At 49.7% G+C, this 112,794-nt stretch carries 119 protein-coding genes, 1 tRNA gene and 9 pseudogenes; 90 read left to right on the top strand and 39 right to left on the bottom strand.

Translation table 11 applies throughout. The features are described from left to right. Positions 1-14: 14 nt before the first annotated feature. From NFS31_RS27500 to NFS31_RS08100, 5 genes are all read left to right on the top strand, one after another. Positions 15-236 (top strand): DUF6783 domain-containing protein, encoded by a 222-nt coding sequence (locus NFS31_RS27500; protein WP_416389436.1) that lies wholly within the window; start codon positions 15-17, stop codon positions 234-236. A 247-nt stretch (positions 237-483) separates the two neighbouring features. After that, a complete protein-coding gene (locus NFS31_RS08115; protein ID WP_251493326.1) occupies positions 484-906 on the top strand; it encodes a helix-turn-helix domain-containing protein in 423 nt (140 codons plus the stop codon). A gap of 5 nt (positions 907-911) precedes the next feature. Further along, complete coding sequence (locus NFS31_RS08110) at positions 912-1,352, top strand: ImmA/IrrE family metallo-endopeptidase (protein ID WP_251493324.1); 441 nt, start codon at positions 912-914, stop codon at positions 1,350-1,352. Positions 1,353-1,727: 375 nt separating this feature from the next. Beyond that, entirely contained in the window at positions 1,728-2,621 is an 894-nt protein-coding gene (locus NFS31_RS08105; protein WP_251493322.1) for an Rpn family recombination-promoting nuclease/putative transposase, read from the top strand. A 242-nt stretch (positions 2,622-2,863) separates the two neighbouring features. Continuing rightward, a complete protein-coding gene (locus NFS31_RS08100) occupies positions 2,864-3,175 on the top strand; it encodes a hypothetical protein (protein WP_251493321.1) in 312 nt (103 codons plus the stop codon). Positions 3,176-3,377: 202 nt separating this feature from the next. Here NFS31_RS08100 and NFS31_RS08095 read toward each other — a convergent pair whose 3' ends face one another. The 3 genes from NFS31_RS08095 to NFS31_RS27495 all read right to left on the bottom strand — a co-directional run bounded on the left by NFS31_RS08095 (position 3,378) and on the right by NFS31_RS27495 (position 4,525). Then, on the bottom strand, positions 3,378-3,671 hold the full coding sequence (locus tag NFS31_RS08095; protein WP_251493319.1) for a hypothetical protein: 294 nt from the start codon (positions 3,669-3,671) through the stop codon (positions 3,378-3,380). A gap of 27 nt (positions 3,672-3,698) precedes the next feature. Then, positions 3,699-4,310 carry an SMI1/KNR4 family protein gene (locus tag NFS31_RS08090; RefSeq protein ID WP_251493317.1) on the bottom strand — a complete coding sequence of 204 codons (612 nt, stop codon included), beginning with the start codon at positions 4,308-4,310 and terminating at the stop codon, positions 3,699-3,701. A gap of 158 nt (positions 4,311-4,468) precedes the next feature. Continuing rightward, on the bottom strand, positions 4,469-4,525 hold the full coding sequence (locus NFS31_RS27495) for a hypothetical protein (RefSeq protein WP_465223430.1): 57 nt from the start codon (positions 4,523-4,525) through the stop codon (positions 4,469-4,471). Positions 4,526-4,546: 21 nt separating this feature from the next. On the opposite strand from NFS31_RS27495, the gene NFS31_RS27490 reads away from it, so the two are divergent. Next, complete coding sequence (locus NFS31_RS27490; protein ID WP_334303062.1) at positions 4,547-4,702, top strand: DUF6783 domain-containing protein; 156 nt, start codon at positions 4,547-4,549, stop codon at positions 4,700-4,702. A gap of 108 nt (positions 4,703-4,810) precedes the next feature. Here NFS31_RS27490 and NFS31_RS08085 read toward each other — a convergent pair whose 3' ends face one another. From NFS31_RS08085 to NFS31_RS08060, 6 genes are all read right to left on the bottom strand, one after another. Then, complete coding sequence (locus NFS31_RS08085; RefSeq protein WP_251493315.1) at positions 4,811-5,293, bottom strand: hypothetical protein; 483 nt, start codon at positions 5,291-5,293, stop codon at positions 4,811-4,813. 41 nt (positions 5,294-5,334) lie between these two features. Then, positions 5,335-6,039, bottom strand: a complete 705-nt coding sequence (locus tag NFS31_RS08080; RefSeq protein WP_251493314.1) for a hypothetical protein — start codon at positions 6,037-6,039, stop codon at positions 5,335-5,337. Between the two features lie 30 nt (positions 6,040-6,069). After that, positions 6,070-6,570, bottom strand: coding sequence for a GNAT family N-acetyltransferase (locus NFS31_RS08075; RefSeq protein WP_251493312.1), 501 nt, complete (start codon positions 6,568-6,570; stop codon positions 6,070-6,072). 34 nt (positions 6,571-6,604) lie between these two features. Continuing rightward, complete coding sequence (locus NFS31_RS08070; RefSeq protein WP_251493309.1) at positions 6,605-7,021, bottom strand: hypothetical protein; 417 nt, start codon at positions 7,019-7,021, stop codon at positions 6,605-6,607. Positions 7,022-7,061: 40 nt separating this feature from the next. After that, entirely contained in the window at positions 7,062-7,616 is a 555-nt protein-coding gene (locus NFS31_RS08065; RefSeq protein ID WP_251493308.1) for a GNAT family N-acetyltransferase, read from the bottom strand. A gap of 257 nt (positions 7,617-7,873) precedes the next feature. Further along, positions 7,874-8,398 (bottom strand): CbrC family protein, encoded by a 525-nt coding sequence (locus NFS31_RS08060; protein WP_251493306.1) that lies wholly within the window; start codon positions 8,396-8,398, stop codon positions 7,874-7,876. 341 nt (positions 8,399-8,739) lie between these two features. Between NFS31_RS08060 and NFS31_RS08055 the strand changes: the two genes are divergently transcribed. Together NFS31_RS08055 and NFS31_RS08050 are read left to right on the top strand one after the other, a co-directional pair. Beyond that, positions 8,740-9,300: an RNA polymerase sigma factor gene (locus NFS31_RS08055; RefSeq protein ID WP_251493304.1), complete on the top strand. Its 561-nt coding sequence runs from the start codon at positions 8,740-8,742 to the stop codon at positions 9,298-9,300. Next, positions 9,297-10,019 (top strand): hypothetical protein, encoded by a 723-nt coding sequence (locus NFS31_RS08050; protein WP_251493303.1) that lies wholly within the window; start codon positions 9,297-9,299, stop codon positions 10,017-10,019. The genes NFS31_RS08055 and NFS31_RS08050 overlap by 4 nt, the downstream gene beginning before the upstream one ends. Before the next feature lie 138 nt (positions 10,020-10,157). Here NFS31_RS08050 and NFS31_RS08045 read toward each other — a convergent pair. Next, positions 10,158-10,415 (bottom strand): annotated as a pseudogene (locus tag NFS31_RS08045) (winged helix-turn-helix domain-containing protein); the annotation flags it as partial. Next, positions 10,402-10,446 (bottom strand): hypothetical protein, encoded by a 45-nt coding sequence (locus tag NFS31_RS27485; protein WP_334303061.1) that lies wholly within the window; start codon positions 10,444-10,446, stop codon positions 10,402-10,404. The gene NFS31_RS27485 and the pseudogene NFS31_RS08045, both read right to left, overlap by 14 nt. Between NFS31_RS27485 and NFS31_RS27480 the strand changes: the two genes are divergently transcribed. Next, positions 10,441-10,668, top strand: coding sequence for a DUF6783 domain-containing protein (locus tag NFS31_RS27480; RefSeq protein WP_334303060.1), 228 nt, complete (start codon positions 10,441-10,443; stop codon positions 10,666-10,668). The two genes, NFS31_RS27485 and NFS31_RS27480, sit on opposite strands and share 6 nt — an antisense overlap. Here the strand turns inward: NFS31_RS27480 and NFS31_RS08040 are convergent. Further along, positions 10,560-11,087 (bottom strand): hypothetical protein, encoded by a 528-nt coding sequence (locus NFS31_RS08040; RefSeq protein ID WP_251493301.1) that lies wholly within the window; start codon positions 11,085-11,087, stop codon positions 10,560-10,562. The two genes, NFS31_RS27480 and NFS31_RS08040, sit on opposite strands and share 109 nt — an antisense overlap. 416 nt (positions 11,088-11,503) lie before the next feature. Here NFS31_RS08040 and NFS31_RS08035 point away from each other — a divergent pair, with 416 nt between their 5' ends. Both NFS31_RS08035 and NFS31_RS08030 read left to right on the top strand, forming a co-directional pair. Then, a complete protein-coding gene (locus NFS31_RS08035) occupies positions 11,504-11,728 on the top strand; it encodes a hypothetical protein (protein ID WP_331482560.1) in 225 nt (74 codons plus the stop codon). 129 nt (positions 11,729-11,857) lie between these two features. Then, a complete protein-coding gene (locus tag NFS31_RS08030) occupies positions 11,858-12,226 on the top strand; it encodes a hypothetical protein (protein WP_251493299.1) in 369 nt (122 codons plus the stop codon). Between the two features lie 214 nt (positions 12,227-12,440). On the opposite strand, the gene NFS31_RS08025 is transcribed toward NFS31_RS08030, so the two are convergent. The 5 genes and pseudogenes from NFS31_RS08025 to NFS31_RS08010 form a co-directional block, all read right to left on the bottom strand. Continuing rightward, entirely contained in the window at positions 12,441-13,262 is an 822-nt protein-coding gene (locus tag NFS31_RS08025; RefSeq protein WP_251493297.1) for a GNAT family N-acetyltransferase, read from the bottom strand. 13 nt (positions 13,263-13,275) lie between these two features. Then, positions 13,276-13,368, bottom strand: a complete 93-nt coding sequence (locus NFS31_RS28245) for a cysteine-rich KTR domain-containing protein (protein WP_416389440.1) — start codon at positions 13,366-13,368, stop codon at positions 13,276-13,278. Beyond that, a pseudogene (locus tag NFS31_RS27475) lies at positions 13,369-13,573 on the bottom strand (hypothetical protein); the annotation flags it as partial. It abuts the gene before it with no gap. 278 nt (positions 13,574-13,851) lie between these two features. Further along, positions 13,852-14,064: a TetR/AcrR family transcriptional regulator gene (locus NFS31_RS08015; RefSeq protein WP_331482559.1), complete on the bottom strand. Its 213-nt coding sequence runs from the start codon at positions 14,062-14,064 to the stop codon at positions 13,852-13,854. Between the two features lie 302 nt (positions 14,065-14,366). Further along, the gene (locus NFS31_RS08010; RefSeq protein WP_251493295.1) at positions 14,367-15,038 is read right to left on the bottom strand and encodes a hypothetical protein; all 672 of its coding nucleotides are present in this window, start codon (positions 15,036-15,038) and stop codon (positions 14,367-14,369) included. 276 nt (positions 15,039-15,314) lie between these two features. On the opposite strand from NFS31_RS08010, the pseudogene NFS31_RS08005 reads away from it, so the two are divergent. The 3 genes and pseudogenes from NFS31_RS08005 to NFS31_RS07995 form a co-directional block, all read left to right on the top strand. Next, positions 15,315-16,070: pseudogene (locus NFS31_RS08005) on the top strand (EFR1 family ferrodoxin); the annotation flags it as partial. Between the two features lie 172 nt (positions 16,071-16,242). Continuing rightward, positions 16,243-16,449 (top strand): annotated as a pseudogene (locus NFS31_RS08000) (GyrI-like domain-containing protein); the annotation flags it as partial. 75 nt (positions 16,450-16,524) lie between these two features. After that, positions 16,525-17,880, top strand: coding sequence for a M56 family metallopeptidase (locus NFS31_RS07995; RefSeq protein ID WP_251493293.1), 1,356 nt, complete (start codon positions 16,525-16,527; stop codon positions 17,878-17,880). 425 nt (positions 17,881-18,305) lie between these two features. On the opposite strand, the gene NFS31_RS07990 is transcribed toward NFS31_RS07995, so the two are convergent. Further along, positions 18,306-19,568, bottom strand: a complete 1,263-nt coding sequence (locus NFS31_RS07990; protein ID WP_251493291.1) for a DUF6070 family protein — start codon at positions 19,566-19,568, stop codon at positions 18,306-18,308. Positions 19,569-19,849: 281 nt separating this feature from the next. After that, on the bottom strand, positions 19,850-20,887 hold the full coding sequence (locus NFS31_RS07985) for a hypothetical protein (RefSeq protein WP_251493289.1): 1,038 nt from the start codon (positions 20,885-20,887) through the stop codon (positions 19,850-19,852). 408 nt (positions 20,888-21,295) lie between these two features. Here NFS31_RS07985 and NFS31_RS07980 point away from each other — a divergent pair, with 408 nt between their 5' ends. The 5 genes and pseudogenes from NFS31_RS07980 (at position 21,296) to NFS31_RS07960 (ending at position 24,767) form a co-directional block, all read left to right on the top strand. After that, positions 21,296-21,523, top strand: coding sequence for a hypothetical protein (locus NFS31_RS07980; protein ID WP_251493287.1), 228 nt, complete (start codon positions 21,296-21,298; stop codon positions 21,521-21,523). A gap of 131 nt (positions 21,524-21,654) precedes the next feature. Further along, positions 21,655-21,936 (top strand): annotated as a pseudogene (locus tag NFS31_RS07975) (DUF1697 domain-containing protein); the annotation flags it as partial. A 683-nt stretch (positions 21,937-22,619) separates the two neighbouring features. Further along, positions 22,620-23,450, top strand: a complete 831-nt coding sequence (locus tag NFS31_RS07970) for a helix-turn-helix domain-containing protein (RefSeq protein WP_251493286.1) — start codon at positions 22,620-22,622, stop codon at positions 23,448-23,450. Then, positions 23,440-24,342 (top strand): DMT family transporter, encoded by a 903-nt coding sequence (locus tag NFS31_RS07965; protein ID WP_465223429.1) that lies wholly within the window; start codon positions 23,440-23,442, stop codon positions 24,340-24,342. The genes NFS31_RS07970 and NFS31_RS07965 overlap by 11 nt, the downstream gene beginning before the upstream one ends. A gap of 2 nt (positions 24,343-24,344) precedes the next feature. Continuing rightward, positions 24,345-24,767 (top strand): DUF2000 domain-containing protein, encoded by a 423-nt coding sequence (locus NFS31_RS07960; RefSeq protein WP_251493282.1) that lies wholly within the window; start codon positions 24,345-24,347, stop codon positions 24,765-24,767. An 85-nt stretch (positions 24,768-24,852) separates the two neighbouring features. Here the strand turns inward: NFS31_RS07960 and NFS31_RS07955 are convergent, their stop codons facing one another. Then, positions 24,853-25,224 (bottom strand): MerR family transcriptional regulator, encoded by a 372-nt coding sequence (locus tag NFS31_RS07955; RefSeq protein ID WP_251493280.1) that lies wholly within the window; start codon positions 25,222-25,224, stop codon positions 24,853-24,855. 82 nt (positions 25,225-25,306) lie between these two features. On the opposite strand from NFS31_RS07955, the gene NFS31_RS07950 reads away from it, so the two are divergent. Then, entirely contained in the window at positions 25,307-26,095 is a 789-nt protein-coding gene (locus NFS31_RS07950; RefSeq protein WP_251493278.1) for an SDR family NAD(P)-dependent oxidoreductase, read from the top strand. 47 nt (positions 26,096-26,142) lie between these two features. On the opposite strand, the gene NFS31_RS27030 is transcribed toward NFS31_RS07950, so the two are convergent. The 3 genes from NFS31_RS27030 to NFS31_RS07940 all read right to left on the bottom strand — a co-directional run bounded on the left by NFS31_RS27030 (position 26,143) and on the right by NFS31_RS07940 (position 26,972). Continuing rightward, positions 26,143-26,235, bottom strand: coding sequence for a hypothetical protein (locus tag NFS31_RS27030; protein WP_331482555.1), 93 nt, complete (start codon positions 26,233-26,235; stop codon positions 26,143-26,145). Next, a complete protein-coding gene (locus tag NFS31_RS07945) occupies positions 26,216-26,491 on the bottom strand; it encodes a helix-turn-helix transcriptional regulator (protein ID WP_331482554.1) in 276 nt (91 codons plus the stop codon). Before NFS31_RS07945 ends, NFS31_RS27030 begins: the two co-directional genes overlap by 20 nt. Positions 26,492-26,612: 121 nt before the next feature. After that, positions 26,613-26,972, bottom strand: a complete 360-nt coding sequence (locus NFS31_RS07940) for a winged helix-turn-helix transcriptional regulator (protein ID WP_251493276.1) — start codon at positions 26,970-26,972, stop codon at positions 26,613-26,615. A gap of 127 nt (positions 26,973-27,099) precedes the next feature. Between NFS31_RS07940 and NFS31_RS07935 the strand changes: the two genes are divergently transcribed. Next, positions 27,100-27,633 (top strand): nitroreductase family protein, encoded by a 534-nt coding sequence (locus NFS31_RS07935; RefSeq protein WP_251493274.1) that lies wholly within the window; start codon positions 27,100-27,102, stop codon positions 27,631-27,633. Positions 27,634-27,758: 125 nt separating this feature from the next. Here NFS31_RS07935 and NFS31_RS27470 read toward each other — a convergent pair whose 3' ends face one another. Further along, positions 27,759-27,941: a winged helix-turn-helix transcriptional regulator gene (locus tag NFS31_RS27470; protein WP_251493272.1), complete on the bottom strand. Its 183-nt coding sequence runs from the start codon at positions 27,939-27,941 to the stop codon at positions 27,759-27,761. A 125-nt stretch (positions 27,942-28,066) separates the two neighbouring features. On the opposite strand from NFS31_RS27470, the gene NFS31_RS26860 reads away from it, so the two are divergent. The 4 genes and pseudogenes from NFS31_RS26860 (at position 28,067) to NFS31_RS07920 (ending at position 29,040) form a co-directional block, all read left to right on the top strand. After that, the gene (locus NFS31_RS26860) at positions 28,067-28,195 is read left to right on the top strand and encodes a hypothetical protein (RefSeq protein ID WP_275563879.1); all 129 of its coding nucleotides are present in this window, start codon (positions 28,067-28,069) and stop codon (positions 28,193-28,195) included. A gap of 17 nt (positions 28,196-28,212) precedes the next feature. Then, on the top strand, positions 28,213-28,551 hold the full coding sequence (locus NFS31_RS07925; protein ID WP_251493270.1) for an amidohydrolase family protein: 339 nt from the start codon (positions 28,213-28,215) through the stop codon (positions 28,549-28,551). Positions 28,552-28,595: 44 nt separating this feature from the next. Further along, positions 28,596-28,643 (top strand): annotated as a pseudogene (locus tag NFS31_RS28460) (hypothetical protein); the annotation flags it as partial. Between the two features lie 76 nt (positions 28,644-28,719). Next, entirely contained in the window at positions 28,720-29,040 is a 321-nt protein-coding gene (locus tag NFS31_RS07920; protein ID WP_331482562.1) for an amidohydrolase family protein, read from the top strand. A 77-nt stretch (positions 29,041-29,117) separates the two neighbouring features. Here NFS31_RS07920 and NFS31_RS07915 read toward each other — a convergent pair whose 3' ends face one another. Then, positions 29,118-29,447 carry a winged helix-turn-helix transcriptional regulator gene (locus NFS31_RS07915; protein ID WP_251493266.1) on the bottom strand — a complete coding sequence of 110 codons (330 nt, stop codon included), beginning with the start codon at positions 29,445-29,447 and terminating at the stop codon, positions 29,118-29,120. A gap of 316 nt (positions 29,448-29,763) precedes the next feature. Between NFS31_RS07915 and NFS31_RS07910 the strand changes: the two genes are divergently transcribed. Then, positions 29,764-30,663, top strand: a complete 900-nt coding sequence (locus NFS31_RS07910; protein WP_251493264.1) for a radical SAM protein — start codon at positions 29,764-29,766, stop codon at positions 30,661-30,663. Positions 30,664-30,853: 190 nt separating this feature from the next. Here the strand turns inward: NFS31_RS07910 and NFS31_RS28455 are convergent. After that, a pseudogene (locus NFS31_RS28455) lies at positions 30,854-31,013 on the bottom strand (DDE-type integrase/transposase/recombinase); the annotation flags it as partial. Between the two features lie 154 nt (positions 31,014-31,167). Here NFS31_RS28455 and NFS31_RS27455 point away from each other — a divergent pair. Further along, positions 31,168-31,750 (top strand): annotated as a pseudogene (locus NFS31_RS27455) (nucleotidyl transferase AbiEii/AbiGii toxin family protein); the annotation flags it as partial. A 62-nt stretch (positions 31,751-31,812) separates the two neighbouring features. Here the strand turns inward: NFS31_RS27455 and NFS31_RS27450 are convergent. Continuing rightward, the gene (locus NFS31_RS27450) at positions 31,813-31,890 is read right to left on the bottom strand and encodes a DUF6783 domain-containing protein (protein ID WP_334303059.1); all 78 of its coding nucleotides are present in this window, start codon (positions 31,888-31,890) and stop codon (positions 31,813-31,815) included. Here NFS31_RS27450 and NFS31_RS27445 point away from each other — a divergent pair. Both NFS31_RS27445 and NFS31_RS07895 read left to right on the top strand, forming a co-directional pair. After that, positions 31,882-32,007 (top strand): DUF6783 domain-containing protein, encoded by a 126-nt coding sequence (locus NFS31_RS27445; protein ID WP_334303058.1) that lies wholly within the window; start codon positions 31,882-31,884, stop codon positions 32,005-32,007. The genes NFS31_RS27450 and NFS31_RS27445 overlap by 9 nt on opposite strands. A gap of 162 nt (positions 32,008-32,169) precedes the next feature. Beyond that, a complete protein-coding gene (locus tag NFS31_RS07895; RefSeq protein WP_251493262.1) occupies positions 32,170-32,376 on the top strand; it encodes a hypothetical protein in 207 nt (68 codons plus the stop codon). 620 nt (positions 32,377-32,996) lie between these two features. Here the strand turns inward: NFS31_RS07895 and NFS31_RS07880 are convergent. Both NFS31_RS07880 and NFS31_RS07875 read right to left on the bottom strand, forming a co-directional pair. Then, positions 32,997-33,707, bottom strand: a complete 711-nt coding sequence (locus NFS31_RS07880) for a response regulator (protein WP_251493260.1) — start codon at positions 33,705-33,707, stop codon at positions 32,997-32,999. Further along, positions 33,697-34,761, bottom strand: a complete 1,065-nt coding sequence (locus tag NFS31_RS07875; protein ID WP_251493382.1) for a sensor histidine kinase — start codon at positions 34,759-34,761, stop codon at positions 33,697-33,699. Before NFS31_RS07875 ends, NFS31_RS07880 begins: the two co-directional genes overlap by 11 nt. A gap of 343 nt (positions 34,762-35,104) precedes the next feature. Here NFS31_RS07875 and NFS31_RS07870 point away from each other — a divergent pair, with 343 nt between their 5' ends. Continuing rightward, the gene (locus tag NFS31_RS07870) at positions 35,105-35,977 is read left to right on the top strand and encodes a methionyl aminopeptidase (protein ID WP_251493258.1); all 873 of its coding nucleotides are present in this window, start codon (positions 35,105-35,107) and stop codon (positions 35,975-35,977) included. 969 nt (positions 35,978-36,946) lie between these two features. Here the strand turns inward: NFS31_RS07870 and NFS31_RS07865 are convergent. Then, complete coding sequence (locus NFS31_RS07865) at positions 36,947-38,734, bottom strand: sigma-54-dependent Fis family transcriptional regulator (RefSeq protein WP_251493256.1); 1,788 nt, start codon at positions 38,732-38,734, stop codon at positions 36,947-36,949. Positions 38,735-38,996: 262 nt separating this feature from the next. Here NFS31_RS07865 and NFS31_RS07860 point away from each other — a divergent pair, with 262 nt between their 5' ends. From NFS31_RS07860 to NFS31_RS07800, 13 genes are all read left to right on the top strand, one after another. Continuing rightward, positions 38,997-40,268, top strand: coding sequence for a four-carbon acid sugar kinase family protein (locus tag NFS31_RS07860; protein WP_251493255.1), 1,272 nt, complete (start codon positions 38,997-38,999; stop codon positions 40,266-40,268). Further along, positions 40,252-41,430, top strand: a complete 1,179-nt coding sequence (locus NFS31_RS07855; protein ID WP_251493253.1) for an iron-containing alcohol dehydrogenase — start codon at positions 40,252-40,254, stop codon at positions 41,428-41,430. The genes NFS31_RS07860 and NFS31_RS07855 overlap by 17 nt, the downstream gene beginning before the upstream one ends. Positions 41,431-41,698: 268 nt before the next feature. Further along, positions 41,699-42,616, top strand: a complete 918-nt coding sequence (gene dapA / locus NFS31_RS07850) for a 4-hydroxy-tetrahydrodipicolinate synthase (RefSeq protein ID WP_251493251.1) — start codon at positions 41,699-41,701, stop codon at positions 42,614-42,616. A 14-nt stretch (positions 42,617-42,630) separates the two neighbouring features. Further along, positions 42,631-43,641, top strand: a complete 1,011-nt coding sequence (gene pdxA / locus NFS31_RS07845; RefSeq protein ID WP_334303057.1) for a 4-hydroxythreonine-4-phosphate dehydrogenase PdxA — start codon at positions 42,631-42,633, stop codon at positions 43,639-43,641. Positions 43,642-43,656: 15 nt separating this feature from the next. Next, positions 43,657-44,730: a C4-dicarboxylate TRAP transporter substrate-binding protein gene (locus NFS31_RS07840; protein ID WP_251493247.1), complete on the top strand. Its 1,074-nt coding sequence runs from the start codon at positions 43,657-43,659 to the stop codon at positions 44,728-44,730. Positions 44,731-44,806: 76 nt separating this feature from the next. Next, positions 44,807-45,301: a TRAP transporter small permease gene (locus tag NFS31_RS07835; protein ID WP_251493245.1), complete on the top strand. Its 495-nt coding sequence runs from the start codon at positions 44,807-44,809 to the stop codon at positions 45,299-45,301. Continuing rightward, a complete protein-coding gene (locus NFS31_RS07830; protein WP_251493243.1) occupies positions 45,301-46,602 on the top strand; it encodes a TRAP transporter large permease in 1,302 nt (433 codons plus the stop codon). Before NFS31_RS07835 ends, NFS31_RS07830 begins: the two co-directional genes overlap by 1 nt. After that, on the top strand, positions 46,602-47,579 hold the full coding sequence (locus tag NFS31_RS07825; RefSeq protein ID WP_251493241.1) for a phosphotriesterase family protein: 978 nt from the start codon (positions 46,602-46,604) through the stop codon (positions 47,577-47,579). Before NFS31_RS07830 ends, NFS31_RS07825 begins: the two co-directional genes overlap by 1 nt. A gap of 26 nt (positions 47,580-47,605) precedes the next feature. Further along, complete coding sequence (locus NFS31_RS07820) at positions 47,606-48,583, top strand: hydroxyacid dehydrogenase (protein ID WP_251493239.1); 978 nt, start codon at positions 47,606-47,608, stop codon at positions 48,581-48,583. 27 nt (positions 48,584-48,610) lie between these two features. Then, a complete protein-coding gene (locus tag NFS31_RS07815) occupies positions 48,611-49,600 on the top strand; it encodes a TRAP transporter substrate-binding protein (protein WP_251493238.1) in 990 nt (329 codons plus the stop codon). Between the two features lie 99 nt (positions 49,601-49,699). After that, positions 49,700-50,224, top strand: a complete 525-nt coding sequence (locus NFS31_RS07810; RefSeq protein ID WP_251493236.1) for a TRAP transporter small permease — start codon at positions 49,700-49,702, stop codon at positions 50,222-50,224. Further along, complete coding sequence (locus NFS31_RS07805) at positions 50,221-51,501, top strand: TRAP transporter large permease (protein WP_251493234.1); 1,281 nt, start codon at positions 50,221-50,223, stop codon at positions 51,499-51,501. The genes NFS31_RS07810 and NFS31_RS07805 overlap by 4 nt, the downstream gene beginning before the upstream one ends. Positions 51,502-51,743: 242 nt before the next feature. Continuing rightward, complete coding sequence (locus tag NFS31_RS07800) at positions 51,744-52,805, top strand: amidohydrolase family protein (RefSeq protein ID WP_251493232.1); 1,062 nt, start codon at positions 51,744-51,746, stop codon at positions 52,803-52,805. A gap of 71 nt (positions 52,806-52,876) precedes the next feature. On the opposite strand, the gene NFS31_RS27440 is transcribed toward NFS31_RS07800, so the two are convergent. From NFS31_RS27440 to NFS31_RS07790, 3 genes and pseudogenes are all read right to left on the bottom strand, one after another. Then, positions 52,877-53,044, bottom strand: a complete 168-nt coding sequence (locus tag NFS31_RS27440) for a DUF6783 domain-containing protein (protein WP_416389435.1) — start codon at positions 53,042-53,044, stop codon at positions 52,877-52,879. A gap of 219 nt (positions 53,045-53,263) precedes the next feature. Next, a pseudogene (locus tag NFS31_RS27435) lies at positions 53,264-53,428 on the bottom strand (Uma2 family endonuclease); the annotation flags it as partial. Between the two features lie 412 nt (positions 53,429-53,840). Beyond that, positions 53,841-54,095 (bottom strand): TIGR03905 family TSCPD domain-containing protein, encoded by a 255-nt coding sequence (locus tag NFS31_RS07790; RefSeq protein ID WP_251493230.1) that lies wholly within the window; start codon positions 54,093-54,095, stop codon positions 53,841-53,843. Positions 54,096-54,504: 409 nt separating this feature from the next. Between NFS31_RS07790 and NFS31_RS07785 the strand changes: the two genes are divergently transcribed. The 12 genes from NFS31_RS07785 to NFS31_RS07730 all read left to right on the top strand — a co-directional run bounded on the left by NFS31_RS07785 (position 54,505) and on the right by NFS31_RS07730 (position 80,516). Then, a complete protein-coding gene (locus tag NFS31_RS07785; protein ID WP_251493228.1) occupies positions 54,505-55,584 on the top strand; it encodes a TRAP transporter substrate-binding protein in 1,080 nt (359 codons plus the stop codon). Positions 55,585-55,640: 56 nt separating this feature from the next. Next, positions 55,641-56,180 (top strand): TRAP transporter small permease, encoded by a 540-nt coding sequence (locus NFS31_RS07780; protein ID WP_251493226.1) that lies wholly within the window; start codon positions 55,641-55,643, stop codon positions 56,178-56,180. Then, complete coding sequence (locus tag NFS31_RS07775; RefSeq protein WP_251493224.1) at positions 56,174-57,460, top strand: TRAP transporter large permease; 1,287 nt, start codon at positions 56,174-56,176, stop codon at positions 57,458-57,460. The genes NFS31_RS07780 and NFS31_RS07775 overlap by 7 nt, the downstream gene beginning before the upstream one ends. 40 nt (positions 57,461-57,500) lie before the next feature. Further along, positions 57,501-58,406, top strand: coding sequence for an isocitrate lyase/PEP mutase family protein (locus NFS31_RS07770; protein ID WP_251493222.1), 906 nt, complete (start codon positions 57,501-57,503; stop codon positions 58,404-58,406). 301 nt (positions 58,407-58,707) lie between these two features. Next, positions 58,708-59,406, top strand: coding sequence for a 5'-methylthioadenosine/adenosylhomocysteine nucleosidase (locus tag NFS31_RS07765; protein ID WP_251493220.1), 699 nt, complete (start codon positions 58,708-58,710; stop codon positions 59,404-59,406). 146 nt (positions 59,407-59,552) lie between these two features. Further along, positions 59,553-60,710: a hypothetical protein gene (locus NFS31_RS07760; protein WP_251493218.1), complete on the top strand. Its 1,158-nt coding sequence runs from the start codon at positions 59,553-59,555 to the stop codon at positions 60,708-60,710. Between the two features lie 332 nt (positions 60,711-61,042). After that, the gene (locus NFS31_RS07755) at positions 61,043-62,392 is read left to right on the top strand and encodes a glucose-6-phosphate isomerase (protein ID WP_251493216.1); all 1,350 of its coding nucleotides are present in this window, start codon (positions 61,043-61,045) and stop codon (positions 62,390-62,392) included. A 708-nt stretch (positions 62,393-63,100) separates the two neighbouring features. Continuing rightward, complete coding sequence (locus NFS31_RS07750; RefSeq protein WP_251493214.1) at positions 63,101-65,857, top strand: neuraminidase-like domain-containing protein; 2,757 nt, start codon at positions 63,101-63,103, stop codon at positions 65,855-65,857. A gap of 9 nt (positions 65,858-65,866) precedes the next feature. After that, a complete protein-coding gene (locus NFS31_RS07745) occupies positions 65,867-70,810 on the top strand; it encodes a Tc toxin subunit A-related protein (protein ID WP_251493212.1) in 4,944 nt (1,647 codons plus the stop codon). A gap of 41 nt (positions 70,811-70,851) precedes the next feature. After that, positions 70,852-72,192, top strand: coding sequence for a hypothetical protein (locus tag NFS31_RS07740; RefSeq protein WP_251493210.1), 1,341 nt, complete (start codon positions 70,852-70,854; stop codon positions 72,190-72,192). Between the two features lie 47 nt (positions 72,193-72,239). Then, complete coding sequence (locus NFS31_RS07735; protein ID WP_251493208.1) at positions 72,240-73,862, top strand: radical SAM protein; 1,623 nt, start codon at positions 72,240-72,242, stop codon at positions 73,860-73,862. A gap of 48 nt (positions 73,863-73,910) precedes the next feature. After that, positions 73,911-80,516, top strand: a complete 6,606-nt coding sequence (locus tag NFS31_RS07730; protein ID WP_251493206.1) for an RHS repeat-associated core domain-containing protein — start codon at positions 73,911-73,913, stop codon at positions 80,514-80,516. A 77-nt stretch (positions 80,517-80,593) separates the two neighbouring features. Here NFS31_RS07730 and NFS31_RS07725 read toward each other — a convergent pair whose 3' ends face one another. Next, entirely contained in the window at positions 80,594-81,328 is a 735-nt protein-coding gene (locus NFS31_RS07725; protein WP_251493204.1) for an MgtC/SapB family protein, read from the bottom strand. Positions 81,329-81,340: 12 nt separating this feature from the next. Continuing rightward, positions 81,341-82,798, bottom strand: a complete 1,458-nt coding sequence (locus tag NFS31_RS07720; protein ID WP_251493202.1) for a cation:proton antiporter — start codon at positions 82,796-82,798, stop codon at positions 81,341-81,343. 119 nt (positions 82,799-82,917) lie between these two features. Between NFS31_RS07720 and NFS31_RS07715 the strand changes: the two genes are divergently transcribed. Further along, complete coding sequence (locus tag NFS31_RS07715; protein WP_251493201.1) at positions 82,918-83,844, top strand: LysR family transcriptional regulator; 927 nt, start codon at positions 82,918-82,920, stop codon at positions 83,842-83,844. 127 nt (positions 83,845-83,971) lie between these two features. Here the strand turns inward: NFS31_RS07715 and NFS31_RS07710 are convergent, their stop codons facing one another. After that, the gene (locus tag NFS31_RS07710) at positions 83,972-85,921 is read right to left on the bottom strand and encodes a beta-galactosidase (RefSeq protein WP_251493199.1); all 1,950 of its coding nucleotides are present in this window, start codon (positions 85,919-85,921) and stop codon (positions 83,972-83,974) included. Positions 85,922-85,925: 4 nt separating this feature from the next. After that, positions 85,926-87,293: a melibiose:sodium transporter MelB gene (gene melB, locus NFS31_RS07705; RefSeq protein WP_251493197.1), complete on the bottom strand. Its 1,368-nt coding sequence runs from the start codon at positions 87,291-87,293 to the stop codon at positions 85,926-85,928. A 469-nt stretch (positions 87,294-87,762) separates the two neighbouring features. Here melB and NFS31_RS07700 point away from each other — a divergent pair, with 469 nt between their 5' ends. The 6 genes from NFS31_RS07700 to NFS31_RS07675 all read left to right on the top strand — a co-directional run bounded on the left by NFS31_RS07700 (position 87,763) and on the right by NFS31_RS07675 (position 94,125). After that, on the top strand, positions 87,763-88,857 hold the full coding sequence (locus NFS31_RS07700; RefSeq protein WP_251493195.1) for a LacI family DNA-binding transcriptional regulator: 1,095 nt from the start codon (positions 87,763-87,765) through the stop codon (positions 88,855-88,857). Beyond that, the gene (locus tag NFS31_RS07695; protein ID WP_251493193.1) at positions 88,830-89,096 is read left to right on the top strand and encodes a hypothetical protein; all 267 of its coding nucleotides are present in this window, start codon (positions 88,830-88,832) and stop codon (positions 89,094-89,096) included. The genes NFS31_RS07700 and NFS31_RS07695 overlap by 28 nt, the downstream gene beginning before the upstream one ends. Positions 89,097-89,319: 223 nt before the next feature. Continuing rightward, positions 89,320-90,414 carry a hypothetical protein gene (locus NFS31_RS07690; RefSeq protein ID WP_251493191.1) on the top strand — a complete coding sequence of 365 codons (1,095 nt, stop codon included), beginning with the start codon at positions 89,320-89,322 and terminating at the stop codon, positions 90,412-90,414. Between the two features lie 85 nt (positions 90,415-90,499). Beyond that, positions 90,500-91,099: a spore protease YyaC gene (yyaC, locus tag NFS31_RS07685; protein WP_251493189.1), complete on the top strand. Its 600-nt coding sequence runs from the start codon at positions 90,500-90,502 to the stop codon at positions 91,097-91,099. A gap of 101 nt (positions 91,100-91,200) precedes the next feature. Then, positions 91,201-92,649 carry a LysM peptidoglycan-binding domain-containing protein gene (locus NFS31_RS07680; RefSeq protein WP_251493187.1) on the top strand — a complete coding sequence of 483 codons (1,449 nt, stop codon included), beginning with the start codon at positions 91,201-91,203 and terminating at the stop codon, positions 92,647-92,649. A gap of 189 nt (positions 92,650-92,838) precedes the next feature. Next, the gene (locus NFS31_RS07675; RefSeq protein ID WP_251493185.1) at positions 92,839-94,125 is read left to right on the top strand and encodes a DUF5711 family protein; all 1,287 of its coding nucleotides are present in this window, start codon (positions 92,839-92,841) and stop codon (positions 94,123-94,125) included. A 140-nt stretch (positions 94,126-94,265) separates the two neighbouring features. Here NFS31_RS07675 and NFS31_RS07670 read toward each other — a convergent pair whose 3' ends face one another. Beyond that, positions 94,266-94,634 carry an arsenate reductase family protein gene (locus NFS31_RS07670; protein ID WP_251493183.1) on the bottom strand — a complete coding sequence of 123 codons (369 nt, stop codon included), beginning with the start codon at positions 94,632-94,634 and terminating at the stop codon, positions 94,266-94,268. Positions 94,635-94,829: 195 nt separating this feature from the next. Here NFS31_RS07670 and NFS31_RS07665 point away from each other — a divergent pair, with 195 nt between their 5' ends. The 3 genes from NFS31_RS07665 (at position 94,830) to NFS31_RS07655 (ending at position 96,769) form a co-directional block, all read left to right on the top strand. Beyond that, the gene (locus NFS31_RS07665; protein WP_251493181.1) at positions 94,830-95,348 is read left to right on the top strand and encodes a spore maturation protein; all 519 of its coding nucleotides are present in this window, start codon (positions 94,830-94,832) and stop codon (positions 95,346-95,348) included. A 416-nt stretch (positions 95,349-95,764) separates the two neighbouring features. Further along, a complete protein-coding gene (locus tag NFS31_RS07660; RefSeq protein ID WP_251493179.1) occupies positions 95,765-96,220 on the top strand; it encodes a MarR family winged helix-turn-helix transcriptional regulator in 456 nt (151 codons plus the stop codon). 24 nt (positions 96,221-96,244) lie between these two features. Then, positions 96,245-96,769, top strand: coding sequence for a GerMN domain-containing protein (locus NFS31_RS07655; RefSeq protein ID WP_251493177.1), 525 nt, complete (start codon positions 96,245-96,247; stop codon positions 96,767-96,769). Positions 96,770-96,935: 166 nt separating this feature from the next. Here the strand turns inward: NFS31_RS07655 and NFS31_RS07650 are convergent, their stop codons facing one another. Further along, positions 96,936-98,798 (bottom strand): DUF885 domain-containing protein, encoded by a 1,863-nt coding sequence (locus tag NFS31_RS07650; RefSeq protein ID WP_251493175.1) that lies wholly within the window; start codon positions 98,796-98,798, stop codon positions 96,936-96,938. Between the two features lie 148 nt (positions 98,799-98,946). On the opposite strand from NFS31_RS07650, the gene metG reads away from it, so the two are divergent. The 25 genes from metG to NFS31_RS07525 all read left to right on the top strand — a co-directional run. Continuing rightward, positions 98,947-101,055, top strand: coding sequence for a methionine--tRNA ligase (metG, locus tag NFS31_RS07645; RefSeq protein ID WP_251493173.1), 2,109 nt, complete (start codon positions 98,947-98,949; stop codon positions 101,053-101,055). 8 nt (positions 101,056-101,063) lie between these two features. Next, positions 101,064-101,861 carry a TatD family hydrolase gene (locus NFS31_RS07640; RefSeq protein WP_251493380.1) on the top strand — a complete coding sequence of 266 codons (798 nt, stop codon included), beginning with the start codon at positions 101,064-101,066 and terminating at the stop codon, positions 101,859-101,861. Then, positions 101,858-102,736: a 16S rRNA (adenine(1518)-N(6)/adenine(1519)-N(6))-dimethyltransferase RsmA gene (gene rsmA / locus NFS31_RS07635; protein ID WP_251493171.1), complete on the top strand. Its 879-nt coding sequence runs from the start codon at positions 101,858-101,860 to the stop codon at positions 102,734-102,736. The genes NFS31_RS07640 and rsmA overlap by 4 nt, the downstream gene beginning before the upstream one ends. A gap of 319 nt (positions 102,737-103,055) precedes the next feature. Further along, positions 103,056-103,703: a hypothetical protein gene (locus NFS31_RS07630; protein WP_172508580.1), complete on the top strand. Its 648-nt coding sequence runs from the start codon at positions 103,056-103,058 to the stop codon at positions 103,701-103,703. Between the two features lie 46 nt (positions 103,704-103,749). Further along, positions 103,750-103,941, top strand: a complete 192-nt coding sequence (locus NFS31_RS07625) for a helix-turn-helix domain-containing protein (RefSeq protein ID WP_172508581.1) — start codon at positions 103,750-103,752, stop codon at positions 103,939-103,941. A 27-nt stretch (positions 103,942-103,968) separates the two neighbouring features. Then, positions 103,969-104,190: a hypothetical protein gene (locus NFS31_RS07620; RefSeq protein WP_251493169.1), complete on the top strand. Its 222-nt coding sequence runs from the start codon at positions 103,969-103,971 to the stop codon at positions 104,188-104,190. A 20-nt stretch (positions 104,191-104,210) separates the two neighbouring features. Continuing rightward, a tRNA-OTHER gene (locus tag NFS31_RS07615) sits at positions 104,211-104,304 on the top strand. A 309-nt stretch (positions 104,305-104,613) separates the two neighbouring features. Beyond that, entirely contained in the window at positions 104,614-105,537 is a 924-nt protein-coding gene (locus tag NFS31_RS07610; protein ID WP_251493167.1) for a radical SAM protein, read from the top strand. An 8-nt stretch (positions 105,538-105,545) separates the two neighbouring features. Beyond that, positions 105,546-105,932 carry a hypothetical protein gene (locus NFS31_RS07605; RefSeq protein ID WP_251493165.1) on the top strand — a complete coding sequence of 129 codons (387 nt, stop codon included), beginning with the start codon at positions 105,546-105,548 and terminating at the stop codon, positions 105,930-105,932. Beyond that, positions 105,929-106,309, top strand: coding sequence for a hypothetical protein (locus tag NFS31_RS07600; RefSeq protein ID WP_172510552.1), 381 nt, complete (start codon positions 105,929-105,931; stop codon positions 106,307-106,309). Before NFS31_RS07605 ends, NFS31_RS07600 begins: the two co-directional genes overlap by 4 nt. After that, positions 106,302-106,655 carry a long-chain fatty acid--CoA ligase gene (locus NFS31_RS07595; protein ID WP_172510551.1) on the top strand — a complete coding sequence of 118 codons (354 nt, stop codon included), beginning with the start codon at positions 106,302-106,304 and terminating at the stop codon, positions 106,653-106,655. Before NFS31_RS07600 ends, NFS31_RS07595 begins: the two co-directional genes overlap by 8 nt. Before the next feature lie 180 nt (positions 106,656-106,835). Continuing rightward, positions 106,836-107,051, top strand: a complete 216-nt coding sequence (locus NFS31_RS07590; RefSeq protein WP_251493163.1) for a defense against restriction DarA-related protein — start codon at positions 106,836-106,838, stop codon at positions 107,049-107,051. Positions 107,052-107,068: 17 nt separating this feature from the next. Continuing rightward, on the top strand, positions 107,069-107,254 hold the full coding sequence (locus NFS31_RS07585) for a hypothetical protein (RefSeq protein WP_251493161.1): 186 nt from the start codon (positions 107,069-107,071) through the stop codon (positions 107,252-107,254). A 47-nt stretch (positions 107,255-107,301) separates the two neighbouring features. Beyond that, the gene (locus NFS31_RS07580; RefSeq protein ID WP_120436371.1) at positions 107,302-107,577 is read left to right on the top strand and encodes a hypothetical protein; all 276 of its coding nucleotides are present in this window, start codon (positions 107,302-107,304) and stop codon (positions 107,575-107,577) included. Next, a complete protein-coding gene (locus NFS31_RS07575; protein WP_251493159.1) occupies positions 107,558-108,295 on the top strand; it encodes a single-stranded DNA-binding protein in 738 nt (245 codons plus the stop codon). Before NFS31_RS07580 ends, NFS31_RS07575 begins: the two co-directional genes overlap by 20 nt. Continuing rightward, complete coding sequence (locus NFS31_RS07570; protein WP_251493157.1) at positions 108,285-108,593, top strand: hypothetical protein; 309 nt, start codon at positions 108,285-108,287, stop codon at positions 108,591-108,593. The genes NFS31_RS07575 and NFS31_RS07570 overlap by 11 nt, the downstream gene beginning before the upstream one ends. Next, positions 108,580-108,828, top strand: a complete 249-nt coding sequence (locus tag NFS31_RS07565; protein WP_120436377.1) for a hypothetical protein — start codon at positions 108,580-108,582, stop codon at positions 108,826-108,828. The genes NFS31_RS07570 and NFS31_RS07565 overlap by 14 nt, the downstream gene beginning before the upstream one ends. Before the next feature lies 1 nt (position 108,829). Next, positions 108,830-109,318: a DUF7768 domain-containing protein gene (locus NFS31_RS07560; protein WP_120436378.1), complete on the top strand. Its 489-nt coding sequence runs from the start codon at positions 108,830-108,832 to the stop codon at positions 109,316-109,318. Positions 109,319-109,502: 184 nt separating this feature from the next. Next, entirely contained in the window at positions 109,503-110,270 is a 768-nt protein-coding gene (locus NFS31_RS07555) for a rolling circle replication-associated protein (protein WP_172507921.1), read from the top strand. A 1-nt stretch (position 110,271) separates the two neighbouring features. Further along, complete coding sequence (locus NFS31_RS07550; RefSeq protein WP_251493155.1) at positions 110,272-110,436, top strand: hypothetical protein; 165 nt, start codon at positions 110,272-110,274, stop codon at positions 110,434-110,436. Positions 110,437-110,439: 3 nt separating this feature from the next. After that, positions 110,440-110,592 carry a hypothetical protein gene (locus tag NFS31_RS07545; protein WP_172507919.1) on the top strand — a complete coding sequence of 51 codons (153 nt, stop codon included), beginning with the start codon at positions 110,440-110,442 and terminating at the stop codon, positions 110,590-110,592. Further along, positions 110,589-110,999, top strand: a complete 411-nt coding sequence (locus tag NFS31_RS07540) for a VRR-NUC domain-containing protein (RefSeq protein WP_172507918.1) — start codon at positions 110,589-110,591, stop codon at positions 110,997-110,999. Before NFS31_RS07545 ends, NFS31_RS07540 begins: the two co-directional genes overlap by 4 nt. A gap of 26 nt (positions 111,000-111,025) precedes the next feature. Next, complete coding sequence (locus NFS31_RS07535) at positions 111,026-111,778, top strand: ParA family protein (RefSeq protein ID WP_251493153.1); 753 nt, start codon at positions 111,026-111,028, stop codon at positions 111,776-111,778. Positions 111,779-111,783: 5 nt separating this feature from the next. Then, positions 111,784-112,173, top strand: a complete 390-nt coding sequence (locus NFS31_RS07530) for a beta-sandwich lipoprotein (protein ID WP_251493151.1) — start codon at positions 111,784-111,786, stop codon at positions 112,171-112,173. 28 nt (positions 112,174-112,201) lie between these two features. Continuing rightward, positions 112,202-112,794: ParB/RepB/Spo0J family partition protein (locus NFS31_RS07525; protein ID WP_251493149.1), on the top strand; the 593-nt coding region annotated here is incomplete at its 3' end.

Here is a 112,794-nt window from a genome sequence, read left to right as displayed (position 1 = left end):
GTCCTAGAGCGTGTTTGAAAATTCATTCCTGGCATCTGCACGCGCCACTTCGCGGTATATTTGGGCCAAATTCACTTAACGCAGCCCGCTGCGCCGCGTTCATTTGGCCCAAATCTCCCACAAAGCGGCACGCACATCTGGCAGAAAGCATTTTTCAAACACGCTCTAGAGGGTTGGTGGTTATTTTTCTATCCACTATCTTATTTGACGCTTACGTATCAACGGCAACTCTATAATCTGATATGCCTTTTTTATCTCTCAGAGCGATGTATTTTTCCTACACGAAATATTTTTCCTCCTTTCCGAACTTTTCTCTTGATTTTGGTTCGGAAATCAGTTATGATACATTTACCAGATATATTAAAACCAAAAACATATGGCCTGTTTTGATTTCCTAACTTGTTTTTAGAATAACACGGATTTCAGAACTTATTAATGGTTTTTGTAAGGATTTCAAAACTTTTTTTCTTAGGAGTGATATAAATGTACGAAATTTATTGTAAGTTACGAGATTCAAATGGGCTAAAAGATGCCGATATCGTTAGGGAAACCGGAATTACAAAATCCACTTTTTCTGATTGGAAAAGTGGACGAAGCAACCCTAAGCAGGACAAGCTTCAAAAAATTGCTGATTTTTTTGGCGTTACTATAGACTACTTAACAACTGGAAAAGAACCTGCTTATAAAATGGAACCCACTCTTACAGCAAAAGACAAACGTGACATTACCAAAATTCTGGATCAAACCCGGGAACAACTCATGTCCCAGGAAGGTCTGATGTTTGACGGAAAACCGGCCAGCCCGGAAGCGATAGACTCTATTCTATCCGCTATGCAAATTGGAATGGAGATGGCAAAGAAAAAGAATAAGGAAAAATATACTCCGAAAAAATATAAAAAGGGCTGATCATTATGGCAATCAAGAAAAAGGCTGACGAGCTGGCCAGAAAATTTCAGACTCGTAATCCCTTTGAAATTATCCGGGGATTAAATGTCATACTGCTATTCGTTCCGCTGATTGACACCAGAGCCTTTTACCAGTATTTTAAGCGAAACAATATCATTTACATAGATGAAAACCTGCCGCGTCATGAGCAAATGTTTGAGTGTGCGCATGAAATGGGGCACATGTTCCTGCACAAAAAAGCCAACTTCATTTTCATGAACACAAGAACTGGTTTTAATACAAGCAGATTTGAAAAAGAAGCCGATACCTTTGCTATGGATTTACTTGTTGGGGATGACCTGATGGCTGAATATCGGGAATATAGTACAGATCAGCTTTCCAGACTGCTGGGATATGAGCAACGACTCATAGAATTGAGGATGAAAGATATGGGTAAATTAAGATAAGATTTAGCACTCACATTAATAATATAATATGCTTAACCGGGAGCCGGTAGGGGCGTATCGTTGGCCACCTCCATAATGGAAAGGAGCCAATCTGCCATGTATGTTACATATGATAGTCTTTTTACCTTTGTAATTATGCTTTGCGCAGTTATCACGCTAGTTTTAATACATAAAAAATAGCGCCCTCACCCGCAAAGTAGAGGCACTATTTTTTATCGCAACTTGAAAACCGAGGTGGCCAGCCTTACTCTGGCTTACCGGTTCCCCGTTAAGCATATTATATGCCAGATTGAATAATTTGTCAAATTAAGATTGCCGTACCTGAAATATATAGGTCTGTTATTCCGAAAAAAAAACGAAAGGGGGATGGATATCATGTCAGATTTTCTGATGAAACCCAAAATTGACTACGCCTTCAAAGAGATCATGATGGATGAAAAGGCCCGGATCGGCTTCCTGTCCGCTGTCTTAAATCTCAACCCGGCCGATATCCGCAAAACAGAACTGTTAAATACCAGCTTAAGGAAGCTGCACGAGGATGAAAAGCAGGGGATCGTGGATGTGCGGATCCTGATGAACAATAATACTGAAATTGATATCGAGATCCAGTTATCCATACTGAATGTATGGGCAGACCGCGCCCTGTTCTATCCGGCAAAGATGTATACAGACCAGATCAGGCCCGGACAGGATTACACGGTATTTAAAAAATGTGTCAGTATAAGCATCCTGGATTTTGTGCTGTTCCGTGAGGATCCTGAATTCTACTCCTGTTTCCACATCCGGGAAGATTCAAGGCAAACCCTTTACACGGACAAAATGGAATTCCATGTCCTGGAGCTTCCAAAGCTGCCTCCGGAATTAATAGATGGAAGCAGCGATATCCTGTTATGGGCAAAGTTTATTAATTCCGAGAGGAAGGAGGAATTTGACATGCTTGCTACAAAAAATCCATATATCGGCAGCGCATACGAGCACCTGCAGGTGATCAGCCAGGACAGAGAAAAACGGCGTGAATATGAAGCGCGTGAAAAAGCGATACGGGACTATAATCAGGGGATACTTGAAGCTGAACAGCGGGGACGTGAAGAAGGCAGAGCTGAGGGAGAGGCAGAAGCCAAAATACACGGGATCCGAATATTGATTACTGACAACATTGAAGAAAAAGTCCCCAAAGAGAAAACCCTTGCAAAATTACAGAAACACTACAATTTAACAGAAAGCCAGGCAGAAAAATATTATATCGAATTTGCAAAGAAGAACCTGTAATCTTCGTGTCAAATTCCAGTACGGCCAGATGTAACGATAACTAAGCTCGTTTATGATTTATTACAGAATGTAAAAACCGCCCCTGCGCCAACAGGAACGGTTCTTACATAGATTCTATACCTCTGGCAGTGTGCCGGAGATGATACAATCCCAATCACAAAAGAATTGTACCATCTCCCGCGCCTCCTGTCAAAGGTATGGCGTTATTTTTATACAAAAAAATAGGAAAGGATGGTACCAAAATGGCAAAGAAGAAAAAGAACGCCCTCCCATCCGGGAGCATCCGCGTACAGGTATACGATTATACCGACGCGGAAGGGAAGAAACACTACAAAAGCTTTACGGCCCCCACGAAAAAGCAGGCCCAGGCAAGGGCCGCAGACTGGAAGGCAAATAAAAACAAGGCCCAGGTCCCTGACGGGCAGTGGTATGTGAAGCAGCCAAAAACTTATGGCAGTTACCGGGAAATCGAATATCCAGATTTTGTAATAAAGAAGATATCTCATAGCCACTGTGAAGTCCAACACCCAGGTACACTATGTCCGCATATATAGCGGCGATTTTTTCAGCTATATCCATCAAAACTGTACCAATCCCCGGTTCCGGTATTTTTCTAAAACGCCAAAATCAACGATTTCCGGGTAGCCTTTTCCTCCAAATGCTCCCCACGCACTATTGGGATAAATATTTAATGTACTCTCGGAATCTCGCTGCGCCTGATTTTGTGAGATGATTTTTTGTCAGATGTGCACAAATTTATGAGGCGTACGTGGAGCGTACGTTGATTAAATTTGGGTGCATCTGGCGGAAAATCAGCCGCAAAAGCAGGCGCAGAGAGATTCCGAGAGTACATTTTATATAGCCAACTGGTTTTCCAGAATATTCTGCAACCAATGAAATTGCCTTCCCTGATTGTTGATCTCCCAATCTTTTTTGATATTTCTCAATGGTCGCATCCCATCCCTGTTCAATTTCAGCATCCGTAATTGCTTGTGCATCTATGCACTCCATATTACGAATAGTTATTTGTCCGTTAGAAAAATAAACCATATAAATGCACTCCAAACCGAAATCTAATTAAAACGTCCAAATATTTAATCCCTGCGGTTCAGGTAATTGTTCCCAAATATCTTTTGTCGGCGTTTCCGCCAAAAGACGTTTATGCGCATCATTCAACCATTGAATGTGCGCCTTTATATAATCCGAATGAATTTCCCTGTCTTTATCCATCACCTCTACAACAATTTGGAAATACAAAAATTCCTCGAAACTCGTTGCCCACAAATCGACATCCCCTGTGTCATGTCCATATACCACTATTTTAGGCTCCTGTTCCACATCTTCATATAAAAAACAATATTTATCGCCGGATATTCTATGCGCAAACGGAACAAGCCTGTATAGGGGATTGATGGATTGGCGTTCCGGATAAATTTTCAAGTCAAAGTTCAGACACTCGTACAACTCATCACAGGCACTTGGAAAGTTCTCAAAAGCAAACAGCCAGCAATCGCCCATCCCTTCTCCAAAAAAATCTCCCCGCCATACATAATTCATATCGTTTGCGATTTTATCTTCGATCCATTCCCTGGAGTGCCTTAAGTAATCCATCATCCCACTGCTATTGATCGTATGAAATAATTCCGGAAATTGGATCCCCAAACATATTTCCACATCCCTCAGTTCCATAAATTCACACCTCATAGTATCTTGAAATTTTACACAAAATCATACCAAAGGGCATACCGTAATTCACGCTCTAGTATAAGCCAATTTAAATAACTTTACATTATTGTCCGGAAAAACACAAGTATCGTGGTAGTCTGTAAAATCTATAATGCATAGAGTTATTTGAATCGAGCTATACTAGAGCGTGTTTGAAAAATCATTCCCGCCATCTGCACGCCCCACTTCGCGGTATATTTGTGCCAAATTCACTTAACGCAGCCCACTACGCCGCGTTCATTTGGCACAAATCTCCCACAAAGTGGCACGCACAGCTACCAGAAAGCAATTTTCAAACACGCTCTAGGGCACTTCGTGCCACAAGATATAGTTTGTCTGTGATACCACTATCATAACAGCCAATTCTCACAGAAATGTCACAGGCCGACGGTTTATACTCAGGTTCCTTTGCCTTCTTGGAAAAAGTCCTGTACTGTTTCCCTGCTTCATCTGCAAGTGGAAAGCTATCTTGCAAAATACCTGTTATACTCTCTAAATAACAGATTTCTTCGCTTATTGCCCTGCTTGTGATACAGATCATGATATTTATCAACTACTGATACACTGCAAAACCCTTTATGTACCAACAATTCATACTTTTTTTGTGAAAAAGGATATTCCTCAACTACCCATTCAGCGTCTTCGTTATTTTTAATAATGACCTCGCCCCAATAAACAGACATCATGCTTTCAAAGTCTTCTTGTGTTGATCCTGCCTTATCAAATGATTGTTTCTCATATAAATTAAAATACCAATTTTCTAATTTTTTCAGGCTTTCAATCGTATAGTCAGGAAAAAACGCGGACGCTTGCGTACTAATTGCCTTCAATCTGTTCAGCAAATCGTCTTTATATGAAATATAATAATCTTCAGCCTCGGATTGATCACGAAATTCTCTTAAAGATTCCCCATATTTAACGGCTATATTTAAGCTATGCTTTGACATCTTGTTCGCCCCCTTCTGTTCCGCCATCCGCACTCAGCTGCTTAATCGTATTCCTCGCAGATAAATTTGAAATCCTCAGTCCTGCGCAAGGCTGGCAAGGCGTACTTCTCGATGTGCTTTGACATAATTTCCACTGCATATTGGAAGTTCGCTGACGGATGGCCCTCGGCACAGCGCACCATGGTAATCAGCATCTCATTGTCACCCTCAATGTATTCAGACGGATAGTTGCCGGAGCAGTCACATGAATCCTCATCATGGTATTTCTGTCTGACCGCCTCCATCTGCGCTACGGCGCCGATCATCGCATGATAATCGATTGTTTCCGAATCAATGTAAAAATCAACGAAAAGCCTTGCCACAACATCCTTGCATTGCTGGATCTGCTCAATGATGGCGTTTGCGTTTCGGATTGCAAATCTCCGGATTTTCTTCCTGGCATCTTCCTCATCTTCATAGCGGATATACAAAAGTGTTTCGTGACCGTTCAGCACAGCCGTAATCTTCAGAAGCTCTCCGTCCTCCCCATAGCAGGCGCGCAGCGTCCGAAAAATGTCTTTCTCCGGCACGCTGTACAGCGTCATCCCACGCCAGTCCTGCCCAACAGGGATATCATAGGTGAGCATTTGATACTGTGTGTCATAGTCAAAGAAGATTGCGTCCTCACCATCGGCGTCCTGATAAAAATCAAAAACGCTGTACACGCCCTCTTTGCAGGTAAGCGGAATGCTGTGTAATTCTGACATTTGGGTCTCCTCCCCTTATCAAATCCTGATCTATAAAACTCGTTGAGCTACAACCACAGTGTAGTTATCCGTGTCGTATGTAATCCCCGTTTCTTTAAAATTGTTTTTATGCCAAAAATGCTCTGCCTGGGGATTGCCTTTCACCCAGCCAAGCCGTATGCTCGAAAGCCTGATGTCGGCCAGATAGCGGCACAGATCGTCAATAATGCTGCTTCCAATGCCAGCATTTTGAATCGATGCCGCTGTCATAAAAAAGCCTATGAAAGCAGTTTTTTCATCAGGGTATGCCATAATAAAATCCATTACAGCAATCAATTCTTCCTCTTTGTAGTACCCTACATAATATTTGTCGCATATTTCTTTATTTGGAGGCAAGGCTTTCATATCATCAAGAATACTCTGTTCTGTCACAAATGGCGGACAGTATTGGTAATACAAACCATTTTTACTGCACAGTAAATATATATCCGCGACATCCGCTTTCTCCATGCGGCGTACAGTATAATCGTTAGAGAAAAAAGATATATCCATTTGTGTTACCTCCTTCAAACCGGAAGTTGAGCTTTTATATATTTACATCGAATACCGCCTTTATTTGCCCATCCTCTGTGAAAAACTCTATTTCAAACCAAAAATCCAACTCTTCTCCAAAACTCATTGGTCTGTAACACACCACATCACTATTATCCGTTTCAAGCCTTGCTTCGTCCGTATCATCTATATCTTCCATACAGGATTTTTGGAAATGGTCTACCACAAACTCTTTATCTTCATATTCTTCCCACATAGCAAATTGTTCAACCAACCACTTCCCAAATCCCAGGCAGGCATTTTCTGATGTCGGTTCTGCGTCAATAAAAGCGGCCCATGAAAGTTTTGGTGGAATGCTGGATACAAGTTTTGCGTATTCTTTGTCTGCAATCGTATCTACCATCAACTTAATCAATTCCTGTGCTTTTGTCTTAAACCCCGATTCTACCATTTTATCTCTCCTCCTAAATTCAGATAGTTTGAGATACGATTCACAATTCTTTTGCCAGACATAGTGTCAGCTCATCATCATTCCTGCAAACAGCATCTGTTTCACATACTTTTTCTTTATAATACACCCCTTTTCCATCAGGAATATAGCCTCTTTTTATATAGAATCTCTGGGCAGGTCCGTAGTCGCTGTTTAAGCATACATCCAGATATATTTTATTGCAATGCTGTTTTGCAATGTTTTCTGCTGCATCCAATAACATAGTAGCTATTTTCTTCCTCCGGTACTTTTCGAATACAATCAAATCTACCACACCTGGAATATTTTGGCCGGCCAGTCCGTCCTCATACTCCAGCCGTCCAATGCGGTCGGAGCAATCGTCCATCAGTTTCTCCCCCACCTTATCATAGATATTGTCGTCAGCGCTGTAAATGGTGTCCGCCCGTTGGAGCCACCGCTGGGCTTTATGTAGGTCGCCCGCATCCATAGCGGCCACGCCCACCTCATAATAGGTTCTGGACACCCCAGCCCTTTTTTCTTTGGAGCTCAGCCAACCGCTTCTCCGGGGCCTTATCCTCTTTTTTTCCAAATCCAAACACAAAAATCATCTCCTGTTGTATTTTGTTGGAGCGAAATAATCATGCCATTTTAAACTCTCTGATTTATTTTCCCCTGCTTTATAAAAAACTTCGATTTCTCTGTGATTCTGCTATCATAACAGCCAATTGTCACAGAAATGTCACAAGCGCAAGTTTTCTTAAAAATTTTACCCAGGAGAGCATTTGTCAAGGGGGATTTCGCCCAAAAGATGAAATCCCCCGAAAAACTAAAATGATTCGCACTAAGTTCTTTTCAGTCACAGTCGATATGTAGAAGGTATTTCCCGCAGTGGAGGCACCGAAACAGGTAGCCAACCGTACTGCCGTCCTTTGTCAAGTCGGTGAAAATTTCTTCATACCAGTCATCGAGCAGGGTTTCACGAACCTCATCCACCAAGCCCATTTCCTCAAGCTCCGCATAGCCCACCGTGCCCAGATAGGCGCAGAAGTCGCCGCAGTGGGCGCGCCAATACTCTTGTTGCCAGCCGCAGTAGCCGGGGGTGCGGTGAACCAATTCGTCCAGTTTGTTGGGGCTGTCCACCTCGTCAGTGGATTCACTATCCTGAAATTCGCCGCTATACTTCTCCGCCGCCGCACCGCTGGCGATACAGTGGGGGCACAGGTAATTCACTTCATCCTTAGAATAGAAAGGCCCCGCGTAGATGATAGAGGTCTCCTGGCCGCAGCAGGGGCAGAAAACCGGCTCGTCCATTCTGCAAAAAGTCCCAGTGGCGAATGGATCAGGGTGGTATTTGAAAAAAGGCAGGTCTGCGCTCATAGAAATCTCCTTTCAGCTTTACAAATCCCAGTTTGTCGTTGCTTTATTATATATCCGTTTTTCCAAAAATGAAAGCGATTTCTTATACTTCCTGTTCATTAAAACGAAACTTGAACAGGGCAGCGGCAAGTACCTCATTGGTGAGGATAGCTGTCTGACCACCTCTTTCAACGAGGGACGACACAGAGCCGCCAGCAAAGCGGCAAAGGTACATTCAGGCAACTTACTTACATCGCACGCAAAAAGGTGTGGTATAATTTTTTTGAAAAACTTTTGGATTTGATGTAATATTTTCCGCTGAAACCGTAGTAAACAGATGAAGCCGGAAAGGAGGCGGTGTGATGATAGAAGATGAAAAAATCATTGAAATGTTTTTTGGGCGTTCAGAACAGGGCATACGGGAGCTGGATATAAAATACGGTAAGGTTTGCCACAAGCTATCGTATAACATTGTAAACAGCAGGCAGGACGCGGAGGAATGCGTTAATGACGCTTACTTAGGGGCGTGGAACGCAATCCCTCCAGCAAAGCCAAACCCGCTTTTGACCTATATCTGTAAGATCGTTCGGAACATTTCACTGAAAATCTATTACAGAAAGGAAGCAGCCAAACGAAACAGCACTTACACGATTGCTATGGAGGAGATCGAAGCCTGTATAGCAGACCCGAACACAGTGGAAGCCGAAGTGGAAGCCAGAGAGTTAGCCCGTATCATTGAAAGTTTTCTGGACACGCTGACTGTTGAAAACCGCGTTATCTTCATGCGCCGCTATTGGTTTTCCGATAGCTGTAAGGACATAGCCGAGTTTGTAGGGCTTACGGAGAAAAATATCTCTGTCCGGCTGGCTCGTATCCGTCAGAAAATGAAAAGCTATTTAGCAGAAAGAGAGGTATTCGTATGAACTCAAAGAAGTTTTCCGAAGCCATGAGCGAGCTTGACAGCAAGTATGTTGATGAAGCTATCAACTACAAAAAGAAAAGCAAAAAGCCCATTTGGATCAAGTGGGGAGCGATCGCGGCTTGTTTATGCCTTGTAGTCACTGGAATTGCCGTAAGCCAAATCCCCAATGTTTTCCCCGACCACGGTGCAGGCATTGACCCAGGAGGAACGCATCCCGACGGGATAGACCCTGTAATTGCGTCCATAGCAGTATATCCCGCCACAGAAAGTATTGAAGATGTCGCAAACGCTACGGTTGAAAGTATTGCGGAAGTGGACGCTTATGGCTTTGATACTTTGGGCGAATATTTACCAGCTTCTCTGCCGGATGGGTATCATTTTGGGAAAGCAGATGTTTATGAAACCACAATGAAAGATGGTACGGTATATTATATGCTCCGTGTGCAATATACCACAGGTTATGGTATTCCACAGGAAATCTCAGGAGAGGAAGTTGCTCCTGACCCCAATACTCTTGGCAATAGTTTGGTGGTCTTTATCATGAATTATAAACCAGAAGTGAAAAGAGAAATTTACGAACCAACAGATATTACAGAAAGCAAACTTGAAGAAATTGGTGGTCTTACTTTCCATATTTCTTATGGCGACATCTATGTTGGGATTTCTCCCGATACAGCAGCTACCGACGATATTCTTGTAGTGGTAGATTCCATAAAGTAAAAGAACCATGACCAAAGGGCAGCCGAGAAAATCGGTTGCCCTTTTCCATTCATCCATGAGGCAGAAATACGGAAAAAGTTGAGCCATCCCCCACCTTCGAAGCCATACAGGCGCGGTTGATGGAAAGTCTGCCGGCATTCACTTTTTCAGCCCTTCAATCCACATATAGCCCATGCCATAGACAGTTTTGATATATTGCAGACCGTTTATTTCAATCTTTCCACGGATACGGCTGATCACAACGGTCAAGGCGTGTTCATCCACAAAGTTTTCGTCTGCGTCCCACAGTTTTTCAAGAAGTACCTGTCTTGTCAAAACGATCTGCGGATTTTTCACCAACACCTTTAGCAAGCGGTATTCCATTGGCGTGAAAATAATCGGTTCACCCGCTAGAGCGTGTTTGAAAATTCATTCCTGGCATCTGCACGCGCCACTTCGCGGTATATTTGGGCCAAATTCACTTAACGCAGCCCACTGCGCCGCGTTCATTTGGCCCAAATCTCCCACAAAGTGGCACGCACAGCTACCAGAAAGCAATTTTCAAACACGCTCTAGGAAAAGAGCCACTCCAATCAACAGGAGAAACCACCCAATCCCCGTAAACCCGATTCGGGCAGAACGTTTCAGACGGAGAATGAACTGCTGCTGAAGAGCAGAAGACCTCACCGGTTCCGGCTCAGGGCTGGCCTCAGCCGGGGAATGCCAGATGTCGGGCGCATAGACAATGGGAACCTCCTTCTGGAGCAGCCAAAGGAACATCAGGTCTGCATGTTCCATACTGCCCGCAAATTTAGCCAGTATCTGATAGTCCCTGCCATAGAGTACATTACACCCATTCCCTGGTCCCAGCGCCACACCGGCGATATCACGGACGGAAAATTCGCGGTCTTTACGGAACCGTCTCCTCCACCGGAGGATGCTGCCCTCCACGATGATCCGGCTCCCCGGCGCAAAGCGGCTGTGTACTGCAAAGTACGCTGGTGGGTTGACCGCGGGAAGCTTTTCCGGGAGCAGGTTGTAGGAATACCTGACCCCAAAATGCAAGCTCGCTTTTCTGATCAAAACCAAAGATTTTACCCTTATGGATCTGATATAAATTAAGCCGTCAGAACGTTTATCTGACGGCTTAATTGCGGTGCTGTCATACTCAAAGTTCAGAAAGAACCCTTTCCAAAGAGGTGCTTTTTTACGCCTCTTAGGAACTGTCAAGAAATAACTTTTCATATTGCTTGTCTTTTTCTCCGATAGTACCACTCAAAAATCAGTTACATAGCCCACTATGCGCCTGATTTTTGAGTGGCACTCTCGAAGAAAAATCCTGCGCACTATTGAAAAGTTATTTCTTAACAGTTCCTTACCGTATAATCCGGCTTTTCATCGCCTGCCAGCCCAAAGAAAGAAGACCGTGCCTGTCTCTGCGGCATGGTCTTTTCTTTCCACAACCGGTCTATGCTGCAGATGTATGGACGAGAACCACGGAGATTATGAAGGACGTCTATAACCAGATCGTACGGATCTCCACCGCGGCTGCTATCGTCACCGCTTCGGTGGCCCTGCTGATGATGAACTTCTCCCGCTCCGGCCGCACGGTGGATGAAAGCCGCGCATGGCTGAAACGCATCTGCATCACCTGGGCGATGTTAAACGGCCTGGGGTTCATCGTGGCCTACATCACCCCGTTCTTTGCGTATGGCAAATGGAGTGGCTGACGCCGGAAAGGAGTGATCGTTTATGGGTATTTTAGACAGCATTGTAGAGTGGATCGCCGAACAGGTGATGAACGGCCTTGACCCTATAACCACTTCGGTCTGGGGGCCGGCATTGAGGCGGAGGAGCCGGTGCGCCTGAGCATCCGATCCGTCCTCTTCATCCTGCTGGCCTATTTCTCGAACGGGATTGTGGATACTGTCTTAAAGATTGGCGGAACCCCGTACCACTGGATCATGGACTCCGACCTGCCCGCTTTGAGTTTCGCGGACTTTAATTCCGTGATGTTAGCCATCATCGGTGTCTGTGCCAACGGTGCGGTGGCGCCGGATGTTCAGCGGGCAGGTGTTTCTTCTGCTCATGAACGCCTGATGCCTGCGGCTGCTCACAAGCATGGTCGGGGCGTTCATCGCAACCCCGCTCTCACTGTGAGAAAAACAGAAAGGAATGACAATAAACCATGTAAAAATATAAAAAGGTACTTACCGCGGCCTTTCTGATGGCGCTCATCCTCTGCCTGTCCTGCCAGACGCCGGGGATAAGCAGGTATCCAACGATGCCCCCGCTGATGATGCCCAAAGGGATGGAAAAAAATGACAGCTTCCTGCTTTCCTTACGCATAAGATTTCATTTCCCGAAAAATAATCTTCAAGAAGCGGCCGGCTTGACACGTTCATCGGATCTGCGTCTATGCGTCTGGCTCTATGATGATATTCATTTTTCATCGGCGGTTTTTTCTATTACGATTGACGAACCTTTTGATTCATCGCCATTCAGCCACTGCCATTGTTCTGATAGTTCTATTCTGCCATCACTTAAAATCTGTGGTACACTGTGACATTTCCCAATTCTTATCTGGTCACTCAAATTAATATGCTGATAATAAAAATCTATTTCTCCATTCAAAGCAACCGTTCCAACTATACTCCCTTTTTTTATTTCCCCGCCATAGTAATCCGCCCATAAAATATTCTCATTTTGATGATATAAAAAAAGCGTTTGATTATCCACTTCACCATTTTCAGTATTCATCTTTGGTATAAAGTATTTTCCATCATAAAAAATATCTGTATTAGGAACTGCTATACGTTTCTCCATTACTTCATAAACTAACCTTGTATTTCTATTGATAAGTAATTCTTCATGCTTTAAGGTTTTATATCCCCTGTGTTCATAAAAACAGGCTGCCGCAAGAGAAGCATCTAAGTAAATAATAGTGTTATTAAGAGATATTTCTTTTTCAAGGCATTGCATAATATAACTGCCATATCCTTTTTTCTGAAAATCAGAAACAACAAACAGTCTTGATATGTGATTTTCCTTGAAGCTGCCTGTTCCCACTAAACAATCACCCGATAACAAAACTCTTACAAAACCATTTTCTATATCTGTGGCAATGTTTTCCTTTGAATGAAGCCCGCAAAAAAATTCAACTACTTCTTGAGGATAATATAAAGGATAGATAGCGTTAATCGTGTTCTGTACCAATTGATAAATTTGTTCAGTGTTTTCTTTTTTTGCTATTTCGTATTTCATTAACACACCTCCATTAGCCGATTTTGTCTGCGCATAGTGTAACTTGTAAATTTACTGCATTTATTAAACTTTCCCGTTTGCACTTGGGGCAAAAAAGCGGAAAAATTTCCGCCTTTGGCTTCTTATACTTCGGGAGCCTGCCCCGGACATAAGCGCTGAAGGTCTCATTCATCTGGCGCTGGCTCTCCGCCGCAATGATGTCAAACACGATGCTGGATTTTCCGGATCCGGGGCCCCGGTAAATACAACGAGTTTTCTTTTGGTATCTTTAAGGAAATGTTTTTCAGATTGTTCTGGCATAAACCTTTTATTCCTTGTGGCCCTGCCCCTGTAATATAGTTAATAATGATGATAATATCATTCTTTCCATCATCATTTATATCCCGAAAAGCAACTGCACCAACACTGTCAAATAACTCTACATCACCTTTTGTACTATTTGGAAATTTATATAATGTCTGTTCATCCCTGACAAGAAAAAACGAAATATCCTCATACGGTCAGGTTGGCGGTCTGCAAGATACAAATGTAACTGCTTCCCAACCATCTAATGTAACATCAAACGACTGCTCCGGTATTATATACGTATTTATTGTCTGTATACTGGGGTTAAAAAGAGGTATAAATACAGCTCTTTTTTATTCTGAAAATAATGGAACAGCAGGGACTTTGATATTCCTCCGGCATCCGCAATCCTGGACATGGATGCGTTTTTGTAATTGTCATGGGCAAATACTATGTATGCTGCTTTTATGATTCGTTCCTGCTTTTCCAATGGCAGTTCAAAAAATTGCCTGTTCATTATGGTCCTCCCGGCACTTGTCTGGCCAATCATCCATTTCGAATTCTGCTTAGTAAACCATTTTAGATAGAAGTATTGCCCTGCGAACTATATCCGTGCCCGAAAATCTTTCCGGGTATTCTTCGGCTGGATGCTGTTATACTTATGACACGCAATCAGAAGACGAAAGGTGACCTTTTTGCAAAATTTTTTAAGGCATGCCTTTTTTATGAAAGAAATACAGGAAATAAAGGTTTTATTTAAGAAAAACTGCCCTCTCCTGACAAGGGGGGTCTCCTTATCAAAAGAGGGCAGGCAATGGCTCAGGCCACTTTTACAATACAAATCTGGGTTGCTTTCAGTCCGCTGTCGGAAGAACTTCCCCATACCCGAATGAACTGGCCGGATGCCAGGTCTGCCGCTGTTGCCTCTGACATTTCAGATCTGGCCCCTCCATCATAGATCGTTTGTATAGCAAACAGGGTATTTTCATCGTATGTAACCGCAACCTTGTTAAACTCAGAATCATCCCCGTTTCCGGGAACCGCTATGATATCACCGCCATTATCCGACTTTGCTGTAATGGCCTCTACCACGGTAAGCTGCCCATCCTTCAGCTCTTTGATATCCCCTTCCAGATTGGGATTACTGTCCCCCCATTCTGCAGATGCGCCAGACGTACTTTGACTTTGTGCTGCCTGCTGTTCTTTCTGTGTGCTGTCTGTTCCCTGGCTGCTGCTTTCACCGGATTGCGGTTCCGGTGATGCTTCCGGTGGCTCCGGTTCATTCCCGGTGCCGGTTCCTTCTGCATCCGCTTCCGGTTCCGGAGCAGAAACATCGTCCTCTGTATCATCCTCCGGGCTCGGCTCGCCCTGAACCACCTGTGATTCCTGGGCATCTGATGCCTCCTCCGTCTTTCCACAGGCACATACCGCAAGGCTCAAGATGAACAGCACCCCTGTCAATAAGAGCATTTTTCCTGCTTTCTTTTTCATGTTGTTCTCCTCTCATATAAAATTCAATCCACAGCTTATCCAGCATTTCTGTGGAGTTTTGTCCATTCTATCAGAGCAGTCTCTAAAAAGCCTCTAAAACATCTTAAAAAAGAATGAACTTAATTTATTATTGCTCCATTGACCGATTTTGAGAAGACGTTTGTTTTCAGCCCTTCCCAAAATCGGTCAATAGCAGTAAAATTGACAGAAGAGGATAAAATCAGAAACCATAGTGCAGGGATGCGGTCATTACTTCAATTTTGAAAGGGAAAAAATATGATAGGTATCTATTTAAGCGGTACGGGAAACACAGAACATTGCATCAAAAAGCTGCTTTTTTTACTGGATAAAACTGCGCAGGCAGTTCCGATGGAGCAGAAAGATGCAGGACATTTGCTGCCACCCCATGACTTTATTATTTTCGCATATCCCATTCAGTTTTCAAATATCCCTGTCATGGTAAGGGATTTCATCAAAAGCCACCAGAATCTCTGGAAACATAAAAAAGTACTCTGTGTTGCCACTATGGGACTGTTCAGCGGAGACGGCGCGGGCTGTGCGGCACGGCTGTTGAAAAAATATGGTGCAGAAATCGTCGGCGGATTACATATCTGTATGCCCGATTCCGTTTGTGATGTTAAGCTGCTGAAAAGGTCTCCTGAACAGAACCTGAAAATCATCCGGGCGGCTGACAGAAAGATTGAAAAATGCGCTGAAGGAATCCGAAACGGCATTTATCCCAAGGACGGTTTGTTTTTTTATGACAGGATTGCAGGATTGCTCGGCCAACGCTTATGGTACTGCCGCAAAACAAAGAACTACTCAGACAAACTCAAGATCAGTAATGCCTGTACAGGCTGTGGACTGTGTACCCGGGTTTGTCCGATGGAAAACCTTACCATGGAAGACGGCAAAGCAGCAGCCGGAAAGCACTGCACTATGTGCTACCGATGTATCAGTTTATGCCCGGCAAAGGCAATTACGTTACTGGGATGCGCTGTTATCGAACAATGCCGCTATGACAGATATATGTACTCTCGGAATCTCTCTGCGCCTGCTTTTCCGCCAGATGCACCCCAATTTAATCAACGTACGCTCCACGTACGCCTCATAAATTTGTGCGCATCTAAAATCATCTCACAAAATCAGGCACAGCGAGATTCCGAGAGTACATATATGTGAAAAGGAGATGACCAACAAATCAATGAAAACCGATAGATGCAAAAAAGAGTCCTTCATTGTAATAGGAAAAGAAGGGGCAACAACGGACGGAGCAGACTTTATCCAAAAGCTATGGGATGATGCGAATTCCCACTTTAGGGAAGTTGAACATTTGGCAAAGAAAGATGAGAATGGAAACATCCGCGGAATATGGGGCGCGATGTCTGACTTCTCCCGTTCCTTCCAGCCCTGCTGTCCCAGAAATCCCTTTCAAAAGAGGAACTGGAAGAGTTAAAGCAAATGATCAATGAAATGGAGTAAGCCTATGAACCTATTGCGGATGAGCCTTTCGGCTTCCTTTCTGATTCTGGCTGTCATTGCGTTTCGGAAGTTTTTTTCTTCCAAAATGCCCAGAACCGTTTTTTTGTTTCTCTGGATGCTTGCCTGGTGTAAGCTGATGATTCCCATACCAACCGGATTCTCTGTACCAGTGACTAACGGTTGGTTCGAAAAAATGCCGGATATCACCACAGCCTTGTCCATTCCGCCAGCAGTCTGGCAGACAGCGGGGACAAAGCCGGATTTTCCATGGATGATCTTAAAAATCCTCTGGTCTTGCGGCGCTCTGGCTTTCAGCCTGTATTTAGGCTGTCACCATGTTGTCAACCTGAAGAAATACCGCGCGGCAATTCCTTTAAAGGAATCTTCCTGGATTCTCATCTGGCTGAAACAGAAATGTTTCTTACGCGGAATTACCGTTGGGATTTCGGACGAGATTGATTCCCCCTTAACCTACCGTATCCTTTTTCCGGTAATCCTGCTTCCAAAACAGACGGACTGGAAGGACAAGGAGAGTATAAAACTGATCCTGGAACATGAAGCGGCTCATATCCGGCATCTGGACACGCTGAAAAAGCTGTGCCTGGCCGCGGCCTGGGTCTGCCACTGGTTCAACCCTTTGGTATGGCTTATGGTTGCCTTTGCCGGCCGGGACATGGAACTGGCCTGTGATGAAGCGGTGATTCGGGCCGCGGGAAGGGATAAACGAAAAACTTATGCCAGTTTACTGGTTGAGCTGGAGGCAAAGAGGGCCGGGATCGATTTTCTGGCCTCCGGTTTGGGACAAAGCCTTATGAAAGAGCGTATCAATCATCTCATTCACATGAAAGAAAAAAATTCCTTTACGGGAATTATGCTGACTATCGCTGCCATCATAAGCTGCGTCGCGGTCTACGGCGCCGTGCCTTCCGGCGCTTTTTCTATGAAATTCCTGAAGAATGACCCGACCCTTGGAGGGATATTTGAACTGTACTCGGTGGAAGAGTATCAAAGGATTGTAGATACTGTAAAAGAGGACAGAGGGGAGGGAGATCCGGATGCCTTAGCTATGGAACGGGATCTGGAGCGTCTGAAAGCTGACAACGGAAAAGGAGAATTTGTCATTTATAAAGGGGCGTTTCTTATGGAAACCGAAACACTCATGATCGCTTTCAACCCAACCATTGTCATGCGGCCGGAGCTTGTAAACCGGAATACACCTCTGACTGCTGAAACTTACCAGAATGATATAAAAGATGTGACAGAGATACTGGAAGACGCGGTGGCAGACGGATTTTTAACAGCAACCCAGAAAAAGAAAGTGTTGGACAAAATGGAGGAGAATCTGGCCGGACTGGAATAAGCGCAAAAAATGATCTTCCATTTTGAGGCCGCCGGCCCTCTGCGCACTCCCAAATGAACAAAACGCGGATGCGCAAGCAGACGCAGGAGCGCGTAAGCACGGGTTTTGCGAATGTGGGAGTCAGGTTGGATGCTCCACGGAGCGTCCAACCGCACAGGTGGAAATATTTTTCAGTAAACCAGGGAGGATACAGGTTTTGGAAGTGCAGAACCAATGTAAGAATGTTACACCAAGGCCATGAAAACCAGATCCAAAAAGCTTATGAAATACTGAAAGCAGGAGCTTCAAACGCTGCCCCCGTCGGGCCATGTGATTATAGTCCATGCCAGTTTAGGTTTATTGATAAATTTGGCGTGTGCTGGTGTCTTTTTGTATGAGGGAACAATGGATAACAGATGGCTCTCTCCAATGGTCTGTGATAATCTTTATCTTCCAATCCGATACTGATACTCCGGGATATTAGAAATTCCGTTATCCAGTATCTGGTTCTCCAGATACTGGATATCTCCGTTTTCTGAGAGCCTTACTGTAAGTTCATGGGTTATGACCGCATCATTGCACAAAATCATCTGGCATACCGCATCCACAGTCAGCGTGAATGTCCCATCTCCATTTTCTCTGATCTGTGTCACTTCGGGGACAGAAGTGCCAAAGAAATTGGGTGCGTAATTTCCACACCCCAGCCTCTCCCATGGATAGCTTTGATGCTCTTCATCGAACATCGCCCACTCCCGCAGATCTTCCCGGGAAACCGGAAGATAGTCCATAATGGTATCTTCAAACTCTTCTGCCGGTATCCCGTCCGGATATTGTTCCGGTTCAAACCGCCTGCCATACTTCATCCCATAAAAATATTCATAAGCCCCGTTATAATCCAGTTCTTTCAGGTTCTCCACATCCCAGTTAGAACATAACAGGTTATTTCCCTGGTATCCCAAAGGAATCACACAGTTTTCGGACATTTCACGGCATTCCTCTGACAGGGGCCTTACTCTGATCAGGCGGCTTCCGTCAATCATCTCCGATACTTCAGGAGGTTCCGGCACACATAATTCATACCCCAAATACCCTTTTTCTGTATACCTCCACTCTTTTATCCTTGTATTGGAAATGTATGTGAACATCGGTGTGCCACCTCTTCCCCACGTCATATTTGCTGCCAGTACATACAGATTTTTTCCGTCATACTTATATTGAAGCCTTCCGATTCCTCCATCTCCATGAACTATGTACAGCAGTACGGTTCCAGCCTTTCCCCTTCCGGCAGCCAGCAAAAAATGCTCCATTTCCTCCCAGTTCTCCATATCCGAATACAGCCCGCTTCCCGTGACGGGCATACCCAGGGTCTTTATCTTCTCTTTCATCTGAGCCATCACTTCCTCTGATAACACTACATTTGAAGCTTCATCTTTGTCCGCCGCCCGGTAAATCTCCGCAGTCAGCTCCAATGCAGCCCTTAAGTCCGTTTCGGCTTCTCTCCTTTCATCTTCCTCAATTGGAAGATCATACCCCTTTTCCCAATGTTCTCTTATGTTAGTATCTTCTTCGTCCTCTGCCAAAAGAAGTTCCCCTCTGCCATCCCCGGCATCGGACAGGAGAAAATCTGCCGGTTCTTTCCTCCCACAGGCACACAGAAATCCGGCCAACATTATGATTACGATCAAACTATATTTTTTTCTGTTCTTCATGGAAATCCTCTCTTTATCTGATTCGGTATACGGCAGGAATATCCGGTTTCCTTTTTTCAATGGAATTGGACAGATAACGGAATGTCCCATCATCAAAGGGAAGGACCGTTATCGTATTTATAGGAATAGATGAAATATCCCTTTTCCGTCAGCCTGATCTCTGCAATGTCACTGACAGAAAAGTAAGCGGATCAATATCTTCCTGCGGCAGTTGAAGTTTTAACAATTGGCCCTTAATTTTTTCCACTTTTTATTCATTTCGGCATCCTTTCTCTAATTTTCTATGGCAATCGGATTATGCGCCGATAACAAAAGTAATTTTTCGACAAACCAAGATGGCGTTCATTGACCGGATTGCGATAAAAGGCAGTATAACAAGGCAGGACATATATTGCCCCATCGCCGCCGCAAAGGGAACATCCGCCATCCCCGCCTTTTGTATAGGATGTATTGTCAATGATTTCATTTTTATATGAATCGTATGCCATAAACAGCCCCAGCATATTCGGCTGATCCAATATTGCATTTTCCTCGGTGCTTCCGACAGCGCCCACATTATAAATTTCTCTCAGCACATCACACAGTGTATCGCCCCACCAGAACAATGTGCGTGTGCCGCCGTTACAAAGATATTCCCATTCATCTTCTGTCGGCAGCGTAAAAGGACCTTCTTTCAATGAGAGGACAGCCTGCTCCAGAGATGGCGCATCCTCGTCCAGCTGGCGGCTGTCCGCCTCTACAATCATATCTCCAATATCAGCAGTACGCAGCGGCGACAGGCAACGGGACAGATGTTCGTTCCATTTTGCCAGGAATCCCTCCCAGCTTGCGTAACCCTTTTCTTCTATGTCTTTGTTCATCTGCTCTAATTCTTCTGCCAGTTCCGCACGCAATTCATCGGCTTTCACAGAATCGCCGTTTTCTTCTGCTTCGTCGATCTGTTCCTGATAGTCACCTTTTAAATTTTCCATTTCTTCCTCATAGTAATACTCGTGACCGGAAGAAAATTCTTTCAGCAGGCCCTCTAATACGCCATCTCCCAGAGGACACCTGCCCGTATCCCATCCTAAAGTGACATTTTTTCTGCCGGGTACAAAGATAAACTGGGAACCCTCATATTCCAGAAGCCATGTTTCCCTTTCTGCTCCATTTGTACCGGTTTTGATTGTTTTTACAAATTGAAAGCCTATCCCCAATGATTCAATACGAGAACGAATACTGTTTAATAATTCCGACATAGCAAATCTCCTTTTTGAAAATATAAGTATGTTAAGATGTTTGTGTGCTTTTAGTAAATCACTTTTCCCATGGAAAATCATACTTGGGCCGGGGGAGGTTCAGGTAGCTGTAATCCATCGGGACAGTCTGCATCAGTTTCCTGAGACAGTCTATGGTGTCAATGGTTACCTCCAGTCCCTGCCGTACTGCCGTCTTCGCCAGAAAGACAGCATAATTGGCAAGAAGATCTGGGGCTTCATACTGGATTGGATCCCCTGTGCCTCTCAGACAGCTTACATAGTTGTATAGGGCTGTGACAAGTATTTATCGTTGGCAAATTTATTTTGGCAATCGGTAAAAATATCTGCCAGAGAGAGCTGTTTGTATGGTATTATATCATATAGATACAACTCCTTTCCGGTGGATGGCTGATTGTTACTTGACATCTCAATTTTACCATAAACCAGTGAGGAATTGTTTTATTTTGTAACAAAAAGAATCCCCCATTTATGCGGGTTCTGGCGTTTCGCAAACGCCTGGAAGAACGGGAGAGACGGCGGCAGTCCGCAGTCAGGCGCCTGGAAAAGAAACTGTTGGAGAACGGATATGAGAGCCTGGAGGAATACAGCACAGACCGGCGCCATGCAGATAAATGGCTGATGCTGGATGTACGGGATAGAGAAATTATGGATGATGTATTTCACCTAATCAATCTCAGAAAGCGTATACCATCATAGCAGGAATATGAAAGTTGCAGCTCCGTTTTATGACAAACTGTGTATAACAAGGAAGATATGCAGAATGTATCTCATTTGAAAAAGCGTTTGGATTGATGAATAACTAAATCAGGAAGTGGCAGGGGGCGGATATGAAAAGATATATTGCTTTATTAAGGGGTATCAATATAAGTGGAAAAAATAAAGTGCCAATGGCAGAATTAAAGAAGGGATTTGAAACACTTGCTTTTGTAGAAGTAAAAACATATCTGAACAGCGGCAATGTGATTTTTTCCAGTGATGAAGATAATATAAGGAAGCTTACGGACAAGATTGAGGAAATGATAAAAAATCAGTTTGGACTGGATATTCCTGTTTTTGTCCTGTCAAGGGAAGCGCTTGAGGATATTTTACAAAATGCGCCTGACTGGTGGTGTACTGGCTTTTTTATGCACACGGGCACATAAGGAAATTAGCAGCTTCGCTGCATGCGCCCGGCATACGGGTAGGAGAGAAGGATATTCTCCTGCTCGGTTTATGCTGTTGCCCAAACGCCGATCAGGGCTTTGAGGATAAAGAATCCTTGAGACGACAGGCGAAATGATTCGCTGCCCAAACGAAGCAGAGCGGAGTATGAGATTCTGACTGCCTGCAATGGACAGGAAGCAATCCGGAAAGCACAGGAGCAGCCGGATCTGATTGGAGGGGGGAGTGGGAACTGGAACAGCAGAAGATATGGGATTTTATATTCCGGGTTTTGCTGATCGATCATTATGGTAGAAAGTGGGCGTCCAATTTCAGGAAGGGGATTACCAGCCGGAAATCAAGGTATCCGGACTTTGCGGGGAAACCGCCTGCCTGTATGGGAGGCCGCCTTTTACGGCGCCGTGGAGGGCAACTCCGGGGATGCCTGCAAACAGCAAAGCTATCCAGTCGGGAGCAGCTAATATACGGTTACGGATGCCCGAACTATTAGCAGGGAAGGTAAAAGGAAACCAGAGGTTAATCTTTTGGCGGTTCTTTTGCCTTACATATTTGAGATTTTTCAAAATGAAGATATTATACAAGAAATCGACAAACATTCTGAGTATAATATAGAGTGCTAGGAGGTGTTACAATGCAGAAAGAAATTCGGACAATCTGTTATGATGACGATTTACATCTTGAAGCATATCGTTTTGAGGGAATCATCCAGGCGTTTCCGAATCATTTTCATGATTACTATGTGATTGGCTTTATAGAAGCAGGAACCCGCTGTTTATCATGCAAAAATAAAGAATATACGGTAAGTCAGGGAAATATCCTTTTGTTTAATCCAAACGATAGCCACAGTTGTGTGCAATGTGACGGCGGAACGCTTGATTACAGAGGTTTGAATATCCCAAAAGAAACGATGCTGTCATTAGCAGAAGAAGTAACAGGACAAAGGGTATTACTTGGTTTTTCGGAAAATGTCATTAAAAATGATGAGCTGAATCTTTATCTCCGTTCTTTACATCAGATAATTATGGACGGTTCAAAAGAATTTGAGAAAGAAGAAATGCTCCTGCTCCTTATTTCGTTACTCATCGGGCAATACGGGCAATCTTTTGAGAATTGTATTCCAGAGTGCATTGAAGAAATCGAGAGTGCCTGCATATTTATGTCAGAACATTTTGCAGAGCATATCACATTGGAAAACCTCTGTAATTGCTGCGGTCTTAGTAAATCGGCATTGCTCCGTGCGTTTACCAAATCAAAAGGAGTTACGCCATACAGGTATCTTCAGACGGTTCGCATAGGCAAAGCAAAGGAACTGTTGGAGCAGGGCGTGACTTCGGTTGATGCAGCGATACAGACAGGCTTTTCAGATCAGAGCCATTTTTCAAATTTTTTTCATATGTTTATCGGATTGTCGCCTGCCGCATACAGACGTATTTTTAAGGAAGGTGGCAGGAATCGTGGATAAAAAAACTACCGCAGGGCATATCGCAGCTCTGGTTACGATTATGATATGGGGAACGACTTTCATATCCACCAAAATACTTCTTGCAGATTTCACGCCGATAGAAATACTGTTTTTCAGATTTTTGCTCGGTCTGCTTGTATTGATTATCATTTATCCGAAACGCTTAATAATAAAGGATAAAAAGCAGGAAATTACATTCGCTGCGGCGGGGTTATGCGGGATATGTTTATACTATCTGCTTGAGAACATAGCATTGACTTATACGATGGCTTCTAATGTCGGCGTTATTATTTCTGTCGCCCCGTTTTTTACTGCTGTTTTATCTCATATATTTCTAAAGACAGAAGAAAAACTGAAAGCACAATTTTTTGTCGGTTTTGTAGTTGCTATGATAGGAATATGCCTTATCAGTTTTAGCGGTAAGGAATTAGAGCTGAATCCCATTGGCGATATTCTGGCGGTTGCTGCGGCATTCGTATGGGCAGTTTATTCCCTGCTTACACGAAAAATCGGCAGCTATGGATTGAATACGATTGGGACTACAAGGAAGATATTTACATATGGAATACTTTTCATGCTTCCGTTTCTCTTTGTTTTTGATTTCAACTTGGATGTGCAAAAAGTTATAAAGCCGGAGTATGCCCTAAACCTTATCTATTTAGGTCTCGGCGCATCAGCCCTTTGTTTTGTTACCTGGAATCATGCGGTGGGGGCGCTTGGGGCTGTCAGGACAAGCGTATATATCTATATAGTTCCTGTCATTACCGTTGTCACATCCGTTATTGTGTTAAAGGAAGAAATTACATGGATGGCTGCGATGGGAATAGGGTTTACCTTAATCGGTTTGTTTCTATCGGAAAGTAAATTAAAATTTAGGAAAAGAGGAAAGTGAAAATGAATGTAGAGAATGAAAAATGTGTGATTGTTGTCGATGAAAATTTACCTCTTGGGATTATTGCAAATACCGCCGCTATCCTCGGCATCACTATGGGAATGAAAATGCCCGATGTTGTCGGGAATGATGCGCTTGATTTAGAGGGAAATCCCCACATGGGGATTATACAGTTTCCCGTACCGATATTAAAAGGAAATACAGAGCTACTCAAAAAACTAAGAACAAAGTTGTTTGAACCGCAATTTTCTGAATTGACAGTTGTTGATTTTTCTGATTTGGCACAGGGGTGTAAGACTTACAATGAGTTCACCCGCAAAATGGCGAATACATCAGAAAGCAGATTAAATTATATTGGTATCGCTGTCTGCGGAAATAAAAAGCAGATTAACAAGCTGACGGGGAGTATGCCTTTGTTACGGTAAAACAGAGGAAGCAGAGAGCTTATCCTTTTGTTTCCTCTTTTTACCTTAGATAGCCGATGTGAAGAACCTTCGATATGTGTTCCGGCTATTTTAGAGATGCGCGTTCTATTTCTTGGCGGTAAAAATGAATTTTATCGTCCAGCTTTGCCATATGTTCCTGCAATACTTTTATCTGCTCATTAAGGGACTCACGATGTACGGTCAGCATTTCCATTCTCTCATTAAGGGTAAGGTCGCCTTTTGCCCGCAGTTCGGCATAACGCTGTATTTCTTTAATCGGCATGCCCGTATCTTTCAGACGCTTGATAAATTCAATCCATGCGAGGTCTTTGTCCGAATAACAGCGGCGGTTACTGGAATTGCGTTTCGGCGTAATCAGATTTTCATGCTCGTAGTAACGCAGGGTATGTATCCCTAAATTTGTCAGCCTTGAAAATTCACCTATGGAATATTCCATAAAAATCACCTCTTATCTCTTGACATAGAGTTTACTCTACATTGTATGCTCGTATTATATCAGCAAAGAGGAGGTTTTGTAAATGGTTCAAAACACAGAAAAGTACACGGTAATCACGGGGGCAAGTTCGGGGATAGGGTATGAAACGGCAAAAGCCTTTGCAGAGCGTGGGAGCAGCCTAATCCTTGTTGCCCGCCGAAAAGACAGACTGGAAACTTTAAGGCAGGAAATTTTAGCTTTACATCCGATGCTTGATATTGTGGTTAAAGCTGCGGATTTAACTGTTCGGCAAAATGTTTTCCAGTTATACGGGAGCATAGAATCATATCCGCTGCGGACATGGGTGAACAATGCAGGATTTGGAAATTATGGCAGCGTCGGGAATCAGGATTTGGAGAAAATCAGTCGGATGCTGCACTTGAATGTGGAAGCCCTCACTGTTTTTTCTTCCCTGTTCGTCCGTGACTTTAAAGATACGGAGGGGACACAGCTTATCAATATTTCTTCCTGCGGCGGCTATACGATTGTTCCCAATGCAGTAACCTATTGTGCTGCAAAGTTTTATGTCAGTGCTTTTACGGAGGGCTTGGCGTGGGAGTTAAAAGCTGCCCATGCAAAAATGCAGGCAAAGGTATTAGCCCCTGCCGCAACAAAAACAGAATTTGGGAAAATTGCGAATGACGTCAGTGAATATGATTATGACAGATTATTTGGCGCGTATCATACAAGTACACAGATGGCGGCATTTCTGCTTGAATTGTACGACAGCGACAAAGCGGTGGGCTTTGTGGACAGGGAAACCTTTTCATTTCATTTGTATGAGCCGCAATTTCAATATGCAGGCAGTTCATGCCATAACCAGAAAATGTAGTAGATTGAAATAGCCTTCGGTGCGGTAAAAAGGAAAAACAGAGGGGGTTATTCCTCTGTTTGCTCTTTGGCTTTACATATTCCTTGCGCCGTCCCTGCTATGATAGTCAGTTCCGCATTATCAAAAGTGTTGAGAAGCACATCCAACCGCCGGCGCAAGGTGGTTTTTTCTGTCGGGGTGTCTGTACTGGTCTACGGATATATGAAACATCGTTACAAGTTGAATGAACAGTGGAAAACTTGGATTTTGCCCCTCTTTTTCTATTGACTGCAAGTGTCTTGCCGAAATACCAGGTTCCTCGGCTAATTCCTCTCTTGTAATCCGTTGCTTCTCACGGGCATCTTGAATTGCCTGCCCCAATTCCGGAAAGTCAATGCTGTTTGCATGATTGCTCAATTTTCTCACCACCAGTACAATTAGATTTTACTATATAGTGTACAGAAATGAGAGTTCTTCTTAAACGATGTACAATCACCATGAATAAGAGATGTGATTTCTGATTTGTAGAGATTGGTTCCTACTTTTGGGATTTGCAGTAGGTTGGCGTGATATTTACTTCATCTAAATAGACAGTTCCCCAATCACACATAGCGTCTAAGATTGGGGCGAGCGTATTGCCGAAGTCTGTTAAAGAATATTCCGTTTTGGGAGGAACGACAGGATAGACTTTTCTGTTTATCAGTCCGTCGTTTTCAAGTTCTCTTAGCTGCTGCGCCAACATTTTATCAGTTGCTTTGGGTACTAATTTATGCAGCTCACTATACCGCAGGGTTTTACCCATGAGATGCCACAGAATGACCGATTTATATTTCCCGCCAATTAAGTCAATCGTTGCTTCTACGGGACAGTTATAACCGCTTTTGCAATTTACATTCATAGAAATTCTCCTGACTTACTTTTTGGATAGTATATACCCAAAAAGTACATTCTTGCCTTTGAAATTGTTTGCGATATAATTATAGTATAGGGAAACCTAAAATACAAGTTTAACAGGAGGAATACTTATGGAATTTTTAGAAATTGCGAAATCACGTTATTCTGTCCGTGATTACAAAAGCAGAAAGGTAGAGCCAGAAAAGCTGGAAAAAATTTTATTAGCTGCCCATGTCGCACCTACGGCTGCAAATTTACAGCCTGTCCGACTCATCGTTGTGCAGGAGGACGAGGGATTGAACAAAGTAGGAAAAGCGGCAAATCTTTATGGAGCGCCTTTGGCAATCATCGTTTGCTCCGAACATACGAAAGCATGGACACGCCCGTTTGATAACAAAAAGACGGTTGATGTAGATGCGTCAATCCTTACAGACCACATGATGATGGAAGCGACTGAGCTGGGGTTAGGTTCTGTATGGATATGCTATTTTAAGCCCGATGTTATCAAACAGGAATTTAGGCTCCCGGACACCCTTGAGCCAATCAATATTTTAGCAATAGGATATGCAGGCGGAAGCCCTGCTGACCCAGAACGCCATGCTGCACAACGTATTCCGTTGGATGAATTAGTCCATTACGAAAAGTTAAATCTTATTGAACATTAGTAGTTCAATAAGTATGAGTATTTGAAACAAATGGGTAAGCGTGGTAACGCCCCGAAAAGATGATGGATAGGAACAGAGCCGATAAACTTGTGGGATTGTTCCACATATTATCGGCTCATTTCATTTTATGTTTCCATATAAGTATGGTATGTCTTTCCCCAATCACATAGCTGCGACAAGATAGGGTTAAGGGTTATCCCTATGTCGCTCAAAGAGTATTCAACTTTGGGAGGGACTTCTGGAAAAACTTTTCTTACGACGATTCCTTGTTCTTCCAGTTCCCGAAACCGCCCGCTCCGCAGGAGCATATATTATGGATGCCCTTTGGGTACAGTATTAAAAAAGACACTTCATATCAAAAAAGTGCGTTCTTGAATTTTACTCTGTTTCAGAGATACTTATATTATATCAAATTTGTCAAGGAGGCGTAAATATGGTTATTGACAGTCACGAACACATCATGTTCCCGACAAAAACGCAGTTGGAAAAAATGGATGCTGCAGGCGTGGATAGGACAATCCTTTTTGCTCCGCACCGCATCCGGAAAAAGCGGGTAATTTAAGTGAGCTTGAATCGGAGATGGACACATTATACAGAGTTCTTGCAGGAGCTAACAGTAAAAAAGACAACATCCGACGATTGGAAAAGAATATTTTAGAGGTTACTGAAGCCATAAAAGACAATCCAGACCGCTTTCTGGGCTTTGGTTCTGTACCGTTAGGGCTAAGTTTAGAGGAAACACAGGAATGGATAGAAACACATATCACAGCCAATTCTTTATGCGGCACAGGGGAATTTACCCCTGGCAATGAGCAGCAGATTATGGAATTAGACACGGTATTCCAATCAGTGCAGAATACAAGGTTATATCCTGTCTGGGTACATACGTTTCATCCAGTTACACTAGAGCGTGTTTGAAAAATCATTCCCGCCATCTGCACGCCCCACTTTGTGGCATATTTGTGCCAAATTCACTTAACGCAGCCCACTGCGCCGCGTTCATTTGGCCCAAATCTCCCACAAAGCGGCACGCACATCTGGCAGAAAGCATTTTTCAAACACGCTCTAGACGGCATTAAGCGGCTGATGGCATTATGTGAGAAGTATTCAGAAATACCTGTTATCTTCGGGCATTTAGGCGGCTCAAATTGGATGGATGTGATTAAATTTGCAAAAGGACATGAGAATGTTTATTTAGACCTTTCAGCCGCTTTTGCTTCTATTGCTACAAAAATGGCATTAGTTGAGCTGCCAGAAAGATGTCTGTATAGCTCGGACGCTCCTTATGGAGAACCATATCTGTATAGGCAGCTCATAGAATTTGTAAGTCCTGACCAGACAACCGCAAAAATGGCGTTAGGTGAGAATATAGAAAAATTGTTGGATAGTCTTGGACTTGTTTCGTAGTTGTTTATCAAGCATAAAAAGTGAAAAGACAGGGCCAATGTCAGCTCGTTGGCTCTGTCTTTTTGAGGAAAACAGGATTATATATTGAGGTTTTCATCTCCCCATTGTTTCATATGCTCAAAAACGGGAATAAAACTTTTGCCCAAGTCAGTAAGGTTATACTCCACACGGGGAGGTACTTCTTTATAATCATGGCGGGCAATAAATCCGTCTGCTTCTAATTCCCGAAGCTGCTTTGTCAGGCTTGATTCCGTAATATCGCCGATATGTCTGCGAAGCTCCCCGAAACGGTGTATATCCCGAAAGGCAATATAATAAATGATTTCGATTTTCCATTTACCGCCTAAAATTTTTTGTATGGTAGAAACTGTCTTGCAGCGTTCAACAGCTAATGTACTTTTTTTCATTTTTGCCACTCCTTTCCGAAACAGTGTAACAAACATTTCTATAAAAATCAATGTACAACCTATATATATGTACTACAAAAAAGTACAGTACTTGTAAAATAATTGTACAGAAGTATAATTAGTATAAATTAATGTACTCTCGGAATCTTGCTGTGCCTGATTTTGTGAGATGATTTTTTGTCAGATGTGCACAAATTTATGAGGCGTACGTGGAGCGTACGTTGATTAAATTTGGGTGCATCTGGCGGAAAATCAGCCGCAAAAGCAGGCGCAGAGAGATTCCGAGAGTACATATTACAGAAAAGGAGATGTGTTTATGCACTATACAGGAACAATTTGGCGACCGCCATATGAAGCGGAATCGCTTCTGATTGAAGTAACAGCGGGATGTACGCATCACAAGTGTAAGTTTTGTACGCTGTATAATGATTTGCCGTTCAAATTCAGAATGTCCCCTCGGGAGGATATTGAGAGTGATTTACGAGAGGTTAAAAGAGCAACAAAAGGTTGGAACGGCGGGCGTATTGACCGGGTATTTTTGACGGGAGCTAACCCCTTTGTTTTGTCTTATGACAAATTAGCTGCGATTGCAGAGCTAATCCGCAAATATCTCCCGTCAGTTAAATCTATCGGCTCGTTTGCGAGGATTACAGATGTTACCCCTAAAACTGATGAGGAGCTTGCCAAACTGCGAGAATTGGGATATGACGGTTTGACAATAGGAATAGAAACAGGTGATGATGAAGCGCTGCGGTTTATGAACAAGGGATATACTTCTGCCGACATCATAGAACAATGCCAAAGATTAGATGCAGCAGACATTCATTACAGTTTCTTTTATTTGGTAAGTATCTCTGGGGCAGGTCGTGGAGAGACTGGAGCAAAATTGACGGCTCATATATGCAATCAGATACATCCTACGCTTATTGGGGCAAATATGCTTACGATTTATCCCGATTCTGAACTTTTTGCAGAAATCCAACGTGGGAACTGGCAGGAAGAAGGAGAAGTTGAAAAATACAAAGAGGTGCGGATGCTCATCGAAAATTTGCAGATACCTACAATTTTTGCAGCAATGGGAGCTTCCAATGCGTTCCAGTTTCATGGGCAACTGCCGAAAGATAAGAAAAGGTTGTTGGCATTTCTTGACGAAATCATAGGAAATGTCAGCGAAGAAGAATTACAGCGATATAGAAAAAGTGTTCATCATCTGTAAATGAAAGGGGGGACAATCATGCATTTTACAGGCAGAACTTGGTGACCGCCGTATGAAGCTCATTCGGTTATGTTGGGGTGTTATGTAACCAATAGCACTATGTATTCTTTTACGATTATACCAGCCCTCTATGCATTTAAAGATTGCTCTGCGGGCTTCCGTCGAATCCTGATAGGTATGGTAGATAGATTTCTTCCTTTTTCAGCACGGAATGGAACGATTCAATACAGGCATTGTCATACGGATTCCCCCTTACGGCTGAAAGAATGCAGGATTCCCCTGCTGGCCAAGTGATTTTCAAATGCCTGGCTCGTGTACTGGCTCCCAAGGTCGCTGTGTAGGACTATCTCCTTTGTTTCCCTGCTTGTTGCCGTATGCGACACTCTTTCTGCCGCATACGGTCTGTTGTGTTCCGTCGGTCTGTCCGAATGTCGTTTTTCTATCCCTGCTCCATCTCAGGCGGTGTTGTTTCGCTCACTCTCCGGAAAAAGAGGTCGTCGCAAAATCATCTCCACGCCCACAGGCAATGAATTTGTTACCTTTGAGATTAGAGAGATTGCCCCTATCGCCGTTGCAAAGAAGTACGCCGGTATCGGATCTTATGGCTCGAATCAAAAATACGAAAATGCCGTTTAGTATTGATTTTGGCGTGGATGATGTTATCGTGCCGAAGCAGGAAAAACGAAAAATTCCCACTCAACTTGATGGTTTTACTGAACCGGCAGTAAATACCTATTCTCTTGAAACAACGATAGCCGAAAAGATTGACCTGCTTTTCTTTCATCGGGGATTGCAGCGCCTTGTGGCATTTGAACTGAAAGTTGGTAAGTTTAAGCCGGAGTATATATCGAAAATGGATTTCTACCTGGAAGCTCTTGATCGTCAGAAGAAAAAGGAAAATGAGAATCCAAGTGTCGGAATGATATTATGTGCGTCTAAAGATGATGAAGTGGTTGAGTATGCTATGAGCAGAATATTGTCTCCAATGATGGTTGCAGAGTATCAGCTCCAACTGCCGGATAAGAACGTACTGCAGAAGAAATTGCAGGAATTGATCAATATGCCTTTATTGGAGGATGACGGGTAAATATTGGTGTTTAAAAGGTGGCGTGAAGATATTTTTAACGGCATAAAATGTCAAATGATATTTTAATGAATTTTAGAGCGTGTTTGAAAATTCATTCCTGGCATCTGCACGCCCCACTTCGCGGTATATTTGTGCCAAATTCACTTAACGTAGCCCACTACGCCGCGTTCATTTGGCACAAATCTCCCACAAAGTGGCACGCACAGCTACCAGAAAGCAATTTTCAAACACGCTCTAGTGCTCCATCCGGACAGTAATTGAACTGCCAGTGCCGAATATTTTGTCAGCCTGCAAGGCGGAGGAAGGAGGCGATGCGGCGGCATCGTTGACTGACGACAACGCGGCAGGTGGCAAAACAGGCGGTGCTGGCAGTTCAATTACTGTCCGGATGGAGCACTAGGATAAAATGGAGAAAAGGGTTGAGCAGTAAAGATACAGAGCCAGAAACCCCGCATTGGGATTTGGGAAGAAACATAGCTCAAACTGTGAAATCGCAGATAAAACTGCTTTATCTCTTAGCGGCAGCGTTTACGCTGACCGTTTCTGGATGCGGAGACAGCAGCGGCAGCAGTCCGGCCGCGCAGGATACAGGACATCAGCCCGAAGGGACTTATGGCAATCTATAAAGCGCTGGATGCGTCGCCCTCCGGGAATATTGCAATAAAGCTTTCCGCCGGGGAGCCATCAAAAATATCTCCGTTGGCACCGCGTCAGCGGAAGGGAAAGCGCATATCCACAGCGGCGGTACGGGCGGCAGCATGTGGGGAGGCGATCAGGATGCCTTTCTGGAATCCATGGCGGAAGCCGGGAAATCGGCGGTGGATCCTGCGTGAGATGATGTATTTCTGGTACTATTTCAGACTCCAGTTTGAGCAGATCTTTAAATACCGGGTGCTGGGAATGGTATTGGGAAGCGTGATCTCCGTATTTTTAAGGAAAGCATTCACAGGATATTCTGCTCGCTGGGTGAAAAGAAGCTGGGCATTGCGGGGATTTTTGCGGCAAGCGTATTGGGGATTGCCTCTCCGCTGTGCATATACGGAACGATTCCCATTGCGGCATCCGTCTCCAAAGGCGGTATGAGGGATGACTGGTGAATTTCCCTGGCTGAAAAATGTAATCTCCTGTAATTCCTGCCATGGTATACGCTGTATATTCCGGAGAAACCAGCGCCTCCGGTACGCCCGGGAAGCGCAGGACATCGCTTCCCGGACTCCCGTCGTCTGAACCGCATCGCACCGTCTATCTAATGCATTTCATCCTCAACCATCCGGTATCCAATCCCAATCTCCGTAAATACATACTTCGGCTCCGCCGGGTTCTGCTCCAGCTTCCTTCGGATGTGGGCCATATTGACGCGCAGAATGCTGTTGTCATCGTCCGCATAAGGCCCCCAGATATTGGAAATGATGGTGTCATACGTCATAACCCGGCCGGAATTCTGAGCCAGGAGGGCAATAATTTTAAATTCTATCTGCGTGAAATGAATCTCTTTTCCCGCCAGAGTAACCTTGTGCTTCTCAAAATCAATGATCAGATCCCGGGAGCAGAAGGGCCTTTTATACAGCAGGGAACCGGTATTTAAGCGGTTGCTGTGGCGCAGCGCTGTCCGGATGCGGGCCAGCAGCTCAGAGGTCCCGATGGGTTTGGTCAGGTAATCATCCGCCCCCATGTCAAGAGCCGCGACCTTTTCCTGCTCCTGCGTGCGTGCGGAAATGACAATAATGGGGATACTGGCCCAGGTGCGCACCTGACGGATGATGTCCATACCGTCTATATCCGGCAGGCCAAGATCCAAAAGGATCAGATCCGGGCACTGGGACGTGATCAGAGGGAGAGCCTCCTGTCCGGAATGGGCCTCGGTGACTCTGTAATTGTGCGAGACGAGCGAGGTGGAGATAAAGTCACAGATATTTTTTTCGTCCTCCACCAAAAGGACAGATATTTTATGCGCCAATGTTTGGTTCCTCCTTTGGTAATGTAAAATAAAATTCAGCCCCGACAGTCTGATTCACGGCTCCGATGCTGCCGCCGTGGGCATTGATGATGGTTTTGCAGATGGACAGACCGATCCCCATGCCCTTTCTCCCGTCCGCCGAAGCGCTGGCCGTCCAGGAATAGGACGAGCCGTCAAAAATCGTGACAAGCTTTTCAGGCGGTATGCCGATGCCATAATCCCTTACGTGGAATGCCACTTTTGTATCCTCGTCTTCCACATAGCATTCAACCGGTTCCGTGCTCTGAGAATGAACGATAGCATTCTCAATCAGATTGATCAAAACCTGTTCAATGAGAACCGCATCCATGGGAACCATCAGAACATCATCAGGAACGCGGACGCGGACCGCCAAATCCGGAAGCCTCTTGCGCAGTCGGATCACGGCCTCAGACAGAACCTCCTCCACGGGCTCTAAGGACTTATTAACCTTGGCCGTCTCATTATTGATCCGCGTGACAGAGAGCAGATTTTCCACCATATTCAGAAGCCAGTTAGAATCCTCAAGGATATGGCTGACCAGATCCGTCTTCTCCAGATCCGTCAGACGCGAGCTGTTTTCCAGATAGACGGCGCCGGAGCCGATAATACTGGTCAGCGGCGTGCGCAGATCATGGGAGATCGCCCGCAGCAGATTGGCCCGCATTTTTTCCTTCTCTGCATCCATGAGCATCTTATCATGCTCGGAGAGAAGCTTAGCCTGCACCTTCATATTGCTGGTCAGGGCGCTCGTGACGCTGGAAATCGTAAACATTGCGACAAAAGTGATCGGATAACCGGTCAGTGTAAAGTCGAGCTGAAAAAACGGATAGGTGAAGAGGAAATTCACACAGACCACGCCAAAAAGGGAGGCAAACAGGCCATATAAGTATCCGGTCGTATACCGCGCAGTCAAAAAGACAGCCAGGATATAGATCAGGGCGATATTCGAGGTTGGATTGTGCATAATGGCAAAAAAGAAATAGGAGAGGGCAGTCGCAACAGCCAGAAGCGAGGCGGTAATAAAAGCATTCATACCCTTAGAACCCAGATAGGCCGGGGGCAGGTGATGGTTAGGAAGGTAACTCACAGAGCTCATGGTTTGGCAGTTCTCCTTTCTTTTGTGCATGTCATGTAAATCGTTCAAAGAGCAGCTTTCTTATACAGTGCAGCAGCTTTTGCAGAGTATAGTATTATTATACAAATTTCGGCGGGCGGGGGCAATGAGGATGAGTTAAAAAAATGAAAAGATCAATACATTGATTTTTCCCTCCTGGTATGCTACACTCCAACAGGACATACTAATTATGGAAAATACAGGAATCAGAATTCAAACACAAACACAAATACAGCCACAATACAGAAGGGACAAGACAAAAATGAAGAAGATCGGAAGAAACAATCCATGCTGGTGCGGGAGCGGAAAAAAATATAAAAACTGCCACGAAGCGCTGGACAACCGGCTTGCCATGGAAGCAGACAGGGGGCATATTGTACCGACAAGGGATCTCATAAAGACGCCGGAGCAGATAGAGGCCATTAAGGAGAGCTGCGCGATCAATATCGCCGTTCTGGATTATGTGCAGGCGCATATACAGGCAGGCGTCACGACAGAACAGATTGACCAGTGGGTTTATAATGAGACGACAAAACGCGGCGGGATCCCGGCGCCTCTGGGATTCGAGGGCTTTCCGAAAAGCGTGTGTACTTCCGTCAACGAGCAGGTCTGCCACGGCATTCCCTCAGAAGAAGTGGTTTTAAAGGACGGCGATATTGTCAATGTGGATGTGTCCACGATTTACCACGGATATTTTTCCGATTCCTCCCGCATGTTCTGCATCGGCGAGGTCAGCCCTGAAAAGAAGAAGCTGGTTGATGTGGTAAAGGAATGCGTGGAGCTGGGGCTTAAAGAGGTAAAGCCGTGGGGATTTCTGGGCGACATGGCCCATGCGGTCCAGACACACGCGGAGGAGAACGGTTATTCCGTGGTGCAGGAGATCGGCGGCCACGGGGTCGGGCTTGAATTCCATGAGGATCCGTGGGTGGGCTATATTGGGAAGCGCGGTACGGATATGATGATGGCGCCGGGGATGATCTTCACGATCGAGCCCATGATCAATATGGGAAAGCATGATATTTTTGTGGACGAGGAGAATGACTGGACCGTGTACACAGAAGACGGCAGGCCGTCTGCCCAGTGGGAGATCATGGTGCTGGTGACAGAGGATGGGCATGAGGTGCTGGCGTATTAGAGAATTTTTCAAATATGCTGTGGACATGGAGGTATTCGATAATGTTCCCATTGAGGAGCTGAATTATGAGACAGTTCATGGATACCGCAACCGCCACAGCTCACTAAAAGAAGGGCATTTATTCGGGCGTGTAAATGATCATGAATACTTAAGAAGCATTGGCGCGGCTGCTATTTCAGCAGAGGATAAGCAGTTACATCCTTATCAATATAGGCGAGCGTGCCGGAAGCGGCGTGCCGAATATATTTGATGTATGGGCTGATGAAGGCTGGAAGGAGCCAGAGATTATCGAAAAATTTGAGCCGGATTGCTCCTCGCTTTGTGCTCCCGCAATCCTCAAAAACATTCAAAATCCGCCCTGATCGGGCTCCTTTTTCATGTTTTTGGCGGGTCCCGGGTTCAAAAATCCTAATCCAAGCGAGCCTGCATCGGATTTTAGACCTTTTGACCCTGGTATCATTAAAATGAAGTTATTAAAGTCGCAGGGAAAAAACAAGGGAACGAAATACGATTTACCCGGGAGTGAAAATACTGGTTAAGCAGATAAGGCGGATGCCATAAAAACCGGCCAGAATTCAGTATGAAGCTATATCCTGGCCGGTCTTTTTCCGGAAGCAAAAGGGGGAAGGAAAAGCTTCCGGACTCTATATAAAGGTAATTGTTGTTAGTCGAGTCCAACGAAGGTTGCGCGCTTGTTATCGTTGGCCTCATTGATTTATGTAACTATCATACCGGGAAAATGTGTCAATTGTTTGACCAATTTATAAAAATAATCTAAACCAATCTTACAAAAAAGAGAAGTCTTTATGACTGATTTTGGCAGCCCGGCGGTTCTTCCGGCTCTTCGCGTCCCCCGGCGCGCGCATGCGGCTTTAGAAACGCCCCGCTTCTCTAAAGCAGCCCGCCGCTTCAGCCCCTCCATATTACTTCAGAACCCCCTCATTACTTCAAAATCATCCTGCTTCATCCTCACTGCTTCAGAAAGCGCCACAGCGTAGTCCGGCTGATGCCAAGCCGTTTGGCAGCCGCGCTCTGGTTGCCGTTTGTCTCATCCAGAACCGCGCGGATGATATCGCGGTTGATCTCATCGAGCGTGCGGTCCAGGCGGAGCAAAGGCCGGCCAGGCCGGGGCGCGGAGGCGGCCGCGGCCTGGCGTTCCCGGTCCAAAAGCGCCTCAGCGGAAGACTCCAGTATATAGGGCGTTGTGGTGATGGAGGTCAGCTCGGTCAGGATCCGTTTAAACTGCGTATAATTGCAGGGCCACTCATAGTGAACCAGAAGCTCCATCGCGCCGCTCTCAAGTCCCAGTATCTCCTTTGCCAGGCTGATATTCAGCGCGCTCAGATAGAGGTTAGCCAGCGCCGGTATCTCCTCCTTTCTCTCGCGCAGGGGCGGGAGATGGATGGTCAGGCAGGAGAGCTGATTGACAAAATTTAAACAGGAACCGGGAACCGAGCCGTCCGCGCCGCAGACGCAGGAAAAGAGAAGCCGGTTGCGGCGGGCTAAGTTCATGTCAATGATAATGGACAAAAGCTGCCGGAGCCGTTCTCCGGAGAGGCTGTCCAGATTCTTCATATAAATCGTATTGTTGTTGTCATTAAAGGGCGAATTGTAGTGGTTGGTCAGGAACGCCCAGCTCTTGTCACTCATAAGGGCAAAATTAATGATGATAAACGGGTGGAGCCGCAGCGCGCTTCTGGTGTACACAGCTTCCGCCACCCGTTCCTTTCCGGTGCCTTCCTCGCCTGTGATCATGATGGGGAAATCCGTCTGCGCCATCTGTTCGACCATGGACTGCATGGCCCCCACGCCGTCGGCCGCATTATAAAAGCTGTTGTAAAAGCTGTGTTCCACATCGTTTTGATTGAGATACTGGACCCCGTATTTGCTGGTGGCAAAGGGAACCTTATTGGAGGAAACATAAAAAGCGGGGTAATCCCGGCCGCAAAAGGGGATGGTATGGCCGTTGATGGAGTAAAGGGCGCCGTTTATATTTTTAAAGGAGCGGCGCACGCCGGAGGATAAGGTGGACGGGATCTCGCGCCGCAGCACCTCCGTGATGGGATCCAGGCCGTCCGTGTCCAGGGTGGAATAGAAAATCTCCCCGTTTTCCCTGAAAATAACCGTCTCGTGGCCGCATTCCTTAATGACGTCCTGCAAAAAGCGGTTCTCCTCCCTGAGCAGTGAGTGATGGCGGCAGAGCTTGACCGCCTGGTCAAACGCATTGCTGATGCTCTCATTTCCGGAGGTGATGAGGATCGCATTGAGCCCCAGCCGCTTGGCGGTGGTGTTGGCAATCATATCGCACAGAACCATGCGGTAACCCTTTTTTTTCAGGGCAAGCAGCGCTTCCTTCACCTCCTGCTCGCTGTGAATGGTACAGATCTCTACCTTATACTGGAGGAGATCGCACAGCAGGCGGGCGCTGCCGGTGATGGAGGGAAAACCGACGATGGCGTAGCGCGACGCGAAATTCTCCGCCATCTTGATGGCCCGGAGGATATCATAGACTGAGAGAGAAATCTCAATGACCGGGAGCTGCGTGATATCCCCGATCAGCTCCGCGGTGCCGCCTCTGGAAATAATAATGTCAAAATCCTCATGGAAGTTCTTGCGGGCGATTTCGGCCCCTTTATGAAGATCTCCCACATATACCGTCAGATCAATATCCTGGCGTTCTCTGGCCAGCTTCTGCATAATCGATTTCATGCCCTCATAGGGGGCGATTCCCAATATCCGTATATTTCCCGGGTTCATAGCCTTCTCCTTGTGTTTCGATTTTAAACAATTCTATCATAAATAAGTGGATTTGGAAAGAACTATTAAAAGATGTTTCAAATATAAACAATAAATATAATAAAAAAGGTTGTTTAATCCAAAAATATTTTGTACAATCATACAAAACAGAGAAAGAATAAAACAATATTGAAACAGTTTCAGGCAAAGGACAGACAAGGTATATGTTTAAATATGAAACAATTGATTTGGCGATTTGCCTGGGAACAGGAAGGAAACAGTCATGGTGAAATTACTGATCATAGCAGATGATTTCACAGGAGCGCTGGATACAGGAGTGCAGTTCGCGGCAGGCGGGGCAGAGACGCGTGTTGTGACCAATGTGGAATATGATTTTGAAAGCGCCGGGGAGGAAGTCCAGGTACTTGTACTGGACGCGGAGACGAGGCATTTAAAAAAGGAAGAGGCGTATGAGGTTGTATTCCGGATCAGCAGGCGGGCGTTTGAGAGCGGCGTGCCGTATCTTTATAAGAAGACGGATTCCGCGCTCCGGGGAAATGTAGGGGCAGAGTTAAAGGCGGTTCTGGACGCCACGGGGCGGCCGTCGATCCATTTCCTTCCGGCATTTCCCAGGATGAACCGGATCACAAGAAACGGGATCCATTACATAGACGGGGTTCCGGTTCATGAGAGCGTGTTTGGCCGGGATCCGTTTGAGCCGGTGACGTGCTCCTCTATCCGCCAGATGATCGAGAGCGGCACACCGGTTACAGTCGTGTCAGGGATGGAGCAGTGGCGGCCCTGCCCGGGAATCATGGTATACGATGCGTCAACGGACCGGGAGCTTACGGAGACGGGCCGCTTTCTCATGGAGGCGGGCGAGCTTCACATCATGGCAGGCTGCGCCGGGTTCGCGGGAGTCCTGCCGGATCTGCTGCATCTGAACGGCAGGACCGACAGAAAGATAAGGCTCACAGAACCGTTTTTTGTGGCCTGCGGCAGCGTAAACCCGATCACAAGGAGCCAGCTCGATTTTGCGCAGAAGCGCGGCTGCGGCCGGATCCGGCTGACGCCGCCCCAGAAGCTGGAACAGGGATATTACGAGACGGCTGAGGGAAAATATTTCCTTGATGAATGGGCGCGCCGGGCAGCGGGGCAGAAGATGTGCATGCTGGACACGAATGATCCGCCGGGCGGCGGGGAAACACTGGAATATGCAAGGGAGCGCGGAATTTCGCTGGAGGATCTGCGGGTGCGGATTTCCTCAACGCTGGGATATATTTTGAAGGCGCTTTTAGAGCGGGGACTCGGGGGGACGCTTCTGATCACAGGCGGAGACTGCCTGACAGGCTTTATGAAGCACATCGGCTGCGAAACCATCGCACCGGTCTGCGAGATGGCCCCGGGAACCGTGCTCTCAGAGATTGAGCTGCAGGGCCGCCGGCTGGGCGTCATATCCAAGTCGGGAGGTTTTGGGCCGGAGACGCTGCTGATGGATCTGGCCAGGAAGATAGAAGGGAAAGAGGAGGAAAAAAGCTATGCTGACAAGCTATAATCTGAAAATGCCGGGCGCTGTCTACAGCGGTGAAAACGCCCTTGATCAGATAACCGGCCTGATCGGGGATGAAGTAAAACAGATCGCTGTATTTACCGATCAGGGGATCGCCGGCGCGGGCCTTCTGGAACTGCCGCTGGAGCGGATCCGGAAAACCGGGAAGAAGACCGTGATTTTTGACGATCTGGCGGCGGAACCCACCTACGAGGAGGCGCAGGCCGCGGCGGACCGCTTTAAGAGCTCCGGCGCTGATTTCATCGTGGCAGTCGGGGGCGGGAGCGTGATGGACGCGGCCAAGCTGGCGAGCGTACTGGCTACGGATGCGTATGGGGTAAAGGAGCTTCTCGATAACCCGGGCCTGGCTGAGAAATCCGTGAGAACGCTCATGATCCCCACAACAGCCGGAACCGGGGCGGAGGCCACGCCGAACGCGATCGTGGCCGTGCCGGAAAAGGAGCTCAAGGTCGGGATCGTGAATGACCATATGATCGCAGATTACGTCATTCTGGACGCGGCCATGACAAAGAAGCTGCCCGCCGGAATCGCGGCCCCGACCGGCGTGGACGCCCTGTGCCATGCGATCGAATGCTTTACATCCAATAAAAAGAACCCGTTCAGCGATCTGTACGCGCTGCAGGCATTTGAAATGATCATGAAACATATCGAGAAAGCCTGCCTGGATCCGGACGCATTGGAGGAAAAGCAGAATATGCTGCTTGCATCCTTCTACGCCGGAGTTGCCATCACAGCCTCAGGCACCACGGCGGTACACGCCCTGTCATACCCGCTGGGCGGTAAATACCACATCCCGCACGGTGTGTCAAACGCCATGCTGCTCGCCCCGGTAATGCGCTTCAATGAGCCTGTATGCCGCCATTTATTCGCAGAAGCCTATGACAGGCTGAGGCCGGAGTATGACAATGACAGGCCCGCGCCGGGGGCGGAAGCTAATGAGGAACAAAAGTCAGGGTGGATTGTGAAGCGCATGGAAGAGATTGTAGAGCGCCTGGGCATTCCCACAAGCCTGAAGGAATTCGGCATAGGAGAAAGCGATCTGGACAGCCTGGTAGAGGCCGGCATGGGCGTACAGAGGCTTCTGGGCAACAATATGCGTCCGGTAACAGAGGAGGACGCAAGGAGACTGTATCTGGAAATCATGTAGAACAGACGACAATAAAAAACAGACAGCAATAGGAAGCGGGCAGCCTGACAATTTATAGTTAAAGCTATAAAATCATAACAGTTCACATAACCGTTCAGACGGGGCGATTTTCTGCACGCCTGCGAAGCTAGACGTAGGCGCCGCTACGCCGTCGCTTCGCAGACGCACAGATGACACGAATATCAAGCGCTTTTTACTCGCGAATTAATACAACGATGTACTAGTGCTCCCGCAGGCTGAAGGGTTGCGCAAAATCAGGAGGAGAGCAATGAAACCAGTAGAAATCAAAGGAATTATCCCACCCATTATCACGCCAATGAACGAGGATGAATCCGTCAACGAAGCAGAGCTCAGAAATCAGGTCAACCGGCAGATCGAGGGCGGCGTCCACGGCCTCTTCCCATTTGGCACAAACGGGGAAGGCTATATTTTAAACGAGCAGGAAAAGGAACAGGTGCTGCGCATCGTCATTGACGAGACAAAGGGGCGCGTACCGGTGTATGCGGGGACAGGCTGTATCAGCACAAAGGATACGATCCGCCAGTCTAAAATGGCCATGGAGCTGGGCGCGGACGTGCTTTCCATCATCACCCCGTCCTTTGCGGCCGCTTCCCAGAACGAGCTCTATGAGCACTATAAAGCCGTTGCCGCGGCGGTGGATATGCCGATCGTGCTCTATAACATCCCGGCCAGGACCGGAAATGCGCTGGCCCCGGCCACAGTAGCGAAGCTTAGCAAAATCGATAATATCGTGGGCGCAAAGGACAGCTCCGGCAATTTTGACAACATGCTGCAGTATATTGAGCAGACCAGGGACAGCGAAGATTTCGCCGTATTATCCGGCAATGATTCCCTGATACTCTGGAACCTCTTAGCCGGCGGCGCCGGAGGGATAGCGGGCTGCGCGAACGTATTTCCGGAGGTGATGGCATCCATTTACGACGCCTTTATGGCAGGCGATCTGGAAAAGGCCAGGGCGGCCCAGGACAGCATACGTTCCTTCCGCAACTGCTTCAGATACGGCAATCCAAACACCATTGTAAAGACCGCCGTAAGCCTGCTCGGCTATCCGGTAGGCAGATGCCGCGCCCCGTTCAACCAGGTTCCTGAGGAAGGAATCGAGGCCATCAGGGCAGTTCTTAAAGAAAATGAGGCAAAGGGGATGTGCAGATGTGTGAAAGGCTGATTCTTGGGATCACCATGGGGGATCCGGCCAGCATCGGGCCGGAGATCACTGTAAAGGCCCTGGCGGCAAAGGATGTGTACGACAACTGCCGCCCCCTGGTGATCGGCGACGCGGGCGTGCTGGAGGCGGCCTGCCGCATTGTGGGGAGGGAGGATATAAAGATACATCCTGTCTCCTCAGTGGGCGAGGCATTGTTCGAGGCCGGGACCATCGACGTATACGACATGAAGCTCGTAGATCCCGAAACGCTTGAAAGGGGCCGCGTATCGGCAGCCGCCGGAGACGCCGCTTTCCAGTATGTGAAAAAGGTGATACAGCTCGCCATGGCGGGCGAGATCGACGGCACGGTTACGAACGCATTTAATAAGGAAGCAATTAATCTTGCCGGCCATCATTATTCCGGGCACACGGAGGTCTACGCGGAATTTACAGGAACCAAAAAGTACACCATGATGCTGGCCCACGAAAATCTGCGCGTCGTCCACGTATCCACGCACGTTTCCCTCCGGGAGGCATGCGACCGGGTAAAAAAGGACAGGGTGCTGGAGGTGATCCGGATTGCGCATCAGGCATGCCGCGATCTGGGAATCGAAAAGCCCTGCGTCGGCGTGGCAGGCTTAAACCCGCACAGCGGCGAGAACGGCCTCTTCGGCCGCGAGGAGATCGAGGAGATCCGGCCTGCCATCGAGGCGGCCAGGGCGCAGGGAATCGACGCGGACGGGCCGGTTCCGCCGGATACCATCTTCTCCAAGGCCAGGGGCGGCTGGTATGATATCGTAGTGGCTATGTACCACGACCAGGGCCATATCCCGCTGAAGGTGGTCGGATTTGTATATAACGAAAGGGAAAAGAAGTGGGATGCCGTGGCAGGGGTCAATATTACCCTGGGCCTGCCCATCGTCCGCGCATCCGTGGATCACGGCACCGCCTTTGACCAGGCCGGGCAGGGCACGGCGAATGAACGGAGCCTGCAAAATGCGATCGATTATGGGCTCCGGCTGGCAAAGAGTAAAAAACAGGAATAAAAAAGGAGGAAGGTTATGAAACGGTTTATTGCAGCAGCGTTATCGCTGTCTTTGGTATTTGGAGCGACAGCGTGTTCTTCTAATCAACAGGAAACCGGAAGCGCCGCAGAGGAAAGCGCCTCCACAACGGCTGATACAGCTAACAAATCAGACGGCAGCAAGGCGCAGTATGTACTGAAGCTTTGTCATGAACAGGTCGATGGCGATCCGATTGATGACGGCTGTGACAGATGGGCTGAACTGGTCAGTGAAAAAACAAATGGCGCTGTAAAGATTGAGGTATATCCATCCAGCCAGCTTGGCGTAAAGGCAGACTTGATTGAAATGATGCTTTTAGGGCAAAATGTATGTACAATTGCAGATGGCTCCTATCTGATGGACTATGTTCCTGATTTCGGAGTCGTAATGGGGCCGTTCTTATTTACAGACTGGGATGCTATGTATAAAATCACTTCCAGCGATTGGTGGGCAGAGCAGGAAGAACTGCTTCGCCAGGAGGGGCTTGAAATTATTTCCACGAACTGGATCTATGGGGAGCGCCAGTTAATGACAAAAAATCCTGTGACATCGCTGGGCGATTTAAAGGGACTTAAAATCCGGGTGCCTAATAATGATATTTCGGTTACGATGTTTAACAATCTGGGAGCGGCTTCCACGCCCATGGCGCTGGGGGAGGTGTATACCAGCCTGCAGCAGGGTGTGGTAGACGGAGTTGAGAATCCTCTGACAACACTGTATAACAACGCCTTCCAGGAGGTATGTAAGAATGTTACCATGACAAATCATCAGATGACATTTTCTAACTTTGTTGTAGGGGAAAGCTTCTGGAATTCCCTTCCGGAGGAATACCGGCAGGTGATTCTGGAGTGCGGACAGGAGGCGGCTGAGTATAACAATGAGTTATACGGGCAGGTAAGCCAGGAAATGCAGACCGCATTAGAAGAAGCAGGCTGTACCATTTATACATTGGACGACAATGCCTTAGCCGGATTTAGAGAAGCCAGCGAACAGTTATATTATGACTATGAGGAAAATAGTACTTGGACAAAAGGTGTCTATGACAAGATTCAAACCATCATAAATGAATGATTTTCTGATGGGGTGAAGGTACGGATCAGAAACAGGGATGCTCTGCTTCTGATCCGTACAAAATAAGGAGGCCCTTATGAAGAAACTACAAAGATTTGCCGGAAACTTAGATGTAATTGTTGCCGGAATTTCATTATGCGCCCTTGTGCTGATGACGGTGGCCGGCGTTATTATGCGTAAGGTGGTAGGACAGCCCTTTGCGTGGCTGGAAGAAATGCAACTTTTCTGTTTTGTGTGGACGATCTTCCTGGGAGGAAGCGTTGCGTTTCGCACAGGCGGGCAGGTAAGCATTGATTTAATAGCAAACCGCCTGAAACCGGATAAACGCCGTATACTTGATATATTTTGTTATGTAGTTACAATGGTGGTTTTATTTTATCTGACGTTTGGCGGATGGGAGCTGACAAAATCAGTGACCAGAAAAGTGACGCCTTATTTTAAAATAAAATACTCCTATATTGATATCGCAGCGCCTATCGGGTGTATTTTGATGATGATTCAATATACATGTATAATTGTAAAAGAATTCTTTCAAAAGGGAAAAGAGCTGGAGAAGGGAGGGGAGGCATAATGTCGCCAATTGCAATTTCAGCAGTTGTTCTGTTGGTACTGTTGTTTTTAAACGTACCAGTGTTTGCTTCCATTACTGGAGCATGTTTAGCCTATGCGCTTGCCAATCCGGGATCCGGAATTACAGCGGTGCTGGCTGTTCAGCGGGAAATCAGCGGTATGCAGTCGGTTGCGATGCTTGCCATCCCCTTTTTCGTAGCTACAGGCGCATTGATGAATTATTGTGGAATTACCGACCGTATGCTAAATTTCTGTAAGGTTCTGACGGGACACATGTATGGCGGCCTTGGGCAGGTTAATATTGTATTATCTACTTTAATGGGCGGCATGTCCGGCTCTTCGCTGGCCGACGCGGCCATGGAAGCCAAATTATTAGTGCCTGACATGCGGAAAAGCGGATATCCAAACGGATTTGCCTCTGCAATTACGGCTGCCTCCTCCATGATTACGCCGCTGATTCCGCCCGGAATCGCAGCTATTATATATGGATCCGTAACGGGCACGTCTATTGGACGCCTGTTTGTGGCAGGAATTGGCCCTGCTGTTATATTATGCATTTTAATGATGGTAGTCGTATCGCGTTATTCTAAGACCCATCAGATTCCGCGCCTGCAGGAGCGGCGCGCAACCGGCAGGGAACTGTGGAAGGTGTTTATGCCTGCGATTCTTCCTCTGTGTCTGCCGATTATCATTATTGGAGGAATCCGTTTAGGCATCTTTACGCCGACTGAGGCCGGTGCGATCGCTATTTTCTATGCGCTCCTTCTTGGAATGATTTACCATGAAATCCGCATGGACAATATTTTGGACTGTATCAAAGAAACCGTATCAACGACGGCTTCGATTATGTTGATAGTAGGGGCGGCTACCTGCTTTTCCTGGATCCTGACATGGGAAAATGTTCCGCAGAATATGACCCATTTTCTGATTTCTCTCTGTCACAATAAATATGTATTCCTGATGTTGGTGAATCTGTTCCTTTTGATAGTTGGTATGTTTATCGAAGCCACAGCCGCCCAAATTGTGCTGGCGCCTATGCTGGCCCCCGTAGCAGCCGCATTTGGAATTGATCCGGTTCACTTTGGGATTGTGTTTATTTTCAATATGGCCATAGGTTCACTGACTCCGCCCATGGGCAATCTGATGTTTGTGACCTGCGGTGTAACGAAGTGTACTACAGAAGAATTTATAAAAGACTGCCGGGTATTTTATGTGCTTCTCTTTGCGCTGCTGATGTTAGTAAGCTATGTTCCGTTTGTGACTACATGGCTTCCTGATCTGATTTATGGAGTGATAGGATAATGAATGTGATTCGTACTGTGCTGGGCGATATTCCAGCAAAGAAAATAGGAGTTACCGACAGCCATGACCACTTAATCCGAAGCGGCGGCCCGGAGGTAAATCTTGACCCTGCTTTCTTAATGGATGATTTGGAGGCATCTAAAAAAGAGTTTAAGGCTTTTTTAGATGCAGGGGGACATACGATGATATGTATGGATCCAATTGGCTGTGGGAGGAATGTGCCAAAGATGATGGAATTGGCAGCGTGTTTCGAGGGGCAGGGAAATATTGTGATGACAACCGGTTTTCAGAAAGGAAGCCTGTATGATCCGCGGACTTCTTTTTTGGCTACGGTTGATACGTCTAAAGTAGTGGACATGATGATAGCGGAAATTACAGAGGGAATGGATCGGCACAGCTATAATGGCCCTGTTGTGGAACGTGTTCAGGCAAAGGCAGGGTTAATTAAAGCAGGCACAAGCTATCGCGTAATTACAGACCTGGAACAGAAAGCATTGAAGGTAGCGGCGCAGACACAAAACGCTACGGGCTGTCCCATTTCAGTTCACACGGATTTTGGGACGATGGGACCGGAACTATTAGATATTATTGAGAAAAATCAGGGAAACCCGGAACATACCATTATCTGCCATGTACAGAGAAACCCGGATCGCTATTATTATAAAATGTTATTAGATCGCGGCGCTTACCTCTGCTTTGAAGAGGCGGATAAGGCTCAATATCGCCCGGATACAGAAATTGCAGAGAATATTAAATGGATTTTGGAACAGGGATATGGCAGGCAGGTATTGTTGGGAATGGACGGCGGCAGGAAGGAAGGCTTAGCTTCCTATATGGAGCTAAAAGGATTGGCGAAAGGGCTTGATTATATGCTGAATCGTTTTGTGCCTGTCATGAGGTGGGTTGGCATCCTGGAAGAGGATATACATAAGATTCTCGAGGAAAATCCGGCCCGGGCATTTGCGATATGGCAGTAATGTCAGTAAAAAAGGAGGTATTCACTTTGAAATTTGTAATGACCCAGGCAATTTGCCCGGAAGGTATGGAGTTGTTGGATGAAGATGTCGAGGTCTATGTGGCAGATGATCCGGATCCAAATCATTATCTGGATCAAATGAAGAATACGGACGCTTTAATTGTCCGGATTGCGCGCTGTGACGGACACGCGATTGAAAACAGCCCGAATTTAAAGGTAATTGGGAGAACCGGGGTGGGATATGACACGGTAGATGTAAAAACGGCAACCGAGCTGGGGATCCCGGTAGTCATCACTCCGGGCGCAAACAACCGGAGCGTGGCCGAGCATGCAGTTGCGATGATGTTTGCACTATCCAAAAATCTGGTTGAAGCCCAAAATGAAATGTGCGCGGGCAACTGGGAGATCCGGGGCGCAAATAAAGCATTTGAACTGGAAGGAAAAACGGTGGGAATCATTGGCCTAGGCGCGATTGGCCGGGAGACAGCAGAGATCTGTAAAGGCTGTGGGATGAAGATAGCCGGATATGATCCTTTTATGAACCAGGAACAGATTGAAGCCGTAGGCGCGGCATATTACTCTGACTATGAGGATTTGCTGAAAGCAGCGGATATCGTGACGATCCATGTGCCTCTGACGGACGGCACCCGCGATATGATTGGGAGAGAACAACTGGCCATGATGAAAAAGACGGCGCTGCTTATCAATTGCAGCCGCGGCGGAATTATCAATGAGGCAGATCTGGCTGAAGCCCTGAAACAGGGCATAATCGCAGGGGCAGGTACGGATGTTTATTGCGACGAACCGCCTGAGGCGGATGACCCGCTGCTGCATTGCCCGAATCTGATTGTCAGTCCCCATTCCGCAGCGCAGACACGGGAAGCAGTCATAAAGATGGCGCAGATGTGCGTGAATGGCTGTCTGGCTGTATGCCGGGGGGAGAGATGGCCTTATGTGGCGGATAAAGTGGTATATGATCATCCGATATGGAAAAACAGGATCTGATTTTAAGATGACAGAAGGAGTAAAAAAATGAAAAGAGTTATTTCGATCGCATTAGTCACGGCCCTCGCTATATCCCTTTGCGCATGCGGAGGGAAAACGGAAAATTCTCCTGCGGCCAGCAACACAGAAAAAATCAATTTGACGGTGGCATATGCAGATCCGGAGGATTCCGTCTTTGGAAAAGGCGCTAATGCTTTTGCAGAAAAATTAGAGGAGTTATCCGGAGGGACGATAACCTGTACCATGTATCCAAATGGCACATTGGGAAGTATCCCTGAAGTAGCTGCTATGATCCAACAGGGAACATGTGATGTAAGTCCGATCGTAACGTCCTCTCTGATGGACTTTTGTCCTGAGTTAGGTGTATTTGATCTTCCGTTCCTGTTCGCTGACTATGAAGATGCCAACGATACCATCAACGGTGATGTGGGGGATTATCTTTCATCCAGGATGGCGGAGCAAAATATGCATGTGGCCAGTTGGATGACAATGGGATTCCGTGAGACAACCTCCAACAAACCGATCAATTCTTTGACAGATTTTAATGGTCTTCGTATCCGAACTCAGTCAAATGAAATCCACCAGGCTATTTTTAATGCGTTGGGCGCATCGGCAACGATTATTAATTTTTCGGAATTGTATACCGCAATGGAACAGGGGACAGTGGATGCACAGGAGAACCCATATGTCAACATCAACAGCAATGCTTATTATGAGGTACAGGACTATTTAGTAGAAACAAATCATGTATTCCAACTGGCGGCCTTGCTGGTGTCTGACAGTACCTACAATAAATTGACGGATGAACAGAAAGGATGGGTGGATCAGGCTGCGGCATACGCCGCAGATGTCGAATGGGAAGCAACCGAAGCAGATAATGAGGCCGCAAAACAGGCATGTATCGAAGCCGGCATGACATTTGTAGAGATGGATCACGATGAACTGCTGGCGGCAACCGAAAGTGTATATGATGCATATAAAGATCAGTATGGAGAATTATTATCAATGATGGAATGATCGGCCGGAGCGCGGCTTGTTCATAGAAGGCCTGAGGGCAGAGAATCCTCCTTGTTCTCAGGTCTTTTACAGTAAGGTACTGAAAAAGGAGAGCAAGTTATGGAAAAAGTATATAATGTACTTTTGAAGTTAAGTAATGGTATTTTTTTCATTGAAAAATACCTCTTATTGATAGCTGTCACGGTTGTAATTGCGGTCAATTTTATAAATGTCTGCCTGCGTTATCTGGCGAATAACGGTCTTTCTTATTGTGAAACACTAAGTGTCTGCCTGTTTATGTTCGTGGTAATTATTGGAGCCAATATATCGGTAAAAACCGATAATGAGATTAAAATTGAAATTTTCCGATTCAAATCACCGCGGCGGGATGCGGCGTTTCGGCTCTTTGCAGATATGATTGCCATTGCTGCGATTATATTTTGTCTTGCCGGCCTGTTTGCCACGATAGAAAGTGTTATGAGAAATTTGCAAAGGGTAACTCCGCTGCCGATCTACACGTACCATATTTATATTGCTATGGCGATCGGTTTTTTTATGATACTTCTGGATCATATCATTGTGTTCATCCGGCATTTGATTATAATGTTGGGAGGCCAGGTTGAAAGAGAGGCGAAAACCATATGAATCCCATTCTGGTTCTACTGATTTTATTTCTTGTAACATTATTTTTAGGGGTTCCGTTTGCCTGGAGCCTTTCATTTTCCTGCATTTGTACCCTGTGCTTTATGAGCGGTTTTCCGCTAATGACAGCAGTTCAGAAAATGTATAATGGCGGCGCAAAATATACGCTGCTGGCTATTTTTTTCTTTATGCTGGCCGGAGCGATCATGCAGCATGGAGGCATTTCCTCCCGTCTGGTCGATTTTTCAAAGGCATTGTTGGGACATGTGCGAGGGGGGCTTTCCATAGTGGTGCTGGCGGTCTGCATGATGTTTGCGGCATTGTCCGGATCCTCCATTGCCACGACGGCTGCGATCGGCGGGATGCTTTACCCTGAATTGGTAAAAGAGAAATATCCGGAGGGGTACTCAGCCGCGCTGCCTGTCGCAGGCGGCACATTAGGAATTGTAATTCCTCCCAGTATTGTATTTGTTGTATATGGCGCAACTACTGGAACCTCTGTATCAAAATTGCTGATGTCGGGCGTAATTCCAGGTGTAATGGCAGGTGTTTTTATGATCATTTATGCCTGGTTCTATGCCAAAAAACATAATATACCACGCTCCAATGAATTCTCCTGGCGCAGCCTGGGCTTATCGACAAAAAAAGCGATTTGGTCCCTTCTGATGCCGGTTATCATTTTAGGCGGTATTTATTCCGGCTTGTTTACGCCAACAGAGTCTGCCGCGGTAGCGGTCGTATATGGGTTGTTTGTTGCGGCCTTCATTCATCACGAAATGACACCTGAAAAGCTGGTACAAATTACAATTGATGCAGTCAAAGGTACAGCGAATATTCTAATGCTGATCATGGCTGCTACATTGTTTGGATATGTGCTGACCATTTATCAGGTCCCGGCCCTATTAACTGATTTAATGAGCTCTTTTATCACAGGGAAATACAGCTTTCTGCTGTTCCTGAATATCATGCTCATTTTTCTGGGGATGCTGATGGATTCGGGAGCTACTATTTTAATCATTGCGCCGTTAGTGTATGAAATGGCGGTAGGATTCGGGATCGATCCCGTCCAACTGGGCTGTATTATTGTATTTAACCTGGCCGTGGGACAGGCTACCCCTCCCTTTGGAAACTGCCTGTTTGCCGCAATTCCTGCAACCAGGCAGGATATCATCACAATAGCCAAAAATGTACTGCCCTTTGTGGTTATTTTGTTTGCAACCGTATTCCTGATTTCCTATGTTCCCATTTTTTCCATGCTTTTGCCAGGCATGATGAAATAGGAGAACCGGCAATAACGTTATTTACGCGAAACAACAGCCGGGAGGACATGCCTGTATGTCCATCTGGCGGCTGCCGCGGGGGACAAATAAAATGAAAATCAATAAAAAATATTGGGGCTTTGCAATAAAGGAAGGTATCTAAATATATGTATGATATTGTAATAAAAAACGGGATTCTGTTTGATTCGGAACAGGGGAATTTTCATGCCGGGGATCTGTGTGTTCAGAATGGGAAGATTGTGATGCCGCAAGGGGAAAGGGAAGAGGCAAAGACGATAATTGACGCATCCGGTAAATATGTATTGCCCGGTTTTATTGATGAACATCTGCATCTGGATTTGTATGGGAGCCTGATTGGCGCAAATGGAGATACGGTTTGTATTCCGAACGGAATTACAACTGCATGTGACGGAGGTACATGTGGGGCGTCTAATTTCCCGCAGTTTTACAACAGTAATATTATTCGTTATGAAGCGAATGTCTATTCCTATCTTAATGTCTCTACTTTCGGGAATAAAAGCCTTTGCCTGCATGAAGAAAACCATGACCCGAATGATTTTCGGCAGGATCTGATCGAGAAAATGTTCCGGAAATATTCAGGAGTTTTACGGGGATTGAAGGTTCGGATGTGTAAAGGTACATTGGAGAATTATGGAATGTCGGCTCTATACCGCGCTATGGAAATAAGTAAGCATCTACAGAAAAAAGGATATCACTGCCCGCTTGTAATTCATTATGACGATCTGCCGGATAATGTGACTGTGAAGGATTTATTCCAGGCGCTTAGAAAAGGGGATATCGCAGCCCACATTTATCAGACAAAGGGGGAAACCATTTTTTTAGAAGATGGGACAATCCACCCGGCTGTCAGAGAAGCGCGTACCCGTGGCGTCCTGATGGACGATTGTCATGGACGGGTACATTGGAGTATTCCAAACTTAAAAATGGCAGTTAAGCAAAATTTTTTACCTGATATCGTCAGCAGTGATACAGTCCGGCTCAGTGAATATGTCCGGCCAGGTTTCTCACTTCTGTATGCATTAAGTATGCTCAGTGCAGTTGGAGTTCCTCTCGAAAAGATACTACAATGTGTAACAATCAATCCGGCCCGGGCGCTTGGGATTTCGGAAATGGCAGGAATATTAAAAGACGGGATGCCGGCAGATATAACTATATTGGATATCGTGGATACCAACATGACATTATACGATAATTATGGAAACGATGTTGTGGGGAATAAGCTGTTTGTTCCTCTATTAACAATGATTGGCGGCCGGGTTGCGTATAGACAGATATATTTCTAATTTCCGCAGGCAATGGGCCAAGCGGACACGTTTGCATGCACATTTGGCGGCTGCCGCTCATCCGGCAGCCGTCATACCAAATTTCTAGAGCGTGTTTGAAAATTGCTTTCTGGTAGCTGTGCGTGCCACTTTGTGGGAGATTTGTGCCAAATGAACGCGGCGCAGTGGGCTGCGTTAAGTGAATTTGGCACAAATATACCGCGAAGTGGGGCGTGCAGATGCCAGGAATGAATTTTCAAACACGCTCTAGTACATCGTTCACTAATTAACTGGACTTTATTATAGCCGAAAACACCTATAGATATAGTGTTTTTATAGTCCGGTTATTTAAAAAATGCCGTACTAGTATAGATCGATTTTAATTTCTTTACATTATTATTTTAAAATCCATATTATTTACAAAGTTTTTAGAAAATGGTTTTGTAAGGTTATTTAAATCGTATTATACTAGGATCCAAGTCAGGAGCGCCGGTGCAGCCTCTGTCTGTGAGCTTGTTTCGGCCGCAGATAACGCTTATATCCGGTTCTACCACGGTCTTGTCATCCGCGTCAAACAGTTGGACGGCAAAAGGCGCAGGATAAACCTTGCAGAAGCTATTTTTAGAATCAATGTAGTCTGCAATAATCTTTGGCAGGAACAATGGCATGCAGAAGGTGTATGGGGCGCTGCGGCGCATCCTAGAGTAGTCCGGGCGGGGAGAGGAACGATCGGGGGGGGGGGCGGAGGGAGAGGAGGCAGATTGTGGTGGAGCTGCCAAAGCTTCCAAAGGAGTTAAAAGAGGACAGCGACGAGATCCTGCTGTGGGCGAAATTCATAAACGCGGAGAAAAGGAGGAATTTAACATGCTGGCGGAAAGAACCCCCTATATCGAAAAGGCATATGAGAAGCTGCAGGTGCTCAGCCGTGACCGGGAAAAACGTCTGGAAAAGAGAAAACGAAACAGCTTACAAAAGCAGCGCCATACATCCGGCGCTGCTTTTCGTCTGCCGGAAGAAACAGCCAGCGGAACATGTAAAGTTATCTTTGAACAGTTTTTATGCTCCTTTATGTTCTTCTTTATACTGCTTCAAGGCCCGCGCGAGCTGATCCGGGCAGGAAGTGGGGCGGAAGCCGCAGTTTATGCCTTCCGTACGGGCGATCACCTCGTCGATATCCATGCCTTCCACGAGCCGGGCTACGCCCTGTGTGTTGCCGGAGCAGCCGCCGACAAAGCGGACATTCTTCAGTTTATTGTTTTCCACTTCAAAGCTGATTTCACGGGAACAGACGCCCTGTGTCTTAAAATTCATAACCTTTTACCTCCAGATGATTCTTTTTATAAATGGATATGTAAATATAATATCCCGCATCTCTTTATTAAATGATTCCTGACAGCAGCCATTCACAGGTTATCGAACGGTTCCGCCGGGCAGACAGCCATTCGCATGCTCAAAACGGCTATGATGATTATATATCCGCACAAAAGCAGTTGTCAAGATTCCAAAAACTGTTTCAAAAAAACATATAAACCATGTGTTGAAACAATTTTGGGGAAAAGGCGTTGAAAATGTTGCGGGATTGTGGATAACAGACAGGGCAAAAGGCCCTGTTTTTGCTTAAAATAATTTTTTTTGCTGTCAGGGGCAGATTGGCACAAAAATTGCTAATTATATAGGGTGTGGGGATATCATTTCATTGATTTTAAAAGGAGGTTATCTTATGAAGAAAAGTAAAATGCGTTGTTATGCAGCTATTTTGGCAATGGTAATGGCGGGATGCTCCCTTGCCGGATGTGGGGGAACACCATCCGGCACACAGGAGACAGAGGGGCAGCCAAAGACGGTTCAGGAAAGTGTGTCTGATACAGAAGCCGAATCATCTGGGAAAGCGTATCCGTCCATGCAGATAGATATGGCGTGTAATAATTCCAATTCACCGGACGAAAGCCTGCTGTTAAAGTTCGCAGAGCTGGTGGAAGAACGCAGCGGAGGCGCTGTAACGGCAGTCGTATTTGCGGGAACACTTGGATCAGAGCTGGAGATCGATGAACAGATCCGCTCGGGAACGGTTCATATGTATGTCTCAGCGACGTCTACGATTTCCACATATGCGCCGGATTATAATACATTTTCCGTACCGTATGTGTATTCAGATCGCGCTCAGGTGATGGCTTCATGGCAGGGGAGCATAGGAGAGGGATTACGCCAAAAATACGCGGATGCCGGAATTTATACGTCGGGCGATACATTGTTCATACGCGGAATGCGGGAGCTGACATCGAATAAGATTGTGAAAACCGCTGACGACGTGAGAGGTCTTAAACTGCGCCTTCCCAGTACAGCGGAATGGGTGACTGTATGGTCAAAGATGGGGGCCAATGTGGCGACGATTTCGTCAGCAGAGGTATTCAGCGCCCTGCAGACAGGGGTGGTGGATGCACAGGAGAACCCGATTATTTCCAACCATGATAAGGGGCTGCAGGAAGTGCAGAAGTATACGATCATGACCGATCATATTGTTGACATGCTGCCAGTCATTTACAGTAAGAAATGGTTTGACGGACTGGATCCGGATACCAGGGAGCTGATTAAGGAATGCCTTGATGATGCGACAGACTGGGCAAATCAGTATGCGATTGAAGTGACGGAAGAAAATAAGGCTGAGATGGAGGCAGCAGGAATGGAATTTATTGAGGTAGATACCTCCAGTTTTAAAGAGAGCGCTCTGTCATGCCTGGACGAGCTTGCTAAGAATTGGGCGGATGGCGTATATGATCAGCTTATGAAGGACATTTCCTAACGAATCATGCATATCAGGACAGGGCTTTGTTTTGAACAGAGTCTGGAGGAGGTTTTATGCTGAAAAGACAGATACGTTTTTTGAATGGGATCTATGATTTCCTTGGACTTTTATTTATGGCGGGCCTGATTTTGTGTTGCTGGCTGCAGGTGGCGGCCCGTTTTATCAACAGTGTGACGATTGTGTGGACCGACGAGCTGGCCGGTTATATGATGGTTGGCTGCTGCTTCTTTGGGGCGGGGACGGCAATGCGCCATGGAGGCCATCTGGGCGCGTATTTTTTGCGGGATCGCCTTAAGGGGAAGATGTGCGGACTCGCCCTGCTGTTTAACGCCCTGATCACCATGGCAGTATTAATTATGTTTGTGATCGGAGGCTTAAAGGAGCTGGAGCTGGTAGGGGGGAATATGGCCACGTCTATGCCGTGGCTGAGCCAGAAATGGCTGTATATCCCCCTGATTATTGGCAGTGTTTACATGTTTTTTTATACGCTTCGGGATGCGGCGATTGCTGTCCGGATCATCCGGACAGGGAACGTGGAAGGATTTAGGACAGGGCTTAGCAGCCCGTTTCCGTCGGAGGTGAATGAATGCTAATCGTACTTTTTGTCGGGGTTTTGGTTGTACTTATGCTTTGCGGCGTCCCGGTTGCATTTTCTATGGCGGCCACAGCGTTTGCCTCAGCCGTATATCTGTGGGGATTTGAGGACGTACCGCTGCATATTTTAATCCAGCAGACCGTTTCGGGCGTAAACAGCTTTACATCCCTTGCGATTCCGCTGTTTCTTCTCGCGGGTCAGTTAATGAATGGGAGCGATATTACAAACCGTATCTTTGACTTCTGTCAGGCCTGTGTGGGAAGCCTGCGCGGTGGGCTTGGGCATGTCAATATTTTGTGCAGCGTTATTTTTGCGGGTATGTCCGGCACAGCCGCGGCAGATGCGGCGGGGCTTGGGACTATGGAAATTAAAGCGATGACGGATGCCGGGTTTGATAAAGAATTTTCGGTTGCCGTGACAGGGGCATCTTCGCTGATTGGCCCGATCATTCCGCCAAGTGTGCCAATGGTAATGTATGGGGTTCTTGCCGGGGTATCCGTATCCGGTTTGTTTATCGGAGGAATATTGCCGGGACTTTTGATGGCCGGGGGGATGATGGCCATGGTGTACATGTATTCTGTAAAACGCAATTATCCGCGGGGAGAGCCCTTTAGCTTAAAAAGACTGTGGAATGCGTTTCGCCATTCGATTTTGTCCCTTATGACGCCGATGATTATTATTGGAGGAATCTGGTCCGGTATTTTTACCGCGACTGAGGCGTCAGCAATCGCCGTTTTATATGCATCAGTTCTGGCTCTGTTTATCTATCAGGATATGAAACCGCGGGAGTGGGTTTTACTGCTTAGAAAAAGCGTACTGGACTGCGCGTCGATTATGCTTGTGCTGGGCTGCGTGTCATTATACGGTTATGTACTGACCCGGACGCGTATTCCCGTATTACTGGCTCAGAGCGTGGTAAGCCTGACCACAAACAAGGCGGTTGTAACCATGATTTTGATGATATTCCTGCTTTTTATAGGGTGCTTTATGTCTACAACCGAGTGCGTCCTGTTGTTTACGCCGATTTTTCTGCCTCTGATGCAGCAGGTGGGGATTAATATAACAGTGTTTGGAGTGGTGATGTGTCTTGTTCTGATGATTGGGCAGATTACGCCGCCGTTTGGGACATGCCTGTTTATTTTGTGCAAGAATGCAGGGCTTGGCATGGACGTGGTGGTAAAACATACAATTCCGCTAACCATTCCTGTTCTGATCACGGCAATTTTATGCCTGATTTTCCCTGGGCTTGTTACATTTCTGCCCAGTGTATTTTCATAAGCAACCAGACAGTTTATTTTAATTTTAGGAGGATAACGATATGTATGCAACCAATCAAATCAGCGGCGCGCGTATGCTGCGGGAAAGGCTGAAGAATCCGGAGATCATCGTAGCGCCCGGCGCATATGACTGCCTGTCAGCGCGCCTGATCGAGCAGTGCGGTTTTGAGGCAGCCTTTATGACCGGCTACGGCGCGGCGGCATCCATTCTGGGAGAACCGGATTATGGGCTGATGACCATGAATGAGATGGCCAATGTATGCGCCAACATGAATGCGTTTTTAAATATTCCCCTGATCGGGGACATTGACACCGGTTATGGCAATCCGCTGAATGTGTACCGGACCGTAAAGGAATTTGAGAGGGCCGGAATGGCGGCGGTTCACTTAGAGGATCAGGTGTTCCCCAAACGGTGCGGCCATATGGAGAATAAAGCAGTTATCTCCATGGAAGAGCATGTGGAAAAGATCCATGCCGCTGTGGAAGCGCGCGAGGAGATGCTGATCATCGCCCGCACGGACTCCCGCGCGACACATGGCCTGGACGAAGCGATCCGCCGCCTCGAAGCCTACCGCGACGCCGGGGCGGATATTGTATACGCCGACGCCCTGCGGAGCGACGAGGAGCTGAAGGCTGTTGGCTCAATCCCCAATGTCTATAAATTCACAAATCAGACGGAAAACGGAAAGACGCCGCCGCGGACGGCGAAGCAGCTTGAGGAAATGGGCTTTAATATCGTGATATTCCCCTGCGGGACCGTGTTCACGGCGGCAAAGGCCATGCAGAAGATGTTGAAGCAGCTTAAAGCAGAGGGAACCTCCGAGGGGTGCGTGGGGCAGATGACGACCTTTAATGAGTTTACCGGCATTGTGGGGCTTCCGGAGCTGCAGAAAAGGGAGGCGAAGTTCAGGACGTATGAGTTCAGGCAGCCAGCCGGAACAACGTGAACCCTGTCCTGCCATCAGTAGCATAATTGCCCCAATAATCGTAACGGTTCAGACAACCTGAGCTGTAACCAGTAACCATCCATCTCCCATAATTATTTTTAAAACCAGTTGCCATCCCTCCAAAACTACATTATAATTTTTATTGGCAGATGCGCAGCGCTTACAAAGAAACATCCTGCGCACTTTGCCTGGTACAGCATTGCATTCATTCGCGGGTAAACATCACTCGCGAATGAATGCAACGTTGCACTGGGTTATTTTGCGACAGTTCCTAAGGATTAAAAATTTGGAGGAAAAAGGAATGCTTGGTATTATCGGCGCAATGGACGAGGAAGTGGCAAAGATTAAGGAGGAGATGACCGATGTCTCGGTCACCACAGTGGCCGGAATGGATTTTTATCAGGGAAAGCTAAAGGGCAGGGACGCGGTTGTGGTGCGCTCCGGTATTGGAAAGGTCAATGCCGGGATGTGCAGCCAGATTCTGGCGGACCGTTTCCAGATCAGCGCGATCATCAATACAGGAATTGCGGGATCTCTGAGAAATGAGATCAATATCGGCGATATTGTGGTGTCTACGGACGCGGTGCAGCACGATATGGACGCCAGTGGATTCGGATATAAGAAGGGGCAGATCCCCAGAGTGGATACACTGGCGTTTGAGGCGGATAAGGAGCTGATCGAGCTGGCTCTTTCGTGCAACCGGGAGGTGAACCCTGAGATTCAGACCTTTACAGGGCGTGTGCTGAGCGGGGATCAGTTTATTTCCGATAAGGAGAAGAAGGAGCGGCTGATCGAGACGTTTGGCGGAAGCTGCACGGAGATGGAGGGCGCGGCGATCGCCCAGGCAGCTTATTTAAACCATATCCCGTATCTGGTGATCCGGGCGATCTCCGATAAAGCGGACGACAGCGCGGGGATGGATTACGCCGTATTTGAGGAGCAGGCGATCCGCCACAGTGTAAAGCTGCTGCTGGAGATGGCGGCAAGGTACGAAAAATAAAAATAACGCTTCAGACATGGCCTTGAGAATCGAATCAAGGCCATATTTGACGAACGATTTTTGGCTTTCTCATCTTCCCAAAGATAAAACCGGAGGCTATAATATAGGCTATCTGGAAAATCTGGAGAAGAAAGGGGAGCTTTTTTATGTTGGAATTTTTAGCATCCGGAAAAGCATTATCCGTGCTTGCGGCGATCGGAGTCATCGGGATTGTGAGCAAACTCATTACACGGAGCCTCTACAAAAGATTATTGAAAGAAACAGATAACATGGCGATGACGAAGAACAAAAACTTAAAAGCACTGAAGCAGAAGCTGGAAAATGCCTATCGTCTGAATCAGAACATTGTCAATACGCAGGCATATTTGGAGAAGCAGCTATACGGTTTCCGGTTTATGAATCTCTCTCTGGATACATGGAATAACCTGTCCATGCAGATGGTGATTCTGGGGCTCCTGGCCGGAGGGGCGGGATCATTTTTGGCTTACTGGTACAGGCTGGATTCCTACTATATTGTATTATATGCATCTGTTGGCGCTTTGAGCAGTCTTCTTCTGACCTTTTTGGACAGCAGTTTTAATATTATCCAGAAACAGCAAAGGCTGGAGACGGTTTTACTGGAGTATATGGACAATTCCGTGTTTGTACGGGCCGCCAGGGAAAATACGGGCCGTGATGCGGCGATGTCCAGGGCGGCGCTTACGGCGCAGGACTGGGACAAGGATCGCCAGGCGCGCGAAGAAAGAAAAGACCGCCAGACACGCGAGGATGAGATCATAAATGAGCGCGGGGCGCGCGGTGAGGAGGCCAGGGAGCGATCCCGCGACGAGGAGTTTAAAGAACGCATGTCCCGCGAGGGAAATAAGGACAGCCTGGCGCGCGGCGAGGAGACGAAGAATGGCCTCATTAAGGAGGAGACGGGCAGAGGAACGATACGCAGCATTAAAAGCAGGAATTCCAGGGCGGATGATCTGCTGCGGGCTGTGCGGACGATGAAGGAGGAGGACGAGCAGGAAGCGCCTGTAAAGCTGAGGGAAATGGATCGCGCGGAGCGCGCCGTGTCAGGGGCATCCAAAAAGGGCAGAAATGCGCCGCGGGATGCGGCATACGGCGGCCCGGAGGAAGACAGCCAGGCCAGGCGGGATATTGATTATTTAAAACAGAGTCTCGAACAGATTGCGGCCAGTAAGGACAGAGGCCAGGAGGAAGCGCCTTCCAGGGAGAAGGACTGGCTGAAGAATTTAAACGGCGAGGAGCTGAAGCTGATCGGAGAGATCATGCAGCAATATTTTTCACGGACATAAAATGGGGGCATGGCAGATGGAGCATGGCGGCGGTTCGGGTGGGCGGACGGTTATAATTATAGTGTAACTGGTAAGCTGTTGCTATTTACGGGCGGTATCTTCTTGTCCGGCTATGCCGGACAAGAAGCATCGGGCGTTCGCCCGATGTGGAAAACTGGCGGAAAACCGCCTTACAAGCAAGCTTGACGTCTGTTTTCCGCCAGTTTTCCCCGCCCTGCGAACTGTAAACGGTAAATTGGCGGTTGCGAAATGGCGGTTGCATTGATATAATGAAATACATAGGACAGCCGCCGGAATGCGGCTGTGAACAAGTGAAAAAGGAGACAAAGACAATGGGAAAAGAAGTTAGGTTTGATTATTCCAAGGCAGGCGGATTCATCGGCCAGGAGGAGCTTGGCAACTTAAAAACCAGCGTGGTGGCGGCCAGAGACACGCTGGTAAACCGGAGCGGCGCGGGGAATGACTTCCTGGGCTGGGTGGATCTTCCGGTTGACTATGACAAGGACGAATTTACGCGTATTCAGAAAGCGGCGGCGAAGATTCAGGGAGATTCCGATGTGCTTCTGGTGATCGGTATCGGCGGCTCCTACCTTGGGGCAAGGGCGGCTATTGAGTTCTTATCCCATAGCTTTTACAACAATTTATCAAAGGATAAGAGAAAAACGCCGGAGATTTATTTTGTGGGAAACAGCATCAGCAGCAAGTATATCAGGGATCTGCAGGACATGCTGGACGGAAAAGATTTCTCCATCAATATCATTTCCAAATCCGGCACCACCACAGAGCCGGCTATAGCCTTCCGTGTATTTAAGAAGATGCTGATTGAGAAATACGGAAAAGAGGAGGCCAATAAGAGAATCTATGCCACCACAGACAAGGCCAGGGGAGCGCTCAAGAGCCTGGCGAATGAAGAGGGCTATGAATCCTTTGTGGTTCCGGACGACGTGGGAGGCCGCTACTCCGTGCTGACCGCTGTGGGCCTTCTTCCCATTGCAGTCAGCGGGGCTGATATTACAAAGCTGATGGAGGGCGCGGCGTTCGGAAGAAAGAAAGCGCTTGAGACGCCGTATGAGGAAAACCCGGCGCTTTTATACGCGGCGGTGCGCAATATCCTTTTAAGAAAAGGAAAGATGGTCGAGATCGTGGCAAACTACGAGCCGTGTCTGCATTACGTATCCGAGTGGTGGAAGCAGCTTTACGGAGAGAGCGAGGGCAAGGATCAGAAGGGCATCTTCCCGGCCTCCGTTGACCTGACCACAGACCTGCACTCCATGGGACAGTTCATCCAGGACGGCGCGAGGATTATGTTTGAGACTGTAATGGAGGTAGAGAGTTCTCCGGCTGAGATCATTCTCGAAGAGGAAGAGGTTGACACGGACGGCATGAACTATCTGGCCGGAAAGAGCGTGGATTTCGTCAATAAGAGCGCCATGAACGGCACGATTCTCGCGCACACGGACGGCAGCGTGCCGAATGTAAAGGTTATCATCCCTGAGCTGGATGAGTACAATCTGGGACAGCTTTTCTACTTCTTTGAGTTCGCCTGCGGCGTCAGCGGATATTTACTGGGCGTGAATCCGTTCAACCAGCCGGGCGTGGAGAGCTATAAGAAGAATATGTTCGCACTTCTCGGGAAGCCGGGCTATGAAGAGGCGAGAGAGGCGCTTTTGAAGAGATTATAAGAGGCTGCGGATTGCGGTTTTTATAAGGAATGAGCCGGGAAGGCGTGGGGATACAGGAGTTTATATAAGGATATAGTTAGGCCGCCGTGAAGTCACAGGGAGTGATTTTGCGGCGGTTTTATGATGCATCCATACATGACGCTTAATGAAGATACAGAAATTACACATTCTGAGATGAAGCCTGATGGACGTGTTAAGGTATATATTGAAACACCGAATGAGAAGGGCTGCCGCGGCGGCATCGTTGACCGCCGACAACGCAGTCTGATGGAAATTTAGGCAAGGAGGTTTGCCTGAATATAATCGGTACAGTACAGTAGTATATCATCGGACATTAAATACGCTATACGAACCTATGGCTTTAGCACTGCCATTCCCCAAATTGGAAATAGGAAAGCCCCGGAGGCGACGCTCCAGGGCTTTTTGTCATGCTGTATGAAAAGCGCCCGCTTCATTTTTGTCTGTTGGCAAGATACCCCCCAAAAAAATTCTTCTGAGCCGCATCACGAAACGGTAACAATTTAGTGGAAATCCTGGAATTACTGTAATTTGACAACAAACAGGGCATATACTATAATGGGGATACATAATACATCCGGATTGTTTGGCAATAAAGACGGAATTTTCATCCTGAAATCACAAAACTCTCTGTTTTGACAGACAAGCTGCCCAAATTATCCGCCTGTTCCGTTCATGAAGGGAGATAATATGCATAAATACACCGCGCCGTCCAAGGAATCCTGGGGAACCCTGCGCAAATGGTTTGAGACAAATTGCGGAGCTCCTCCATTCACAGAGATCCTCAAAACAAGCGAAAACGGGTTTGTCCGTAAATACAGCGCCGGCTCAGGGATATCCGGAGCAGACAGCACAGACAGAACCGGCAAAGAAATCAAACAGACCAAAGCAGCCAAAGAACCTCAGGCAGCCAAAGAGCATACGCTCTGCGATAACAGCGCCCCGTCCGCAGAGGAGCTGCGCAGGTTCCACCGCTGTGTTTCCTCTGCGGCGCATAAGGCGAAACATCTGTTTTTCAGCCTCTACAATCTTTCCTCCCGGGACATGCCCCAAAAGGCCGGCATCCTGGCAGAGCTGCCGGATTTCTTCGGAGATGTGACGTCCTATTCCGATATCTTCGACTGTATAGCAGGAGCGGAGGACGGACTTGACGTATTTTCCCCGGCCGCCTATTTTGCGGATCTGATGCGGATCATCGAGACATACATAACATCGGAATTCGACATTCCGCCCGGCCGGCGTCTGCGCGACCGCCGCCCGGATCTCTATTCGCTCCTGCTGACAAGGGAAAACACAGAGACGCTTTTGCCATACACGGATATCATCCGGGAACGCCTTGCCGCGGCGCTTAAAAAGCTGGATCCGGACAGGTTTGGGTGTGGAAGCGCTATGGGAGCTGCGGGTGCGGCGGGCAGAGAAACCGCGGGCAGGGAAACGAGGGGCAAAGAAACAGCGGACCGGGAAACCGCGCACATGGAAACGGCAGGAGGGGACGACGACGGGCGCATCAAGGCATACTGCGCCAAAAATGTATATCCCCCCGGCCTTCCTTTTTCGGAACCCTATCACATCGTCGCCGCGGCCCTTAAGCAGGGCGTCTTTTCCCCGGCGCGCCTTCTGGCCCTGTTTCGTCCCGATCTGCCGGAGGATCGCCTGACGGCGGCCGCGCTGGGCGTCAGTGCGGATTATCTGGCGGCGCTTCTGGCCTGCAAACGTGACTTTTACCCTGAATTAGACGCCCTGGCTGACTGGTCAGACGTCGATGCCGGACTTGTCATGCGCGCGGCCGGGCTTTCCCTAAAAGAGCTGGACGAATTGCTCGGGCGGGGCATAGACACAGCAGAGGAGTTTCAGCTTGCCGCCCCGGGATTTTATATCAACCGGGGCCTTGCAGCATGCCTGGAGCTCTCAGCGGATGCCCGGCGCGTTACAGGACTCACAAGGGCTTCGGTTCCCAACCTGATTCGGTTTGCGCGGGCAGCGGCTCTCACGGGGCTGACTTACGATCAGCTCGACGCTGTGATCGCGGACGGCGATATGGACCCTGCGCTTTCACGCGTTGCCGCTATCCGGAATATGCCAAAGGATCAGGAGGCGTTATTGCCGCTGATATCATCGCTTTGCGATTACGGGCCGGACAGCGCGTTCCGGGCCGTTTACGGCGGGCGTCTGTCGTCCGGCGCGGCATATGCTCTTTCAGACGCGCTCCCTGCCATTGCAGAAGCCCTGCATTATCCGGAGAATGATATACAGGCGCTCTGCTCGTATCTGTTTGGCTCTTCGGAGAGTATTTCCGCAAAAGAGCTTGGCGCGCTCTACCGGAATACGCACATGGCCGGGCTTCTTGGAACGGGCGTCGGCGAATACATTGCCCTGGCAGAGCTCGCGGGCGTCGGCGCAGCGGCCCTTACCGGCATATTCTCTGCGGAAACGCTCGATGCGCTTCTGACATATGAGGATATAAGCGGCATGAATGCGTATGAGGCGGATTATATCTGTACAGGCGCAGAGACGCCGTATGCGGGACCGGGCATTAAGGACAGCGATATTGCGGCGTTCTTGGATGGCATCAGGGCGCAGGCGGGCGCGCTTTCCGCAGACAAAAAGAGCTATGCCGTTGAGCAGGAGCTGATCCGTTTCCTGGGGATGGATGCGGCGCTGGCCGGATGCCTGTTTCATGTGATTCCGGCCCCTCCCGGCGGTTTCGCCTCCTGGCAGGAGACATTTTATAAGGAAGAGGGCCTCGCGTTTGCGCGGAAGGCGGTCAGACGGCTGGCCCGCGCGAAGCTGCTTTTGGACAGACTCCCGGCGGATGTGTTTGCGCTGTTTGCCGGGGAGCTCTTCCCGGACGACATGGAAGGGACGGTTGTTTACAGGGATCTGGTAACCGTGTGCAGGTCCGCGAAATACTACCGCGCCAATCCGCTCTTTTTTATGCTGGCTGCTGACGCGATGGCGGGCGATGACAGCCGGGCGGCTCTCGCGGGGCTGTGCGGGCTTTCGGAGGATGATATCGACGCGTTACTCTGCCCGGCGGCATTGTCCGCCGAAGGTATGCTGCAATTTGCGGCCAGACTGGACGCAGTAAAGACCGTGCGGATATCTGTTTCAAACCTTCTGTCCTATTTAGGCGCGCTCACAAAAGAAAACGGTTACGGGGATCTGCTTTTGTGCGCCCGCGGCCTTCCTGTCCCGGAGGGAAGCGGAAAGGCATACTGTTCGGCCCTGACGGCGCTGACGCTCCAGACGCTCGGCTCCATATACCGGGACATGGATACGCCGGAGGCGCTGTCGGCGTATCTGCTGCTTGACGTGCGCATGGACGATGCGGTGCGCACGTCGTATATACGCGAGGGGATCAATGCCGCCCAGACGTATCTGAACCGCTGCCGGAGCGGGCTGGAGCCCGGTGTCGGGCGGATCGATGGCATAAGCGGGGAATACTGATCCTGGATCATGGATTATTCGGAGTGGAAGGCCAACCGCATGGTGTTTGTCGAACCGGAACAGTACCTCCTGCCGGATATCCGCTCCTCCCAGTCGTCCCTGTTTAGGAGCGCCCTTTCGGAAGCTTCCGGAAAACCGCTGGATGCGGCGTTAGCGGAGTCTCTCTATGCGAAGTATCTGGACGGCTATGCGGAGCTTTCCAATATCATTCCCTGCGCGTCGTACCTGGCCGCGACAGACGGCGCGGAGGAGCTCTACCTGTTCGGGCGTACGAAGGCGTCGGGCGGGAAGCTTTACTACTGTATCCGCAAAGACGGGATCTGGGGGGAATGGGCGGAGATCCCTGTGCCTGTCCCTGTGACGGAGATCACGCCCATCTTCATCTTCGGGAAACTATACCTGTTCTGGCTTGAGAAGTCGCTGGGGGCCGCGCCGAAGATCTCGTACACGCCCCCGTCCCCGGGCGGCGGAACGGATGAGGGCGCGGCGGCGCGCCTGCTGCAGAGCACCTCGAATGTGACGAGATTTTCCGTAAAATACACGTACCGGAGCCTGCTCGGAAGCTGGAATACGGTTCAGACTCTGTTCGATGAAGCCTGCGTGGTTGAAGATTCGGACGCGGATTACGGCAAGCCGTTCAAAAACGCGTACGACGTAAACGGCGAGGGATACAGACGCCTTGCGGCGTTTCGGATCACCGAGCGCAACTTTTGCGACGCCTCCGGCCGGTACTATATCAGCCAGAACTGCGAATTTGAAAAGCTGCTGATCATGTTCGGCGGTTTTGTCTACCGCATTCCCGACGAGGCGGTTGAGAATTATTATCCGTTAAGCAGTCCGTTTGAAACCAGGGATAAGGCCGCTTTTTCCGAGCGCCATGCCTCGCTCTGTGATAAAATCAATCTTCTGAGCCATCAGAATATCTCCGGCCGGCTCTGCAGCGGCAGCGTGCATATATTCGGAAGCACCCTGCGCGAGGAAAATGCGGCGGCGGACGGTGAGTTCCTGATCTTTGACGAATACACAGGCGGGGAAGAGGCGATCGCGCCGGCGGCCGCTATGGATGAATCTTCCTCCATCATCAGCGCCGTGTACACTGCCGATGTGCTAAAGAACCCATTGAGCGCGCCTGATACGATCACTCCTAAATTTGCCGGGCAGGCATTGCCCAGCTATTCGTACACCGGAGAAAGCGGAAACTACGGAGGCGAGTTCTGCGACACATTAAATACCTATGCGCTGGGTACAAAGCCGGATGCCATGCTCCGGGATTTCCAGAATTATCTGGAGGGCGTCGGCATAGCGGTATTTACGAAGTCCGATACGGGCGGAGCCGGCAGCGGCGGCGTGGTGCGGATAAGCCCCGAAGCGCTGAGCGGAAACAGCTTTTATGCGTCAACATCGAAGACAGGGGTCACTCCCGCGCAGTTCGGCGATCTGTATACGATCCTCCTGCAATGCCTGGGATCCCGGAACCTGTTTGGAAGTGCGGATAACCGCCTGGCCTCGGATTCGGAGATTATAAAGACCGTGAACCTGGCCGGGGGCTTTATACTAAAGACAGGGGGAAAGGGCGGGGAGGCGTTTCTCCTGACTCCCGCGCCCGCAAAGAGCGAAAAGGGAAAGCCCGCGCAGCTTAAGCCCACGGACAGCTCCATTGTAATCAGCTATCCGAAGATAACCGCAGAGGACATCGGGCGCGCTGCGGGCGAATGCGGCAAGAGCAGCGAAGACATGTTTGATACCCTGTATCAGCACGAACCGCCGGTGATTGACATCAACGGCTATGTATACACGCCCAACGCCACCAGGCAGAACATTGCGGGAGCGCTGGAGAGGCTGTTCGGGAAAAACGTCCCTGAGCAGACCGTTGAGGGGCTGTTCCATCTGCTGAGCAACCGCCGTCTGGCGTCGAACCGTATGTTCTGGTCGCAGAGCGTGGATCAGGCGACGAGCGTGGAAATTTTCAACGCGCTCACGGATCACACAGGGAGCGGGTACGCGGTTTCACCTGTGGATACAGCCGTTTCCATGAACTTAAATCCAAAGGTAAAGCTGAGGAATACAAACGTGATCGGCGCGAATACGCCGTCAGAGGTCAGCCGGATTTTCAGCCGGTACGTCAATGCGCCGCTGCCTGTATCCCTGCGCTTTTCCGGAGGCGGCGGGAGCGGATTTGATATAAACGCAATGAAATTTGATGTGACAAGGCTTACAAATGCATCGCTTCCCTATATTGTACAGAGCTTCAGCACAGGGGGAGTTGACGCGTTCCTGAAGCCTGAAAACCAGCAGGCGCCAGTGCCGGCCATCTATCCGATTGAGCGTTTTTCACCCAATGTAAAAGCGCTTAACCTGCCTCTGGCAGCGGACGGCGCGCAGCCGGATTTTGACGGCTTATATAAAAACTATAATTACGAGCTGTTTTACCATCTGCCGGTGTACGCGGCAAAGACGCTCCGGGATTTTGGAAATTACGCGGACGCCAGGAAATGGCTGGAGTATATCTATTCGCCCCTTGCCGCTGAATCGTTTATTGATTTTAACACCTTTTCGCCCGTTATCCCCGGCAGGGAAAACGCCTGCCTTTCGGCGCTTGCTGGAACCGGGCTGCTTACGGCCGTATCAGCGGGGAGACAGGTGCAATACCGGGTGAAATACGGCTTTGGCCTCGCGGATTTTGAGAGTTCGGGCGCGCGGGCGGATCTTCTGGCAGCGGGTCTTTTGCCGGAGGATATCAATAACGTGGCTGCAATCCTTTTGAATCACACGCTGGGAGGCCCTTACGGCTACTGCTGGGGCTTTTTCCCGTTCCGCACCAGGACAATTGCCAGTCTGATCGATGACCTGCGCGACAGCGCCGAGCTGCGCAATTACCACAACAACCCCTTTGATCCGCATGCCATCGCGTCACTGCGCATCGGCGCATATGAAAAATATACGGTTTTAGAATATGTCGATTTGCTCACCGAGTGGGGGGACAGGGAGTTCGCAAAGCTGACCTGGGACAGTATTGCCAATGCGTCGTCCCTCTATGGCATGGCGGGCGAGGTTTTGGGAAAACGGCCGTGCGCCGTAAAGCAGCGCGCGCCAAAAGCGTCGGCCAGGTGCTTTGACGATTTATTTGCCGGAAACAGAAGGGAGCAGGGGCGCCGGGCTGCCGAATTGATGGAAAGGCTGACGGCCGTTCTGCTGGATGAGCAGGACGAAGCCTGGGCGGGAAGCGCTTGCAGCGCGGAGGATACTGAGTTTTTCTTTCCCTATTTCAAGCTCCCTGCCAGCGCCGCCGCTCTGTCGAGATGGGATATTGTGGAAGACCGGCTGAGAAAAATCCGCGGGAATCTTGACATCAACGGAAACCCCAGGAGTATCCCGCTGTTTCCCGCCGCGGCGGATCCGCTGGAGCTTTCGAGGAGCCGGGCTGCAGGCTGCGCATCGCCTTGTGCAAGGCGGCCGGTGATCGGGACAAACTGGTACCGGTATTCGGTTCTCTATGCCTGTGCAAAGGAGTTCACCGCCGCCCTTATCCAGTTTTCGTCACAGCTTCTGGCCTCCATCGAGAAAGGGGACGCTGAGGCGCTCCGTGTTCTGTCAGCGAGGCAGAGCGCAAAACTGCTCGCCTTTACAAAGGAAGTCCGCAAAAATACGATTGAGGCGCTGGACAGGGAAAAAGAGGCGCTGCAGATCGCAAAAGAGGCTGCCAAACGGCGCAGGGAATACTATAAAAAGCTTGCAGACGAAAATATTTCCGGTACGGAGAAGGCGGCAATCGGTCAGAATATAGCGGCGGGGGCGGCAAACGCCGCGGCCGCGGCGCTGTCAACCGTAGGAGGGGCGGTTTCGCTGACGCCGGAGGTCGGATCCCCGTTTGCAATGGTTTACGGCGGCAGGGAGCTTGGCAGCTCCATGATGAATTTTTCGATGGCCTCCATGTCCCTCGCGTCATCGCTGAGCTGCTCGGCCGGCGTGACAGAAACCTACGCCGCGTATGCCAGGCGGCTTGAGGAGTGGAAATTCCAGGCCGGACAGGCAGAGAACGAAATCAGGCATATGGAACAGCAGTTGTCCGCAAACGCCCTGCAGAGGGAGTCCGCGCTCAGCGAACAAAGAAGCGTGGATCTCCTTGACAGGCAGACCGACGAGCAGATCGATTTTTACCGCACAAAGTTTTCGTCCTGCAATTTGTACGGGGCGCTGAGCGGCCTGCTGCGCCGGCTGGTGTTCGATTCCTACCAGACGGCGATCGGGATCTCCGCGCGTGCCCAGGCGGCCTGGCAGGAGGAGACGGACGATTGCACGGATTTTCTTACCTATACATACTGGGACGACGCCAAATGCGGGCTGATGTCCGGGGAAGCGCTTATGAGCGCGCTGAACGCCATGCAGGCGGCATATATCGCCAAAAACCCGCGGCGTCTGGAGATAACGAAGACCATATCGCTGGCAAGGGATCTTCCGTCCGCCTTTGCGCAGCTTCAGAGCGGGAATGCCTGCGGCTTCACGCTGCCGCTGTCCCTCTTTGACGACGTGAAAAAGCCGGCAAACTGCCTGCACAAGATACGCTCCCTGACCGTCAGCACGCAGGTTGTGATCGGCGCTTTCCAGAATATAAACGCAACGCTGACACAGACAGGAAGCGCGATACTGGCTAATCCCGCGGATCAGGAGGCGCTGGCTTATATGGCCGGCTTTGGCCAGAGCGGGGCGGCCGCGCCCTCCGGAGTGACAGTAAATCGCCGCGCAGGCCAGGCGATCCATATATCCAACGCCCAGAACGAAAGCGGGATGCATTTCTACAACCCGTCCGGCGGCGCGTACCTGCCGTTTGAGGGAACAGGAGCCGTATCGCAGTGGTATCTGGAATATGGAGATGAAAACCCCTTTAGCCCCGGGGATATAAACGATGTCATTCTTACGATTGCTTATACGGCTCTGCCGGCGGGAAAGGCGTAACCGTTTGGCCGGCCTGAACCATTATGCGAGAGGTTTAACAGATGGATTATTATATCGATACACCGGAGGATTTAACCAACATTCTGGGGGCGTGCATCCGAAAAAACCGCACCAGAGGCTGCCGTTTTGTTATACGAAAGGATCTGGACTGCGGAATAATTACAAATTTCGCTCCCCTGGGCAACGGATCCCGTTATTCGTTTGACGGCGAGCTGGACGGGGCGGATCATGTGATTAGAAACCTTGAGATATGTCCCCGCCAGACGTATGATCTGGGCTTTTTCGCCAGGATCGGCACAGGCGCGGTAAAGAATCTGCGGTTTGAAGCAGCCCGTGTCAGGCAGGATATAAGCGGCGTGCGAAGCGGAGCCAAAACGACCCGGGCCGGGATCCTTGCGGCCGTCTGCCAGGGGACGATAGAAAACTGTTCGGCGCAGGGGACAATCGTTCTCCAGACCGGGGCGGGGGCCTGCCTGGCCGGGGGCCTGTGCGGCTCTCTCTCCTATGCGGAATCACAGATCCGCAGCTCCTGGGCAGATGCAGGTATCTCGTTTCAGGCAGACGGGACAGAGAACGGCGAAAACGATACTCTCTGCCTGGCCGGGGGGATAGCCGGGAGCGCAAACGGCATTATAGACGCATGCCACAGCGCCGGAAGCATCGCCGGGCCCCGGGATGCATCTAAAAGCTACGCGGCGGGCGGGATATGCGGAAAAGCGGATTCATGCGCAAAGATTACGTCCTGCTATAATCTTGGCTATCTGTACAGCCGCGCCGTGGAAGGCGACGCGTTGGGAGGCATTGCGGGCATAACGGAAAAAGAGGCCGTTGTTTCCGCCTGTTTTTATCTGTCATGGTGCCTGCGGCCCAAAAGCGCGGGAGAAAGGGTCAGGGCCGCAAACCAGGCGGGGGATAAAAAACGCTGGGAGGAGTTTACGGATCCGGAGAAAAAGCCAGGCTCCGTGCTGTCAGAGCTGGGCAGCGGTTACGCCTGTACGCCTCCGGGGCCGGACGGCTATGTGTACGCCCCTCATCTGGTTTCACTGGAGAAGACCGGGGACGCCGGGGCCTTAAGCGAAGCCTGCTTAAAGGCGCTCTGCACGCCGGCCGCGCTCTCATTTGCCGAGTCGGTCTATCCGCATACGACCAATCCCGTGAAAGTGGACTGCGCGCTGTCCGACGGCGCGCTGGCGCAAGTTTCGCTGACGGCAGTACGGCCGGATCAGACCCAAATCACCGTGGAACCGCCGATCTCTGGCAGTTCATTTAGCTATAATCTCGGAAACAACGAATATATAAATTATGATTTTTTATTAACATTGAAGGATAAATACGGCCGTACGGTAACGATTTCAGATACGGACATAGAAACAACCATTTAAGCGCCCTGCCGGGCAGGCAGGCGCTGCAGAAAGGAAGATCTTACAGGATGGAATATACGAACAAAGAGCCCCGCATCATTCTTCCGCACATAGAGAAACCGTCGGTGGCTGCAGGGAGGCTGCGATCCGCCGGGGGCTGCGCTAAAGCCGTATCGGGCTTTACCAAAGCGCCGCAGACGGCAGACGCTTATAATTATGAGGATTGCAGATATCACTGGGTGGGAAACGGATACGGGCCGGTTGCATATACGTATTTTGCCGACTTCTCCGCTATGGTATCGGGCGCGGTCTGTATGGAGATCCGGGATCCCGCAGGCCGGACAGTAGCCAGTGAAGAGATCCCGTTCACAGAGGATCTTCAGAAAACGCCGGTAAAAAGGATTACCAGAGAAGATCAGCCGTACCGATTCGATACCCTGACTTTTGCAGTAAAGAATGAGGCCGGCATGGAGTCATCGGCGCGCTGGCAGGAAGACAAGACGGGGGGACAGACGGCGGAAGCGGCGGGCCGCGCTTGTGTGCGGGAAGAGGCGCCGGCCGGGGCGTCATGCCAGTCCGCCCGGCCGGGCCGCCGGAATGCCGGGGATGAGAGGACAGGCGAAACGGGGCGCGGCGATGTGTGGGAATATCCCTTAATGCGGCTGATCTGGAGCCTGACAAGCGGTTGCAACCTGCATTGCCGTCACTGCGCCTTCCGCGACATGCATCAGAACATGACAGACTTAGACGGCCCGCAGATCCGCCGCGTGGCCGGGGATATCATACAGTTGGGCGTGCCGGATGTCTGCCTGTCGGGCGGCGAGGTGCTGACAAGCCCCTTCTGGTATGAGACGGCTGAGACACTGAGCCGGGCCGGGATTAAGGTCAGTCTCATAACGAACGGGACGCTGATAGACCGGGGGATCGCCGCGGATATAAGAAGAGCGGGCGCAGCCTGCGTTTCCGTGAGTATCGACGATCTCCCGGGGCAGGAAGGCGTGGTGCGGGGGGACGGAAGCTATGAAAACGCGCTCCGGGGCATAAAGCGGCTTAAGGAAGAGGGGATCCCTGTCTCTGTGGTCACAACGGTCAATGCATTCAACATACGCCGTCTTCACGAGATGCGGGACGCCTTTACAGAGTGCGGGGCTGATTCCTGGTGCCTGAAGCCCGTCCTGCCGATCGGCGGGGCGGGCCGGAGTCCGGAGCTGTGGCTGGACGGGCCGGACATCCGGACCGTTATTGACTTCTGCTATTCTGCGATAAGCACAGAGGGGCTGCCGGTGGTTCCGGCCCTGTCGTTTGAGATGCACAGTGAAAAAGGCGCGGCCGTGCTGCGGCATCTGTACGGAGAGGAGGCGCGCACCGATTTTCGCGGCGGCGACGCAGGCATCTTTTCCGCGCAGCTCCATCCGGACGGAAGCCTGGTGGGGATCTGCGTGTGTTCTCCCCGGGAGGCGGCCGGCAACGTGAAGGAGCGCTCCCTTGCCGATATATGGCGGGATAAACGAAGCTTTAAAGCCCTGCGCGAATTTGATCCGGACAGACTTTCCGGCTATTGCGGCGTGTGTGACAGGCGCGATACGTGTAAGGGAGGGGATCTGAGCGTGCGCCTGGCATTTGGCGGAATGAATGCGGAAAACAGGCTCTGCGCGTACAGGAATTCTATGCTGTCCGGTGTATCTATATAGACGGATTTCCACATATAGACTGGCGTTTGCCCTGCCGGAGGAGATTTGATGATGGATTGGAAGGATTTATGTTTCTCATACAGCGGCGTCTGCGCGGAGCTGTCCGTGAACGGCCCCGGTTTTGGCGGGACGGCCGATACGCAAATTAAGCTGCGCGTCCCGGGCGCCCCCGGGATAGCCCCGGATCTGGCGGTGAAATGGAATTTCGGCGGCATGAACGTGTTCGGCCGAGGCGTTTCGCTCTCGCTGCCATATTTTGAGCGCATGACTGCGGGCGGTGTTCCGGCTTATGATACCAGCGACTGTTTCATACACCCGCGCTATGGAGTCATACAGGCCGGGACAGCGGGGAATCCGGCGCGCTGTTACCCGCGCGCCGATTACGGCCGCTCGCGCATCGAATATCTGCCGGATACGGACGCGTTCCGGGAAACACTGCGCGACGGCACGGTAATCTGGTACGAAGAAAAGGAGGCGGGGCAGTCCGGGACAGGGTTTGTCTATTTTCCCACTAAACAAGCGGATCCGCGAGGAATGACCATCCGTTTTCGCTACCGTGACACCGGCGAGATCGCATCGGTCGAATACGGGGATATGCCCGGCGGCGGCTATGCGTTTGTCATCGATTTTTCATATGAACCGCGCCCGGACGGGGAGATAAGCTTCAGGGGCGGGTTCCCGTATGCGAGGCGGCTTCGCTGCTCTGTGATCACGGTGTCTTCGGTATTCACAGAGAAAAGAAAGATGCGCGAGATTGCTTTTTCATACGACAATACAACGGGATATTCGCTGTTAAACCGCATAACGGAAACCGCCTTTTCGGGCGGAGAAAAGGACGCGGCCCCATCCATCCGTATTTCCTATGGGGAAATGGGGGAGGCGGCGTTTACGGATATCACGTCTTCCTTTGCAGGCGTGGATATGGGAGCGGCGGTTCCGGTCAGTCTTTGCCGCGAGGGGGCCAGCGGGTTATTTGTGAAGCATTCATCCGGCGCATCGTATTCGCCCCCGGTCTGGGCGGACGGCCCGGCCCCCCGTTTCGGCTCGAAGGTATCTTTCGCCTGCCTGCCGGGAAGCTTTTCCGGAAATGATCCGGGCGTGACGGGGCGCCGCGCCGCGGGGAGCTTTTTTGACCTGGACGGCGACGGAGGAATCCAGCGGCTTGCTCCCGGAGGAGACGGATATTATGAGATCAGGGACGGGCAGTTCGGGCCTTTTACGCCGTTTGAAAGCATCTGCCCGGCAGGGGCCGCAACTGAATTTGCCGATATATACGGAGATGGGAGGCAGAGCGCGTTCACCGTCCTCTCCACAGGGGAAGGGGCCGGATGCGAGATATGCCGGGGACTTGGGAAAAAGGGCTTTGGCCGGCCCCGGACGGTCAGGCTCCCAAAGGGCTTCCCTGCCATTTCGCCCCTGAAAACGGAATATATTGGTTTTGTGCGGTTTTTCGGAGACGGATTACAGCACCGCATCGCTCTCAGGGACAAAAGCTGCGTCGTCTTTCCGAACCTCGGGAACGGACAGTTCGGGGACGGCATCCGCGTCGGGAACGCCCCGGATTTTGGCGGTGAATTTGATGCGGAACGCGTACGGTTTGCTGATACGACAGGGAGCGGGACGGATGATATCATCTATATCGGGCGCAGGCAGGTAATGGTATACCAAAACATAGCGGGCGCCTTTTTTGAGGCCCCGTTTGCGGCAGAGCTGCCCGAGCCGTTTGCGCCCTCTGACATCGTGTATGCGGCAGACTTTACAGGGGATTTGCTTCCCCAGCTTATTTTCATCAAGCGGGCGTCGTCCGGGACGCGCGTGTATTCTCTGCGGTTTGCGCACCGTTTTCTTATAAATGGACTTGAGAATGGTTTGGGCCTGGATGTAAAAACCGAGTATGCGTCATCGGCGGCATTCAGGCTTAAGGATGCCGCCTCCGGCCGGCCGTGGAGCAGCGCGCCCCCGCTCCATATCCCGGTCGTTACAGGAATAATCAGCCTGGACGGGGTAACGGGCGGGAGGAGCGAGGCGCATTATTCGTACCGTGACGGGCGCTATATCAGGAGCAGCCGCGCCCTGTACGGCTTCGGCTCTGTCTGCGAGACACGCTCTGATGCCGCGCCGCTGCCGGAAGACGTGCCGGGGGACTTACAGCCGCCGGTCCGCCGGGTAACGAATGAGTATTACATATGCGGATCGGAAGAGCCGCCGTCTGACGAGCTGGCTCTCATCGGCCTGCCGCTTACAACCTCTTTCGCCGGGGAGGACGGCGCGGCGCGGCTGCGGCATACCCGGACATACAGGGCAAAGAGGCTTAAAGGCGCGCCGGACGGCTCGTATTTTCCCGCGCTTGTGGAAGAAGAGACGGCGCTGTGCGGTAAAGATCCGCGTGTTTCCAGGACGTATATGGCCTATGACGATGATGGGAACATGACCGTGTCGGAAACGCATTTCCTTCCGCTTAAGAGCGCCGGGGCGCCTGCCGGACAGAGTACGGAATATATATCTAAGGAAACATGGGATTACATCAGTATTGATACAAATGATACATACATAAAGAGCATAATATTTAAACACACACATTATACAGGTAAAAACGGCGGCCGCCTTGCCCTTGCTTCCCTGCGGGAATACTATTACGCCGATCCGGCTTCGGGCCAGGCGCTTCCGGCCGGAGTCTGCGCTCTTCCGGCGCTGCCGCATCACAGCCGCGACATGGTATGCTCTGCCGGAGAACCGGATCTTGCAGGGCTTGAAGATGTGCTGCTTAACGAGTGCGGCTGCTGTCTGGAAAACGGATGTTACTATATCTCAAATGAAGCCTGCGGCTACGACGCGGATCACTTTTTCCGCCTCTGCTCCGTAACGCTCGGCAGTCGTGTCACAAGTCTGTCATATGATGACAGCGGCATATTTGTTACGGGCATTGAGCAGTCGTCGCCGGACGGCGTATCTCTTGCAGAAACATACGCCCCGGATTACGCGTCATGCGCGTATCAGTCAAAAACCGACTGGAACGGGAACACGCAGTATTATCTGCACGACGGATTCGGAGAGCTGAGGGCGCTCTCATACCGCGCGGCCATGACGCCGATTCCGGGGCCTCATTCCCTTGCGGAGTTCCTCTCCCGCCCGCAGGACTGGCTGGCGGGATGCACGGACGCATATATATACCATGACCGGAACGCGTGGGAGAATGCGCGGGCAGCGGCCTGCCGTGCGGCGGCTGTCAGAAAGGAGATGCGGGAGGACAAATCCGCCTCTGGCGGCCCTGGACTGACGCTGAGCGTAAGCTATACGGACAGCCATGGCCGCGGGTACGGGCAGGCGGTCCGCGACACGGATCACTGGATTATTTCGGAAAGGGCAGTCTATGCCGGGGAAATGAAGCTGCTGGAATATCCCCCCTGCCACAGCGGGGATCCGGACGGCGGCCCGGACGGGTATCCGACAGCGTACAGGTATGATCTGTTTGGCCGTATCGTTAAGGTTTACACGCCGTATTCCGAACCGTCTCCTGTTTGGCGCAGCGTGGAAACAGAGTATGAACCGTGGTATGTGCGGACAACCGACGCCCGCCTTGCGCCTGATGCCAAAGAACCCGGCAGGGCCCTTCGGTTCAGGCAGGATCTGGATCCAAGGGGGCTGGCCATCACAGATGTGTATGAGGAACCGTGTGGATCGGCGGACGCGGCTGGCGGAGATACAGCAGGCAGAGACGTGACAGGAAAAGATGCGGCAGTCAGAGATGTTCTGCGCGCGCAGATAGAAAGAGACAGCTCCGGAAATGTGGCGTCACTGTCCGACGGGCGTCTTGCCGCAGCAGGCTTTCACAACCTCTCTTACCGCTATGACAGGCTGGGCCGCGTGATAAAGACATTTTCCGCGGATGCGGGGGAGACGCTTAAGCTGTACGGGCATGAGGGACGGCTTATATATGAAGACTCAAACGGCACAGTAAAGCGGTATTCCTACGATGCGCTGGGGCGGTTTATTTCATTAAGCGTGCAGGCCGGAAAGGCAAAACCTGTCACAGCGGAGCAGATCGTATGGGGGGAAGGCGCGCCGGAAGCAGAGGCGCGCAATCTTAGGGGGCGCGTCTGGCAGCGCACAGACCGTTCCGGAACAACGGCCTGCGCGGGGTATGACCGTTTCGGGCGCGCGCTGGACGTGGAACGGCATTATGCAAAAGGCGGCGAAGTACGGGCGCGGTACTCCTATAATCTCGCGGGAGAGCTGAAGACGGCAGAAACAGGGCCTTTTTCCCTGGCATATTCCTACAGCCCGGCCGGAAAGCTCATGACCGTATCAACGGCGGAGGGAGAGAGGCTGAGCAGCTTCAGCTACAATGCGCAGGGAAATGTCTGTGACGAGGCATGCCCAGGCGGGCTGCATGCCTTCCAGAGCTATGACCCGGTCACCCGGTTTCTGGCCGCCCGGTCGGCGCGGTACGGCGGGGCCCTGCTCTGCAAAACAGAGTATCACTTCACAGCGCAGGGAAATCTCGCAGCGGCGGCGTATGAGGCTCTGGGGCGGGACCCATTGGCGGGCGCCTACACGTACGACGTCCACAGCCGCCTGATCCATGCCAGGATGTCACAGGGCGCATTTCAGGCAGACGAAAGCCATGCAGGCCGTCTTCACTCTAATGAAACCTCTGTCAGGGAAACGCTGTCAGAAAACATGCATAAAGATGAATTATATGCGGATCCACCTTATGTGGATGAAACGTATGAATACGATAACAGCGGGAACATTATATCCTTTACCCGCACGGGAAATATACTTCCATCCGTTACACGCAGCTTCGAGATTGCAGCGGACAGCAACCGCATAGAGGCCGCTGTGATAAACGGCCTGCGCTGTGTATTCAGCTATCATGCCCATGGAGGGCCGGAGCGGCTGGCAAACGGCCAGAGCGCCTCCTACGATGAGTTCGGCAGGCTGTCCGCTGTGGCCGGAGAGAAGATTTCAGAAGAATACGTTTACGACGCCCGGGGAAAACGCGCCGTTAAAACCGACTCAGCGGGAACGCGTACGGTTTATTTTACCGGCAATCCTCTTGCGGGAGATTACACGCGCCAGAGCGGCGGATGCGAGATGCTGAAGCTCAGTTTTGGCGGTATGCTGAACACGGTTCTGCTGAAATCCGATACGGAAGCGGAGACGCTGCGTCAGGTGACGGATCAGCGGGGAAGCGTCATTCTGACCCTGGATCGCGCCGGGAATCTCCTCCTGCACGAAGCCTTCAGCCCTTATGGGGAGGCGATCGCGGATGAAACAGGCGGCGGCATGCAGGAGACGCCGGCTCCGGCCCTGTACAGGTTTGCAGGCAGGGAGTACGACAGGGCGACAGGGCTCTGTTATCTCGGCGCGCGTTATTATTCCCCGGAGGACGGGCGCATGATAACGCCCGACGATGCGGCATACGCATTTCCCGGCGGGCTTTCGGGCCTGAACCTGTACGCCTACTGCCTCGATAATCCGGAAACGTTTGAGGATATTTCCGGAAACTTCCCCTCCTGGATCCGGGCGGCCGGACATTTCCTCTCTTCTGTATGTACGGTTTCAGGAGCCGTGGGAGGCGCGGTGACAGCGGCTCTGGGCGTGTCGCTGGGCAGGTATTTTAATGCCATTGATCCGTTCCGGGCCACAGCCGTGGCGGCGTTTTCCAGCGCGGCAGGGGCTTTCATCTCAGCCGGAGGGGGCGTGGGGGAGCGTCTTATCTCAGCCGCCGTTACAGGGGCCGAGGCCGGTTTGTATACGGCCGCCATTAATTACGGAAAGGAGGCTCTGTTTAAGCGCTTTCCCGGGCTGGCAAGGGAGCGCCCCGCGGCAGCCGGATATGCCGTTACAGGAATCAACGCGGCCGCGTTTGTCTTTACAGGCAATGTCCCGGGAGGAATGACAGTCCCTAAGGTGATCGGGGCTCTGGGAGGAGGAGAGCTGGGGGTGGCAGGCGCCCTTTACTCCGGCGAAACAGGCACGCTGACAAACCCCAGGACAGAAGGCGGCGCTATCCGCGTGGTCAATCAGGCGACCCATTACCAGCCGGAGGCAGGCCCTCTGTTACCGTCAGGAAAGTATGACATGGGGCGGATTGCACAGTATGGAGTCGTGGATTTTTCGTTTTACAGGAACGCCGGCGGGCGGTTTCAGGCGGCGCAGGGAGCCGCCAATAACTATACGGAGCACCGCGTGATTGAATACAATGCGTCGAAGGCGTCCCAGTGGAGCGCGCCGCAGGACATGGCGGATATGATGGAACTGTGCTATTATGACTCACACCCAAATAATCAGTATGCCACGGCGGATTTGGCGGTAATCGTCCACGGCGGCCCCGGAGGGCATGTTTTCATTGACGGGGATGCGCCATTGGCCGGCAATGTTCCTGTATCTCACACATTCGTACACGCAGAAACGCTGGCCAATGACATCGCGCAGCGAATCGGGATGAACCCGCTGCCCCCCGGATCGCTTATCAAACTCATTAACTGCCATGGCGGGGAATACCGGCCGATTGTGGGCACAACCGCGCAGCGCATAGCGGACAGGACCGGGATGCGGGTAGCCGCGTATGACGGCGCGGTCAGCATCTATGAAACGCTGCCTTACCAGGCGAATACCCGGATAGCCAGAATGTTTTACCCGCATTGACAGGGCGGCTCATGGCATGAGCTGTTACAGGGGATCCATACAGCAGCCCGGAGAAGATATACTCCAGGCTGCCTTTTCTACACGATCTCCTCAATATGCGCCACATAATCCAGCGTCCCCAGAGCCTCAATGATCTCCCTGTGCTTCTTGTATTTCCTCAATTCCTCCTTTGTTATCGTAAACGAGATGGAATACACGCTCAGACCCGAATGCACATAAGCCGGATTCAGCTCGATATTATCGATTTTCAGCCCCAGACGCCGTATCGTCGTGATAAAATCCTGCAGGTAAGCCACATTTTTCAGCTCCAGATGCACTTCAAAGTAATTGGACAGATCGATCAGATATTCCTCCAGAACCGGCAGCACAGCAAGGCAGATCAGCAATGCGGCAAAACCGCCCGCGGCGACGGTATAGAAGCCGCCTCCGGCCGCCAGCCCGATGACTGCGCAGGTCCAGAGCGCCACGGCGGTGGTTAGGCCCTTAATCTGGTTTCTGGAACTGTACAGAAACGAATTTCCGCTGATGATCGCGATGCCAATCAGGGCGGCGGCGGAGAGGATTGGGCCGGATCCGGCGCCTGTAAGGCGCAGGCTGTACTGATCCAGAAGCATGGCAATCGATGAGGCCGTGGATACTAAGATAAAGGTCCGAAGCCCGGCGCTGTGGCGTTTTCTGGCGCGCTCACAGCCAATGACCGCGGCAAACAAAAAGGCAATCGCAATGCGCAGCAAAATTGAATATGCATTCAATTCGCAGGCCCATTCTCCGAGCAGGGACGCAATGGGATCGACATATGGAATAAGGTTCATAAGAGGTTCCTCCTATCTTTGATTCAGAAATCTTCCGTGGCTGAAGACGTCAGCAGCCTGATACTGCTCCTCCGCGGCCTGCAGAAAAGCGAGCTCCTCCTCGGACTCGCGTGGGCCGTGGGAGGGAAGCTCTTTCTGGATCTGCTGGAGCCGTTCGATGAGGATTTCCACAGGCGTTTTCGGCGTCCCGGACTCCGTAACCGGGCTGACCTCAGTGATCATGTCAAGATCATTGGAATAGGAATGGGACAGATACAGCGCCAGCTTCGCACAGCCAGGCCCGATCAGCTCGTACAGGACGCTGGAAGCCAGGATAATGGTCTGCAGGCTGCCGCCGACTTCTGAACCCAGAGAACGGACGCACAGGGCCGCAAGGCCGATGGCGACCCCGGCCTGCGGGATCAGGGCAAGCCCCAGATAGTTCCGCACATCTTCGCCCTTCCCCGCCAGAAGGCACCCCAGATAAGCGCCCGCGTACTTTCCGGCGATCCGCGTCAGAAAATAAAGAATGCCGATTGTAAGGAGCGAAACGCCCCCGGCCATGGCGCCTGTATCCATCAGCGCGCTTAAATTAAAGCTTAAGCCCGAGCGGACAAAAAACAGGAGCAGGATAGGCGGACTGAAATAATTAAGCTGCTTAAACAGCTTATCATCATTCGTGATATTGATGTACGCCATTCCCATAGCCATACACCCGAGAAGCGGCGATACGTCCGAGAGCGCGCAGATCCCGCAGAACAGGAACATGACGCTGACGGAAACAATCAGCCGGTTATCCGTGGAACGGCGCGCCATCAGAAATTTCAGAAGCACCGCAAACGAACCTCCCAGCAGCATAACGGCCAGGTTCACCAGGATGGGCGACAGGATCGTGGAGACAGAGCTTCCCTGCGCCGCCCCAAACAGCGAGGATACGGCAAGGGAAATGGCGATGCTGTATGCCACAAGGCCCACAACATCATCCATGGCAACGACCTGCAAAAGCGTGTCAACAAAATCTCCCCGGGCATGCGTCTGCCGTATGGTCATAATCGTGGAGGCCGGCGCCGTCGCGGACGCCAGCGCAGAGAGTACGATAGAAAAGGCCATATCCAGGCGCAGGATAAAATAGGTCAGGATAAAGACGGCAACCGACGCCATAACGGCTTCCATGACTGTGATCACCACAGCCTTCATTCCATTCTGCTTCAGTACAGACAGCTTGAAAAATTCGCCTACGCTGAAGGCGATAAAGGCCAGGGCGATATCCGCCAGAAAGTCCGTCCCGGCTATAAAATCAGCGGGAATCAGATCCAGGCAGTAGGGCCCGATGAGAATGCCGGTCACAATATAGGCCGTTACATTCGGCAGCTTCAGCCGTTTTGTAATACGCGTCATCGAAAAGCCCAGAAACAGCATCAGGGCAATGGAAATAATAATGGCGGCCACATCGGAAGGGCCGTTGGAATGGATATAAAGTTGTTGTAACATAGCAGCTCCCCCATAAATCTTGAAATTTCTTTCTGGTTATGATACACTCAAATTACCAAAAAAAGAAATAATAGTATTTTTGCAGGATATAAAATTTTATTATAGTTGGAGATAAGGCTATGTTAGATGTCAAGGTATTATCGTTTCTGGAGGCGGCAGAAAAGAAGAATTTCACACAGGCGGCAAAGGCGCTGTCGCTGACACAGCCGGCAGTCAGCCACCACATATCACAGCTTGAGCAGGAGCTGGGGACCGCTCTGTTTATCCGGGGAAAAGGCAGGCTAAAGCTGACAGAATCAGGGGAAACCGTACTCCGGTACGCCAGGCAGATGCATTCCATATATGAGCGCATGCTGATCACCTTATCCGATCAGGAGAAAAACCTGACGAGGCTGCGGATCGGAATTACCCACACGGCGGAAAGCAATCTGGTGGCCGAAGTGCTCGCAAAGTACGGGAACGAGAATCCCGGGATCGTGATAACGATTATTACTCACTCCATAAAGAAACTTTATAATATGCTGGAAAACTACGAGCTGGATCTGGCGATTGTAGAAGGCGCCGTTCCGGATGGGAAGCAGTCCTTAAATTCCCTGCTTCTGGACACGGACTTCCTCGTCTGCGCCGCATGTAACGACAACCCCCTTTCCAGACGCGCCATGGTAACGATCCGGGAACTGAAAAAAGAGCGCATGATCCTGCGCCTGCCCAAATCCGGCACAGTCAACCTGTTCGTCACCTGTCTGGAGACGATCCACGAATCCATCGACGATTTCAACATCATCCTGGAAGTCGATAATATCGCCACGATCAAAGACCTGATCCGCAAAAACCTGGGAGTGTCCATCCTCCCGCAGAGCACCTGCATGGACGAAGTCCGAAAAGGCAAGATGACCATTCTCCCCATAGAAAACATGAGCATGGCCCGGGAGACCAACATCATATACCAAAAAGATTTTTCCCATCTGGAAGTCCTCCACGAGCTGACAGAACTCTACCGCAGGACGGCAAGAAAAATCATCAGCCACACGCGCAGCAGGCTGTGATTTCCGTTGTTAATAGAAGCATCAGAGAATAGCGCCTGGCCGGGATAAAAGGAAAGGCAGCCGTCTTCCATTTTTGTGGAGGACGGCTGCCTTCTTAATCCGATTATCGTTTCTCAAAGAAATTCTCTTACAGCTCCTCAATCCGGCAGCCGAAGGGTTCCAGCGTTATATCGCCTGCAGATGCCTCGAAGGCGTTATGGTTGATAAGCATCCGGACGCGCTGCTGCGCGCCGCCGCGGATCGCCACTTCCACGCCGCTGTCGGAAGGGATAACGTCAATATGGCTGTCCGCAAGGATCGTCCCCATAATTTTTGCGGTAACAGCTTCATCCAGGGCGCAGCCCAGATAGTATACCATGCCTTTATTATGCTGCTTCCTGGTCACGGCAGCGTACCGGGTATAAAAGGCGTCGCCATAATGATAGAGAACCTGGGCGTCCGTGACCTCCAGCATATCCCGGAAGATACCGCCCTGCCCGGATTCCCCTTCAAAGGCGCCCTGCCCGATGAGCGGGAATGCAAGGATTTCCTGCAGGCTTTCGGTTTCCGCTACAGTTACGCCGGCCAGCTCCCGGTAGCCAACGGGTACGCTTTCGCCAAACGGCAGATTGTTGTCCACATCCTTTACCGCGTTCCGGTAGGTCAGGACAAGCGTGCCGCCGGCATTTACAAAATCCTTTACCCGATTCTGGAATTCCGGCCTGGCAATGATCATCTGGGGAAGAAGCACAACTTTGTACTTTGAGATGTCCGCGCTTGACGGAATCACATCCACAGGTACATTCACGTCAAAAAACGCTTTATACAGCTTCTTCATTTCCCCCTGACAGTCAAGCAGGATGCTCTGGCGCTGGATGCGGAAGGAGGCAAGAGAATCGTAGTCGTAGACGATCGCCACCTCGCTGCGGATCGGGGACTCCATGGCCTTTTCATAGTTCCGGATATCTGTAAAGAAGCTCTGCACCTCGCGGAATTTGCGGCCTTTTATGTTGTCTGCATCCAGTATGCCGTAGCAGAATTGTTCCGCCCCTTTGGTTGCGCCCCGGTAGCGGAAGTACATCATGGACTCGCAGCCGTGCGCCATGCCCTGATAGGACCACATTTTGGCCTGGTTGGGGCGGGGCAGAAAACCGGTGACATCGTGACCCTGCGCGCCCATGATCGCCTCGGTAATCCAGAAATTCTGCTGTTTTAATCCCCGGATATAGTCCAGCCCAAAAGCAATCTCATGGGGGGCGATGGGCTCTTTTTGCCCGCCCCAGACAGGATAATTATTATAGGCGGCCAGATCCAGGTTCCTGGCTGTCTCGGAGTAATCAACATGCTTATCCAGCCCGCCGCCGGGGAAGTCGTGCATCACTAGGGCATGGGGAATCACTTCCCGCAAAATGCGCGCCTGAAAATTGGTAAAATCTACAATGCTTTTGCTGCGGAACCGTTCCCAGTCCATGCGCAGGGCCGGATTGTGGGTGGTTATGGTTTCCTCGGGCAGAGGTATTTCCTCAAAGCTGTTATATTCCTGGGACCAGAATGTAGTTCCATAAGTATCATTCAGCCTGTCGATACTGCCCTCAAATTTTTCCTCCAGATAGCGCTGGAAAGCCTGGCGGCATTGCGGGCAATAGCAGACGTCGCTTCCCTCGTGTCCGAGCTCGTTATCAATCTGCCAGGCCGCTACCTGCGTTTCATCCCGGTAGTGTTCGGCCATCGCCCGGATGATTTTCTCCGAATAGGCATACATAGCGGGGCTGTTAAAACAGTAAACATGGCGGCCGCCGAACGCGCGCTTTTTCCCGCCCTCAAATTCAGAGAGGATATCGGGATGCTTATGGGCAAGCCAGGCCGGGATCGTGGCAGTGGGCGTGCCCAGGATGACCTTAAGGCCCTTTTCCTTTGCTTTTGCAATTACGTTGTCAAAGAAAGAGAAGTCGTACTGTCCCTCCGTCTTTTCCATCAGGTGCCATGAAAATTCTGCAATCCGGATCACATTGCAGCCCATCTCGAGCATCGTATCCATGTCCGAATCCATCAGGGACGGATCCCATTGCTCGGGATAATAATCAACGCCTAATAACATTATTTCAGCTCTCCTTTCTTGTGCGCAGCTCGGCAATCATTTTATCGTAAAATTCTCCGGTCAGTTTGTATCCGTTCTTATAGAATACAAAACACAGAGCAGACAGGGCGGCGGGAATCACGAGCATGATGACTTTCATTCCCATAATCGTACCTGCGCCGGGAGTAACGCCTGCTTTCCAGCCGATGATCGTCAGGCCCACGCCGCTGACAAAGCCGGAGAAAGCGCCCGCGAATTTTACGATGAAGGTCTGCATGGAAAACAGGATAGATTCATTTCTGGTTCCCAGGGAATACTCGCCATAATCTACCACGTCAGCCAGCATTACCGTAATAAATACCAGCATGAAACCAATGCCGTAGTTGACGATGGCAGAGCACGCGCCCACGGCCGCGGCGCTCGAAGGCGCAATGACTCCTGCGGCGAATAACAGTACAAATCCGGCGACCGGAAGGAAGCAGGCGAGGAAGAAAGCCCTGCCCCGGCCGATGATCTTTGTGATCATGGGAAATGTAAACTGGGCGGCCATCTGGGCAATGCCGGCTACGCCGGTATAGACCGGATAAAGATCCTGGATGCCGATGGCGTATGTAAAGTAATACAGCGAAAAGGAATTAGATAGCTGGTAAGCAAAGTTAAAAAACAATGCGATTCCCAGAATCACCTTTACCTGGTCATTGGCAGTCAGTACGTGAAGCATGCCTTTGGCCGTGGTCTTTTCCGCACTTTTCGTGACCACCTTTTCCTTACAGTTTATCACAGTAATGGCAGAGCATACAATAAAAATTATGCTGACCATCATAGCGAAATAAGCGAATCCAACACGGCTGTCGCCCCCGCCCGCTTTATCAATGATCTTCAGGCCAAAGGAACCCACGATGAGCCATGCAAAAGAGGCAAACAGGCGGGGAATGGCTGATATCTGGCTGCGCTCATTCTCGTCGTCTGTGAGGGCCGGAACCATGGACCAGTAGGGGATATCATCGATCGTATAAGTCATGCCCCACAGGATGTAGAGCACGGCGGCAAACGCCAGGAATGGCCTGCCCTCCAGATCTACATTCCAGAACATCAGCGCAAGTACCACAGCGTTGAGCACCGTGCCAATCATGATCCAGGGACGGAATTTCCCCCATTTGCTCCGGGTATTATCCACCACCATACCCATGAACGGATCATTGAAGGCGTCCCAGATACGGGCTATCATAAACAGTGTGCCTACAAAAGCGGGGGCGACGAAGCGGACGTCCGTCAGATAAAACATGAACAGATTCCCTACCAGGGCGTAAACCAAATCCTTACCGAAGGCTCCCATGCCGAAGCTGATTTTCGACAGCCAGGAGAGCTTATCGTTCTTTTCCAGTTGCTGCATTTGTTTTCCTCCTTTAAATAAAAATAAAATGAATTAGATTCTGCTGCGATTCAGGCTTACGCATGAGAGGCAGCGCACGGTTCCCCTGAAAGACAGTTCCTGCCGCGGGCCCTTTCGGCAGAAGTTCTTTAGATTGATTGTATTTTACTACAAATTTTAGTAAAAGTCAACGATTGTTTTACTAAATATTTTAGTAAAACACTAAAAATATTACTAAAACAAAAGGGCAAAGAAGTGAAAAACTGTTGACAATGCCGGAAAAATGCAGTATAACTTATAAAAACTTGTTTTATACTGTTTAAATGGCGTTCCGTGCTTTCCGGATCTGCCGGAAAACAACGTATAAATCACAAGCGCCCCAGGAGTATTATGATAAGCGCAGGTTACAGGCGCTTTGGCCGTTTTCGGAAATGTTAAGTAAATATTTTACCTGCATAACGTTCTGAAACGGCAGTTTGGAGGATTTACTATGGCTACATTGAAGGATATTGCAGAGCAGGTGGGCGTTTCGCAGACCACTGTATCTCGTGTGCTAAACCGGGATCCCTCCCTGAGCGTTACGGATGAAACCAGGAAGCAGGTCATCCGTACCGCGGCTGTCATGGGCTACAAAAAAGCAATTCAGATGCAGGCGGGAGAGAAGGAAACCCCGCCGGCAGAAAGCAGGGAATTCCGTGTCGGTATAGCCCAGATGTTTGATATGAAGGAGCTCCAGGAGGATATGTATTATATGGCGATGAAAAACATTCTGGATGAGGAATGCTTTGGCAGGCAGTGGTCCACAGTGCCGCTGTTCCGCGATGAGCATCAGAGGTTTGTCAGGAATAATGAGCTTCCATTAGACGGGCTGTTCGCAATCGGGCGCTTTACGGAAGAAGAAATTGCGAATTTCAGGGAATATACGGATAACATTGTTTTTCTGGATTCGGATCCGGATCCGCTGAAGTATTACAGCATCCTGCCGAATTACCATCTGGCGATTCGCCTGGCAATGGGCCATTTTCGTGAAAACGGTTACGACCAGGCAGCCTATGCCGGAAGCGTCTGTACCTTTGGCCATCTCAAAGAATCTGCCATGGACGCCCGCTTTTACTATTACCGGGCCGATCAGATGAGCCGGAATTGTTTTGACCCGGATCTCGTCCTTGACTGCGCTATGAATGCCCGCGGCGGCTATGAGGCTATGACCGCCTTCCTGAAACGCAGGGGCAGCGCGCCGAACGCCCTGTTTATAGCCAGTGATTCCATCGCCCCGGGAGTGCTGATGGCGCTGCAGGAGCATAAAATCCAGGTTCCCAGGGATATTAGTATTATCACCTTTAACAATACGGTCCTGTCCGAATACTCGAATCCCCCGCTGACCTCGGTTGAAGTATATATGAAGGAAAATGTGAGAGCGGCCGCGTTTTGTATGGAACTGCTCTGGCAGGGAGATACCAGGGGAAAGAGAGTTGTGGTGCCCTGCGGACTCGTGCTCCGCGACAGTGTGCGCCCTGAAACGAATGAACATTTTGCCGGGAAAGGAGAAACATGCCTATGTTCCGACTGTGGGGAAAAATCATAAAAGATAACCGCATGCTGAGGGATACGGTCATCGAAAACGGAAACTATGCAATGTCCAGAACCGCCATGGTCTTAGACGCCGTAGATCAGATGTGCTATGAATTCGACCTCGGCCATCCGGTATGGCTGGATAAGACGGTTGAAGAGTTTAAGCGCCACGACAAGGCGCGCTTTACGCAGGACAATTTTATAGAAGGAATTGAATTCGACTATCTGGAAATTCAGGTGATCGAGGAATAGTAACTGCCCTCGGATTTTCTGTGACCTTCGCTCACAAAAAACACCTCGCAGAGTCGAAGGCTGAACTGTTACAACAGTTCAGATAACCTCCGCAGAAAGAACGTGACAACCCCTGTAAAGTATGGTAAAGTTAAGCATAAAAGAGACGCGCCGCCTTGAAATTCACGCTCATAATGAGCCTGAACTTCAAGGCGGCTAAACACAAACGATCCGGGAGGCGGCTATGGCACAGACGATAACGGACTTCCAGTCATTTTTAAAGGACGCTGAGGAAGCGGTTCTGGAGCTTTCTGATTTGACAAAAAAGAGTATACAGCTTAAACAGGAGGAGGAGCGCCTTGAGAGGGCCCTTGAGGCTGAGAAAAAGGCGGCGGAGGATTCGGTCAATTCCACAGTCAGGAAACGGCGCGATGAGATAAGCGGCAGCTATGACGCGGAGATAGGCAAGCTTCAGGAGCGGCTGAAAAAGACCAGAGTCCGCCGGGAAAAGGCCAAAAGCCAGGGCATAAAGGAACGCATCCGTGAGGAGACAAAGGAGCTCCATGAGTACAACCGCGAGCTGCAGGTCAAGCTGCGGGCCGCTATCCAGGCGGATCGGGCCCCGTTTTTCTGCAGGAGCGGTTTCTATTATGCGCTGTATTTCCCCAGAGGCTTCCGGGAGGTACTGACCCTGATTCTCACCTTTGCCGCCTGCTTTTTTCTGATTCCTTACGGAATCTATCTGCTGCTCCCGGTGAAAAAGACGCTTTACCTTGTCCTGATTTATCTGGCGTGCATTCTGGTATTCGGCGGGGTATATATACTGGTCGGCAATCTGACAAAGGACCGCCATCTGAAGATGCTCCAGGAGGGGCGGGCCATCCGGAGCCTGATAAACTCCAATAACCGCAAGATCCGGGTCATCACCTCCTCGATCCGAAAGGACCGGGACGAGGCGGCCTATAATCTGGAAAAGTTTGACGATGACATTGCCCAGCTCGATCAGGATCTGTCCGAGACAATCCAGAAGAAAAAGGATGCCCTGAATGTCTTTGAAAATGTGACAAAGACCATCATCACGGATGAGATCATGGGCAACTGCCGCGGGAAGCTTAAGTCGCTGGAGGAGGCGCATGCAGAGGCGCAAAAGCGCCTGCGCATTACTGAGACGATGCTCAAGGAAAAGAAGATCTATATAACTGACACGTATGAGAGCTATGTCGGCCGGGAGTTTCTGTCCGCGGATCGGCTGAAGGAGCTGCGCAGAATCCTTGAAAACGGGGAGGCGGGCAATATCAGCGAGGCGATCGGGGTATACCGGAGCCGGCGCGCGAAGTAAGAGGCCCCACAAAAAAAGCGCCTGTCTGCATATTTTTCTAAAAGCCTGTTTATAATAGAATTAACAAAAAACAGGCGGTAGATTTATGAAATTATGGGAATGGAAGGCGCTGCGGGATGAGCAGGAGATTTACTACTACAACTCGTTCCGGAATTTTATCCCGGAAGAATTTGCCGGCCGGCTGGAACGCATGATCCGCGAGGAGCGGGAGAGGAAAAACAAGAGAGGCGTCGTGTTTTTGTGCATTGGGACGGATCGTTCCACAGGAGACAGCCTGGGCCCTCTCATCGGATATAAGCTGAGGCAGATGAGGCTGCCAAAGACCACTGTATTCGGAACCCTGGAACGGCCGGTGCATGCAATGAACCTGGAGCGCTATTTGTCAGTTCTGAATACATGCTACAAGGATGATCTGATCATCGCAGTGGACGCATCCGTGGGAAGCAGGGAGCATATCGGCTTTGTGACGCTGGGAAAGGGGGCTTTAAAGCCCGGACTGGGAGTCAGCAAAGAGCTGCGGGCCGTGGGAGATATCTTTATCACAGGCATTGTGGGGAGCTGCGGGAGCTATGATCCGCTGATGCTCCAGAGCGTGCGGCTGTCGATTGTCATGCAGATGGCCGACTGCATCAGCGGCGGGATTGGGCTTGTCGAAAAATTCTGTGTCAGCAGGGCCTTTGTTTGACAAGATTCTCGTACAATCTGTGCTATGATTTTTTGAGATTTCATGGAACGGTTTGGCAACAGACCGTTATGATGATAGAAAAATGATAGCGGGGTGAGTCTATGGGAGAATTATATAATCCATATCCCAGGCTGCCAAAAAATATCAGGCAGATTGGCGAGCGGGATGATGTGGTAAAGCTTTACGTGGAGGACTATGTAAACACGTATTTAAAACGCCTTTACCCGGCAGGCGGACAAGACCTGCGCGTGGGACTTTTGCTGGGTTCAGCGGAGTCATATGAGGGGACGCCCTATCTGTTTATCGACGGGGCGCTGGAGATGGAGAATGTGACGGCAGCAGGCGAAAAGGTGGTATTTTCAGAAGCTGCCTGGAGAAAAGCATACCAGGGTATAGAAGAGACTTTTCCAAAGAGGACCGTACAGGGGTGGTTCATATGCGGAGCGCCGGGCTGTATTTTGAGTCCTCTTAATTATTGGAAACAACACGGCCAGTATTTTGGCGGAAAAAACCAGCTCATGTACTTAAACAGCGGCATAGACGGGGAAGAAGCGCTCTATGTGGCATCCGAGGACGGCTTTTACCGGCTCAAGGGATACAGCGTTTACTACGAGCGGAACCAGATGATGCAGGATTACATGATCCTGCGCAAGGACGTCCACCGCGTGGAGACAGGAAGCGGCGACCGGGTGATCCGCGATTTCCGCAGCCGGATGGAGGGCAGGAAGCAGGAGGCCGTATCCAGGAACGGGACAATCCGCACACTGGGAACCCTGTGCAGCGTTCTGTCCGTGGCTGTTCTGGCCGGCGGCGTCGTGATGTTTAATAACTACCAGAAGATGAAGGAGATGGAGAGCGTGCTGGTGTCCGTGCTCCCGGAAGGCGTCCGGGGAACCGCGGAGAGCCAGGCCGCGCAGAGCGGGGACAAGCTGGTGATCGAGGAGGTAAAGGGAAACGTCTATCCGACCAGTCCGCAGGAAAACGGAGGCGGTATCCTGGAACAGGGCCGCCCGGTGGGAAAGACCGAGATTCCCGCTTCTCAGGAGGCGGAAAGCGCGGGCTATCCTGCCCCGGATCAGGCGGGAGACGGCTCCGCGGATAAAAGCCAGGAGGAAGGCGCGGCGGCCGGCCAGGAAGGAAGCCAGGAAACGGGAGGCGCGGATGAGACGTTAAGCGGCGCTCCTGCCCTGTCAGGGGAGACAGAAACGCAGAGCCCGCCTCAGACAGCGGCAGCAGGCGCGCAGATAACGGCTGAAGGAAGCGAGGGAGAGGCGGCCGCACAGGCCGGGGAAGAGGAAGCCCTACAGACGCCTCCGTCCGGGGAGGCAGAAAACACAGGCGGCAGCGGCAAAGAGGCGGCGCAGGCCGCCGCAGCCAATATGAAGCCCGGGAAAAGCTACATAGTCGGAGAAGGGGAAACCCTGTACGGAATCTGCTTTAAGCTGTATAAAAGCCTTGATTATCTGGAGGACATCTGCGCGTTAAACGGTCTGGATGATGTAAATAAAATAAAAGCAGGGCAGAAGCTGACGCTGCCGGATTTACAGTAATTATATAAAAAATAATGCATAACGCCCGGAAATCGTGTATAATGACAGCAGCAGATTATCCAATCCAAAAGATTCGTGCTTAGGAACTGTTCATAAATAACCGTTACATTTGGCCTGTCTGATCCCGCAGATACTGCGCCAACTGCAAAGGTATTTATGAACCGTTCCTTACTGGGAGATAAACGACATATGAGCAGTATGAATTCAATTGAACGGGAACAGAAAAAGCGGCAGCTAAAACGGCGCATCGTTGAGCCGGGCAAAGCGGCCGGCGGGACTGACCGGAAATGGGTAAGCTATTCGGAGCGTGAGGAAGAAGAGCGCAGGCAGGCAGCGGGCCGCGCCCGCCGGAAACGCAGGAGGCTGCTCCTTATCCTGGCCGCGTGTATGGCTGCGGCGGCTGCCTGCGCGGCGCTGTACAACAGCAGGCGGCAGTACACCGAGTACACAGTAGCCTGGGAAAAGGAGATTCCGGCCAGTGAAAGCAGCTTTACCGAGTATATAAAGTTCGGGGAAAACATCCTGAAATATACAAAAGACGGAGCTACCTATCTGGATCGTTCAGGAAATGCCGTGTGGTCCTTAAGCTATCAGCTAAAATCCCCGATCTGTTATGTAAACGGGGATTATGCCGTAATCGCGGACCAGCAGGGGAATTCGATGTTTATTTGCGACAAGACGGGATGTCAGGGAGAGGCAACGACGCTGCTCCCCATTCTGCGTGTCAGCGTATCAGCCCACGGCGTAGCGGCGGCGCTGGTAGAAGACAGCACGGCCTCATATGTGACATTCTTCAAAAAAGACGGAAGCTCCCTGGACTGGGGAATCAAAACCATCATGTCAAGCAATGGGTATATTATGGACGTATCTCTGTCGCCGAGCGGAACGCAGGTCATGATCTCCTCCGTATACGTGCAGGGCGGCATGCTGAAAAACAGAATCGTATTCTACAATTTCTCCGAGTACGGCAAAAGCTATTCAGACCGCCTGGTGGGTGGTTTTGAGGAATTTAACGACTGTATAACCCCAAGGGTGCGTTTTTTGGACGAGGAACATGCCTGCATCTTTGCAGACGGCCAGTTGGGATTTTTCCTTTTGGAAAATGTAACAAGCCCGGAGCTGGCCTTTCAGATCCCGGTGGAAGGCGAGATCCAGAGCGTGGCCTACTCCGACGAGTATGTGGCCGTCATATCCGATCACCCGGACGGAGAATACGACAGTAAGCTGGATTTGTACAGCGCGGCGGGGGAGCTTATTTTCAGCAGGGAGTTTACATATCCGTGGCAGAATATTGAGATCAACAGAGATTTTATTATTCTGTATAATGATCGGTCATGCCGGATTTACAGCACGGCGGGAAAGGAACGGTTTTCAGGGGAATTTGACTTTACGGTTTCGATGATAACAAGGGGGAGAGCGGCGAATTCTCTGATTATTACGGGAGGGGATCGGATGAGGGAGATTCGGTTGAAGTAAGGGTGGAAATGTATGCGGGCCGTGGTTCAGCGTGAGAGGGCCGCCAGCGCCAGGTTCTGTATCCAACAGAACCTGACTCTGGCGGCCTTCTCACGACAGACCACAGCCTGCATACACAGTGACAAAATAAGCCCCCAGAGCTATTCCTGCGTTTTCAAAATCCTGGCGCCCCATTCCGCCTCCTTAAATCCGACCAGCACAAAATCTTCCCCGACCAGAATCGGCCGTTTCACCAGCATACCGTCCGTCGCCAGGAGAGCGTACTGCTCTTCCTCGCTCATAGACGGCAGCTTGTCTTTTAAATTCATATTCTTGTACAGGAGGCCGCTGGTGTTAAAGAACCGTTTCAGGGGAAGCCCGCTTCGCGCGTGCCAGTCTTTCAGTTCCTCCGCTGTCGGGTTCTGTTCCTTAATGTGGCGATCGGAATACTCTGCCGAATGATCGTCAAGCCATTTTTTCGCCTTCTTACAGGTCGTGCAGGGCGGGTATTCGATAAATAATGGTTTCATAGATACATATCTGTAGCAGGGAGACAGTCTCCCTGCCACTCTCCTTCCTTATTTTGTTACCCGGAATTATACCACAGCCATGGCCCCATTCCCATCTTTTTATAAAAATTTTAAATACTTTTCACAGGAACACCATACATTTCCCCTATAATACCGGAATAAACTGTAGGGATAAGGATCGGCCCGGAGCATGCCATGAAATTGATCACCTACCTGTCAGATTATCTTGTCCCTCTGCTTATATTTTACATGGTCGGCTTTGCCGCGCTTCAGAAACGTCCGGTATTTGACGATTTCATCGAAGGGGCAAAGCAGGGGATGCGGACCGTGGCGGGAATACTGCCCACCCTGATCGGCCTGATGACCGCCGTCGGAGTCCTGAGAACGTCCGGGTTTCTCGACTTTTTATCCGGCGTCCTGCAGGGCCCCGCAGAGCTTCTGCACATCCCCGCCCCGGCGGTTCCCGTGATACTGGTGCGCCTGGTTTCAAGCTCCGCCGCCACCGGACTCGTGCTCGACATCTTCAAAACCAGCGGCCCGGACTCGCCGGTAGGCATGATGGTTTCGATCCTGGAAAGCTGCACGGAAACCGTCTTTTACACCATGAGCGTTTACTATATGTCTATCAAAGTGACAAAAACGAGATGGACCCTCGCGGGAGCCCTGGCCGCGACGGCCGCAGGAGTGGCGGTCAGCATCGCCCTCTCCTGCTAAGCCCGTTGAGGTTCCCGCATGCGCGCCAGCCAACGCGAAGCTCAAAACAGCGTCTCTAATCGCCGGCGCTTACCAGCGGATTTCTTATTACGGGATTCCAGAGGAGACGGAAACCTTACAAAGTTATATTAATAGCATTTATGGCCCGCCGATCACGCAGCCAGCGGCAGGTTCTGTATCCATAAGGAACCCGTAGAAAACCGCCGGTACTTAGCGAGGTCTTTTCGAGCTTAGTATTGCTGCGCTTTTCTCCGGGCGGAAGCGGGGTTTTGTTGGATACAGAACCTGACACTGGCGGCCCTTCCCGCAACCGCCCCCAGCCCGCCGCGCAACAAACCATATTTTGTAAGAAATTTGATGGTTGTCTTGTAAGAAAGAATATTGTATAATCAATGAGGATCTTTGGTTATCAATATATGAAAGGGCAGACGGTGGATAATTACGAGACACTGAATGAAGTAATGGTAAGGCTGTTCCGTGATATTATGTACATTGAGCAAAAAGCCATTATCACACCGGAATTTAAGGATATCACAAATAATGATATGCATGTAATTGAAGCCATTGGGATTGACAAGCCGAAAAATATGACGGCTATTGCCAGGGAGCTTTCGGTTACGGTCGGAACGCTTACCATTGCCATGAACAGCCTTGTAAAAAAAGGCTATGTAGAGCGCGCGAGGGGAAAACAGGATCGCCGGGTGGTGTATATATCCCTTTCGGAGCGGGGCAGGCGCGCATATGAGCATCACGCCAGTTTTCACAAGGCGATGATAGAGGGTGTGACCGGTGAGCTGTCACAGGTGGAGCTGAAGACGCTCGTAAAGGCTCTTTCCAAGCTGGAACACTGGTTTTACAGCCGGAAAAACTGAAAAATGAGGAGGAACTACACAATTATGAAAAAATTAATGGGATTATTAGCAGGCGGTATGATGGCGGTAGCGCTTACTGCATGTACGCCGACATCACAGAATTCCGGGCAGCGCAGGACAGCGCCGCCGGCAGGCGCCACGCAGGAGTCGCAGGTTGACGGGGCGCTGGAGAAGGAGCAGATGGTGGTGGACGAGGATCCGGCGGTGACAGTTTGTATTTACTCTGTAAATGCGGACAAGACGGGCCTTGCGCAGAATATAGACGCCGTGGACGGCGAGGAGCTGGACGCTCAGGCGCTGGTCAACAAGATGATAGAGCTGGGCGTGATAGAGGAAGGCATTACGGTGACAAAGTTTGAGAATAAGGACGGCGCGCTGACGCTTGAATTATCCGCTCTTCAGGGCGCGAAGGACGATCTGATTGTCACCGCCGTAGCCAATACATTTATCCAGAACTATGAGGCGGATACATTAAGCCTTACCGTGGCGGGCGAAAAGATCGGCGGCGGGGATCTGACCTTTAACAAGGAATTTAAGAAGCTCAAATAACGCAGCCATTCGGCCAGTGGGATAACGCCCGCAAATGTCAGGAACTGCCGGGAATATTTTCTGCGCAATCCGCACAAGTTATTTTCCTGCATTTCCTTACATGCGGGCGTTAGATACGGGAAAGACCGCAAAGCAGTGAAGATACATATGCTTTGCGGTCTTTTTCTTAATTCCTGCCTGCGCCGCGCTCCGCAAGCCATGTCTGGAAACGGGGCCTGATGACACGGAACGGAGCGCCTTCCATATCGAGGATAAACTGGTGGAATGCCTTCACATCAAAGCGCTCTCCAAGCGCCTTGGCCGCCTCATCCCGGAGCGTGCGGATCTCCAGAAAGCCGGTGTAATATTTCAGGTAATTGACCGGATTATCGGTCAGGGAATGATAGATTTCCGCGATGACGTCTGCATCCTCAATTCCGTAATAGGTCTTTAAAAAGACGGTCGTCTGATCCAAATCCCAGCCGTCGTAATTGATACGGATATCCAGGAGGGCGTACAGGCCGTAGATGGAGGCGGCGCTTTGCGCGACTACCTGTTTTAAGGGCTCGGGATTGCCGTTGTCAAAGGAATAGGCGTAGAGCTCGCAGTACAGGCCCCAGCCCTCGCTGTAGCCGTCACAGACGAGGAGGCGCTGCAGGGGACAGGGATTTCTCCGGTTAAAATACACGGACTGGTACAGATGCCCCGGATAGCCCTCATGGGCCAGGGTGGTGTAGAGGTCGTCGTCCCCGCTCAGGAGGTCATTGATATAAATGACGTTCGTGTCATTTGAATCAAGCGGCGGAATCAGGAAAAAGGCGGGGGACAGCGAGGTTTCCAGCGCCTTGGGCACATGCTTTACCTCAAAGCCGGAGTCGTCAAGCTCCGGGAAGTCCTCTTTGATCTGTTCCCGCAGGTGATTCAGGATCTCCACCGGATCTGTGACAGGGAAACGAAAATCAGTCAGGCTGTCTCTGAGCTCCGGGTGATTTTTCATCAAAAGGCCGATCTGGGCCATATTGCTCCCCAACTCCTTTTCGATCCGCTGGCGCAGCTCAGGCGCCGTGGAGCCGGTTCCGGTTAAGGAGGCGACCAGGTATTCATAGTATGCCTTTCCATTTTCAAAATGGCAGAGCCCCTGTTCGCCCGTCCCTGTCCCCTTAAGCGCTTCCAGAGCGGCGCTTAAGTTCGTATAGGCCGGGACGAAATGCTCCTGCAGCGCCTTTAGGTTCGCCTGTTTGTAGGCATCCCGTTCAGCGTCCGTCAGATCCGGGACCTCATTTAAGCGGCTCTCAAAGGTTTCCGCCATAAAACTGCTCTCCGGGGAGGCGAGATAGTCCCTGCAGGAGATGAGGATGCGGTCAATGGCGTCGTCGCACGGCGTGAGGCCGGCAGCGGCCCGTTCTTTCTCATAATCCGCGAGCTGCGCATAATACGTATCGATCTGCGCGAGAAGCGCCAGATAATCGTCCACATCCTGTCTATCAGAAAACTCGTACTCAGCCAAAAGCACCGGGAGCTGCGCCTGCACGCCGATCACAGGGCTTAAGGGCTGGTAAAGGAGCTCCAGCCCCTTTGACAGGGCTTCAGTCTCCAGCGTATCTTTCAAATTCTGCCAGGTATATAGCTGTGAGGAGGTCAGAAGCGCCGGATCAAAGCTTAAAAGCTCCTGTAAAAGCGCTTCGTTTTCTTTTGCATCCTCAAGAAGAAGCTCATGGGAGATAGAGGGGAAATGCATATCCTGCGCCGCGACGCCAAAAGACTCCGGGTTTTGCAGGGTAAAATGCAGCGACATAGGATCCTCGGCCAGGGATTCACAGAAGATCCGGCTGGTAAATGCGTCAAACCGCTCCCGGACATCCTGCGTATCTCCGGGAACGCCGCCTTTATCCGGGGCATCCGGTTTCTCTGCGCTTAAACCATCTAAAGCGCGGTATTCTCCGGCCTGATACGACTCTGAGGGCGGAGTATAGCGGCTGCAGCCGCAAAAGACAGCGGCGATCATTACAATCAGGAAATAAAAAATCCGGTTTCTGTGTGTCTTCATCATCTAAGCACCTCCAGGTTACCTGCTATTATAATTTATATTGAAGACAAAAACAACTATGAATAAAAGTAGATCCTGCTTGACAAAAAGCGGCTGAACGGATAGGCTAAAGTCAGAGCGTTTTTGAAAAATATAAGGAGAGAATTGATTTATGTGTACAAGCTGTAAAAAACCATACTATATAACAACCGCAATCGCTTACACCTCAGGTAAGCCGCATATCGGAAATACGTATGAGATCATATTGGCAGACAGCATCGCCAGGTATAAAAGGGAGCAGGGCTTTGACGTGCGCTTCCAGACCGGAACAGACGAGCACGGCCAGAAGATTGAGCTCAAGGCCGCCGAGGCGGGCGTGTCGCCAAAAGAATTCGTGGACGGCGTAGCCGGGCAGATAAAGGAAATCTGGGATCGCATGAATACGTCTTATGATAAATTTATCCGCACAACCGACGCGGATCATGAGGCGCAGATCCAGAAAGTATTTAAAAAGCTGTACGATCAGGGGGATATCTACAAGGGCTGCTATGAGGGGCTTTACTGCACGCCGTGCGAATCCTTCTGGACGCAGTCGCAGGCAGTGGACGGAAAGTGCCCGGACTGCGGCCGCCCGGTAGAGCCTGCAAAGGAGGACGCGTATTTCTTCAGAATGAGCAAATATGCCCAGAGGCTGATTGACCACATCAACGCGCACCCGGAATTTATCCAGCCCGTTTCAAGAAAGAATGAGATGATGAATAATTTCCTGCTTCCTGGCCTGCAGGATCTGTGTGTTTCAAGAACCTCCTTCAAATGGGGGATTCCGGTTGATTTTGACCCGAAGCATGTGGTCTATGTGTGGCTCGACGCCCTGACAAACTACATCACCGGGCTGGGGTATGACTGCGGCGGCAGTCACGGCGAATTATTCGGAAAATACTGGCCGGCGGATCTGCATCTGATCGGAAAGGATATCATCCGCTTTCACACGATCTACTGGCCGATCTTTCTGATGGCCCTTGATCTGCCGCTTCCGAAGCAGATATTCGGCCACCCGTGGCTTCTGCAGGGCGACGGCAAGATGAGCAAGTCAAAAGGAAATGTGCTCTATGCAGACACCCTGGCGGACTTTTTCGGCGTTGACGCAGTGCGCTACTTTGTCCTTCACGAGATGCCGTTTGAAAACGACGGCGTTATCACCTGGGAGCTGATGGTCGAGCGCATGAATTCGGATCTGGCGAATATCCTCGGCAACCTCGTCAACCGCACCATTTCCATGAGCAACAAATATTTCGGCGGCGAGGTAGCGGATAAGGGCGCGGCCGAAGAGGTGGACGCTGACTTAAAGGCCGCGGTGCTGGAGGCTGTAAAAAAGGTTGACGGGAAGATGGAAAAGCTCCGCGTGGCGGATGCAATCACAGAGATATTCGGCATTTTCCGCAGAAGCAATAAATACATTGACGAGACGACGCCCTGGGCGCTGGCAAAGGACGAGGCAAAACGCGATCGCCTGGCGACCGTGCTTTATAACCTGACAGAAGCCATTGTCATCGGCGCTTCCCTGCTGCACTCCTTTATGCCCGAGACGTCGGAGAAGATTTTGCGGCAGTTAAACACGCAGAAGCGGCCGCTTGACAGGATGGAGCAGTTCGGCCTCTACCCGTCAGGCAGCCATGTGACAGAAAAGCCGGAGATTTTGTTTGCCCGGATGGATATCAAAGAGGTATTGGAAAAGGTGGAAAAGATACAGGCTGACGGCGCTGAAAAGAGCCAGGGCCAGAAAGACGGCGGCGCGGCAGCGGCCCATGCGTCCGGCAACTCTTCGCAGGATGGCGCGTCCGGCAGCGGCTCTGCACGGGATGGTATGGCCGGCAGCGGTTCTTCGCAGGATGGTACGACGGGCGGCTCCGGGCAGGATGATACATCCGGCCATGTGATCGATCTGGAAGCAAAGCCCGAGATCACGTATGACGATTTCGCAAAGCTCCAGTTCCAGGTGGGCGAGATCATTGCCTGCGAGGCAGTTCCGAAGTCCAAAAAGCTTCTGTGCTCACAAGTAAAGGTTGGCAGCCAGGTGCGCCAGATTCTCAGCGGCATCAAGGCCCATTACTCGCCGGAGGAGATGGTTGGCAAAAAGGTCATGGTGGTTACGAACTTAAAGCCTGCAAAGCTGGCGGGGATGATGTCAGAGGGCATGCTGCTGTGCGCAGAGGATATGGACGGAAATCTTGCGTTAATGAAGCCGGAGAAGGATATGCCTGCAGGAGCTGAGATTTGCTGATGGGAGAGATGATATTTGACACACACGCCCACTATGACGACGAGGCGTTTGACGGCGACAGGGAAAACATTCTGGAGAACCTTACAGAAAACGGGATCGAGGCTATAGTCAACATCAGCTCAGACTTAAAAAGCATAGAAGACACGCTGTCGCTGACGCGCAGATATCCGCAGGTGTACGGGGCGGCCGGGATCCATCCGTGCAGCACGGACGAATTAGACGAAGAGAGCTTTAAGGCTGTCCTCCGGGCGGCCCTTGAGCCTGCGATGGCAGCGATCGGCGAGATCGGCCTGGATTACTACTGGGACGAGCCAGGACGCGGCATTCAGAAAAAATGGTTTGAGCGCCAGCTTGAGCTGGCCCGGGAGACAGGCCGCCCGGTAGTCATTCACAGCCGAGAGGCGGCAAAAGACACGCTGGAGATCATGAAAGCGCACAAAAGCGCAGAGATCGGGGGCGTGATCCACTGTTTTTCCTACGGGACCGATATGGCGCGGGAATACCTGAATATGGGCTTTTATCTGGGGATCGGGGGTGTGCTGACCTTTCAGAATGCAAAGAAACTGAAGGAGGTCGCGGCCTATGCCCCGCTGGACCGCCTGGTCCTGGAGACGGACTGTCCTTATCTCGCGCCTGTTCCGCATCGCGGGAAACGCAATTGTTCACTCTATCTGAAATATGTGGTCAAGGCCCTGGCGGACATAAAAGGGCTGACGGAGCAGGAGATTATCCGCGCCACAAACCGGAATGCAAAGGAGCTTTACAGACTGGATAGGCGGGAAGTTACGGAAAGGAATCCGTTATGAATAAATCCGTTGTGAAAACAGACTTAAGCAGCCCGCAGAATACGCTGGAGATCATCCGCCGTCATGGCTTTGCGTTCCAGAAAAAGTACGGCCAGAATTTCCTGATCGATTCCCATGTGCTGGACAAGATTATCGCGGCGGCGGACATTACGCCAGACGATATGGTGCTGGAGATTGGGCCGGGCATTGGGACCATGACCCAGCGCCTGGCCGAGCGCGCCAGATGGGTGGCAGCGGTAGAAATCGACGCAAACCTGATCCCGATTCTCGAAGAAACCCTGGCAGGCTATGAAAATATAAAAGTGTTCCATGAAGATATCCTGAAGATGGATATTCCAAAGCTGGCGCTGGACTATAATGAGGGGCGTCCCATAAAAGTGGTCGCCAATCTTCCATACTATATCACCACGCCCATTATCATGGGATTGTTCGAGAGCGGGGCCCCGGTTGACAACATCACGGTTATGGTCCAGAAGGAGGTCGCGGATCGCATGCAGTCAGGCCCGGGGTCCAAGGAGTACGGCGCGCTGTCCCTGGCCGTCCGGTATTACGCGCAGCCGTACCTGGCGGCCAATGTGCCGCCCAACTGCTTTATTCCCCGTCCGGGCGTCGGCTCAGCGGTTATCCGCCTCACGCGCCATCAGGATCCGCCGGTGGAGACAAAGGACAGGCAGTTAATGTTCCGCCTGATCCGCGCCTCCTTTAACCAGAGACGGAAAACACTGCTAAACGGCCTGTACAACAGCCCGGAGCTTGGTTTTACGAAGGAGGAGATAGCGAAGGCGATCGAAACTCTTGGCCTCCCCGCCGCTGTCCGGGGCGAGGCGCTGACGCTTGGGCAGTTTGCAGAGCTGTCGAATCTGCTGGCTGTGTAGGTCATAGGAGGCGTTTATTTCCGCGGGCAACGAGCCAAGTGGGCATGCTTGCATGCACATTTGGCGGCTGCCCTTCTCCGCGCGCCGTATGTTTTTTGTTTTGCAAAGCATTGAAGTGAAAGATGGATATAAAATTGATAAAAAATAAACGATGGAAAAAATCTATAAAATTGATAAGTTTTAGAATGAAATTCGACAAGAGGTTTTAAACCTCTGCCGGATTTCTTTTTTATTGAAATAGCAGAGAAAAAAGAAGAGCGTGCAGAGTGTAGAAACTCTGACACGCTTATTTTTTTGCAACGAAAGAGAGGTAAACAGAATGGAAAGAGTGACATTAAAAGAGTATGAGGCAGCAAAGGCAGCAGTATTGTACGGAAAAGAGTATAAAGAAAATTCTGAAATGGAAAATAACGTAATTCATAAGCAGTATGTGTGTAAGGACGGCAGCGGGGTATTTTATGAGAGGACAGAGAACGGCGTAACAGAGTTTTGGAGTACGGAACACAGCAAAAGCCGCTTGTATGTTGACAAGGTAGAGAATAAGCCAGCACATGAGGAAAAGGAAGAGCTTAGCGAGAGCCGCCAGAAAGCAATTAAGAGAATGTATAAGCTGGTTTACTGGTTTGCTGATGAAATGCTTAAGGAAGAGGACGCAGAGAAAAGAGAGGCGGCAGAGTTTGAGAGGCAGTGCAAAGAAGAGCCAGACAAGCTGCAATTTAGAGTAAGTGCCCACGATAATAACGCAAGGGTAATGAAAGACTGCATGAGAGAGGCACGGGACGCAGCAGAGTTTTTAAGGAATAGAGAGAACGATATAGAGGAATGGCAGATAGCGGGCATAAATGCAATGTGCGACCAGTGCAACGTAGAAAAGGTTATACCGTATGATTTGCCGACAGCGATAAAAGGGCTTTTATGTATGCACATTCTTTGTAAGCCTCTTTGCATAGAGGCAGTAACAAAATAAGACAAAGGGCGGCGAAAGCCGCCCACATAGAAAGGAGCGGGAAACAATGGCAAGGAGATACAAGAGATTGCGCTATGAGGACAGACGGACAATAGAAAAGATGCTTAAGGCAGGCGACAGCATAGTAGAGATTGCGGCAGCAGTAGGAACACACAGAGATACGATTTATAAAGAAATTGAGCGCAGCGGCACGGATAAGCTGACATATACAGCCGACGTAGCGCAGGCGACATTATAAACCCTAAAAGAAAGGAGAGCATGAGGCATGAACAAAGAGAGGCGCAAAAGAATTGCAGAGGCAGCGGAGCTGATTAGCCAAGCAAAGGACATTTTAGAAGAGGTACGGGACGAAGAGCAGGAGAGCTACGAAAATCTGCCAGAGGGATTACAGAACGCAGAGAGGGGAGAACAGATGCAGGAGAATGTAGACAGCTTAGAGGAAATCATAGGCTATCTGGAAGAGGCAGACAGTTTAGGGGATATGTAGGCGGCAGCTGCCGCCAGCACCCGCCCTTAATTTAATGGCAGAATACCGAGCTTGAAACTGACTATAGCAGTACAAGCCTATAGCGGGGTGCTGGTTCAATTCCAGCAGGGCGGTTTTGGTAGCGGGCATGGCGAGCCTGCACCAGAGGGCAGCAGGCTAATAGCTGTATCTGGATACCGTGATAAAAATAGCAGCGGTCATACCAGCTAGAAAGTATGTGGACGGTCAACAAGTTTTCAGCGGCTTTTTAATGTGAAAAGCCGCCCACACGGTAAATAAATACGCCAGAGCAGGAGTATAGCGGCATGGAAAGACAGAGAGCGCCGCCGAAAGGTTTAAGGGATTTGGCAAGGCAAGGAAAGTGTATCACATTGGCGGCAGTAAGGATATAGCGTCTGCCGCCAGAAGAGAGGCGGGCAAGAAATGAGGGTAGAGCTGATAGACGTTGACGGGCATAATTTCCCTAATTTGCCACTTATGAAAATATCGGCATACCACAAAAGCAGAGGCGATAGCGTAGCGTGGTATAACCCGCTGACAGCATGGGTAAGCCCGCCAGAGCGGGTATATATGAGTAAGGTATTTACGTTTACGCCAGACTATCAGCACCCAGTAAATGCAAAGGAAATCATAAGAGGTGGGACGGGGTACAGCTACCCAGACGGCGGCGCAGCACTGCCAGAAGAGATAGAGCATATATACCCAGATTATTCTATCTATTTTGAGCGGATACCAGAAGTAAGAAACACGGCTTACGGCTTTTTAACTAGAGGCTGTCCAAGAGGGTGCGAATTTTGCATAGTTGGAAAGAAAGAGGGCAGATGCGCAAAGAAAGTAGCCGATTTGTCGGAGTTTTGGGACGGACAAAAGAACATAGTGCTTTTAGATGCTAATATGTTTGCCTGCAAGGAGTGGAGAGAGTTAAGCGTACAGCTGGAAGAAAGCGGCGCATGGGTGGACTTTTCGCAGGGCTGCGACATACGGATTATGACGGAAGAAAAAGCGGAATACATAAAGCGGATGAAAATAAAACAAGTGCATTTTGCATGGGACAGATACGAGGACAAAGAGAAGATAGTACCAAAGTTTAAGGAATTTAAGGAAATTACACAGTGGGACTATAGAAAGCTGGGTGTATATGTGCTTTGCAATTTCAATACGACTTTTGAGCAGGATTTAGAGAGAGTATATACGCTGCGTGAACTGGGATATAACCCGTATGTAATGTTATACGAAAAGGACAAGATACCAGCAGGGCATAGGCTTAAGCTGCTACAGCGCTGGGTAAACAATAGAATTATTTTTAGGAGCTGCAAACGGTTTGAGGATTACGACGGCAGAAAGTGAGGCAGGAAATGGCAATATATAGGGAAGTGCGCACAGAGGTATACTGCGACATATGCGGCGAGCAGATAGTAGCCTTTAAAGATGCAGGCAGGACGGGTGGCGTAAGTAGGGACTGGGCGGCGTACTTTGCACGTCAAGAGGGCTGCACGACGGGCGAAAAGGTTATCTGTAAAAGCTGCCGCATAAGCAGGCGTATAGAAAAATGTAGCTTGCAAAAGAAGTGCGGGGCAGCAGGCGTGGACGGTAGCGGCGCTTGCCTGGGATTTGGTAAAGAATTTGACGACGAGCCTATAGAGCAGTGCAAGCGCTGTATTGCGTGTACTTCTTTTGACTGGGAAGAGGAAAAACAGCGGTTAAGCATAGAGGGCAGACATAGAAAGCGAGGCAGACAATGAGGCGACGCAGACGGGAAAACCAGATACTTAAAGGGCTGATACGGGCGGCAGTAGCCGTGGCAATCTGCATAGCAGGGCTGATACTCTTTTTTGTGTTCGTTTGGTGGCAGGCGCAGCAGGCAGAGCCGACGACGGACGAAGAGGTAGCAGCATTGATGCAGCGGCAGCAGGCAGAGCAGCTGGTTATTGAAACACCAGAGCCAGCTACAGAGGGCAGCATAACCATTTATACGCCAGACGGCGCAGTATACGGCTATTTTGGGAATATAGACATTATAAGCGACGGCGGGGACGGTAGCCAGATAAATATAGTGCTTACGGGCTGGCTGGTAGGGGAAACGCACAAAAAGGAAGAAAGCGAGGCAGGCAATGAGTGAGGTATATATACGTAGTCAAAACAAAAAAGGGCTATTCTGCCTTAATAATGCAATGGGGATAGTGTGCAGCAGGAAAGAGGAAAGATTTATAAAATTTGGCGATAATAACGAGCCAGAAAAAACCAAGAAAGAAAAGCATTGTCTTTTTCTGCAAGGAAACGGCACACAAAATGAGCTGGGAGAGTATGAGAGTATGGAACGCTGCATAGAGGTACTGGACGAAATAGAGCAGAAATGCGGGCAGTATTTGTATGCGGCAGGAAGTCTGGGGCTGATGATAGGCAGTGAGGCTATGCCACCTATGGCAGCAGTCATACCAAGAGTTTACCAGATGCCAGAGAAATAGTATGGCAGAAATCATATTACACCCATGCCACCCAGACTATTGTAAGGAATGTATTTTTTATGGCAGCAGTAATGACGGCTGCCAGAGCGAGGATTACATACAGAACAGCTACAAAGTAAATTGCGTGTGGCATTACTGCAAATACAAGCGGAAAAGGCACACAGAAAGCGAGGTAAGAGAATGAAATACAGATATTACAGCACACAGCGCCCAGTATCGGCGGGGACATATCCAAAGCCAAAGGATAACCCAGCTATGCTTATTCACAATTATAATGAGCGGCAATACGTGACAGAGATAGGGCGGCTGGCATGGGGATATATTGAGTATGATAAGCCGCTGGAAAATGCAGACATTGACGGCTACGAGCTTATACCAGCTGCTTTTTTCTCATAAAGAAAGCGAGTGGAAATATGTACACATGGAAAAACGGGAACTATCAGCACGTAGGCGCAAACATTCAGAAGAGCATAAAAATTGACGCTGAAACACTGGAAATCATAGAGGCTGTAGCGGGGCGCAGCTTTTCTGACAAAGTGCGGAACATGGCGGCAGAGTATGTACGGCTAAAGTGTGACGAGCTGGCGTCTAAAAAGTAATACCTATTCAGGATTAAGTAATACTTTTGCGAAAGCGAGGGCAGCACATGGAAGAGAACGACGAGCAGCGCAGGGAGCTTATACACAAATTCTACCAGATTTACAGACCGATACAGAAGAGCTGCGGATTAAGGGAACATAGCCATTTTGATATATACGGCAATAACCTTATTGAAATCTGGGAGTATAAGGGCGAAAGAAAAGGGCGTTGTATCTGCAAAGTGAAAGAGGATACAGAAATAGCCTGCTACCAGCGGGCAATAGAAATGCTGGAAAATTACAGCGGAAAGGAAACAGTAAAGCATGAAAAAAGAGCAGGATAAAAAGCCAGACTTTTTACGGGACATTAACACGGGGATTATGGAAGATTTGACAGCAGGCGGCATCAAGGACAATGCAGCAGGACTGGCAGGGGAGCTGAAAGAGATTGAAGAGGTTACGGAGCTTTGCGGGCTGCGTTTTAACGGCTATCTGGCAAAAATTGAAACGCCACGCCCACGGGGAACGCTGGACGAGGTTATAGTAGCCTTTACGGACGGAAAAGTAGACGTAGGGCAGCAGAGGGACGGGCGACCGCTTAAAGAGTTTATGACAGCAGGCAGCAAGGTTTTAGTATCTGGCAAGGTACAGACGCTTAAGGACTTTGAGAGCGGTAAAGTGCTGGTATTCATTCTGGCAGACTTTCTGGCAATGGTTAAAAATCCTATGATGCAGGACGACGTAGCGCTACGTGGCGTTATTGCGCATGAGCCAGTATATAGGACAACACCGAGGGGCAAGCGGATTACGGATATTTCCGTAATGGTAAAAAATGAGCTGACGGGTAACAAGTGCTTTGTTCCCTGCATCTGCTGGCAAGAGCAGGCGGACGAGGTAGCAGGCTGGCAGCAGGGCGACACAGTAGAGCTGCTGGGGAGATACCAGAGCCGCCAGTATGAAAAGGTTATTGACACCGACAGCGGCAGCAGGGAGCGGCGCACGGCTTATGAAATATCGGTACAGCTGATTAACAGAAAGGAACGGGCAGAAAATGAGAGTTAAAACAATAGTAAATGGCAAGGGAGAGCCGCAGGCTACAGAAATAGCAATACCGATAGAGGGGGCGGGCGGCGAACTGGGGAAGCGGGCGGTTATAAATTTAACTTCCCTTATAAGCGGGCTTGAGACCATGAAAACAGAGCAGGACGTAGTAACACATTATCATATAATCTGCGGTTTTGCTACGTGCTGCGAGTTGTGCGGATTTATGACGGAGAAAAGCACCAATGACTTAATGCACATGGTAGAGCATCTGGTAGAAAACGAGCTTGCAAGAGTAGCGGCGCATGACAGCCCGTGAAATCTGCCGCAGCTATCATAGCGCACGGCATAAGGCGCAACAAATACAGATACTTGCAGAACTGAACGCCGTAGACAGTCTGGAAATTATCAAGGCTTTAGTGCGTGGCGGGGAGAGGCTGCCAGACAGCACGGTAAATAAGCTGTTTAAGCGGCTTGACAAATTGGAAATGGAGATAAGGGAAAGAGAGCGGGAATATAAGGCGATTGCGGCGGCACTGAAAGGAGAGAAATAGATTGAGGAAAGTATATATATGCAGCCCGTATAGGGCAGCTGACAGCGCCCAGCTGGATAGAAACATAGACTATGCGCAGGCACTTACAAAGCAGGCGATAGAGGCGGGATTAGCGCCGATTACGCCACATTTATATATGACGCAGTGCTTAAATGAGGACAAGCCAGAGGAACGGGCGGCAGGTATGGCAGCAGGCTTAACGCTGCTGAAAGGCTGCGACTTTGTGATAGTGGGCGTTAAGTACGGGATAAGCGAGGGAATGAGCGCCGAAATAGCGGCGGCAGATGCGGCAGGCATAGAAGTAGTGAACGCAGACAAGCTGCGGCACAAGCTGGAATATGACCGCAGGGCATGGCTGGAAGAGTACGCAAAGCTGCACGCCTGCGAGTTTTGCAGGGGCAGCAGGCTACATACTTGCACAAGCTACCGCTGCCAGCAGCCATATAGAGAGGCTTACAAGTATGCAGAGAAACATTTTACAAGTGGATAAAGTAAAAAGCCCTCTACGGTACGGGAATACCTTAGAGGGCTAAGCTATACAGCTTTTACAACCTAAATCCAGTATATCACTGTATGGCGAAAATATCAAGCAAAATGCGGGCAAAGCGCCTGCTTTATCACTTGATAAAAGTATTAGCTTTAGGACAAGGATAGCCAAAAAAGGAGTAAAAAATATGCCATACGTTGAGAGGATTACAAGGGCGGGCAAAACCATAGAGGTAGAGCGCTATTTTACGAGCAGATATAAAAAGCAGGGGATAAAGAGGGGGGATAAGGTTAAGCCCACCACAGAGCAGCAGGAGAAAATAAACACAAGGCAGGCAGAAAGAAAGCTGCGTATTCTGATAAATGCAAATTACGAATATGGTGACTATCATTTAGTGCTGGACTACATACGGAAAAAGGGAGAGCCAGAGAGAACAAAAGAGCAGATGCGCAAAGACATAGATATATTTCTAAGGGAGTGCCGCAAGGAGTATAAAAAGGCTGGGCTAGAGTTTAAATACATACACGTAATGGAGATAGGCAAGAAAGGCGCAAGGCATCATCATTTAGTCATAAACCAGATAGACACAAAGATATTGCAGCAGTGCTGGTATAAGGCGTATGAGGGGCATAACAGAGTAAAAGTATTTCCCCTGGACGATAGCGGGAACTATGCGGAGCTGGCAGCGTATTTGATTAAATACACGGATACGCACAGAAAAGTAGAGGACGGGGCGCTACAAGGCAAGCGCTGGAATTGCAGCAGGAATTTAGTAAGACCAGAGCCAGAGATACGGATAATTTCAAGCCGTGAATGGTTTAAGGCAGAGGCAAGACCGATTAAGGGCTACTACGTAGACAAGGACAGCGTAAGCAAGGGAGTACATAGCCCAGAGTATTACGGATATGGGTATTTCAGATACACGCTTGTAAAAATGGAGAAAGAGGGGGGATAAGATGCAGGCAGTAAAGGTTATAGGGATTGCGGCAGCAGTCATAGGGGCAGGGCTTTTGAGTGCGGGGCTGGCAGCAGTAGGCGCACTGGCGGTAGCCATAAAGCACGCCAGCGAGGATATGAGGAACTGGGAACGCTGGAACGATAACGACGACAGAGGGGCATAAGGAATGGGGCAGAGGCTTATATACTGGATATTCCAGAGAGGCAAGAACTGTAAGCACTGCTGCCTATGGTGCGAGTATTACGACCTATGCAGGGCAGACGTGCTGGCGCAGGACGAAAGAGAGGAAAAACACGGAAAGGAGAGAGCGGAAGAATGAGAAACTTTAGACTGGACGACGAAAGCGGGCATCAAGAGGCGCTATTTAGCTGGGCTGCGTATCAGCTGGGACGTATGCCAGAGTTAGAGTATCTGCATCATGTACCAAACGGCGGCAAAAGGGACAAGGCGACAGCTACGGCGCTTAAGAGGCAGGGAGTTAAAGCGGGAGTGCCAGACGTTGTGCTGCCAGCAGTACGGGCAGGATACCACGGACTATACATAGAGCTTAAGGCTGGAAAGAATACCACAACGGACAATCAGAAACGCTGGTTAGAGTATCTGCGGCAGCAGGGATATTATACGGCGGTATGCTATGGCTGGCAGCTGGCAGCAGAACTGATAGAGCGGTATTTACTGCACCCAGAAGAGCTTACACAAGAGCAGAAAACAATTACAATGCGCTAGAGGCGGCGCAGAAAGAGAGGCAAAGAATGAAAACAATAAGCATTTTGAACTTAAAGGGCGGTGTAGCCAAGACCTTTACAGCGGCAAACATGGCGTATGAGCTTTACCGCAGGGGCTATAAAGTCCTGCTGCTGGATAATGACAAGCAGGGTAACTTAAGCAAGGCATACGGCAGATACGACGCAGAGAGCGTAGCGCCGATAACAAAGCTGCTTAGCGGGGAATGGTTAAACCCAGAGGAAATAATACAGCATACGGAGTATGAGGGCATAGACATTATCACGGCGAATATGTCACTTTTCGGCGCTACATGGAATTTAACCAAAGAGGAAAACGAGAACCAGACGGAGCGGTATAGCGCCTGCAAGTTATGGCACTATGATTACTGCATCATAGATAACCCGCCAGACATAGGGCTTAACGTGATAAATGCGCTGGCAATAACGGACGAGGTTATAGTACCCGTAAAGCTGGATAATTACGCTTTAGAGGGGCTAGACATTGTGGCAGAGCAGATAGAGGACGTAAAAAAGTATAACCAAGCAATTAAGCTGGCGGGCGTTCTGATTACGTCATACCAGAACACGGACGGGGAGAGCGCAGGTGTGGAATGGTTACAAGAGCAGGGAGTATATAACATTCTGGGGATTGTAAGGTATTCCAAGAAAGTAGCGGAAAGCTCTTTTCTGCAAAAGCCTATTTATGAGTACAGCCCGTGCTGCGGGGCGGCGCAGGGGTACAAGAAATTTGTAACGGCATATACAGGGAAAGCGAGGTAAGGGAAATGAAAAAGAAAATAATTTCAGTGGCAGCAGTTTTGGTAATGTGCATTATTCTTGCAGGCTGCACAGAGGCAGACAAAGTATCAGAAAACGTATCACAAGAGGCAGATAATTTTAATGTGTTACGTAGATTTGCGGTAATAAATACAAGGACAGATAAAGTAGAATTTGAACTTATAGGGGCTTTTTCTCTGGACGCAAGTAACAGCGACAAAATAAGTGTAATTGTAGAAAAAGAGGACGGCACATATTTTAAGCATATTATAGGGCTTAACGAAGATGTATTTTACGTAGTGGAAGATTTAGGCGGTGCAGCGGTAAACAAATACAAGTACGAGGTAAATTACATACCAGAAAGTATAGTACCATTCACGATAACAGAAAAAGAATAGATACGGCATAGAAAGCGAGGTAAAGAATATGGCAAAGTTTGGCATAAATGACATTTTGAACGCAAAGACAAAGGCAGCGGGAGCGCCCACGGCGGCAGAGGGATACAAAGAGATTTATTTAAGCCCGTATGAGGTAAAGGCAGCGCCAGAGAACACGCACCAGAACTTAGAGAACATAGAGGAACTGGCAGACAGCTTTTTACACGTAGGACAAGAGCAGCCCACGGTATTAGCGAGGATAAAGGGCGAATATTTCATAATCGACGGACACAGACGCAACGCTGCTAATATTCTGAATTTGGAGCGGGGACACAAGGAGTATGAAAAAGTCCTCTACCGCTATATGGATATGAGCGAGGCTATGTATGAGCTGCGGCTACTGGCTGGCAACGGATACACGCAGCCGCTTACGGCATATGAGAAAACCAGGTTAGTAGAGCGCACCAAAGCGGCGCTGATGCGGGCAAAGGAAGAGGACGGGCTAGAGATACAAGGCAAAATGCGGGATTTGATAGCCGCTATGCTGAATGAGAGCAGCACCAACGTAGCCAGAATGGAGAGCATAAACAATAACGCCACGCCAGAGGTAAAAGAGCAGCTTAAGAGCGGCAATATGGGTAT

The organism is Otoolea muris, assembly GCF_943193115.1.
Classification (GTDB): domain Bacteria; phylum Bacillota; class Clostridia; order Lachnospirales; family Lachnospiraceae; genus Otoolea; species Otoolea muris.
The sequence above is the reverse complement of the archived record's forward strand: the minus strand, read 5'-3'. Positions and strand labels throughout refer to the sequence as shown.

Excerpts from the sequence above, each read along its gene's own strand:
- NFS31_RS08115 (WP_251493326.1), top strand. The coding sequence starts at position 484 with ATGTACGAAATTTATTGTAAGTTACGAGATTCAAATGGGCTAAAAGAT.
- NFS31_RS08110 (WP_251493324.1), top strand. The coding sequence starts at position 912 with ATGGCAATCAAGAAAAAGGCTGACGAGCTGGCCAGAAAATTTCAGACT.
- NFS31_RS08105 (WP_251493322.1), top strand. The coding sequence starts at position 1,728 with ATGTCAGATTTTCTGATGAAACCCAAAATTGACTACGCCTTCAAAGAG.
- NFS31_RS08100 (WP_251493321.1), top strand. The coding sequence starts at position 2,864 with ATGGCAAAGAAGAAAAAGAACGCCCTCCCATCCGGGAGCATCCGCGTA.
- NFS31_RS08095 (WP_251493319.1), bottom strand. The coding sequence starts at position 3,671 with ATGGTTTATTTTTCTAACGGACAAATAACTATTCGTAATATGGAGTGC.
- NFS31_RS08090 (WP_251493317.1), bottom strand. The coding sequence starts at position 4,310 with ATGGAACTGAGGGATGTGGAAATATGTTTGGGGATCCAATTTCCGGAA.
- NFS31_RS08085 (WP_251493315.1), bottom strand. The coding sequence starts at position 5,293 with ATGTCAAAGCATAGCTTAAATATAGCCGTTAAATATGGGGAATCTTTA.
- NFS31_RS08080 (WP_251493314.1), bottom strand. The coding sequence starts at position 6,039 with ATGTCAGAATTACACAGCATTCCGCTTACCTGCAAAGAGGGCGTGTAC.
- NFS31_RS08075 (WP_251493312.1), bottom strand. The coding sequence starts at position 6,570 with ATGGATATATCTTTTTTCTCTAACGATTATACTGTACGCCGCATGGAG.
- NFS31_RS08070 (WP_251493309.1), bottom strand. The coding sequence starts at position 7,021 with ATGGTAGAATCGGGGTTTAAGACAAAAGCACAGGAATTGATTAAGTTG.
- NFS31_RS08060 (WP_251493306.1), bottom strand. The coding sequence starts at position 8,398 with ATGAGCGCAGACCTGCCTTTTTTCAAATACCACCCTGATCCATTCGCC.
- NFS31_RS08055 (WP_251493304.1), top strand. The coding sequence starts at position 8,740 with ATGATAGAAGATGAAAAAATCATTGAAATGTTTTTTGGGCGTTCAGAA.
- NFS31_RS08050 (WP_251493303.1), top strand. The coding sequence starts at position 9,297 with ATGAACTCAAAGAAGTTTTCCGAAGCCATGAGCGAGCTTGACAGCAAG.
- NFS31_RS08035 (WP_331482560.1), top strand. The coding sequence starts at position 11,504 with ATGAAGGACGTCTATAACCAGATCGTACGGATCTCCACCGCGGCTGCT.
- NFS31_RS08025 (WP_251493297.1), bottom strand. The coding sequence starts at position 13,262 with ATGAAATACGAAATAGCAAAAAAAGAAAACACTGAACAAATTTATCAA.
- NFS31_RS08015 (WP_331482559.1), bottom strand. The coding sequence starts at position 14,064 with ATGAACAGGCAATTTTTTGAACTGCCATTGGAAAAGCAGGAACGAATC.
- NFS31_RS08010 (WP_251493295.1), bottom strand. The coding sequence starts at position 15,038 with ATGAAAAAGAAAGCAGGAAAAATGCTCTTATTGACAGGGGTGCTGTTC.
- NFS31_RS07995 (WP_251493293.1), top strand. The coding sequence starts at position 16,525 with ATGAACCTATTGCGGATGAGCCTTTCGGCTTCCTTTCTGATTCTGGCT.
- NFS31_RS07990 (WP_251493291.1), bottom strand. The coding sequence starts at position 19,568 with ATGAAGAACAGAAAAAAATATAGTTTGATCGTAATCATAATGTTGGCC.
- NFS31_RS07985 (WP_251493289.1), bottom strand. The coding sequence starts at position 20,887 with ATGATTTTCCATGGGAAAAGTGATTTACTAAAAGCACACAAACATCTT.
- NFS31_RS07980 (WP_251493287.1), top strand. The coding sequence starts at position 21,296 with ATGCGGGTTCTGGCGTTTCGCAAACGCCTGGAAGAACGGGAGAGACGG.
- NFS31_RS07970 (WP_251493286.1), top strand. The coding sequence starts at position 22,620 with ATGCAGAAAGAAATTCGGACAATCTGTTATGATGACGATTTACATCTT.
- NFS31_RS07960 (WP_251493282.1), top strand. The coding sequence starts at position 24,345 with ATGAATGTAGAGAATGAAAAATGTGTGATTGTTGTCGATGAAAATTTA.
- NFS31_RS07955 (WP_251493280.1), bottom strand. The coding sequence starts at position 25,224 with ATGGAATATTCCATAGGTGAATTTTCAAGGCTGACAAATTTAGGGATA.
- NFS31_RS07950 (WP_251493278.1), top strand. The coding sequence starts at position 25,307 with ATGGTTCAAAACACAGAAAAGTACACGGTAATCACGGGGGCAAGTTCG.
- NFS31_RS07940 (WP_251493276.1), bottom strand. The coding sequence starts at position 26,972 with ATGAATGTAAATTGCAAAAGCGGTTATAACTGTCCCGTAGAAGCAACG.
- NFS31_RS07935 (WP_251493274.1), top strand. The coding sequence starts at position 27,100 with ATGGAATTTTTAGAAATTGCGAAATCACGTTATTCTGTCCGTGATTAC.
- NFS31_RS27470 (WP_251493272.1), bottom strand. The coding sequence starts at position 27,941 with ATGCTCCTGCGGAGCGGGCGGTTTCGGGAACTGGAAGAACAAGGAATC.
- NFS31_RS26860 (WP_275563879.1), top strand. The coding sequence starts at position 28,067 with ATGGTTATTGACAGTCACGAACACATCATGTTCCCGACAAAAACGCAG.
- NFS31_RS07925 (WP_251493270.1), top strand. The coding sequence starts at position 28,213 with ATGGACACATTATACAGAGTTCTTGCAGGAGCTAACAGTAAAAAAGAC.
- NFS31_RS07920 (WP_331482562.1), top strand. The coding sequence starts at position 28,720 with ATGGCATTATGTGAGAAGTATTCAGAAATACCTGTTATCTTCGGGCAT.
- NFS31_RS07915 (WP_251493266.1), bottom strand. The coding sequence starts at position 29,447 with ATGAAAAAAAGTACATTAGCTGTTGAACGCTGCAAGACAGTTTCTACC.
- NFS31_RS07910 (WP_251493264.1), top strand. The coding sequence starts at position 29,764 with ATGCACTATACAGGAACAATTTGGCGACCGCCATATGAAGCGGAATCG.
- NFS31_RS07875 (WP_251493382.1), bottom strand. The coding sequence starts at position 34,761 with ATGAATGCTTTTATTACCGCCTCGCTTCTGGCTGTTGCGACTGCCCTC.
- NFS31_RS07870 (WP_251493258.1), top strand. The coding sequence starts at position 35,105 with ATGAAGAAGATCGGAAGAAACAATCCATGCTGGTGCGGGAGCGGAAAA.
- NFS31_RS07865 (WP_251493256.1), bottom strand. The coding sequence starts at position 38,734 with ATGAACCCGGGAAATATACGGATATTGGGAATCGCCCCCTATGAGGGC.
- NFS31_RS07860 (WP_251493255.1), top strand. The coding sequence starts at position 38,997 with ATGGTGAAATTACTGATCATAGCAGATGATTTCACAGGAGCGCTGGAT.
- NFS31_RS07855 (WP_251493253.1), top strand. The coding sequence starts at position 40,252 with ATGCTGACAAGCTATAATCTGAAAATGCCGGGCGCTGTCTACAGCGGT.
- dapA (WP_251493251.1), top strand. The coding sequence starts at position 41,699 with ATGAAACCAGTAGAAATCAAAGGAATTATCCCACCCATTATCACGCCA.
- pdxA (WP_334303057.1), top strand. The coding sequence starts at position 42,631 with ATGGGGGATCCGGCCAGCATCGGGCCGGAGATCACTGTAAAGGCCCTG.
- NFS31_RS07840 (WP_251493247.1), top strand. The coding sequence starts at position 43,657 with ATGAAACGGTTTATTGCAGCAGCGTTATCGCTGTCTTTGGTATTTGGA.
- NFS31_RS07835 (WP_251493245.1), top strand. The coding sequence starts at position 44,807 with ATGAAGAAACTACAAAGATTTGCCGGAAACTTAGATGTAATTGTTGCC.
- NFS31_RS07830 (WP_251493243.1), top strand. The coding sequence starts at position 45,301 with ATGTCGCCAATTGCAATTTCAGCAGTTGTTCTGTTGGTACTGTTGTTT.
- NFS31_RS07825 (WP_251493241.1), top strand. The coding sequence starts at position 46,602 with ATGAATGTGATTCGTACTGTGCTGGGCGATATTCCAGCAAAGAAAATA.
- NFS31_RS07815 (WP_251493238.1), top strand. The coding sequence starts at position 48,611 with ATGAAAAGAGTTATTTCGATCGCATTAGTCACGGCCCTCGCTATATCC.
- NFS31_RS07810 (WP_251493236.1), top strand. The coding sequence starts at position 49,700 with ATGGAAAAAGTATATAATGTACTTTTGAAGTTAAGTAATGGTATTTTT.
- NFS31_RS07805 (WP_251493234.1), top strand. The coding sequence starts at position 50,221 with ATGAATCCCATTCTGGTTCTACTGATTTTATTTCTTGTAACATTATTT.
- NFS31_RS07800 (WP_251493232.1), top strand. The coding sequence starts at position 51,744 with ATGCCGCAAGGGGAAAGGGAAGAGGCAAAGACGATAATTGACGCATCC.
- NFS31_RS07790 (WP_251493230.1), bottom strand. The coding sequence starts at position 54,095 with ATGAATTTTAAGACACAGGGCGTCTGTTCCCGTGAAATCAGCTTTGAA.
- NFS31_RS07785 (WP_251493228.1), top strand. The coding sequence starts at position 54,505 with ATGAAGAAAAGTAAAATGCGTTGTTATGCAGCTATTTTGGCAATGGTA.
- NFS31_RS07780 (WP_251493226.1), top strand. The coding sequence starts at position 55,641 with ATGCTGAAAAGACAGATACGTTTTTTGAATGGGATCTATGATTTCCTT.
- NFS31_RS07775 (WP_251493224.1), top strand. The coding sequence starts at position 56,174 with ATGCTAATCGTACTTTTTGTCGGGGTTTTGGTTGTACTTATGCTTTGC.
- NFS31_RS07770 (WP_251493222.1), top strand. The coding sequence starts at position 57,501 with ATGTATGCAACCAATCAAATCAGCGGCGCGCGTATGCTGCGGGAAAGG.
- NFS31_RS07765 (WP_251493220.1), top strand. The coding sequence starts at position 58,708 with ATGCTTGGTATTATCGGCGCAATGGACGAGGAAGTGGCAAAGATTAAG.
- NFS31_RS07760 (WP_251493218.1), top strand. The coding sequence starts at position 59,553 with ATGTTGGAATTTTTAGCATCCGGAAAAGCATTATCCGTGCTTGCGGCG.
- NFS31_RS07755 (WP_251493216.1), top strand. The coding sequence starts at position 61,043 with ATGGGAAAAGAAGTTAGGTTTGATTATTCCAAGGCAGGCGGATTCATC.
- NFS31_RS07750 (WP_251493214.1), top strand. The coding sequence starts at position 63,101 with ATGCATAAATACACCGCGCCGTCCAAGGAATCCTGGGGAACCCTGCGC.
- NFS31_RS07745 (WP_251493212.1), top strand. The coding sequence starts at position 65,867 with ATGGATTATTCGGAGTGGAAGGCCAACCGCATGGTGTTTGTCGAACCG.
- NFS31_RS07740 (WP_251493210.1), top strand. The coding sequence starts at position 70,852 with ATGGATTATTATATCGATACACCGGAGGATTTAACCAACATTCTGGGG.
- NFS31_RS07735 (WP_251493208.1), top strand. The coding sequence starts at position 72,240 with ATGGAATATACGAACAAAGAGCCCCGCATCATTCTTCCGCACATAGAG.
- NFS31_RS07730 (WP_251493206.1), top strand. The coding sequence starts at position 73,911 with ATGATGGATTGGAAGGATTTATGTTTCTCATACAGCGGCGTCTGCGCG.
- NFS31_RS07725 (WP_251493204.1), bottom strand. The coding sequence starts at position 81,328 with ATGAACCTTATTCCATATGTCGATCCCATTGCGTCCCTGCTCGGAGAA.
- NFS31_RS07720 (WP_251493202.1), bottom strand. The coding sequence starts at position 82,798 with ATGTTACAACAACTTTATATCCATTCCAACGGCCCTTCCGATGTGGCC.
- NFS31_RS07715 (WP_251493201.1), top strand. The coding sequence starts at position 82,918 with ATGTTAGATGTCAAGGTATTATCGTTTCTGGAGGCGGCAGAAAAGAAG.
- NFS31_RS07710 (WP_251493199.1), bottom strand. The coding sequence starts at position 85,921 with ATGTTATTAGGCGTTGATTATTATCCCGAGCAATGGGATCCGTCCCTG.
- melB (WP_251493197.1), bottom strand. The coding sequence starts at position 87,293 with ATGCAGCAACTGGAAAAGAACGATAAGCTCTCCTGGCTGTCGAAAATC.
- NFS31_RS07700 (WP_251493195.1), top strand. The coding sequence starts at position 87,763 with ATGGCTACATTGAAGGATATTGCAGAGCAGGTGGGCGTTTCGCAGACC.
- NFS31_RS07695 (WP_251493193.1), top strand. The coding sequence starts at position 88,830 with ATGTTCCGACTGTGGGGAAAAATCATAAAAGATAACCGCATGCTGAGG.
- NFS31_RS07690 (WP_251493191.1), top strand. The coding sequence starts at position 89,320 with ATGGCACAGACGATAACGGACTTCCAGTCATTTTTAAAGGACGCTGAG.
- yyaC (WP_251493189.1), top strand. The coding sequence starts at position 90,500 with ATGAAATTATGGGAATGGAAGGCGCTGCGGGATGAGCAGGAGATTTAC.
- NFS31_RS07680 (WP_251493187.1), top strand. The coding sequence starts at position 91,201 with ATGGGAGAATTATATAATCCATATCCCAGGCTGCCAAAAAATATCAGG.
- NFS31_RS07675 (WP_251493185.1), top strand. The coding sequence starts at position 92,839 with ATGAGCAGTATGAATTCAATTGAACGGGAACAGAAAAAGCGGCAGCTA.
- NFS31_RS07670 (WP_251493183.1), bottom strand. The coding sequence starts at position 94,634 with ATGAAACCATTATTTATCGAATACCCGCCCTGCACGACCTGTAAGAAG.
- NFS31_RS07665 (WP_251493181.1), top strand. The coding sequence starts at position 94,830 with ATGAAATTGATCACCTACCTGTCAGATTATCTTGTCCCTCTGCTTATA.
- NFS31_RS07660 (WP_251493179.1), top strand. The coding sequence starts at position 95,765 with ATGAAAGGGCAGACGGTGGATAATTACGAGACACTGAATGAAGTAATG.
- NFS31_RS07655 (WP_251493177.1), top strand. The coding sequence starts at position 96,245 with ATGAAAAAATTAATGGGATTATTAGCAGGCGGTATGATGGCGGTAGCG.
- NFS31_RS07650 (WP_251493175.1), bottom strand. The coding sequence starts at position 98,798 with ATGATGAAGACACACAGAAACCGGATTTTTTATTTCCTGATTGTAATG.
- metG (WP_251493173.1), top strand. The coding sequence starts at position 98,947 with ATGTGTACAAGCTGTAAAAAACCATACTATATAACAACCGCAATCGCT.
- NFS31_RS07640 (WP_251493380.1), top strand. The coding sequence starts at position 101,064 with ATGATATTTGACACACACGCCCACTATGACGACGAGGCGTTTGACGGC.
- rsmA (WP_251493171.1), top strand. The coding sequence starts at position 101,858 with ATGAATAAATCCGTTGTGAAAACAGACTTAAGCAGCCCGCAGAATACG.
- NFS31_RS07630 (WP_172508580.1), top strand. The coding sequence starts at position 103,056 with ATGGAAAGAGTGACATTAAAAGAGTATGAGGCAGCAAAGGCAGCAGTA.
- NFS31_RS07625 (WP_172508581.1), top strand. The coding sequence starts at position 103,750 with ATGGCAAGGAGATACAAGAGATTGCGCTATGAGGACAGACGGACAATA.
- NFS31_RS07620 (WP_251493169.1), top strand. The coding sequence starts at position 103,969 with ATGAACAAAGAGAGGCGCAAAAGAATTGCAGAGGCAGCGGAGCTGATT.
- NFS31_RS07610 (WP_251493167.1), top strand. The coding sequence starts at position 104,614 with ATGAGGGTAGAGCTGATAGACGTTGACGGGCATAATTTCCCTAATTTG.
- NFS31_RS07605 (WP_251493165.1), top strand. The coding sequence starts at position 105,546 with ATGGCAATATATAGGGAAGTGCGCACAGAGGTATACTGCGACATATGC.
- NFS31_RS07600 (WP_172510552.1), top strand. The coding sequence starts at position 105,929 with ATGAGGCGACGCAGACGGGAAAACCAGATACTTAAAGGGCTGATACGG.
- NFS31_RS07595 (WP_172510551.1), top strand. The coding sequence starts at position 106,302 with ATGAGTGAGGTATATATACGTAGTCAAAACAAAAAAGGGCTATTCTGC.
- NFS31_RS07590 (WP_251493163.1), top strand. The coding sequence starts at position 106,836 with ATGAAATACAGATATTACAGCACACAGCGCCCAGTATCGGCGGGGACA.
- NFS31_RS07585 (WP_251493161.1), top strand. The coding sequence starts at position 107,069 with ATGTACACATGGAAAAACGGGAACTATCAGCACGTAGGCGCAAACATT.
- NFS31_RS07580 (WP_120436371.1), top strand. The coding sequence starts at position 107,302 with ATGGAAGAGAACGACGAGCAGCGCAGGGAGCTTATACACAAATTCTAC.
- NFS31_RS07575 (WP_251493159.1), top strand. The coding sequence starts at position 107,558 with ATGAAAAAAGAGCAGGATAAAAAGCCAGACTTTTTACGGGACATTAAC.
- NFS31_RS07570 (WP_251493157.1), top strand. The coding sequence starts at position 108,285 with ATGAGAGTTAAAACAATAGTAAATGGCAAGGGAGAGCCGCAGGCTACA.
- NFS31_RS07565 (WP_120436377.1), top strand. The coding sequence starts at position 108,580 with ATGACAGCCCGTGAAATCTGCCGCAGCTATCATAGCGCACGGCATAAG.
- NFS31_RS07555 (WP_172507921.1), top strand. The coding sequence starts at position 109,503 with ATGCCATACGTTGAGAGGATTACAAGGGCGGGCAAAACCATAGAGGTA.
- NFS31_RS07550 (WP_251493155.1), top strand. The coding sequence starts at position 110,272 with ATGCAGGCAGTAAAGGTTATAGGGATTGCGGCAGCAGTCATAGGGGCA.
- NFS31_RS07545 (WP_172507919.1), top strand. The coding sequence starts at position 110,440 with ATGGGGCAGAGGCTTATATACTGGATATTCCAGAGAGGCAAGAACTGT.
- NFS31_RS07540 (WP_172507918.1), top strand. The coding sequence starts at position 110,589 with ATGAGAAACTTTAGACTGGACGACGAAAGCGGGCATCAAGAGGCGCTA.
- NFS31_RS07535 (WP_251493153.1), top strand. The coding sequence starts at position 111,026 with ATGAAAACAATAAGCATTTTGAACTTAAAGGGCGGTGTAGCCAAGACC.
- NFS31_RS07530 (WP_251493151.1), top strand. The coding sequence starts at position 111,784 with ATGAAAAAGAAAATAATTTCAGTGGCAGCAGTTTTGGTAATGTGCATT.